The organism is Longispora albida DSM 44784 (genome assembly GCF_000379825.1).
In the GTDB taxonomy this organism is placed as follows: domain Bacteria; phylum Actinomycetota; class Actinomycetes; order Mycobacteriales; family Micromonosporaceae; genus Longispora; species Longispora albida.
Genome location: NZ_KB903825.1, coordinates 617,940 through 730,966, shown reverse-complemented (window position 1 = coordinate 730,966; position 113,027 = coordinate 617,940). Strand labels below are relative to the sequence as shown.

Here is a 113,027-nt window from a genome sequence, read left to right as displayed (position 1 = left end):
GGCCGTGCCGCCGTCGAGGAACACCTGACCCGCGTCGGCTCATCGGCCCCGCCCCCGCTCCCGGAGATCGAGCGCGCCGTGCTCGCCCGGCCCGGGTACGGGGAGATGATCGGTGCTGCCTTCGCCGAGGCGATGCGGCCGGGGCTCGGCGGCTGGGTCGACGACGTCCTCGCGCTGTACGGGCTGCCGTGGGGCTTCGACCCGGCGGCCATCACCCGTCCCGTGCGGCTCTGGCACGGCGAACTGGACACCCTCGTACCGCCGGCGCACAGCTCCTGGCTCGCGGCCCGGATCCCGGCCGCGCACCTGACCAGGCAGCCCGGCGCCGGGCACGCCGGCCACTTCGACGCCACACCCGCCATGCTCGCCTGGCTGGCCGCCGGCCACTGAGGACCGGCTGACTCAGGGCTGGCACTGCCGAGTGTTCAGCCACAGCTAGCCACACATTCATGAAAGTGATTCACTTCTCTGCGAGAACGTCAGTGAGAACGTCTCTCCTGGGAGTACGCATGCGAAGAATCACGCGGATCACGCGACCTGTGGCGGCACTGGCACTGCTCGCCGCCCTCCTGACCCCCGTCACCACCACAGCCCGCGCCAGCGAGCCCGAACCGGGGCTCGCTGGCTCGTGGACCGGCCCGCTGAGCACCCGTGGCCGCTACGTCGTCGACGCCACCGGCAACCGCTTCAAGCTCAAGTCCGGGAACTGGGAGGGTGCCCAGGGCACCTGGACCGGCAGCGGCGACATCGGCGACCCGGCGAACCACGCCCACGGCATCCCCTCGTACAACATGCCGCTGGGCCTCGACCGGGTACCGATGAGCCGCATCCTGGCCGACTTCCACGGCCTCGGGATCAACAGTGTCCGGCTGCCGTTCTCGAACGCGATGCTGCACGACACCACACCCGTCCCGGACTTCGCGGTGGCCGCCAACCCCGGCCTGCGGGGCAAGACCCCGTTGCAGGTCTTCGACGTCGTGGTCGGCGCGCTGACCGCCGAAGGGTTCGCCGTCATCCTCAACAACCACACGACCACCGCGCGCTGGTGCTGTGGCCTCGACGGCAACGAACGCTGGAACAGCGGCCAGAGCACCGAGCAGTGGATCGCCGACTGGGTGTTCCTCGCCCAGCGCTACGCGGCCAACAAGCGCGTCGCAGGGGCCGACCTGCGCAACGAGGTACGCCGCGACACCTGGGACGACCCGAACTGGGGCTGGGGCAACCAGCACGACCTGAACCTCGCCCACCAGCAGGCAGGCCTGGCGATCCAGCGCGCAGTCCCCGACCTCCTGATCATCATGGAGGGCATCAACTGGTACGGCATCCCGGCGGCGATCTTCCCCCACGGCCGCCCGCAGCTCAAGCCGGCCGGCAGCCTCTCCAACACCCTGCCCCGCACGGACAAGCTCGTCTACTCCGCCCACTTCTACGGCTTCACCGGCCCGGCCAACACGGGAGCCGACAGCGGGCTCGGCGCGACCTCCGACCCCAGGTACCGCGACTTCAGCGCCGCCGAGCTGGCCCGCGTCGTCCGCGAGGAAGCACTCTTCGTCACCACCGCCGGGCAGCACCACACGGCACCGGTCTGGGTCAGCGAGTTCGGTACCGGCGGCATCGGCTCGGCCGACGCGAAGGAACGCGCCTGGTGGAGCACCTTCGCCGACATCCTGATCGCCAACGACACCGACTTCGCCGTGTGGCCACTGGTCGGCTGGGCGCGCGACGGGTCGCCGGTGGACAACTGGGCGCTCCTGTCGTACGACACCAACGGCACCGCCGTCACCATCGACGACCCGCGTGACTGGCGCTCGGCCGCCTGGCGCAGGCTGACCGGCGCGCCGTCGGCCACCGGCCCGGTCGCCAAGCCGTCCCGCTGGAACATGCTCAACCTCGACTACGCCGACTACAACGCCTCCGCGCGCACCACCGACTGGGACTCCGGCGCGCGCAAGGGCACCTGCCCAGACTCACAGCGCCTGATGGGCCTGGGCCGCAGCGACAGCCGTGGACTGTGCACGGATCACCGGCAGCCAGAACTGACCGGAGTGTCCACAGTGGTCACCGACGAACGATTCGTCACCTCCGACTGGGCCTCCGGCTACAACAAGCTCCAGTGCCCGGCCGGCCACATCGCCGTCGGCTACTCCGTCCGCAGCAACGCGATGTCCGCCCTGCTCTGCGCGCAGACCCGCACCGCCCAGCCCCTCACCGGCCGTAACGTCTGGTTCGACCACGGCGACAACCGCCCGGCCGGCGGCGGCTCGACGGCGAGCGACTGGGCACCCGGCTACTACAAGGGACAGTGCGCCGACAACGAGTACATCGCCGGCGTCGCCTACACCTGGCGCTGGAACCACGGCGGCGTCCCCGACACCCTCCTCTGCCGCCCCCTCGCATAGCCGCCCGGAGGTGAGGGGCTGGCCTCAGCCCCTCACCCCAACGGGTCGCGCCCATCCAGCGCCCACGTCCTCACCACAGACTCCCCGCCCGCCCAGATCGCATTCCACGTGCTGCACACATGGATCAGGACCTCACGATCGAAAAACCATTCCGAGGTGTACCCGGAAGCGGCGTCGATCCGTGTGAACCTCGGCTCGGAGATCACTGTGCTGGAGTCAGCCGTGGGCAGCACAGCCCTCGGCAACCCCGCACGCCACGCAAGCAGCGCATCGCAGTTGAGCAGGTGATCCAGCGACGGAAAAGCCGCGACCTCCTGATCCTCCCAGCCGACCAGCACAGTGCCGTCCGGCCGCAACGCAGCCCCGGCACAGCTCGCCGTGGTGGGGTGAACCGCGTACAGGAACTCGACCGCCGTGTCACCCGGATCAGGTTCGAGCACCGGCTGGAAGAACACGTCCTCACTGAAGAAAGCACTCTGATAGGCAAGCCCCGAGTACCTCTCCTGAATCCTCCGCAAGTTCGTGACAACACCTGGATCCGCCTCACCGAACACTACGGCGAGCCTGGCCAGGCAGGTCGCGTCATCCGGCCCGAGATCGACAACGACGTGCCGGCCGGCCGCCGCCAGAAACCGCTGCGTCACCGGCAGCAGCGAACCAGGCTGATCCAGAACATGAGGCACCCGCCCATTCTGCCGTCCCGGCCTACTTCCAGCTGAAGGTGCAACTCGACGCGATGGCCCCGCACGCCTCGGCACTGAGTTCCGGATGGCTCACCCGCAACGACTCCCGGACCTTCGCGCCGACCTCGGCCAGGTCACCGGGCTCGCCGAAGAAGTGCGCGACCTCCCCGAACAACCCATCGATCCGCACCAGCAACCCGGCGGCCCGCTCACCGAACAGCCCGCGAACCGCGTCAGCGTCCCGCCCCGGCCAGCTCCTGTGCCCGCCCGCACCCCAGACGTAAACCACCACAGCCCGGCTCAGCACCTCATCCACCATGCCCCGATGCTCCCAGCCTTCCTGCGGGCAACGGGCCCGAGCGCGTTGCCGAACGTGTTGCACTGCTTCGGGCCGCCGGTCCAGCCTGCCGCCATGCACGGCCTGCGACGTTCCTCAGCCGGACACGCCGAGGAAGAATGCCACCGGGATCAGCCCGATAGTGAGCGCCACCGCCCACCACCGGGGCGAGGGACCGTTCTTCAATGTCGTGACGCCCAGCGGTACGAGGGCCACCGAGAGGCCGAGGATCGCGACCAGCGAGATGGGGTCGCTGCTGCCCTTGAGGACCCCGAGTGGCAGGCCGGCGGCGAGGGCCAGCCCGGCGCACCGGGCGATGCCCAGTGCCCCGGCTCCCAGGGCCCGGGCCCGGAACGCGCCGATCGCGAGCACCACCCAGCCGGCCATGATGAAGACGTTGACGGCCTTGAACACGTGGAACGCGCCGTAGGTGGACTCGACGGCCCGGGTCGCCGCCTCGACCCCGATCGCGTCAACCAGCTGGAACGCCAGGTGGCTGACGCCCGCGTGGAAGACCCGGCCGAACAGGCCGAACACCACCAGCACGGTGCCCCAGCGGGCCCAGCCGGGGAAGCGGAGCCCGATCCGGCGGGCCACAGCCGTGACGGCGGGCCAGAGCAGGACGGTGCCCGCCGCGAACAGGCTGTAGGACAGCACCATCTGGCCGGGCTGCCTGGCGTAGGCGGCCAGCTGTGCCGGGAAGAAGTCGCCTTCCTCGATCCTGGCCAGCACGCCCGCGAGGAGGAGCACCGGGCCGAGGATCAGTCCGGCGCCCTCGATCCAGCGGCCGGGCAGTGTGGTGGTCTCGTTTTTGATCATGTGACCATTGCATCCGTACCGTCGGTCGGCCGCACTGGTGCTGGAGCGAGAACCGAAGGTAGACCTGGCACTACCCGCCGCTGGCGCGCAGGTAGACGAGGACCGCCCGCACCCGGCGATGGGAGTCCTCCGTGGACGGCAGATCGAGCTTGGTGAAGATGCTGGCCATGTGCTTGGCGATCGCGGCCTCGGTGACGTGCAGGGTACGCGCCACGGCCCCGTTGGACTGACCGTCGGCGACCAGGGCCAGCACCTCGCGCTCCCGGGGCGACAGCCGGTGCAGTGGGTCGGCGGGTGCGTTGAGGTCCCGCGACGCCGCCCAGGTCCGCTCGAAGAGGTGGATGAGCGTGGCGAGCACGCCCGGCTGCCGGATGATGATCGCGCCGTCGGCATAGTCGGTGGGGTCGGATCGGACGAATGCCGTCGAGCGGTCGAACACCAGAACCTGCTGGACCGGTCCGTCGAAGACGCGGTGCCGGTCACCCGCCGCGTTGAGCCGCCGGGCCCGGGCTGCGGCGTCCGGGTCCCGCAGGATGTCCGCCTGCAGGATCGTGCGGAGCGTCGCGCCCCGGCGGAGGCTGGCGAGGGTGCTCAGCTGACTGCGCTGGCTATTCTGCGAGTTCGTCCCGCGGGGGGACTGCATCGCGAGGATCTCCTCTGCCACGGCGGTCATCCCGTCGATCCGCTCCCGGACGTCCGCGAGGTCCGTCAGCCGGTCGACCTCGCGCCGGGCGACCGGGAGCGAGGCCTGCACGGACGCGATCCGCCGCAGCTCCATCGTCACGACCTCCAGCTGACCGGCGAGGGTCGCGACTGACCCGAACGTCTCCGTCACGTTCCCATTCTCGCTCAGCTGATCTTGGGCGCGGAACCGGACTACAGCGCGTTACCGAACGTGTTGCACTGCTTCGGGTCGCCGGTGTCGTAGCCGCGGATGAACCACTCCTGGCGCTGGGCGCTGGAGCCGTGGGTCCAGGCCGCCTCGTTGATCGAGCCTGTCGCCTTCTTCTGGATCGAGTCGTCGCCGACAGCGCCGGCCGCCTGCACGGCCTGCTGGATGTCCTGCTGGGTCAGGGTCTTGAAGATGGGCTTGCCGCGCTGGTCGGTCGTCGCGGTCGCGGACTTCGCCCACACTCCGGCATAGCAGTCGGCCTGGAGTTCGAGCATCACGGAGTACTGGTTGGCGTTGCCGGGGTCGCGCTGCTGGGCCCGGCGCATCTGGGCTTCCGTGCCGAGCAGGTTCTGGACGTGGTGGCCGTACTCGTGGGCCAGCACGTACGCCTGGGCGAACTGGCCGGGTGCCCCGAACCTGCGGGCCAGCTCGTCGTAGAACGTCAGGTCGATGTAGACGGCGCTGTCACCGGGACAGTAGAACGGGCCGACGCCGGAGGAGGCCTGGCCGCACGCCGTCCGGACGGCACCGCTGAAGAAGTTGGTCGGGGCCGGCCGGTACGCCCGGCCGAAGTTCTGCTGGAGGCCCTGGCTCCAGTAGCTCTGGATCGAGTTGACGTAGTAGACGTTGCGGCAGTCGCGGTCGTTGAACCGGTCCGGGTTGCTGGTGGCGCATTTCTGCTGGATGTTGGTGTTGTCCACGGGCGCGCCAGCACCGGTGTCCGTGCCGGACTCCAGGAGGCCACCGAGGCCGCCGACCCCGCCGCCGACACCGAGGAAGCCGAGCAGGCACAGGACGAGCAGGCCGACCACGCCGCCGCCGAGCAGGCCGCCCTTGCCGCCCAGCATGCCGCCGACGTCGATCCCGCCCGGGCCGCCGCCAGTACCTCCGCCTGCCTGAGGGAACGGGAAGCCACCGCCGCCGCCCGGGGAACCCCTGAGGTCCTTGACCTGTGAGGTGTCGGCTTCGGCCTCTTCGTTGAACTCCACTGGCCACCGTCCGCGTCGTCCAGCCCGCCTGTGTGCGGCGGTGGCCGCGCGGCGAGATCCTCCCTGCTCAGCATCGCGCAAACTCAGCTCTTTGTCCCGTTTTGCGGGCAGCTGGCCCGGCCGCGTGGCCGGAAGGCCTCGGTGATGCCTGGTGACGCGGGGTGACGTAAAACCCATGTTGATCACGAATCGGGCCCCGGTAGACTCGCCAGCATGCCACTGCTCCTCGATTGACCCGGACGATGTCCGCTCTCGTCCCTGTCGTCATATTTTTCCGAGAAAGAGCCTGGCAACCATGATTTCCGTGACCGGCCTCGAGCTGCGCGCCGGCGCCCGCATCCTGCTGTCCGACACCACCCTCCGGGTCCAGCCCGGCGACCGGATCGGCCTCGTCGGCCGCAACGGGGCGGGCAAGACCACCACCCTGAAGGTCCTCGCTGGCGAGGGCCAGCCGTACACGGGCCAGGTCGACACCAAGGGCCCGATCGGGTACCTCCCGCAGGACCCCCGCACTGGCGACCCCGAGCAGCGGGCCCGCGACCGGGTGCTCTCCGCGCGCGGGCTCGACGTCATCATGGCCGACATGAAGGTCGTCGAGGCCCAGCTCGCCACGGACCACAGCGACAAGCTGGTCCGCAAGTACGGCAATCTGGAGGACCGGTTCGCCGCCCTCGGTGGCTACGCTGCCGAGGCGGAGGCCGCCCGGATCTGCTCCAACCTGGGCCTGCCCGACCGGGTACTCGCCCAGAACCTCGGCACCCTCTCCGGTGGTCAGCGCCGCCGGATCGAGCTGGCCCGGATCCTGTTCTCCGACGGAGCGGAGGGCGGCATCCTGCTGCTCGACGAGCCGACGAACCACCTCGACGCTGACTCGATCAACTGGCTGCGCGACTACCTCGCCGGGCACAAGAGCGGGCTGATCGTGATCAGTCACGACGCCTCGCTGCTCGAAGCTGTAGTCAACAAGGTCTGGTATCTGGACGCGAACCGTTCGGTCGTCGACCAGTACAGCCTGGGCTGGAAGGCCTATCTCACCCAGCGCGAGTCCGACGAGCGCCGCCGCAAGCGCGAGCGGGCCAACGCCGAGAAGAAGGCCGGCGCGCTGTTCGCCCAGGCGGACAAGATGCGGGCCAAGGCCACCAAGACCGTCGCCGCGCAGAACATGGCCAAGCGGGCCGAGAAGATGATCAGCGGGCTGGAGGAGGTCCGGGCCAGCGACAAGGTCGCCAAGGTCCGGTTCCCGGCTCCGGTGCCCTGCGGCAAGACCCCGCTGACGGCGAGCGGCCTGAGCAAGTCCTACGGTTCGCTGGAGATCTTCACCGACGTGGACGTGGCCGTCGACCGGGGCTCGCGGGTGGCCATCATCGGCCTGAACGGTGCTGGCAAGACGACGCTGCTGCGCATGCTCGGCGGCGTGATCGAGTCAGACACCGGCGAGGTGGTCGCGGGTCACGGCCTGCGGATCGGCTACTACGCCCAGGAGCACGAGACCCTGGACGTGTCCCGCACGGTTCTCGACCACATGCGCTCGGCGTCCTCGGCGATCGGCCCGCACGGCACTGGCCAGACGGACACCGAGCTGCGCAAGATCCTCGGCGCGTTCCTGTTCTCCGGCGACGACGTGGACAAGCCGGCCGGGGTGCTCTCCGGTGGCGAGAAGACCCGGCTGGCCCTGGCGGGCCTGGTCTGCTCCGGCGCGAACGTGCTGCTGCTCGACGAGCCGACCAACAACCTCGACCCGGCGAGCCGCGAGCAGGTGCTCGACGCGATCGCCAACTACCCGGGCGCGATAGTCCTGGTCACGCACGACCCGGGCGCGATCCTCGCCCTCAAGCCGGACCGGGCGATCCTGCTCCCGGACGGCGTGGAGGACGCCTGGTCCGACGACCTGCTCGAACTCGTCGAACTCGCGTAGCCAGAGTGATGATGGGACCCCTCATGTCGCTATAGCGACATGAGGGGTCCCATTCGCATCACCAGGGTGTCGACAGCACCGCCTCGATCACGAGGGCGGTGACCGCGCCACCGGCCACGAGGAGGAGCGGCGAGCCGACCGGTTCGCCGCCCTGCTCCTCCGGTGCCGTGGCAGCGACCAGCAGCCAGGGGAAGAACGGCAGCCAGGCGTGCTCGACGCCGCCCCTGGCGAAGCCGGCCACCACCGAGAACACGATCGCCACCGCCGCTCCGACCAGGAACGGCCAGCCCGGCGTGTTCCGCAGCTTCCGCACGCTCGCGATCAGGGCCGGGCCCGCGGCCAGCAGCAGTGCGACCAGGCTGATCCCGGCCCACCACAGCGCCGAGCGGTGCGGCTCGACCCGCGCGGCGAAGTCGTCCCGCGCCGTCAGCAGTCCATCGAACCAGTTGAATCCGGCCAGGGTCGCCACGAGTACCGGGGCCAGCGCCCCCAGCCCCGTCGCCAGGTGCAGCATCGGCCGCCGCCGGGCGAAGTAGAGGCAGATGACGGAGAGCCCGAGCCACGGCACCGAGTACGAGAACAGGGCCGCGACGCCCAGCACCGCGCCGGCCGCCAGGGCGAGGCCGAACGCCCGCCAGCCCCGCCGGATGTGCTTGCTGCCGCGCTCGCCGAGCATGACGCCGGCCGCGCCGAGCAGGGCCACGATGCCGTCGAGGCTCACGGCCACCCACACCGCGTACGGGGCGAGGATGAGCACCGGCGCGAAGGCCCGCGCGGCACCGTCCCCGCAGGATCCCCGGACGGCGATCAATACGATCGGCACCGTGAGCACGCTGAGTGCCGTGAGTACTACCCCGATGGTGAGATTCTGCAGCCCGGCCTCGCGCAGCCAGCCGAGCAGGAGCTGCGGGCCGGGCGGGTGCCCGGCTCCGGCGGAATCGTCCGGTGTGGTCAGTGCCCGGGTCAGCCCGTCGGCTCCGTCCACGATGGCCAGTGCGAGCGCCCAGGCCAGCGCCGCGGCGTAACTGGCCGCCAGGACGTGTCCCCAGCGGGCTGTGGCCAGCAGGCCGCGCCACGCGACGGCCAGCACGGCGAGTGCCACGACGGGGGCCGCGAGGCTCGTCCAGCCGAGCTGGAACCGGTAAAAGCCCAGGAAGGGCGCGCTGGCCGTGCCGAGCTGGGCACCGGAGTGCACCGCCAGAGCGGTGAGCCCGAGGCCCAGGCAGGCCAGGGCAAGCCAGGCAGCGAGTTCACGTCGCTCGATCCGAACCAGTTCTCCCGTCACGGAGCAAGAGGCTATCGGGTACCCGACAGCTACGCGCGTGTTGGTTGGCTTCCGGGGCATATCTGGCGCATGATCTTTCCTAGCGATCTCATGGGTGAGATTGGTAACGGCTCTCAGCGAGACGTGAGGGATTGATGATGGTAGCCACCGGCACCAGCACGGCAACGGAGAAGGGGCGCCGGATCATCGGTGCCGAACGGCAGAACCTGGCGAAGGATCTCGTCGAGCGGTATGCCGCCGGCGAGAGCATCCGTTCGCTGGCCGCCTCGACCGGCCGGTCATACGGCTTCGTGCACCGGGTGCTGTCGGAGTCCGAGGTCCAGCTCCGGCAGCGCGGCGGAGCCCGTCGCCGTAAGAAGGCGTGACCTGTCTGGCCAGGGGGCGTCGGTGACCGTGCCGGCGCCTTCGCGCACGCCGGGGGAGACCGGCGTCCGCACCGAGATCAAGGACCAGGTCGCCACGGTGACGCTCTGCCGTCCCGAGGTGCTCAACGCGCAGACCCCGCTGCTGTGGGAGACGCTCCGCGAGTTCAGCCGCGAGCTGCCCGGCGATGTCCGGGTGGTCGTCGTGCGCGGGGAGGGCCGGTCGTTCTCCGCCGGGCTCGACGCCGCGGCGATGGCGGGTGAGCCACTGGCCGGCGGCATGCCGCTGACCGAGATGGCCGCGCTGCCCGAGGCGGAGATCGAGGAGCTGATCGCCGGGTACCAGGAGGCCTTCAGCTGGCTCCGCCGCCCGGATCTGCTCACCGTCGCGGCGGTGCAGGGCCACGCGATCGGGGCTGGCTTCCAGCTCGCGCTCGCCTGCGACCTGCGGGTGCTGGCCGACGACGCCAAGTTCACGATGGCCGAGCCCAGCCTCGGGCTGGTCCCGGACCTGGGCGGCACGCAGCCGCTCGCCGAGCTGGTCGGCTACTCCCGGGCGCTGGAGATCTGCGCCACGGGCCGCCGGGTCGGCGCGCTGGAGGCCGAGCGGATCGGGCTGGCCACGCTCGTCGTGCCCCGTGAGGAGCTGGACGAGGCGGTCGAGGATCTGGTCGCCGGCCTGCTCAGCACGAACAGGGACGCGGTCGTGGAGACCAAGGCCCTGCTGCTGGGGGCCGCGCACCGGTCGTACGAGGCTCAGCTGGCCGCGGAGCGCCAGGCTCAGGTCCGCAGGCTGCGCGATCTCGCCGGCCTGGGTGAATGAGACCGGTGAGGGAATAGGGTAAGGGTCGACAGGCGCTTTCACTCCTGACATGATCGCGCGGGGTTTCCCGGGGGGATCGGCTACGGAGCGGGGTGTGCATGGCGATGATGGGTGGCGGCGGCCTCGGCGGCGAGATGATGCGCGCGATGCGCCGCGAGGACGAGCTGGGCGACCGCAAGCTCGCCAAGGGTTCCTGGCGGCGGATCATGGCGTTCGCCAGGCCGTACCGCAGGGACATCACCTTCTTCCTGATCCTGGTGGTGTTCGACGCGATCGTCGGCGTGGCCACCCCGGTCTTCGCCGGCCGGGTCGTCGACGCGATCACCCGGCCGGGTGAGCACGCGGAGCGCGCCGTGGTCACGATCGCCTTGATCATCGCGGGCCTGATGCTGGCCAGCGCCGCCCTGTCGGTCGGACAGCGCTGGTTCTCCTCGCGGATCGGCGAGGGCATCATCCTGGACCTGCGTACCCAGGTCTTCGATCACGTCCAGCGCATGCCGCTGCAGTTCTTCACGCGTACCCGGACCGGGGCGCTCGTCTCCCGCCTCAACAACGACGTGACCGGCGCCCAGCGGGCCTTCACGTCCACACTGTCCGGTGTGGTGAGCAACGCGATCGCGCTCGTGCTCACGGTCGCCGTGATGCTGACGATGTCGTGGCAGGTGACGGCGCTGTCGCTCGTGCTGGTACCGCTGTTCATCATCCCGGCGCGCCGGGTCGGCCGGAAGCTGGCCGCGCTGACCCGCGAGTCGTACACGCTGAACGCCGACATGACGAGCACGATGACCGAGCGGTTCGGTGTCTCGGGCGCGCTGCTCGTGAAGCTGTTCGGGCAGCCGGAGTCGGAGGCGGAGCGGTTCGAGCAGCGGGCACACCGGGTACGCGACATCGGCGTCATCACCGCCATGTACGGCCGGGCCTTCTTCACCGCGATGCTGCTGGTGGCCGGGCTCGCGCAGGCGCTCACGTACGGGCTGGGCGGCTCGCTGGCCGTGTCCGGTGCGATCAGCGCCGGTACCGTCGTGTCGCTGGCCCTCCTGCTGACCCGGCTGTACGGCCCGCTGACCGCCCTGTCGAACGTCCGGGTGGACGTGATGAGCGCCCTGGTCAGCTTCGAGCGGGTCTTCGAGATCGTGGACCTCCCGCCGGGTATCCGGGAGAAGGAGGACCCGGTGCCGGTGCCGGAGGGGCCGGTGTCGGTGGAGTTCCGCGACGTCCAGTTCAAGTACCCGAGCGCGGCGGAGGTCTCCCTGGCCTCCCTGGAGGACGTGGCTGTCCTCGACAAGCGGGAGAACGAGCCGGTCCTGCGGGGCGTGTCGTTCACGGTCGAGCCGGGCCAGCTCGTGGCGCTGGTCGGCTCGTCGGGCGCTGGTAAGACCACGACGTCGATGCTCGTGCCCCGGGTGTACGACGTGACGAGCGGCGCGGTCCTCGTCAACGGCGTGGACGTGCGCGACACCTCCCTGGCCGCGCTCCAGGACACCATCGGCGTCGTCACCCAGGACTCGCACCTGTTCCACGAGACGATCGCCGAGAACCTGCGATACGCCAGGCCTGAGGCCACCGAGGACGAGATGTGGACGGCGCTGGACCGTGCCCAGGTCGGTGAGCTGGTCCGTAACCTGCCGGACGGGCTGGACACCCTGGTCGGCGAGCGGGGGTACCGGTTCTCCGGCGGCGAGAAGCAGCGGATCGCCATCGCCCGGCTGCTGCTGAAGGCTCCCGGGTTCGTGATCCTCGACGAGGCGACCGCGCACCTGGACTCCGAGTCGGAGGCCGCGGTGCAGCGGGCGCTGTCGGAGGCACTGGCCGGCCGGACGGCTCTGGTGATCGCGCACCGGCTGTCGACGGTGCGCGACGCCGACCAGATCATCGTGCTGGACGGCGGGCGGATCGTGGAGCGCGGCACGCACGAGCAGCTCGTCGGGGCCGGCGGCCTGTACTCCGACCTCTACCGCACCCAGTTCTCCGTCATCGACGCATAGGGGCCAGAGGTCAGGGGCCAGAGAGGTCAGATCCCGGTCTTGATGTACTTGCCCTGATCGGGAGTGGTCCACTGTGCCTGCGGACCGCTGTAGCCGCCGTCCGGCACCGGCTTGAGGGTGAACAGGGTGGCTTGGCCGTTGCCGTAGTTGTAGAACATGCCGATCTCGGCCCGCTGGTTTTTGGCCGTGTAGTTGCCGGCGGTGACGAACTGGGTTCCGCCACCCCACACTGGCCCGTCCCAGATCGCGACGGGAATCAGAAAGACCGACTCGTGCCGCATGACGAACGCGGTGACATGGCCATTGCCGTAGTCGTAGAAGAGAACCAAGTCGCTCGAGGAGGACCCCGTGACGTTGGCGACGCGCAGGAACGTGGTTCCGCTGCCCCAGCGCGGACCGTCCCAGATCTGACGCCAGCTGGTGGTGTTCGTCTGGGACCACGAGAGGGTCCACAGGGCGACGTGCCCGCCGCCATAGTCGTAGAGGAAAGCGAGACTGGTGCCGACGGGCTGGCCCACCATCGCCTTCGTGCCCGGACCCCAGTCCGGCAGCAGCTGGGGCTGGACATGCATGGCCCAGCCGGAGGACTGGGGGAGAAGCCGGAAGACGCCGATGCTGCGGCTGTCGTACTGGTAGAACAACACGATCTCCAGGTGACCGGTGATCCAGTTGATGGCCGAGCTGGCCATGAACCGGGTGCCGGTTCCCCAGTTCGGCGCTTCCCACTGGATCTGCGGCGAGCCGAACGTGTTGTCAGCGGGATTGAACGCCATCGTGTAGACGGCGGCATAGCCGTCCGGCTGCTCGTAGAAGAAGGCGAGCTCGGCCCTGCCGTCGCGGTCGTAGTCGCCGGCCGTCACGTGCTTGATCCGGTTGCTCCACTGCGTCCCGCCAATCCATGCCATCACGGGGCCGGTGAAGCCACCCTCCCCGCCGCGCAGAAGCCGGACGTCGGCTCCGTGCGTGATCTCCCAGATGGCGATGTCATGGTATCCATCGCCATCGAAGTCGGCCTTGAGCTGGCTGCTGTCTGGCTGGAACGCCGTCTGCGCAACCAGGCTCGCGGCGGCCGCAGCTTCCGGGGCCACCGTGTGTGGCGCGGGCCGGGCGGGCTGGGCCTGGGCCGAACTGCTGGCCGCAGGCGCCAGGTTCGCCGCGAGGAACACCGCCATCGCGGAGATCATGAGTCGTCTCATGGGGACACCATAGGAGAAATGGGTCACATGTGCTGTCCTGTGGGCTGAATCCCGATCCAGCTTCATCCGTTCTTCTCCCGATATAGCCTGATCATGTTCCGGCGGGAGCCGCGCGGGAGACGGGGGAAGGCCGTGGGCTGGCTCAAGCACGCACTCCAGCAGCATCCCGAGATCGCGATCTTCCTGGCCCTCGCCCTCGGGTTCTTCGCCGGGAAGCTGCGGTACAAGCGGCTCGTGCTCGGCTCGGTCACCGGGACGCTGCTCGCCGGGGTGCTGATCGGGGCGCTGGTGCCGATCCAGATCCCGGATCTGGTGAAGACTGTCGCGTTTGTCGGGTTCCTCTTCGCGCTCGGGTACAACGTCGGGCCGCAGTTCTTCGCCGGCCTGCGCGGGGACGGGGTCAAGCAGCTCGTCCTGGCCGTCATCTCCTGCGTGATCGGCCTGCTCGGGGCGTGGGGGGCCGCGGCGTTCCTGGGCTACGGGCCGGGCTGGGGCGCGGGCCTGCTGGCCGGCGGGCTGACGCAGTCCTCGGTGATCGGTGTGGCCGGTTCGGCGATCGAGGCGCTGCCGGGCATGACGGCCGCGCAGGCCAAGGCCTACGAGTCGCAGATCGCGGTCGGGTACGCCGTCTGTTATCTCTTCGGCACCGCGGCCGCCGCCTACTTCCTCTCCTCGATCGCCCCGCGCCTGGTCGGCACGAAGGACCTGGCGGCCGAGGCACACGAGATGGAACGCAGGCTCGGTGTCGCGACCGAGCCCGACGTCGCGCCGGCCTACTACTCGGTCGTGCGGCGCACGTACCAGATCGGCAATGGCGGCATCGACGGCCGGACAGCCGGGCAGGTCGAGGCGGAGGCACTCAGCGAGGGCCACCGGGTGATCCTGCACCGGATCCGCCGCGACGAGCGGGTGTCGCAGCTGAGCCCGGACACTGTCCTGCGCGCGGGTGACGTGGTGAGCGTGACGGCCCGCCGCCCGGACCTGGTGGCGCTGGGCGTGGCCGGCCGCTGGGGCGAGGAGGTCGACGACCACGAGCTGCTCGACTACTCGGTCGAGACGCTGCCGATCGTCATCACGCACAAGGACCTGGTTGGACGGCCGATCGGCGAGGCCTTCGCCGAGCTCGCGCCCCGGGTCTTCGTCAGCAGGCTGGTGCGCGGCGACGTGCCGATCCCGTGGAGCGACCAGACCACGCTGCACCGGGGCGACGAGATCACGATCCAGGGCGGCAAGGAGTTCGTGGAGGAGGCGGCCAGGCGGCTCGGCTATCCGAACCGGAGCGAGGACGCCACCGACTACTCCTACATCGGCCTCGGTATCGTCGCCGGCGCGCTGATCGGCATTCCCACGATCGCGATCGCCGGCGCGCACATCGGCCTGACGACCTCGGGCGGCGCGCTGCTGATGGGCCTGGTGTTCGGCTGGCTGCGGTCGAAGTCGCCGACCTTCGGCCGCTTCCCGCCCGCCGCCAACTGGCTGATGAGCCAGGGCGGGCTGTGCCTGTTCGTGGGCATCGTCGGGATCACCTCCGGCCCCAACTTCCTGTCCGGCGTGCGGCAGGAGGGCGTGAGCCTGGTCGCCGCCGGACTGTTCGTCACCCTCCTGCCCATGGTCATGTGTTTGTACCTGGGCCGCTACGTCTTCAAGTTCCCCACCCCGATCCTGCTGGGCGTCGTCGCGGGCGCGAACACGACGACGGCGTCGATCGGCGCGATCACGGACACGGCGAAGAGCCGCATCCCGGTGCTCGGGTACACGGTGCCCTACGCGATCGGCAACACACTGCTCACCATCTGGGGCTCGATCATCGTCGCCCTGCTCGCCTAGGAGGCAGTAATGACCACTGTGGACAAACCGGCGGTACCCCGCGTCTCCCGTGAGGAACAGAAGCGGCTGCTGTCGCTGTCGCCGTTCGAGATCAAGGACACGCTGATCGCGCTGGCCGACGAGCGGGCACAGGCCGGCGCGGCCCAGATGCTCAACGCCGGCCGTGGCAATCCCAACTGGATCGCCACGACGCCGCGTAACGCGTTCTGGCTGCTCGGCCGGTTCGGGATCGCGGAGTCCAAGCGCGCGTGGGACGAGTGGCCGGAGATCGGCGGCATGCCGGGCAAGGAGGGGATCGCCGCCCGCTTCCGGCTGTTCCTGGAGGAGCACCGGTCCGACCCCGGAGCCGACCTGCTCCGGCACTCCGTCGACTATGGAGTGAACAAGCTCGGCTTCGACGCCGACACCTGGGTACACGAGCTGGCCGACTCCGTCATCGGCGACAACTACCCGGTACCGGACCGGATGCTGCGCTGTATCGAGAAGGTCGTGCACGCGTACCTGGTGAAGGAGATGTGCGCCGGGCAGGACCAGAAGTTCGACGTCTTCGCGACCGAGGGCGGCACGGCGGCGATGTGCTACCTCTTCGACTCGCTGATCATCAACCGGCTGCTGCAGCCGGGCGACACGATCGCCATCATGGTCCCGATCTTCACGCCGTACCTGGAGATCCCGCACCTCGAACGCTACAAGTTCAACGTCGTCGAGCTGAACGCGACGAAGACCAACCAGGACGGCTTCCACACCTGGCAGTACCCGGAGGAGGAGCTCGCCAAGCTCGCCGACCCGTCCGTCAAGGCGCTGTTCTGCGTCAACCCGTCGAACCCGCCGTCGGTCATGCTCCCGGAGGCGGCCACGAGCCAGATCGCCGGCATCGTCGCGAAGCAGAACCCGGACCTCGTCATCATCACCGACGACGTGTACGGCACCTTCGTCAACGGCTTCCGCTCGCTGCTGTCGACGCTGCCCCGCAACACCCTCGGCGTCTACTCCTACTCGAAGTACTTCGGAGCCACCGGCTGGCGGCTCGGCGCGATCATGGTCAACGAGGACAACATCTTCGACGACATGCTCGCCAGGCTCCCGCAGCCGGACAAGGACGCCCTCAACGAGCGCTACTCCACCCTCACCCTCGAACCGGAGAAGATCCGCTTCATCGACCGGCTGGTCGCCGACTCGCGCCAGGTCGCGCTGAACCACACGGCGGGGCTGTCACTGCCGCAGCAGTGCCAGATGGCGCTGTTCTCGCTGTACGCGCTGCTGGACGAGCACGACGAGTACAAGCGGACCTGCCAGGCGATCATCCAGCGCCGCCTGCACGCCCTGTGCAAGGGCATGGGGGTGGAACTGCCGAAGGACGAGTACTCGGCGCACTACTACGTCGAGCTCGACCTGCTCTCCTGGGCCGAGCGCAACTGGGGCAAGGACTTCGCCACCTGGATGCGGGAGAACTTCGAACCCGTCGACCCGCTGTTCCGCCTGGCCCAGAAGGGCTCGATCGTCCTCATGAACGGCGGCGGCTTCGACGGCCCTGAGTGGTCGGTCCGCGTCTCACTCGCCAACCTGCGGATGGACGCATACGAGCAGATCGGCAAGTGGCTCGCCGAGATCGGCCAGGAGTACAGGGCCGAGTACGAGGCGCGGCCGCGATGAAGGAGTTCCTGAAGGACAACCCGGACCTGGTGCTGTTCGCCTGCCTGGCCCTCGGGTACGCGGTCGGCAAGATCCCGATCTGGAAGATCCGGCTCGGCGGCGTGTGCGGCACGCTGCTCGTCGCGCTCGTGATCGGCCAGTCGGGCGTCGTCCTCGACCCCGAGGTGAAGAGCCTGGCGTTCGCGCTGTTCATCTTCACGCTCGGCTACATCGGCGGCCCGCAGTTCTTCGCGAACCTGAACCGCAAGGGCCTGCGCTACGCCGTCTTCCCGGCCGTCGAGGTCGTCTCGGTACTCGCCGTGGCCCTCGCGGCCACCGCGATCCTCGACCTCGACCAGGGCACGGCAGCCGGGCTGCTGGCCGGCGGCGCGACGGAGTCGGCAGTGGTCGGCACGGCCACCGACGCGATCGGCAAGCTCGGCCTCGACCCGGCCACCACGCAGACCCTCCAGGCGAACGTTGCGACCGCCTACACCATCAGCTACGTCGTCGGCCTGATCACCATCGTCCTCCTCACCAGCCAGATCATCCCGGCCATCATGCGGGTCAACCTGCGCGACGAGGCGGACAAGCTCTGGCGCAAGCTCGGCGGTACCGGCGGCGACGGCGAAGCCCCGGCCCTCCCCGAGATGGTCGGCCGCCTCCACCGCGTGTCCTACGCCGACGGCGCGACGGTCAGCCACGTCGAGGAACGCCTCGGCACCGGGGCGGCCGTCGAACAGGTACGCCGGGGCGACGCTAACCTGCCCATCGCCCCGAATCTGCGCCTCGAAACCGGCGATGCCGTCCTGCTCGTCGGCCGCCGCTCAGCCGTCCTCACCGCCGACACCGTGATCGGGCCGGAGCAGGCTGGTGCCGACGGCATCGACCTCCAGCTCGACAGCCGGGACGTGGTGGTGGGGCGGGGCCAGTACAACAACAAGACCCTCGCCGAACTCCGCCGGGAGATTCCCTCCGGGGAGCACCACAAGGTCTTCCTCAGCTCGATCAGCAGGCAGGAGACCCCGCTGCCGGTCCGGGACGGCACCGTGATCCAGTCCGGGGACGTGCTCCGGCTGACCGGCCCGAAGAAGGACGTCGGCTCGCTGGCCGGCAAGCTCGGCTACCTGATCGACCCCTCGGTGAAGCTCGACTTCATCTACATCGGCGTCGGCATCATCCTGGGCATCCTGATCGGCAAGCTGACCCTGAGGCTGGGCGACGTGCCGCTGTCCCTCGGCACGGGCGGCGGCTGCCTGCTGTCCGGCCTGGTCCTCGGCTGGCTCCGCTCCAAGCACCCGACCTTCGGCGCCTACCACCCGGCGGCGGCGTCGGTCATCAAGGACTTCGGCCTGGCGGCGTTCATCGCGGCGGTCGGGCTGTCCTCCGGGCCGCAGGCGGTCAAGCTGGTCCAGCAGTACGGCATCAGCCTGCCGATCGCCGGCCTGTGCATGACGCTCATCCCGGCCTCGATCTCCTTCTTCATCGCCTGGAAGCTGATGAAGATGGAGGCACCACTGCTGCTCGGCTGCGTCGCGGGCCAGCAGTGCAGCACGCCGGCGATCACCGCGGTGCAGGGCGTGGCCGGCAACTCCACGCCACTGCTCAGCTACACCATCGTGTACGCGCTCTCCAACGTGATCCTGCCGCTGCTCGGCCCGATCATCGTCGCCCTGTCAGGACAGGTGGCATAGATCGTGGGACCCCTCATGCTGCTATAGCGACATGAGGGGTCCCACGATCACAGCCCGTGCAGCGGTACGGATGCCGGTCGCCGAGCAGCCGCACGGCATCGTCCACCCTGGACTCGCCCCGAGCCGACACCACCACCCGGGCACCGTCAGCGACGAGGGCCTCGGCCGTCGCGAACCCCAGCCCGCGAGAGCCACCCGTGACCACGTACACCCGATCCTTCAGGCCCAGATCCATGAAGTGAGCTTATGGGGGTCCCCGGAAGGGCTAACCGTGCGGGCTGGCCGCGGTTCGCTTTGTGTGGAGGCGCCCCGCGCCGGAGCGCAAAGGGAACCTGCTGAAGCGGACAGCCCGCCAAACCCCAGCTAGCTCCGTCTTACGGCCGCCTCGACCAGGTCGAGGACCGGGCCGAGGTCGTCGGCCGGGCGGCCCATCGCGAGGTGGAGGACGAGGCCGTCGTAGGCGAGTTCGAGGAAGCGCTGGAGGACGTCGACCGGCACGTCGGGCCGGATCACGCCGGCCTCGCGCTGCCGGTCGAGGCGGGAGCGGGTCGCGGCGGCGATCGCCTCGGACCGCTCGGCCCAGCGCTCGGCGAACTCGGGGTCGGTCCGCAGCCGCCGGGTCACTTCCAGCTGGGTGCCGAGCCAGCCTGCCGCGTCGGGGTTGCTCAGGAGCTCCCGCATGACCTGCACCAGGCCGTTGCGGGCGACCGTCTCGGCCATCTCGGCCGCGTCGTCGGCGGCCACCGCGAGGAACAGGGAGTCCTTGTCGCGGAAGTGGTGGAAGATGGCGCCCCGGGACAGCCCGGTCTCCTCTTCCAGCCGCCGGACGGTGGCGCCCTCGTAACCGTGCCGGGCGAAGCAGGCTCGCGCGCCGGCGAGGATCTCGTGCCGCCGCGCCGCGAGCTGGTCCTGGCTTACCCTGGGCACACAGTGATCGTGACAGACCGGAACGTGTATTACAAGCCGTACGTACGGCTTGGGAAAGCGATACCCGTGAGAGGCTGGTCTCATGATCGTTGATCCGAGTGTACGGGTGGCCCAGCTGGCGGACGAGCTGCGGGCGATCTCGGCGACCTCCCTCCATTTCTCCCGCGACCCGCACGACCGGGCCCGGTTCGAGCAGATCCGCACGATCGCCGCCGAGCTGCTCTCGGTCGTCGACCCGCGGACGGCGGCCGAGATCGAGGAGGTGTTCCGGGGCGACCTGGCCCCGCGTTCACCGCTCGTGGGCGCCGACGCGGCCATCTTCGACGCCGACGGCAGGCTGTTCCTCACCGACCGGGCCGACGGCCGGGGCTGGTGCATGCCGGGCGGGCTCGTGGAGGTCGGCGAGTCGCCGTCCGAGGCCGCCGCGCGGGAGGCGTGGGAGGAGTGCGGGCTGCGCGTCAGGGCCGTCGAACTCCTTGCGGTGTACGACAACCGTAAACTTCCGGTGGACGCCGCCTTCCACGTGCTGCACCACGTGCACCGGTGCGAGATCGTCTCCGGCGAGCCCCGATTGACCCATGAAGTACGTGGTTTCGGCTGGTTTTCACAGTCCGAATTGGACAGTCTGCAGTTCCAGGGCTCCCACGTCCGGATGGTGCCCGACATGTTTCTCGCCAGGGAGCAGGCGTACTTTCACTGACGGGGCCTGTTGCGCGGCCGGAAACTGGCGTAACGTGCCGCCCGTGCCGCTGCTACTCCTCGACCTGGACAACACTCTGGTCGATCGTACGGGTGCCTTCCGCCAGTGGGCGCGAGCCTTCCTGCCCGAGATCGGCGCGCCCGACTCCGACCTCGAGTGGCTGATGGATGCTGACGACGACGGCTTCGCCAACAAGATGGTGCTGGCGGAGAAGATCCGCGACCGGTACCTGCTGGACGCGTCGCTGGAGGACATCCTCGCCGAGATCCGGATCGGCGTGATCGAGCACCTGAGGCTCGATCCGCTGGTCGCGTGCGCGCTGGAGATCGCCGCCAAGGCCGACTGGCTGCCCGTGATCGTCACGAACGGCACCCAGCGCCAGCAGGAGGCGAAGATCCGGCGGTGCGGCCTCGACCGGTACGTGGCCGGCTGGATCATCTCCGAGGAGGCCGGCCTGCGCAAACCCGACCCGCGGATCTTCGCCGAGGCCGCGCGCCGGGCCGGCCGGCGGCTCGGCGGGTCGTGGATGGTCGGCGACAACCCGGCCGCCGACATCGGCGGCGCGACCAGCGCCGGCATCCCGAGCGTGTGGATCAGCCGTGGCCGGCGCTGGTCGGAGCCGCGTTTCGCCCCGACCTGCACCGCCGACAACTGCCTGTCAGCCGTCTACGAGGTCCTGGCCAGCTAGAGCCTGCCGAGCACGAGGTCCCGCTGCCGTCCGGCGTGGACCACCTGCCCGATGGACGCTTACTGGATAACCGCTGAACACCTGTGGCCGACACTGCGGAGCCATGAGACTTCGCTTATTCCTCACGCTCGTCCTGGCGGCAGCCGCCACGTTCCTGGTGCCGGCCGCTGCGCAGGCCGTACCGGGCGACAAGTGGGCAACCGTGTTCGTCGACAAGCCCTCCGTCACGACGTGGACGGTGGCCAGCACGGCCAAGCAGTGGGGAAGCTGGAAGAACAGCTACCCCTCGCTCTGGGCCGACACGATGAAGGTGAACACCGGCCGGGTGTTCGTCCGGCTGCCCAAGGTCCAGTCGTACCCGCTCCAGGGCGTCGCCCACGTGACGGCGGTCAGCGCCACCGGCAACTACTGCGAGGTGTTCCGGATCTTCCCGTCCGGCGGCAACCAGTACGTGGACGTGACGTGCTTCCGGCCGGGCGGGGCGCTGGCCGACACGCAGTTCTCTCTCCTGTGGACACTCGGCTCCGGCGTCCTCGCCGCAGGCCAGGGCAGCCAGGCCTACCTGGAGCGCGACATCTCCACCGTCGCCCAGACGTACAACTCGACCGGTGTAGCCAACACGCTGGCCACCGTCTCGACCGGCGTCTACCGGGCCACGTTCCCGGGGGTCGCCGCCGGTGGGCTCTCGGGCAACGTCCAGGTCTCCGCGTACCACCATCTCGGCGCACCCCGCCGCTGCAAGCTCGCCACCTGGGCGCTGACCGGCGCGGCCGACATCACTGCGGACATCGCGTGCTTCGACCAGAACGGCGCGCCGATCGCCGGCGAGTTCGTCGTGTCCTGCCACCGCGAACGCGCCAGCTACGGGCTGCGCGGCGGCGTACTGCCCCGGTCCTTCGGGTACCTGACGACCGGCGGCCCGTTCAACACCAACTACAACTACAAGGCCGGCGGCTGGGGCGTGAACACGGTCGCGGTCACGTCCCCGGGCCGCTACCTCGTCACGTACCCGCAGCTCGGCATGGGCGGCGAGACGAACGTGCAGGTCACGGCGACCGGGCCGGGCTCGGGCTACTGCTCGCTGGCCGCGCTGTGGATCCACTCGGGTACCACGGCCACCGCCGACGTGAAGTGTTTCGACAACGCCGGCGTGGCCACCGCGCAGGACTTCAGCGCGACCTTCGACGGTAAGTACTAGGAAGGGCTAGAGGGTCTTCCCCCGGCGGGCGGCGCGCTCCTGTGCCGCCGCCCGCTTCTCCTCGAAGCGGCTCGCGGCGGTGTCGAGGCCGGAGATGAACGTGGCCAGCTCCTCGCGGGCGGCCTCGCCCTCGCCGGTCAGGCCGCCGCGCTCCATGATCTTCAGGTTGCGCAGGACGGGCGCGACCACGTCGTCGTGGTGGATCCGCAGGTCGTAGATGCCGGCCATCGCGATCTGCACCGACTTGCGGCCGAAGTTCTCGATGCCGTGCCCCGGCATCTGGAACTCCTTCACCACGTCGGTGATCGCCCGCATCGTCGCGTCGGGCGCCAGCTCGAAGGCCGCCCCGAGCAGGTTGCGGTAGAAGACCATGTGCAGGTTCTCGTCGAGCGCGATCCGGGCCAGCAGCGCCTCGCACACCGGGTCGCCGGAGTGCCGGCCGGTGTTGCGGTGCGAGACCCGCGTCGCCAGCTCCTGGAACGACACGTACGCGATCGAGTGCAGCGCGTTGCCCGTGTGGTCGTTCTCGAAGCCGGCCGCCATGTGGTCCATCCGGGCCCGCTCAAGCGCGATCGGGTCGACAGCCCGGGTGACCAGCAGGTAGTCGCGGATGGCGTACCCGTGCCGGCCCTCCTCGGCCGTCCAGCGGTGCACCCAGTTACCCCAGGCGCCGTCCCGGCCGAACAGCACCGCGATCTCGTGGTGGTAGCTCGGCAGGTTGTCCTCGGTGAGCAGGTTGACGATCAGCGAGGTCCGCGAGACGTCCGAGAGCTTCGACTGGCCGACCTCCCAGGCGGTGCCGTCGAGCACGCCGTCGAAGTCCCGGCCCTCGCTCCACGGGATGTACTCGTGCGGGAACCATTCCTTGGCCACCGCCAGGTGCCGGTTGAGGTTGTCCTCGACAACGGATTCCAGCTCACGCAGGAGATGGGCCTGGGACATGGTCATGCTGACTCCGGGGGCTGCAGGTTAACCTACGGTACCGAAGGTTACGGCACCGTAGGTACCCACTCTAGTCCCCAGATTCAGATGTGACATGTGTCCCTTCCGGGAGTGGCGCGGAACCGCCCAAGTGAGCAGGAAGCCACCAAGCGTCATCAGGGCCGGCCGGCTTGTCCGGATACTCCTGCTGTGCCCGGTCGAGCAGGGCCTGCATCCGCCGCCGCAGCTCCACGGTGACCAGGTCGTGCTTGTCCCGCTTGCCGACCTCCATCGGCTCGCCGATCAGGATCGAGATGGGCACGTGCCGCTGGGTGAGCCGCCGCGGGCGCCCCTTCGTCCACAGCCGCTGCGTGCCCCACAACGCCATCGGGACCAGCGGCGCGCCGCCGGAGGCAGCCATCCGGCTCGCGCCGTTCTTGATCTCCTTCACGGTGAAGGACTGGCTGATCGTCGCCTCCGGGAAGAGGCCGACCACCTCACCCTTCCTCAAATACTCCAGAGCCATCTTGTACGAGGCGAGCCCGGCGTCCCGGTCGACCGGAATGTGCTTCATGCCCCGCATCAGCGGCCCGGCGATCGAGTTCTTGAAGATCTCGTCCTTCGCCATGAACCGGACCAGCCGCCTGGCCTGCCGGGCGCCGAGCCCGCAGAAGATGAAGTCGAGATAGCTGATGTGGTTACTGGCGATCACCGCCCCGCCCGTACTCGGGACGTGCTCGGCCCCTTCCACACGGATCCGCAGGTCGAGCAGCCGGAACATCGCCCTGGCGGCGAGGATCACTGGCGGGTAGACGAGTTCAGCCATGCCGCAACCGTAGCGGCCCGGGGTTACCGCCGGGCGGCCGAGGCTGGCCTGACAAACACCAGGCGGGTCCACTCGGAGTGCCCCGTCACCTCGAACTCACCCGTTTCACCAGCTAGCGGGGGAGCGCCGGAGTACTCGACGCTGGAGCGGAAGTCATCGAAGACCACCGAGTACTCGCGGTTGGAGGCGAAGACATCAGTGACGGTGCCGGTGACCACCGAGCCGGCCGGGTACTTCGCGGTGAGAGCCGCCCACTCTTCGCCGGACCAGCGCCCGGGCTTGCTGCGGGGGGAACGCATGCCCGCGTCCAGGGGATACAGCCGGATCTGGTGCCAGTCGTGCTGGAGAACCTCGAACCAGCCTGCCCTGCCCGCCTCCGGCCAGCTCTCCGCCTCCAGCGGGAGGTGGAGGACGTCGACGAACCCCTGGGGCCCCAGCCCGAGATCCACGAACAGCCCCGTCCGCCCGGCGGGCCACGGGGTCTCCGCGATCGTGCCCCGGACCCGGCTGCCCGTCGGGTACCTGCGGCGTCCGGCCGTCAGCTGGTCGGCGTCGCGCACCATCGCCTGGAAGTTGTACGCCATCGACGTCATGGTGAAGCCGAGCCGCTCGTTGATCGCGCGCATGTGCTTGTTGCTCGCGGCGTTGGTGGTCCGGACCGTGCGGACGGCGGGACGCTCGGCGATCAGCCAGGCCAGCATCGCGGTCTTCAGGCACAGCCCGAGCCCGTGGCCCCGGTGCGCGGACGTGACCACAGTGTCCTGCTGCAAGGCCTGCTCCGGGTCGCTGGCGTAGATCTCCAGCTCGGTGATGCCCGCGACGTCGCCGGTGGCCTCGTGTACCGCCGCGACGACCCGGTGCTCGCAGTCCCGCGCGGCGAAGCTGTCAGCCAGGGTGCGGATCTTCTCTGCTGTCCATACCGGGAACTCGATCGACTGCCCGTCCAGCGGGGCGTCGGCGATCGCGTACTTCGCCTGGATGTACGAAGCGATCAGGTCCTCGGGGGCGTGGCCGCTCCACGACACGAGCCGGTAGCCGTCCGGAACGGGGACACTGTCCACACCCGACACGTCGAGCTGGAGCTGGAGAGTGGTCTGTACCAGGGAAAGCCCACGCCGTCCGGCCCAGCCGGCCCCGTCGGTGACACCCTCGAAGTAGATGGTCGTGCGGCCCTCGGCCGCCAGTGCTTCGAGTACCTCGCGGAGCAGGCCCGTGCCGGCGCCGTGATCCCGGTGCTCCGGCTGGACCTCGATGCTGGTGAAGCCGACATGCCGGTTCTGCTCGTCCTGGAGCGTGACGCGGGCGAAGCCCGTGACCACGTCGTCCTGCCACGCCGCCCAGTACCTCAGCCGGCGTCCCGCTCGCGGCACCAGCACCGGCCCGGCGACGGCCTCGAAGGCCAGCTTCCCGGCCTCGGTACACGAGGAGGGGTCGAACGGCAGAATGCGCACGCCTCGATCCTGCCGTACACCCTCAACTGGTTTTGCTCCGGCCGCTCCCGGTGTGGCTTCTCGTTCAGTGAAGAAGACCCCTGATCTGCCCGATGGTGATGATGACGGCTACCAGGCCAGCCAGAGCGCCCATGTAGTTCATGGTCCGGTCGGCGACGATCCACCGAAGTTCTGAACGAGGGTTGGCTGCCTCGGTGCTCAACGCGGACAGGTCGCCAGTGAGCAGCATGTCCATGGCCTGGCGGACCATGGATTCGAGAGCGGGGCCACGATGCAGGCCCGCTTGGTTGATCTTCCAGGCGACAGTGTGCACGCGGCCGAACGCGTCGGGGCGGCCCACTGCCGGGAGCCTGCGAACGCACCGGCGTGCCTGGCGGTGCCAATGTTCGATGAACAGGTTCAACGGATCACCCGAATGCCGGGGAGTCAGCCGGTACATCATGTAGTGTTCGCGCCGTGGCAAGCCCTCACTGTGTGCGGGACTGTCGCGCAGGGCGGACCGGAACAGCCTGTACTTCAGGGACGGACCCTCACGCCTGGCGAGACCTCCAGGCTGGACCAGCAGGGCGCACGCTGATTCGAGGGCGGCCGGCAGCGAAGCGTTCCACAGAAGTACACCCTGGACGACGATCAGCATCAGCGTTGTCACTACGGTCCCCGACACAAGGCCGTACAGGGGAGTGGTGTCAGGTGCGGACCGCATGACCGCAGGCCCTTCAACGTAGACCAGACCCAGCACGGCGATGACGTATGTGAGGTTGAGTGAGGCCACGGTGAGACTCAGCCACGCACGTCGGCTACCGAGCACGCGTTCGGCTCGCGGCCCGGGATCGAGGCCGAGAAGTGCGAGGTCGGCTCGGATGTTGCCGCCCAGTTCTCGGCGGATCGCCGATATCGAAGCCGCAGTCAGCGTGGTGAGCCCAGCAGCGGAGAGCATCAGCAGTATGAGGCTTTGCCACGCGTCTGAGGTCTCCAGATAAACCGTGCCCGCTGCTATGAGCGGCAGATACATCCCGCCGAACCAGGCGGCGACGACTCCCAGCCGGCCGGTGACCCCAGCCAGGGGCCCGGAGTTCTGCCATGGCAGCAACCCGACGCCAAAGCGGCGGTTCACCGCGGCGCGCACCAGAAAGAGCCAGGGAATGACGAGATAGAGACCCAACAGCATCCCCAGAAATGCCCGCCACGCGACGCGCAGAACTTCGGCAGTCATCACTTTCCCCCAGTATGGAAAGTGATGATTTCATCATGCTCCGTGGCCCACGTGTAAGGCCCTTCCACCAACCGATGGAAGGGCCATACACGCGTACCTGTGCTAGCGGGCGCCGATCATGCCCCGCAGCACGTAGTGGAGGATGCCGCCGTTGCGGTAGTAGTCGGCTTCGCCCGGGGTGTCGATGCGGAGGACCGCGTCGAACTCGACGTCGCCGGCCTTCACGTGCACGGTGGCCGGGGTGCGGCCATCGTTCAGCTCGGTCACGCCGGTGATCTCGAAGGTCTCGGCGCCGGTGAGGCCCAGCGTCTCCGCGGTCTGGCCCGCCGGGTACTGGAGCGGGAGGACGCCCATGCCGATCAGGTTCGAGCGGTGGATGCGCTCGTAGGACTCGGCGATGACGGCCTTGACGCCCAGCAGCGCCGTGCCCTTGGCCGCCCAGTCACGGGACGAGCCGGAGCCGTACTCCTTGCCGGCCAGGATCACCAGCGGCACGCCGGCCGCCTGGTACGCCTGGGAGGCGTCGTAGATGCTCTCGACGGCACCGGTCAGGTAGTTGGTCGTGAAGCCACCCTCGGTACCCGGAGCGGTCTGGTTGCGCAGGCGGATGTTCGCGAAGGTGCCGCGGATCATCACCTCGTGGTTGCCACGGCGCGAGCCGTACGAGTTGAAGTCCCTGCGCTCCACGCCGTGCTCGGCGAGGTACTTGCCGGCCGGCGAGTCGGCCTTGATCGCACCGGCCGGGGAGATGTGGTCGGTGGTGACCGAGTCGCCCAGCTTGGCGAGCACCCGGGCGCCCGCGAAGTTGGTGACCGGGGCCGGCTCCATCGTCATGCCCTCGAAGTACGGGGGCTTGCGGACGTAGGTCGACTCGCCGTCCCAGGCGAAGGTGTCGCCGGTCGGGGTCGGCAGGCTCTGCCACTTGGCGTCGCCGGCGAACACGTCGGCGTAGCTGTTGCCGAACTGCGCCGGGTCGATCGCCGCCGCCACGACCTCGTCGATCTCGGCGGAGGTCGGCCAGATGTCGCGCAGGTACACCGGGTTGCCCTCGGTGTCCGTGCCCAGCGAGTCGTTCAGCAGGTCGATGTCCATCGTGCCGGCCAGGGCGTACGCGACGACCAGCGGCGGGGACGCCAGGTAGTTCATCTTGACGTCCGGGTTGATCCGGCCCTCGAAGTTCCGGTTGCCGGACAGGACGCTCACGACCGACAGGTCGTTCTCGCTGACCGCGGCGCTGATCTCCTCCGGCAGCGGGCCGGAGTTGCCGATGCAGGTGGTGCAGCCGTAGCCGACCAGGTTGAAGCCGATCTTGTCCAGGTACGGGGTGAGGCCGGCCCGGTCGTAGTAGTCCATGACGACCTTGGAACCCGGAGCCAGGGTGGTCTTCACCCACGGACGCCGGTTGAGGCCCTTCTCGACGGCCTTCTTCGCGACCAGGGCCGCACCGATCATGACGTGCGGGTTCGAGGTGTTGGTGCAGCTCGTGATGGCCGCGATCACCACGTGGCCGTGGTCGAGCTCGTAGCCGTCGACCGCGACCTTCTTCACCGCGCGGCCCTTGAGCGCCTTGAACGGCACGTGCGGCGCGCCGTTGCTCTCGTGGATGGCGGGGGAGTCGGAGGCCGGGAAGGACTCGGCGACCGCCTCGTCCAGGGCCGACTCGACGCCGTCGGTGCCGACGTACGCGGTCAGCGCGTCCCGGAAACCGGCCTGCGCGTCCTTCAGCGGAACGCGGTCCTGCGGGCGCTTCGGGCCGGCCAGGCTCGGCTCGATCGTCGACAGGTCCAGCTCCAGGCGCTCCGAGTAGTCGGGCTCGGCCGCCGGGTCGTGCCAGAGGCCCTGGGCCTTGGCGTACGCCTCGACCAGCGCGGTCTCCTCGGCGGAGCGGCCGGTCAGCGTCAGGTACTTGATGGTCTCGCCGTCGATCGGGAAGATCGCGACGGTCGAGCCGTACTCCGGCGACATGTTGCCGATCGTGGCCCGGTTGGCCAGCGGGACGGCGCCGACGCCGGTGCCGTAGAACTCGACGAACTTGCCGACGACGCCGTGCTTGCGCAGCATCTCGGTGATCGTGAGCACCAGGTCGGTGGCCGTGACGCCCTCGGGCAGCTCGCCGGACAGCTTGAAGCCGACGACCCGCGGGATGAGCATCGACACCGGCTGGCCGAGCATGGCGGCCTCGGCCTCGATGCCGCCGACGCCCCAGCCCAGCACGCCCAGGCCGTTGACCATGGTGGTGTGCGAGTCGGTACCGACGCAGGAGTCGGGGTATGCCACGCCGTTACGGACCATGACGGTGCGGGCCAGGTGCTCGATGTTCACCTGGTGCACGATGCCGGTGCCGGGCGGGACGACCTTGAACTCGTTGAAAGCTGTCTGGCCCCAGCGCAGGAACTGGTAGCGCTCCCGGTTCCGCTCGTACTCCAGCTCGACGTTCTTCTCGAACGCGTCGGCCCGGCCGAACAGGTCGGCGATCACCGAGTGGTCGATGACCAGCTCGGCGGGGGCGAGCGGGTTGACCTTCGACGGGTCGCCACCGAGGTCGCGGACGGCCTCGCGCATGGTCGCCAGGTCGACGACGCACGGCACGCCGGTGAAGTCCTGCATCAGGACCCGGGCCGGGGTGAACTGGATCTCGACGCTGGGGTCGGAGTCCTGGTCCCACGCACCGAGCGCGCGGATGTGGTCGGCGGTGATGTTCGCGCCGTCCTCGGTGCGGAGCAGGTTCTCCAGCAGGATCTTCAGGCTGTACGGGAGCCGGTCATGCCCCTCGACCTTGTCGATCCGGTAGATGTCATAAGCCGCTTCTCCGACTTCAAGCCGGCTCTTCGCACCGAAGGTGTCGAGGCTCGCCACGTCGTACTCCTCAGTCATGGGATCTTCGTGCAGTCTCCCGCACCAGGCAGGCCCGCACTGGCTTAGGCATACCTAACCGTTCACTGTCTCGTCATTGAAAACCGTACGTCCGTCTTGCTATTCGCGCAAGTCCGGTTCAGGATGGGCGCATGACTCTCCATCACGTACAGATTGCCTGCCCCGCCGGATCGGAGGAGGCGCTTCGGGAGTACTTCGGCGGCCTGCTCGGCATGGTCGAGATTCCCAAGCCCCCGGCGCTGGCCGCTCGGGGCGGCGCGTGGTTCGCCTTCCCGGCCGACCCGGGCAACGCCGTCCTCCACATCGGCGTCGAGGCGGACTTCCGCCCGGCCCGCAAGGCACACCCGGCCTTCACCTGGTCAGACCTCGACGGGCTCGCGGGGCGCCTGGCCGGGGCGGGCTACGAGGTGGTCTGGGCGGACGCCAGCGAGACGGGCAACCGCCGGTTCCACTCGTTCGACTGCCACGGCAACCGGATCGAGTTCGTCGCGGCTTCCTGATCAGGCCACGATGTCGAGCGGGGCGCGGCCGGGGCCAGCGATGCCCCGTTCGACATCTGCCCTGGACAGCGCCAGCCGCCGGACGACCTCCTGGAGGGACTCCTCCGGCAGCGTGAACGGCACCCGGATGAAGCGCTCCATCAGCCCGTCCAGCCCGAAGCGCGGGCCGGCCGCGACCCGGACCCGGTAGGCCTCGGCCGCACGGGCCAGCGCGGTGCTGACCGGCGCGTCGAGCTCGACCCAGAGCGACATGCCGCCGGCCGGCACCGGGAACCGCCAGTCGGGGAAGGTCTCCCGCAGCGCCCCCACCAGGGCGTCCCGCCGGCTGCGCAGGATCGCGCGCCGGGCGGGCAGCAGGTCGCGTTCGAGCAGGTGGACGGCCGTCAGCTGCTCCAGGACCGGTGAGCCCATGTCGAGCCCGGTGCGCAGGGCCGCGAGGCGCTGGATCACCGGACCTGCGGCCCGGATCCAGCCGACCCGCAGGCCGCCCCAGTGGGACTTGCTCAGCCCGCCGATCGTCAGCACCCGGGCGTGCCGGTCGAAGGCCGCGAGAGGCGGTGGCATGACCTGGTCCTCGATCGGCAGCTCGGCGAACGTCTCGTCCACGATCAGGTCGGTGCCGGCCTGGTGCGCCGCGACGGCGAGCTGCTCGCGCAGGTCAGCGGGCATCAGGTGCCCGGTCGGGTTGTGGAAGTCGGGGATCAGGTAGCCGATGCGTGGCCGCCCCTGGCGCAGCGCCGAGCCGATCGCCTCCGGATCCCAGCCGGTGGGGGTCAGGCCGTAGGCGGCGACCCTCGCCCGGTTCGCGGTGAGCGCCACCAGGGCGTTCGCGTAGGTCGGGGCCTCGACCAGCGCCTGCTCACCCGGCGAGAGCAGCAGCCTGAGGCACAGATCGAAGGCCTGCTGCGCGCCGCCACAGATCAGGATCTGGCCCGGGGTGGTGGGCAGACCCCTTTCCGTGTACCGGGCGGCGAGCGCCCCCCGCAACGCCTCCAGCCCGATCGGCGTGTACCCGGACCGCCCGGCGTGGGCAGGCAGCTCCTCCACGGCCTCCCGGGCGGCCTCCAGCAGCTCCACCGGGGCCGGCATCGCCGCGCACCCCAGGTCGAGCACGTCGGAGGTGTCGTCGGGCGTCCACAGCCCGCTGGTCGCCACCTGGTGCCCCTCGGGGAGCGCCGTCCAGCTTCCGGCCCCGCGCCGCGACACCAGGAACCCGCTGTCGCGCAGCCTCCCGTACGCGGCCGTCACGGTCGTCCGGCTCGCACCGAGGGCCAATGCGGCCTCCCGCTCGGCGGGCAGCCGGATACCGGGCTGGAGCCTGCCGTCCACGATCAGCCGGTGCACGGCGGAGGCCAGAGCCAGGTAGTCAGCCTGGTTGTCCCGCCACGTACCGAGCAGGCGGGCGAGCTGTGCGGCGCCGATCAGCCTGGTCAAGGGGCCACTCTCCGTGAATTGGCTCTTCATGTCCGGGGGATTGGCCTTAAGACTGGCATGCATGACGCACCTGAGCAAGAGGCTCCTCCAGCTGTACGCCGGCCTGACCGTCTACGGGATCAGCATGGCCCTCATGATCGAGGCCAAGCTCGGCTCGATGCCCTGGGACGTGTTCCACCAGGGCGTGGCGAAGCAGACCGGGCTGGCCCTCGGCTGGGTGGTCATGGGGGTCGGCGCGCTCGTCCTGCTGCTGTGGATCCCGCTCCGCCAGAAGCCGGGGATCGGCACGATCAGCAACGTGCTCGTGATCGGCTTCGTGGCCCAGTCGACCCTGGAACTCCTGCCGACCCCGGACCTGCTCCCCGTACGCGTCGCGTTCCTCGTCACCGGCGTCGTCCTCAACGGGCTCGCCGGCGGCCTCTACATCGGCGCCCGGCTCGGCCCCGGCCCGCGCGACGGCCTGATGACCAGCATCGCCGCCCGCACGGGCAAGTCGATCCGCCTCGTCCGCACGCTGATCGAGATCGCGGTCGTCACCAGCGGCTTCCTGCTCGGCGGCACACTGGGCCTTGGCACAGCCCTGTACGCCCTGACGATCGGCCCCCTGGTCCAGTTCTTCCTCCCCCGCCTCACGGTTGTGCCGACCCGCTGAGCGCAAATCTGAGCTGCGCGAAACAAAAGCCCGTGTAAACCAGTACACGGGCTTTCGTTTCGCTTGTCAGATTTCCGCTCAGCGGGCCACCTCGCCTTAGATCAAGGTCAAGATCAAGAGCCTAGGAACTTGCTGAGGGTGGTCTGGAGCGCGGCTGGGTCGAGCTGGCCGTTGGGGCTCGACTCGTTGACGATCTCGGGAACGACCTGGCTGATCGTCTCGCTCACCTGCTCGGGTGTCGCGCCCGTCTCCGCCGCGATCTCGTTGATGGTGTCCGGCCCGATCGCCTCGGCGAACTGCTGCGGCGTGGCCGGCTGGTTGGCCCCGGTGCCGATCCACGACTGGAGCTGGTCGCCGAGCCCGCCCTGGGTGAGCTGGCCGACCAGGTTCTTCCCGCCGCCACCGCCGAGTACCCCGCCCAGGATCTTGCCCAGGTCGATGCCTCCTCCGCCGCCCTGGCCTCCGCCGCCGAGGATCCCGCCGAGAATGCCGCCGAGGTCGATCCCGCCCGGCGAGGCGCCGTTCCCGGCCGCCTGGGGCTGGGCGGCCCCGCCGAGCTTGCTGCCGATGAACTTGCTGATCAGGGCCGCGATGATCGCCTGGGTCATCGGGTTCTTGAGCATCTGCTGGATGTCCATACCCAGAAGTTTTTCACCGCATTGCCGCATTTGGCGGAGTAACCACGGAAGTGCTCTTGACCTTCGCTTTTGATCTTGATCTAAGGCGCGGTGGCCCGCTGAGCGGAAATCTGATCGCATAAACGAAAGCCCGTGTACTGGTTGTACACGGGCTTTTGTTTCGCGCAGCTCAGATTTTCGCTCAGCGGGCCGGCACAATCTAAGGCAGGCGGGGGCCGGCTTCGCGCTGCTCGCCGAGCCAGGTCTCTACCTCGGCGGAGGTGCGGGGGAGGCCGCCGGACAGGTTCACGGAACCGGAGTCGGTGACGAGGATGTCGTCCTCGATCCGGATGCCGACCCCGCGCAGCTCGGCCGGGACCAGCTCGTCCTCGGCCTGGAAGTACAGGCCGGGCTCGACGGTGAGGACGTAGCCGGTGTCCAGCTTGCCCTCGTGGTAGTTCTCCTTGCTGGCGTTCGCGCAGTCGTGCACGTCGAGGCCGAGCATGTGGCCGAAGCCGTGCAGGGTCCACCGGCGGAAGTACTGCGCCTCGGGGTCGAGGGCCTCCTCCACCGTGCCCGGCAGGACACCCAGGTCGTACAGGCCCTCGGCGAGCACCCGGTTGCAGGTGTTCTTGATCTCGGTCCACTCCACGCCCGGCTTGATGACGTCGATGCCGGCCTGCTGCGAGGCGTACACCACGTCGTAGACCTGGCGCTGGAGCGGGCTGAACCGGCCGTTGACCGGCAGGGTGCGGGTCACGTCGGCGGTGTAGAGGTTGTGGTTCTCCGCGCCCATGTCCATCAGGATCAGGTCGCCGGGGTTGGTCTGGCCGTTGTTGCGCGTCCAGTGCAGGATCGTCGCGTGCGGGCCGTTGCCCACGATCGAGCCGTAGCCGAGGTCGTTGCCGTCGTGCCGGGCGCGCAGGGCGAAGATGCCCTCCAGCAGCCGCTCGGAGACGGAACGGTCGGCCGGGAGGATCCGGGCCACGTCCTCGAAGCCGCGGACGGTGATGTCGCAGGCGTCCTGGAGCTGGGCGATCTCCCACTCGTCCTTCGGCAGCCGCAGCTCGCTGAGGACCTTCGCCAGCTCGGTGTCACGCGAGCCGTCGCCGACCGGAAGGATCGCCTTGTCGACGGCCTCGTCGAAGGTCCGCAGGACGCGGGTCCTGCCGGGTGCCAGGTCGGCGAGGGCCGCTTCGAGGCCGGACAGGTCGGCGGTCTCGACGCCCAGTTCCGCGGTCTTCTCGGCGAGGGTGTGGCGGCGGCCGACCCACAGCTCGCCGTGCATCGCGTTGCGGAAGAAGGCGTCGGTGTCCTTCGGGGAGCGGGGGCGCACGTACAGCACGGACTCGTGGCCGCTGGCCGTGGCCCGCAGGATCAGCACCGACTCCGGGTCGTGCTCGCCGGTCAGCCAGAAGAAGTCCGTGCCGGGCCGGAACGGGTACGTGGTGTCGTTGGCCCGGGTCTTCTCGCCGCCGGTGGGGATGACCAGGTTCTCACCGGGGAAGGCCGCGGACAGCTGGTCGCGGCGCCGCGCGTAGTTCACCGACTGGGGAAGGGTCAGCACGTCCAGCGGTGAGTCCGCCCAGCCGCCCCGCATGAACTCCAGGAACTTCTCCGGGAAGTGCGGGTCGTGCGGGCGCTCGCCCTCGGCGGGACGGTCTTCGGTCATCAGGGGCTCCTCGCGAACGCGGTAAGACGTTCCAACCACCGTACCCCTTACGGCTGGGTAGGGTACTACCGCTTAAGGAGCCGGAAACGCTACGGCTGGCGCAGCCGCGCGTCGACGATCAGCATGAGCGATTCGCGGACGTCGGCGAGGGACCGTTCCGGCGAGTAGACCAGCCAGTCGAGGGCCACGGCGAGGACCACGCCGAAGAGCGCGGAGGCCGCGAAGCGCACGTCGACCCGCTTGTCGAACTCTCCACTGTCGACCCCGCGCTGGATGACCTCCGCGATCGCGGTGACGGCCTCGCCGCGCAGCTCGCTGAGGATCGGCTGCCAGTCCCGGTTGGTACGCCACATCTCCGCCATCAGCAGCTGCGCGAAGTCCTGGTACCGCTGGATGAACTGGAGCTGTGCCGTGGCCACAGCGTGCACCCCGTCGAAGCCGGTCTGGCCGGTGGCCGCGGTCCGCAGCTCGCTGATCAGCAGGCCGATCCCGTGCCGGAGCAGCTCGGCGAACAGCTCCGGCTTGGAGCCGAAGTTGTAGTACACAGTGCCCTTGGCCACCCCGGCGGCGGCGGCGATGTCGTCCACCGTGGTCGCGGAGTAGCCGCGCTCGGCGATCAGGGTGATCGCCGCGCCGAAGAGCTTCTGCCGGGTGGTCTCCCGTCGGCCCATGATCAATCTCACATCTGGAGGTCGGGGTTCAGCTTGCTGGGCGTGAGCCGCCGGGACTTCCGGAGCACCAGGACCGTCAGGCCCACGGCACCGGCGGTGACCCCCGCGAGCACAGCCACAGCCTGCCATACCGGGCCGGTGGCCCCGCCGGTGATCAGGTGCCGGAGCGCCCGGATGACGTACGTCATCGGCATGTACGGGTGCAGCGCGCGCAGGAAGGCCGGCGACGTCTCGATCGGGTAGGTACCGGCGGAGGACGTCAGCTGGACCATGAGCAGCATGAGGGCGAGGACCCGGCCGGCCGCCCCGAACTTCGCGCCGATCAGCTGGAGCAGGGCGGTGAACGCCGCCACGGTCAGCCCGAGGACGCCGATGGCTGCCCACGGGCGTACCAGGTCAAGTCCTAGCGCGAAATGCAGGACGGCGAGCAGCACTGCCGCCTGGATGATCCCGACGGCCAGCCCTGGCAGCCACCCGGCGAGAGCGACCCGCCAGGCGGGAGCGCCGGAGGCCAGGTGCCGGGGGTTCACCGGCCGCAGGAGCATGTAGGTCAGCATGGCGCCCACCCACAGCGCGAGGGCGATGAAGTACGGGGAGAAGCCGACGCCGTAGGTCGCGGCAGCGTTCTTGGCCTGCCGCTGCACGTCGATCGGGTCGCCCATGACGGTGCTGCGCTGGGCGCGCTGGTCTGCGTCGTAGCCGGGGATCTCCGCCTCGCCCTGGCCGAGCTTGGTGGCCAGCTCAGCCGAGCCGTCGTGCAGCTTCACCAGGCCGCCGGACAGGTCGGACAGCCCGGAGTCGAGCTGGAGCATGCCCGAGTCGATCTGCCGCGCGCCGGTCGACAGCCGGTACAGGCCGCCGGTCAGGGCGTCCATGCCCGACTGCGCCTTGCCGATCCCGGAGTGCAGGTTCTTCGCGCCGGCCGCGACCTTCTCCGCGCCCTCGGCGAGCGCGTTGGCGTCGGTGCGGGCCTTGGCCACCTCGCCGGGAAGCTTCGGAGCCTTGGCTGCCAGGGCACGCGCCTTGGCCGAGACCTGCTGCATCTGGGCCTTCAGCTCGGCGAAGGCCCCCGGATTGGCGTTCACTTTCTCTCGTACCGCGCGGGCGGCCTCGACACTCTTCGACGAGGCGTCGAGCGCGGAGATGTAGAGCGGCTCGCTCTTGAGGGCCGGCTGGCTCTCGCCGAGCTTCACCAGGCCGGCGTGGACCTGTTCCGCCTGCTGCACGGACGTGTTCACCAGGCCGGGCAGCGCGTCCATGCCCTTGATGGCCAGGTCGGTGCCGTCGGCGATGGCGGTGGCGGCCGCAGCGACCTCGTCGGCGTACTGCAGATACGGCTCGACCTGGTCAGCCGCGCCGGAGAGCTTGGTGGCGAGCAGCCGAGTACCCGCGGCGAGCCGGGCCGAGGCGTCCTCCAGCTGGCCGGAGCCCGTCTTGATCGTGATCAGGCCGTTGTTGAGTTCCTGGGCCTTCGCGTGCGCGGTACCGAGACCGCCGGACAGCTCGCCCGTGCCGTTCTTCAGGTCGCCGGAGCCGTTCTTGAGCTTGCCCGCGCCGTCGGTGGCCGTACCGATCCCGCCGTTGAGCTCGTTCGCGCCGTTCGCCGCCTTGCCCAGCGCGGACTTCACGTCGGCGAAGGAGACGAAGATCCGGTCGAAGTACTCCTTCGCGGCCCCGCTGTTCGCCTGGGCGCGGATCTCGGTGAAGGCCGAGCGGGCCAGTACACCGGAAAGGTAGTTGTTCGAGTCGTTGGTGAGGACCTGGAGCTGCCCGCGATAGGGGTCCTTGTCCTTGACGGACGGCGAGCTCACCGAGGCGGAGAAGTTCTCAGGGACGACCAGCACGATGTGGTACCTGCCGCTGTCCAGCCCCTTCAGCGCGGCCTCGCGCCCGGTGACCTGCCAGGCGAAGGTCTCCTTGTCGATCAGCTTCTGCTGGAGGTCCTTGCCGGCTTCCTTCTTCTTCCCGTCCACGGTGACCGGGCGGTCCTCGTTCACGATCGCGGCCGGGATGTGCTTCATCTGGTCGTACGGATCCCAGAACGCCCACAGGTACAGCGCGCCGTACAGCAGCGGGATCAGCGTCAGCCCGGCCAGCGCCGCCCGGGTCAGCCTGGCACGGAGGAACCGCCGGAGTTCGAGCCTCGCCAGCGTCAGCATGGGTACTAGTTCTCCTTGGCCAGGGTGATCGTCTGATGGACCTCCGGGGTCGCCTCCCGGCAGGCGGCCACCACGGCCGTGCCCCGGTCGGCGACCGCGCGCAGGGTGTGCCACAGCCCGGCCTGCTCATCGAGGGTGAGGCCTGCGTCGACGTCGTCCACGACGACGAGCCGCGGCCCGCCCAGCAGGGCGAGGTCGAGGCAGAGCATGTGCCGTTCGAGCGGGTCGAGCTCGCGGCCGAGCGTCCTGTTCGTCATCGGTACCTTGCGCAGCCCCAGCAGGCGGCGGCGCTCGGCGAAGTGCTCGGCGACCGTGAGGGCCGGTTCTGGCTCGTGCACGCCGGGCACGTAGCCCAGGGCCAGGTTCTGGTGCGGCTTCTTCGGCAGGTGCAGCTTCCCCTGGCTCGTGACGAACCGCCCGGCGATGGCCAGGAGCAGCGAACTCCGGCCAGATCCGGCATGCCCGGTGACGGCGACCAGCTCGCCCGGGTGGATCGCGAGGGAGATGTCCCGGAACACCCAGCCGCGCGAGGTCTTCAGCCCGAGCCCCTCGGCGCTGACGACGGGGGCCGGTGCCGGGGTGGTGTCCTCCGCCATGCCGCCTCCACTCTTGAACTGACTGGTCAGTACAAAACTGTAGGCAGGGTGTGCCCGGGTGTCCAGTTGAGGGACGAAGGTCACGCCAGCGGGTGGCTACGATCGTCCAAGGTGGATACGGGATCGGGGGCGTGACTGTGCGGTTCGGGAAGGTCTGGCTCAGGTGCGGCCCCGGGAGCCCGCGGGTGCTCACCGTGGCGATGCTGCGGGCCGCCGGCCACAGCGACATCCAGGTGCGTGCCCTGTGAACGCGCTGATCCGCATGCGGCTGACCGGTTTCGTGCGCGGCCAGCGCGGCCTGATCGCCCCGGCCGGCATCCTGCTGCTGCTCGCCGCGATCCAGGCTGGCGAGCCGGGCAGTGCCGCCGAGGTGTACGGCCTGTCGGCCATGCTGCTCTTCCCGGTGCTGGCCATCCAGGTCAAGCTCCTGCTCGACGCCGAGCCCGACGGCCAGCGCGGCCTGGCGGCCGTGGCGCTCGGCTCGCACCGGCGGGAGGTCACCGCCGGGCTCGCCGCCGCAGCCCTGACGGCCGGGCCGGTGATCGCGGCCTCGCTGGTCCTGCCCTGGCTGGTCGGCGGGATCCGTTCCAGCGACCTGTCGCCACGGTCGCTGGTCGTGGGCGCCTGGGCACACCTCATCTTCGTACCGGCGGCGGTGGCCATCGGTGCCTGGGCCAGCCGGGCCGTCACCCGCGCCGCAGGGCCCGGTGCGCTGCTGCTGGCCGGTGCCGTGGTCGTGACGGCCGTCCTCGACCAGCGCTGGTCACCGGTCCCGTGGCTCGTACCGCCGATGCTCACCGTCCCGCGCGCCCTCAACGACAACGCAGGCACCGGCACGCTCCTCGTGATCACCGCCGTGGCGCTGGCCTGGTCGGCGGTCACGCTCGGCGGCTACACCTGGTACCGGCTGCGCCGCTGACGCGAAAGGGGCCACCGTGGTTATCCACAGTGGCCCCTCCGGCGGCTTCTAGAGCAGGAAGCCCGCCGGGAACGGGTCCTCCGGGTCGAGCAGGTACTGCCCCATGCCCGTGATCCAGGCCCGCCCGGTGACGGTCGGGATCACGGCCGGGTACTCGCCGACCTGGGCGTCCCCGACCAGCCGGCCGATGAAGCGGGTGCCGATGAAGGACTCGTTGACGAAGTCCTGCTCCAGCCCCAGCTCACCACGCGCGTGCAGCTGGGCCATCCGCGCGCTGGTACCGGTGCCGCACGGCGAGCGGTCGAACCAGCCCGGGTGGATGGCCATCGCGTGCCGGGAGTGCGTGGCGTCGGAGCCGGGCGCCTCCAGGTACACGTGGTGCACGCCGTACGTGGGGAACTCGGGGTGCTTCGGGGCCGGGATGGCGTCCATGATGGCCAGCCCCGCCTTGATCAGCTCCTCCTTCGCGGCCCGGTCGAAGGGGAGGCCGAGCTCCTCCAGCTTGACGAACGCGTAGAAGTTGCCGCCGAAGGCCAGGTCGTAGCGCACCTGGCCGAGGCCTGGAACGTCCACTGTGGCATCCAGCTCGACGCAGAACGCTGGCACGTTCGTCAGGGTGACCGACTCGGCCCGGCCGTCCTTCACCGCCACCGAGCACTCGACGAGCCCGGCCGGAGTCTCCAGCCGGACCTTCGTCACCGGCTCGGTCACCGTGACCATGCCCGTCTCGACGAGGACCGTCGCGACGCCGATCGTGCCGTGCCCGCACATCGGCAGGCAGCCGGACACCTCGATGTACAGCACGCCGTAGTCGGCGTCCGGCCTGGTCGGGGGCTGGAGGATCGCCCCGGACATCGCGGCGTGCCCGCGCGGCTCGTACATCAGGAGCGTGCGGATGTCGTCCATGTGCTCAAGGAAGTACTCGCGCCGCTCGGCCATGCTGGCGCCGGGGATCACGCCGACCCCGCCCGTGATGACCCGGGTCGGCATCCCCTCGGTGTGGGAGTCGACCGCCGTGAAGTACCGGGAGAACCTCATCGGTGTGCCTCCCAGCTACCGGCTGGCCAGGTACGAGATGGCCTTGTCCATGTCGGCCTTGATCTGCGCGGTCTGGGTCTCCGACAGCGGGCCACGCGGCGGGCGGCTCGGGCCACCCGGGCGGCCGACGAGCTCCATGCCCAGCTTGATGGCCTGGACGAACTCGGTGCGCGAGTCCCAGCGGAAGGCGGCGACCAGCGGCTCGTACAGCGCGCGGGCGCCGGCCACGTCACCGGAGATGGCCAGCTTGTACAGCTCTGCCGACTCCTTCGGGAACACGTTCGGGAAGCCGGCCAGCCAGCCGGTCGCGCCCATCAGCAGGCTCTCCACGACCACGTCGTCGGCGCCGGCCACCACGTCGAGGTCCGGAGCGGCCTCGCGGATCTCCAGCACGCGCCGGACGTCACCGGAGAACTCCTTGACCGCGACCACGTTGTCGAGCGTGGCGATCTCGGCGAGGATCTCCGGGGTCAGGTCGACCTTGGTGTCGATCGGGTTGTTGTAGACCATGACCGGCAGCCCGACCTTCGCCACCTCGGCGAAGTGGTGCACGATCTCGGCCCGGTTGGCCCGGTACATGGTCGGGGGGAGGCACAGCACACCGTGCGCCCCGGCCTCAGCGGCCTGCTCCGCCCAGTACCGGGCCTGGTGCGCGCCCGGTGCTGACACCCCTGCCACCACGACACCCTCCGGCCCGACCGCGGCCACGGCGGTCCGGACGGCCTGTGCGCGCTCCTCGTCGGTGAGCGATGAGTACTCACCGAGCGAGCCATTCGGAGTCACGCCGCGGCAGCCGTTAGCGACCAGCCACGAGCAGTGCTCGGCGTAGGCATCGTAGTCGACCCGCAGGCCGGCCGGGGCCGAGGCGTCAGCGGCGTACGGCAGTGCGGTGGCGACGATGACGCCACGGAGATCGATGCTCATTCAGCGGTCCTTTGCTACTGGAGTGATCCGAGGGGTAGTCAGTGGTCTTCAGGCCCCGGCGAGGTCGCCGAGGCAGATCGGGCTGGCCACCGGCCGGTGGTCGGCGGCTGGCAGGCCGGTGAGGTCGGCGACGTTGCGGCCGCAGACCCGGCCCTGGCACCAGCCAAGACCTGCCCGGGTGCAGAGCTTCAGGGTCTTCGTGCCGGTCACCGCGTGCTCGGTGACCGTGTCCCTGATCGTCTGGTACGAGACCTCCTCGCACCGGCAGACCAGGGTCGTCTCGTCCAGCCAGGACTGCCAGCCGTCCCGGACCGGGTAGATCTCGGCGAGGGCCGTGGCGAACCGCGCGTACCGGCCGCGCGTCCGGGCCGCCCGCTGGTCGGGGACGGCCCCGGCGGCGGCCAGCCCGGCGATGCGGCCCTCGGCCGCTGACAGCACAGCACCCCCGATGCCGGTCAGCTCGCCGGCGGCGTACACGCCGGGCACGCTGGTCAGCTGCTGGCTGTCCACATCGACGAACGCGCCGGCCGAGCAACCGAGCGCGATCGCCAGTTCGAGCTGCGGGGTGAAGCCGTAGCCGATCGCCACCGCGTCGACCTCGACCGTCCGCGTCGACTCGATCGTCCAGTCCGGACGGAGCCTGGCGACCGTGGCCGCCTCGACCCGCCGGCTGCCGTGCACCGCGACGATGGCCTGGCCGTTGGCCACGCGCAGGCCGTGCCTCGCCAGAGTCAGGTTGTACTTCGCGGCTTCGAGCAGCTTCGACGGCGCGCTGGCCAGGATGCCCGGCCGCCGCAGCCAGCCGCCGGCCGGCCGGTTGGCCTCCAGCACGCCTTCGAGCTTGACCCCGGCGGCGAGCAGCCCGCTCGCGACGGGCAGCAGGAACGGGCCGGTACCGCCGACCAGCATCCGGCTCCCCGGCCGGACCCGCTGGCCCTTGACGAGCGCCTGGGCAGCACCGGCCGTGTAGACACCCGGCAGATCCCAGCCGGGGAACGGCACGGCCCGGTCGTAGGCCCCGGTCGCGAGCACGACCCGCTCGGCGCGCACGGTACCGGTGGTGGTGTGGAGAACATGCCCGGCCTCGCCGGCCTCGGCCGGGTTGCTTCCTCCTGGCCGCAACGCGGGCTCGGCCGCCTCGGCCGCCCACACCGTCGTGTTCGGACGGTGCTCGATCAGCTCGTGGCCGGCGATCCTCGCGAGCAGTGCCGCAGCCTCGGCCTGGCCGGGATGGGCCTTCTCCGGGCGGGACGCGCGGAAGCTCTCGGGCAGCTGGCGGTGGTACTGGCCGCCGCCCCGCGGGTTCGAGTCGAGCAGGAGGACGCGGGCCCCGGCGCCGGCGGCCGCGAGCGCGGCGTGCAGCCCGGCGGGACCGGCCCCGACCACGACGATCGGCACCGAGACGTCGGCGGCCGGTACGCGCGGCGGGCGGGCGGACACCTCGGGTGCCGTGGTCGTGATCTCGTCGCCGTCGCACACCTGGCGCAGGCAGGCCCGCACGTCGGTCTCGCCGTTCACGGTGACCAGACAGTCGAAGCACGCGCCGATGCCGCAGAACACGCCGCGCGGCTTCCCGCCGGTACGGGTCTCGCGCCAGGCGGCCCGGCCGTCGGCGATCAGGGCCGCGGCCACGGACTCGCCGGCCCGTGCCGGGCGGGACTGACCGTCCACAGTGATCGTCGCCGGATCGGGGAACACCCCGGCCGGGTCCTCGGGAATCCTGGTCATGACTGCCGCCTCACCCGAACCGGGCTGGAGAGAAGGGAACGGGGTCGACGCTCGGCACGCCACCGGTCATGAGCGCGGCGAGCAGCGCGCCCGTCGCCGGGGCCAGGCCGATGCCGGCGCCCTCGTGCCCGGTCGCGTACCACAGGCCGGGCCGGTGCGGGTCCTCGCCGATGACCGGCAGGTGGTCGGGCGCGTAGGGCCGGAAGCCGCCGTACGCCCGGAGGATCTTCACCCCGGCCAGCGACGGGAACAAGCCGAGTGCGCCCTGGGCGAGCACCCGCAGCGCCTCGACCCTGATCCGCGCGTCGAAACCGATCCGCTCGCGGGTCGACCCGATCAGGATCGGCCCGGCCGGCGTACCTTCCACGACCGCCGAGGCCTGCAGGCCCGCGTCGTCACTCGCGACGGCGGCCAGGTAGCTCGCGTCGTAGACCTTGTGGTGCACCAGCTTCGGCACGGCACCCGTGACCAGCACCATGCCCCGGCGGGGCTGGATCGGCAGGTCGGCACCCGCCAGCTTCGCGACCTCGCCGGACCACGGCCCGGCGGCGATCACGATCTGCCCAGCGTGGACGGTGGTGCTCGCGGTGCGCACCGCGCGCCCCGGCTCGATCCCGGTCACCGCGGCCCCGGTGAGCAGGGTCGCGCCGAGACGGCGGGCGGCGGTGAGGAGAGCCGCGGTGGCCAGGACCGGCTGGACCTGGCTGTCCTCGGGGTAGTACGCGGCGCCGGCCACGTCGCGGGTCAGGTGCGGCTCGCGCTCGGCCAGCTCCGACAGGCTCAGGTCCCGGCCGTCGACGCCGGCCTCGCGGTGCGTGGCGGTCAGCTCGGCGAGCGCCTTGGCCGCCTCGGGGCTGCGGGCGACCAGGATGCCGCCCTTGGGCTCCAGCTCGATGTCGCCCGGGTCCAGCTCGCGCCAGCGGCGGAGCGAGTCGCGGGCCAGGTCCAGCTCGGCGCCCGGCGGCTTGTCGGAGACCAGCAGGTTGCCCTCGCCGCCGGAGGTGGTGCCGCCGGCCAGCGCGCCCCGGTCGATCACCGTCACGGAGACCCCGGCCCTGGCCAGCTCGTACGCCGTCGCGGCGCCGATGATCCCGGCGCCGATGATGGCCACGTCGCTGTGCACTGGACTCCGGTCTCCTCGGGTACTGGGTGTTCGCTGGGTGTTCGCTATACCGAACGAATTCGTTCGCCACACTAGGCGCACCGGCCCGGGACGTCAAGGTGTGGTGTGTGGTGTATTACCGGCTCGCCTGATACTCCGTCATTCTCCCGCGAAACCACCCCGGGGTGCTCCGGACTTGGCGCGTTTTCCGGGGACTTTGTGCTCGTCAGGGACTTACCGGGCAGCCGGGGTGCCTGATGGCAGCAGGTACAAAATTATGGTTTTGGGGTTGTGCGGGTTTATGCGGAGTGCTGGAGGATGAGCGTCGCGAGGGTCGGGCCGCCGACCGCCTCATAGGAATGGGGCATCGAGGCGGAGAAGCAGACATAGTCCCCGGCGCGCAGCTCGAACGGGTCGTGGGGCGGGCCGACCCGCAGCACGCCGGACACCAGGTGGATGTGCTCCAGGCCCGGATGGCCCTCCGAGTGCTGCACGGTGCCCGGCCGGACGACCTGCTCGTAGACCTCGATGATGCTGCGGCCGGCGTCGAGCCGGTGCAGCAGCCGCAGGTCGACGGCCGCCCCGGCGATCTTGGTGCCCTCACCGGCCCTGACCAGCGCGATCGCGCTGCGGTCCGCCTCGGAGACCAGGGCTGACACCGGCACGTCCAGCGCGCGGGACAGGGAGAACAGCGTCTCGATCGTCGGGTTGCCGCCCGGGCCCTCCAGCTGGGACAGCGTGGCTTTGCCGATCCCTGACCGGCGGCTCAGCTCGGACAGGGAGATGTTGCGGGCCGCGCGGAGGGTGCGGAGGTTCGCGGCGAGAACGGCTTGCATGGTGGACACGCACAGCAGCGTAACCGGGCGGCGCCGGCGGGGCGGTGGCGTGACAGGATAGGAGCCATGTGTGGACTGCTCACCTTCGTCAGCGCTCACGGAACGGCCGGCCTGCACCGCGAGGCGTTCGAGGCCGCCTTGGACACCATCCAGCACCGCGGCCCCGACGAGGGGGAGGTGCACACGGCGGGTGACGACGTCCTGCTCGGCTTCCGGCGGCTGTCGATCATCGACGTCGAGAACAGCCACCAGCCCATCTGGTACGCGGGCAAGCGCTACGTGCTGACGTTCAACGGCGAGATCTACAACTACATCGAGCTGCGTGAGGAACTCGCCCGGCAGTTCGGCGCGGAGTTCGCCACGGAGGGTGACGCCGAGGCGATCGTCGCCGCGTACCACTACTGGGGCCCGCAGGCCGTCAAGAAGCTGCGCGGCATGTTCGCCTTCCTGATCTGGGACACCCAGTCGAAGACGGCGTTCGGCGCGCGTGACCCCTTCGGCATCAAGCCGCTGTTCTACACGGTCACCGAGGACGGGCTCTACACGGCCAGCGAGAAGAAGGCGCTGATGCCCTTCTCCGCCGCCGCCCGTACCGGCGACTCCGGCATCGACGCCGCCAGCCTCTCGCACTACCTGACCCTCCAGTACGTGCCGGAGCCCGCCACCCTCACGCGCGGGATCTCCCGGCTCGGCTCCGGCGAGTGCTTCACGTACCAGCCGGGCGGCTCGATGGAGATCATGCGGTACTGGAAGCCGGAGTTCCGCCCGACAGCCGTCTCCGACCCCGAGCGCAAGTACGCCGAGATCCGTGAGGCGCTCCGCGAGTCCGTCCGGATGCACATGCGCTCGGACGTGCCGGTCGGCGCGTTCCTGTCCAGCGGCATCGACTCGACGGCGATCGTCGCCCTGGCCCGCGAGTTCAACCCGAACATCCTGACCTTCACGGCCGCGATGGACGTCGAGGGGTACTCCGAGCTGGACGTCGCCCAGGACTCGGCCCGGCACCTGGGCGTGAAGACGTTCCCGGTCGTCGTCACCGCGCAGATGATGATGGACGCCCTGCCGAAGATCGTCTGGCACCTCGACGACCCGGTCGCCGACCCGGCGCTCGTCCCGCTCTACTACGTGTCCAAGCTGGCCGGTGAGCACGTGACCGTGGCGCTGTCCGGCGAGGGCGCCGACGAGTTCTTCGGCGGCTACACGATCTACCGCGAGCCGCTGTCCCTGCGCTCGGTGTCCGGCCTGCCGGGTGGCGTGCAGAAGGGCCTGCGCGCGGTGTCCAAGGTGATCCCCGAGGGCGTCAAGGGCAAGAGCTTCCTCGAACGCGGCACGACGCCGATCACCGAGCGGTACTACGGCAACGCCCGCATGTTCAACGAGGACGAGAAGCGCGAGGTCATGCGGCGCTACGACCCGGGCGTGCGGTACACCGACGTGACCGACGGGATCTACGCCGAGGCCGCCAACCTCGACGACGTGACGAAGATGCAGTACGTCGACCTGTACACCTGGCTGCGCGGCGACATCCTCGTCAAGGCGGACAGGATGTCGATGGCCAACTCGCTTGAGGTCCGGGTGCCGTTCCTCGACTACGAGGTGTTCAACGTCGCCGCCGACCTGCCGGTCGACCTGAAGCTGCCGCCGAAGTCCGCCGAGACGAAGTACGCGCTGCGCCAGGCCCTGCGCGGCGTCGTCCCGCCGGAGATCGTCAACCGGAAGAAGCTCGGCTTCCCGACCCCGATCCGGGTCTGGCTGCGCAACGAGATGTACGAGTGGACGAAGCACGTCTTCGCCACCTCCGGCGCCGACGGCCTCGTCGACCTGGCCTACGCCCAGCGGATGCTCGACGCGCACCGGGCCGGCGAGGGCGACTACAGCCGCAAGGTGTGGACGATGCTGATCTTCTGCCTGTGGTACGCGATCTACGTCGACCGGACCCTCGACCCGGGCATCCAGCACAACGCCTCGCAGCTCGCGCTCAAGCCGCGCGTCGAGCGGGTCGTCGCCTAGGTATTTCTTCTCGTGCCCTCAGGCCAGCCATCAGGCAGGCTTGGGGGCATGAGCCGTTTCCGCCGTGTGCTCCTCGCCGGGCTCGCCGGGCTGGCTGCCTTCGCCGCCTGGTACCTGAGTTACCTGCTCGTCGTGCTGTTCAGCTCAGGCGTCCCGGCGGAGGGCTTCCAGCAGCTGGAGTTTTTCGTGTTCGGGATGGCCGCTGGCATCCCGGTGGCCTGGCTGACCGCCTGGGGTGCGCTGCGGCTGCTCAAGGTCCGTCCAGCGTGGCCGGTCGCGCTGCTGGCCGTGCCACTGTCCGCTGTGTTCGGCGGGTGCTTCGTGTTCGTGCCGATGACGGCGGGGGACTGGAGCGCCGGGGGCTGGGCCTTCGTCTTCTTCGCCCTCGCCATCGTGGCCAGCTACATGCTGGCCGCGTACCTCATCCCGGAACAGCGCGCCTAGGACTTCTCCGGCTCGGCCTTCCTCTCTCCGCCGGGTGCCGGGCCGGTGGGGAACTCTGGCAGGTCGTCGGTGGTGACGGGCCGCCCGGCCGGGTTACCGTCCCTCGGCATGGTCTGGTCCGTCTTCCGCTCGCGGTTCCTCTCGCTGGGCATGACGACGTCCTCCTTCGTGGAGCTGGGCGAACTCGATCTCGTCCCAGCGGATCAGCAGGCCGGCCGGCCGCAGCACCGGCCGCCCGTCCACCCTGGTCACCTCGCCGGTCGCCGAGTCGATGTCGAGGGTCTGGGAGAAGTAGATGTCGCCCGGCTCCGGATAGCCGCTCGCGAAGGACCGCCGCCCGCTGACCGGCTCCACCCCGAACACCCCGGCCAGGTAGATGCCGGACTTGGTGCGCATGACGAACGTGGTGCTCATCGTCGCCGAGGCCGAGAAGACGTGGTCCCACGCGCGTGGCTCGGCCGCCCGGCTGTTCAGCCAGCCGAAGCCCCGCATCCGCCTCCGTACCGCCAGGCCGGCGGCCAGCCCCGCGGCTGCCGGTACCGCGACGTAGGCCACGACGGCGACCTGCACGAGCAGCAGCGGCACGGTGCCCTTCACGAGCCGGCCGGTCAGCACGTACTCCCGGTAGAGGTGGTACGTCAGGCCGGCCGCGCAGGCGTGGAAGACCGCGCTGGCGACGCCGAACCGGAGCAGGCGGTCGGCCCACGCGACGCGGAACGAGCCGGCCTGCTTCTCGTACACGAAGAGGTACGCCGCCCCGGGCAGCACGGCCAGGACCGCGACCACCAGTGCTGTGAACGTTCCCGGCATCCGGCCCCTCCCGTCGTATCCGAGATAGACAGTAGAGACCACCGTCACTTCCTGGCTAGATTCGATCGGATGGACGACCTCGGGCCGGCTGGCTGGCACCTCCAAGCTGTGCTGCTGATGGGCCGCGCCGAGTCCACAGGGGACTACTCGGTGCTCGGCCAGGCGATCGCACTCCTCGAACGCGCGCTGGCCGCCACCCCGCCCACCGATCCGGCGAGGCCCATGTACGCCTCCCACCTGGGCAAGGCGCGCCGCGACCAGTACCAGCAGCACGGCGACCGCGCCGCCCTCGCCCGCGCCACGGCCCTGCACCGCGAGGCCCTGGACGCCACGCCGCCCGGTGCGCCCGAGCGGGCCGAGCGGCTGTTCAATCTGGGTAACGTGATCGCTGACCGGTACGAGGCTCTTGGCGATGTCGGCAGCCTTCCCGAGGCGGCCGGGCTGCTCACGGAAGCGGCCGGGACGTCCGCCGGCAAGCTCCGGGCGATGGCTCTGAGCAATCTCGGCGGCGTGCTCCGCGACCTCTACGACTGCACCGCCGAGCACTCGCACCTCTCCCGGGCCGTCGAAGCCCTGTCCGAGGCCGAAGCGCTCCTGGCCGGCACGCCCCTCGAAGCCACCGTCCACCGCAGCCTGCTCGCCGCCCGCGCCAAGCTGTATCTGCACAACCCCGAGCCCTCTGATGTGGACGGAGCGATCGCCGCGACGGAACTCCTGTCGCTCGTGCCCGGCGCCGGCGACGAGCCGGAACTGGCGGAGACCCGCGTGGCTCTCGCGTACGCCGCCCGCTTCGAGAAGACCGGCGACCTGGGAGACCTGCGCGAGACCATCACCCGCTTCCGCCTGGCCGTGGCGGCGCTGACCCCCGGCCACGCGTTCTGGCCGGCCGCGGTCGGCAACCTCGGCAACGCGCTCCGCACCCTCTACGACCAGACGGGTGACGCCGGCCTGCTCCGCGAGGCCATCGACCAGCAGCGCGCCGCCGCCGAGGCGTCAGCCAGCTCGGTCCACTACCCGCTGCTCGCCTCGCACCTGGGCGTGGCGCTGGCCGCGCAGGCCGGGCACTTCGGCGACACCACAGCACTCGCCGAGTCGATCGTCTGGCACCGGACGGCGATCGCGGCCGCAGAGCCGGACAGCGCGGACCTGCCCGTCTTCCACCTCAACCTCGGGGACACGATCGTCCGGTGGTACGAGCACACGGGGAACTCCGGCGTGCTGGCCGAGGCGGAAGCTGTCGTCCGGGCCGGGGTGGCTATCGCGACGGTGCCGGCCGAGGCCGCACTCCTGCACGGCGTACTCGGCCTGGTCCTCATGCAGAGCCTCCAGGACGGCGAGACCGGCGTGCTCTCCGAGGCCATCAGCTCGCTCCGCCTCGCGGTCGGCGGCATCCCCGCGCAGCACCAGCACAAGCCCCAGGCGCTGTGCAACCTCGGTCTCGCGCTGCTGCTCCAGTACCGGCGGGACGGGGACGCGGGCCAGGTCACCGAGGCTGTGCGCTGGCTGCGTGAGTGCGTGGCCGCTGCTCGCCCTGGCCACTCGGGCCGCATGTCCTTCGGTCACAACCTCGCGGTCGCCCTGTGGGAGGCCGGGGACGCTGACGGAGCGCTGGAGGCCATGAACCAGGCTCTCCGCGAGGAAACCGGGCCGCCGCTGCTCCGGATCCGTTCCCTGCGGATCTGCGCCGAGTGGGCGGCCGGCGCGGGAGACATCGCGGAAGCCCTCAGCGGCTACTCGGCAGCCGTCGGCCTGCTCGACCTGGTCGCCTGGCGCGGGCTGTCCCCGGCAGACCAGGAACGCCTGATCGCCGACTCGCACGGCCTGGCAGCCGACGCCGCGTCCTGCGCCCTGCGGGCCGGCCGTCCCGAACTCGCCGTCGAGCTGCTCGAACAGGGCCGGGGCGTCCTGCTCGGCCAGGCACTCGACGCGCACCAGGACACGACAGGCGTACCCGGCGAGCTCGCCGCCGCGCTCCAGGACGTGTGCGACCGGATCGCTGGCCGGGGCGGGCCGCCAGCCGGCCGGGCCGGGCTCGCCGCCGAGCGCGACGAGATCCTGAGCCGGATCAGGGCGCTTCCGGGGCTCGCCGGATTCCTCCAGCCGCCACGGTTCGGCGACCTCGCGGCGGCCGCCGCCGACGGGCCGGTCGTGATGGTCTTCGCCGGGCGGTACGCGGCGGCGGCGCTCACGGTCACCACCACCGGGGTCACGACCACGCCACTGGACTCGCTCCGGGCCGAGGAGGCCGGCGTCTGGGTGTCCGCGCTGCTCACCGTCAGCCGCCTGCCACCATCCGCCGGCCGGCAGGCGACCGTGACGAACCTGCTGAGCTGGCTGTGGGACACGATCGTCCAGCCCGTCCTCGCGACGGTCCCGGGTGGACGGATGTGGTGGTGCCCCGCCGGGCTCCTGGCCTTCCTGCCGCTGCACGCCGCTGGCGACGGCACCGAGTCGGCGTTCGACCGCGTCGTGCCGTCCTACACGCCGACCCTCCGGGCCCTGATCCACGCCCGCCGCACCCGGGCGACGCCACCCCAGGGCAGGCCGCTCATCGTGGCGATGCCGCAGACCCCGGGCCTGCCGCCACTCCCCGGTGCGCTGCGCGAGGCCACAACCCTCATCTCGTACCTGCCGGAAGCACGCCTCCTGCTCGGCCCCGACGCCACAACGGACGCGGTACGGGACGCGCTCGGCACCGCACCCGTCGTCCACTTCGCCTGCCACGGATCGCAGCAGCTCGGCGCGCCCGGCCACGGCAGCCTGCACCTGCACGACGGCCCGCTGACCGTCCGCGAGGCCGCCCGGTCGCGCTGGCCAGGCGAGCTGGCCTTCCTGTCGGCCTGCGAGAGCTTCGTCGGCGGCGTCGGCCTCGCAGACGAGGGCCTGACCGTCGCCGGGGCGCTCCAGCTCAGCGGGTACCGGCACGTCATCGGCACGATGTGGACGATCCTCGACAGCATCGCCCCGGAGGTCGCCGCGCACGTGTACTCGTCGGTGGACCGCGACGGCCCGGCGACAGCCCTGCACGCCGCGATTCAGGCCGTCAGAGCCGCCCGCCCGGACGAGCCACTGACCTGGGCGCCCTTCGTGCACCTGGGTCCGTAGGCCGCAGAGGCCTCAGGCCCGCCCGGACAGCTCCGCGTAGCCGCGCTTCACGGCGAGGGTGGCCTGTTCGGGGGAGAGCAGAGCCCACTGCTTGACCAGCCGGGCAGCCACGGCCTCCTGCGGGGAGTCGTCGGCGTGGCCGTCACGGATCGCCCAGTCCACGGCCGCGAGGTCGGCGTGCTGCGCGGCGACGAAGGCCTTGTCCACCACGGCACCATGCCCGGGGACCACCGGCCCGTCCCCGCACAGCTCCAGCACGGCCGCGACGGTCTCCGCCCACTCCAACGGGTACGAGTCGCCGAACGACGGGGCCGCGCCCTCCTCGATCAGGTCGCCGGTCAGCACGGCACCGTCCACTGTGACCACGAGGTCGTTGTCGGTGTGCCCGCGCCCCAGGTACCGGAGGGTGACGAGCCTGCCGCCCACGTCCAGCACCTCGGCCGAGCGCACCGTGCGGGTCGGCGGCACGATCGTCACCTCGTCCAGGCCGGTCATGCCGTCGAGCGCGCCGAACTCCTCGTACACCTCCCTGATCCTGATCTCGGGTTTGACCTGGACCCGGGCCGCGTTCGCCTCGTGTGCCCAGATCTCCGAGCCGGTGAAGGCGGCGTTGCCGAAGCAGTGGTCGAAGTGGTGGTGCGTGTTGACCACGGTCAGCGGATCAGGAGTGATCTTCCGGATCTCGCCGAGCAGGAACGCGGCCTGCGCCGCCGTGGACAGCGTGTCGACGACGAGCGCGCCGCCCTCGCCGCTGACCAGCGTGACGTTGCAGTCCAGTACCGGATAGCGCAGCACGAACACTCCGGCCGCGACCTCCGTGAACCCTGTGATCTCAGTGAATGCCATGAGCCTTCTCCACGAACCGGTGCCGGTCGACCATGATCCGCTCGATCCGGCCCTCGGCGACGAGCGTCTCGCCGTCGTGCAGCGTGACGGTGAAGGTGAGCCTGCGGCCCTCGACGTCGGCGAGGATCGCCTCGGCCCGGACCAGCCTGCCGACCACCGAGGGGGCGAGATGGCTGAACTCCACCCTGGTCCCGACCGTGGTCTGCCCGCTGTTGAGCCTGCGTGCGGTGGCCGCGACCGTCGCGGCCTCGGCTAACGCCAGCGCGCGGGGCGTGCCGAGCACCGGCACGTCACCGGAGCCCACCGCCTGAGCTGTGTCCGCGTCCGTCACTGTCAACTCGAGGCGGGCGGACAGGCCCGGCAGCAGCTCCATGTGCTCAGCCTAACGGTGCTGGCCGATCCGGCACCCGATAGGCTTGCACCGCTATGGCTGCGCAACCCGAGACCGCCGTGTCCTCCTCCCGCCGCCGGGTCGTGGCCATGACCGCCTGGACGGCGGCGTTCGTCGCGTGCTGGCTGCTCATCGGCCTGCCGACCGACCCGGTATACGCCTTCGCCTGGCTGTGGGCGGCCACCGTCGCCTGGAACAGCGACCGGCCGTGGCGGTCCCATCTCGGGTTCGCCCGCGACTGGCTGCCGATCGTCCTGTTGCTGGTCCTCTACAACCTCTCGCGCGGTTTCGCCGACAACGGGGCCGTTCCGCACGTCGCGGAGCTGGTCCAGTTCGACGCGTGGGCGTTCGGCTGGGCGACCGGCGGCGAGACCCCGACCGTGTGGCTCCAGCAGAAGCTGTACGACCCGGACGTCATCCACTGGTGGGACGTCCTCGCGAGCTGGGTCTACTTCTCGCACTTCGTCGCGGCCCTCGCCGTCGCCGTGGTGCTGTGGCTGCGGGCCCGCCCGCTGTGGGCCGCGTTCATGCGCCGCTGGTTCACGCTGTCGTTTCTCGGCCTGATCACCTACTTCCTCTACCCGGCGGCCCCGCCGTGGTGGGCTGGCAAGTACGGCATCGTGGAAGAGGTCGCCCGGATCTCCACCCGCGGCTGGAAGGCCGTCGGCCTGCACGGCGCCGGCAACCTGCTCAACACCGGCCAGGTCGCCTCCAACCCGGTCGCCGCCATGCCCAGCCTGCACACGGCCTTCGCGCTGCTGGTGATCGCGTTCTTCTTCACCAGGATCCGCAAGCGGTGGATCCCGCTGCTCCTGCTCTACCCCCTGGCCATGACCTTCACCCTCGTGTACTGCGGGGAGCACTGGGTCATCGACGTGCTGGTCGGCTGGGTGTACGTCGGGGCGGCCTTCCTGATCTGCAACCTCGGCGAGAAGTGGTGGGCGAGGCGCAAGGCGGCCAGAGCCGTCCCGGAGGAACGTGAGGCGGCCCTGGTCCCGTGACGGCACCCGTCTTCACGGACGGCTTCCGCGCGGATCTGGACACCCTGCTGCGCTGGCGGCGCGACGTCCGGCATTTCCGTACCGACCCGGTCGAACCAGCGATCGTCGAGGACCTGCTCGACGCGGCCTGCCTGGCCCCGAGCGTCGGCAACGCCCAGCCGTGGCGCTTCGTCTCCGTCGACGACCCGGAGCGCCGGGCTGCCATCGCGGCCAACTTCGCGGTGGCCAACGACCGGGCGCTGTCCGGGTACTCGGGGGACAGGGCGCAGCTCTACGCCTCGCTCAAGCTCGCAGGCCTGCGCGAGGCACCCCGGCACCTGGCCGTCTTCTGCGACGAGGGCACCGGGCAGGGCGCGGGGCTCGGCCGGGCCACCATGCCGGAGATGCTCCGGTACTCGGCAGTCCTCGCCGTCCACACGTTCTGGCTCGCCGCCCGCGCCCGGGGCGTCGGCGTCGGCTGGGTGTCCATCCTGGACCCGGAGGCGGCAGCGGCGGCCCTGGACGTGCCGGCCTCGTGGCGCCTGGTCGCCTACCTCTGCGTCGGGTACCCGGCGGCCGAGTCCGAAACCCCCGAACTCGAACGCCTCGGCTGGCAGGCCCGCACAGCAGCCTGCCGTACGGTTCTTCCCCGCTAGCGCGCCGCTGCTGCTCTTCCCCACAGCTCGGTCGCCAGCCAGTTCGCCTCGGCGACCGTCCGGTACTTCGCCGTCACCTGGCCGCCGCCGGCCGTGTGGACCCGTACCGTCGCGAGCCCCAGCCACCGCTGCCACGGCCCCTGGTCGAGCGTCACGGCCTGGATGCGGCCGTAGGGGACCACGGCGATCGCGGGGGTGATGACACCGCTGCGGCTCACGAAGTACTCGGGAGTCAGCCCGAAGCCCAGCCCCCGCGCCGCCACAGGAGCCCGCCACAGGGCCGCGGCCGGTGCCGGTGCCAGTGGCATGCGCGTCGCCTCGCCCGCGCCCGGCAGCGCCTCGTCCAGGGCCGTCAGCGCGACGTCGAGTGTGGACACCGGCACGAGCGTGTCGCCAGTGTAGGTCTCGGTGTCCGTGATGACGGCGGCGCCGGCCACCTGGAGGTGGCACCGGTACCAGTCCTGGCTCCGCCAGAGCAGCGGCCGGGCGAGTGTCACCGACTGCACGCGCGCCGGGGGTACCGTCTGGCTCCGCACCTCGGTGATCCCGCGCGAGATCCGCAGCCCGTCGTGGACCTTCGCGAGGGTGAAGCCGTGGAAGCCCAGGTACCGCCGGACGGGCGCGCCGAGCGTGCCGAGCGCCGCCGTCACCGTGCCGGCGATGCCGACGAACGTCAGGTTGGGCTCGAAGAGGAACAACAGGATCGGGACGGCCAGCGCGAACGGCGACAGCAGGAAGGCCGGCGTGAGGAGCTGCGAGATCGCGAGGTCGCGCGACGGTACCTGGTGGAGGACCCGCGCCTCGGCGTCCTCCGCGCCGGCCTCGCCCCGCGTCCCGCCGAGGGCGAGCAGCTGTGCGCGCAGGTCGTTGGCGGCGGCCACGGGCAGGAAGGCCAGCTTGACCTCGGAGTCCTTGCCGCCGACCACCTCCAGCCGCAGCTCGGCGAGCCCGGTGAGCTGGGCCAGCACGCCCCGGACGATCTCGATCGACTGGAGGCGTTCGAGCGGGACGGCCCGGGTCCGCCGGACCAGCAGCCCCTCCTGGATGCGCAGCTCACGCCCGCTGATCTCGTACCCGGTGACCAGCCAGGTCAGGAACGACAACGCCAGCGCGCCGAGCCCGCCCGCCAGCACGATCAGCGAACCCCATCCGAGGCCGAACCGGGCGAGACCCTGCCAGGACAGCGCGAGGATCACCAGCCAGAAGGCCCGTAGTCCCTTGAGTACCGGGGTGAGCGGGTGCAGCCGGGTGCGGCTGGCCTGGGCCGGGGCGTGGGCCGTCACAGGCCCTCCGTGCGGGCCCGGCCGAGCGCGGCCAGCCGGTCGCGCAGGTGCACGGCCTCCGGCGGCGCGAGCCCTGGCACCGAGGCGTTCACCCCGCTGGCAGCCGTGTGCATCTGCACGGTGGCCAGGCCGAACAGCCGGTCGACCGGCCCGGCGGACACGTCGACGAACTGCATGCGCGCGTACGGCACGATCGTCAGGCGGCGGATCAGCAGGCCGTGCCGGATCAGGAGGTCCTCACCGCGTTCCGCGTAACCCCAGGACCTGACCTGCCTCGCGACGAACGGCGCGCGGACCAGGCCGGTCAGCACGGCCGCCGCGGCGAGGACCCCGAGGATCCAGGCGCCGGTGAGCCACCAGCCAGCCAGCGCGGCCAGGGCGAGCCCGCCGGTGCCTGCTGCCAGGCGGACCAGCCTCACCAGCACGTACTTCGGCGACAACGGCTGCCAGGTGACCTGGCCGGGCCACGGGTCGAGCGGGCTCTCCGGATTGTGCGTTGCTGTCACGTCGCTCACGGTTCAACGGTACGCAGTGGCTCGACTCCGAGCAGGAAGCCACGAACGTCCAGGAACTGGCTGAGGCTCACCCGGTGCTCCTCGCACGCGAGCCAGGTCTTGCGCCGGTCGGGCGCGTGCAGCCGGGGATTGCGCCAGACGATGGCCCAGGCGGCCGGCTGCCTGCACGCCTTCGCGGAGCAGAGCAGCTCAGAGGTACCGGTCATGAGCCCAGTCTGCTGCATGCCCATCAGGCAGCAAAAAACCCCGGCGCCAGATGCGACCGGGGAAGATAAAACGCCGGGCAGCCACGGGGGAAGCTGCCCGGCGTCGATGCCAATGGTACACATGGCCCGGGGGCCGTTGTCTAGCACAGAACCGGGGTTGGCGCGATTATTTACGCGTACCTAACGCTGGGGTGGAACCTGGGTGCCGGCACCGCCTGACCGTACCGATTGCCCCGATATCAGGGGAGCCTCCGGGTGGGATGAAAGGTGCGCAGTGCCGGGGTGCGCCGACGTGTAATGCTGGGGGGCGACAGGGCCAGCCACAGTCAGCAAAACGGAGAACCACTGGAGGTTCGGTGTCGGACCAGGTGTCGGACCAGCAAGGCCAGCCGAGGACGCCCGCCCAGGACGCGGGCCTGCTCGAGAAGGCGATGTTCGAGGTCAAGCGGGTGATCGTCGGCCAGGATCGCATGATCGAGCGGATGTTCGTCGCGCTGCTGGCCCGCGGGCACTGCCTGCTGGAGGGCGTGCCGGGGGTGGCGAAGACCCTCGCGGTCGAGACGCTGGCCAAGGTGGTCGGCGGTTCGTTCTCCCGCGTGCAGTTCACGCCTGACCTGGTGCCGGCCGACCTCGTCGGTACCCGGATCTACCGGCAGTCCAGCGAGCGGTTCGACGTGGAGCTCGGCCCGGTCTTCGCGAACTTCCTGCTCGCCGACGAGATCAACCGCGCACCGGCCAAGGTGCAGTCGGCCCTGCTGGAGGTGATGGCCGAGCAGCAGGTCACCATCGGCGGCAAGGCGTACCAGGTGCCGGCGCCGTTCCTCGTGATGGCCACCCAGAACCCGATCGAGCAGGAGGGCGTGTACCCGCTGCCCGAGGCGCAGCGCGACCGCTTCCTGCTGAAGATCGAGGTGGGCTACCCGACCGACGCCGAGGAGCGCGAGATCGTCTACCGGGTCGGCGTCAGCACCCCGGAGCCGTCCGCGGTCTTCGAGCCGGAGGACCTGCTCTCGCTCCAGAAGAAGGCCGACGAGGTCTTCGTCCACAACGCACTCGTCGACTACGCCGTCCGGCTCGTTCTCGCGACCCGCTCGCCTGCCCAGTCGGGGCTGCCGGAGATCGCGCCGCTGATCCAGTACGGCGCCAGCCCGCGTGCCTCGCTCGGCATCGTGCGGGCCAGCCGGGCTCTGGCCCTGCTGCGCGGCCGGGACTACGCGCTGCCGCAGGACGTGCAGGACGTCGCGCCCGACATCCTCCGGCACCGGCTCGTGCTGTCCTACGACGCGCTCGCCGACAACATCCCGGCCGGGCAGATCGTCGACCGGGTGCTCCAGGTCGTGCCGGTGCCGACGGTCGCGCCCCGCCAGGACGCCGTCCCGCACGCGGTCGCCCCGCACCCTGTCCAGCATCCGGCTACGCCGCACCCCGTGCCGCAGCCGGCTCCGGCCACCCCGAGCGCGTGGTAGGCAGCAGCCCAGACCGGGCCGGAGTGGTGCTGTCGAAGCTCCAGCTCCTGATCACCCGCAAGCTCGACGGCCTGCTCCAGGGCGACTACCTCGGCCTGCTGCCCGGCCCGGGCTCGGAGCCCGGCGAGAGCCGCGAGTACCGGCCGGGCGACGACGTCCGCCGGATGGACTGGCCGGTCACGGCGCGCACGACGGTGCCGCACGTCCGGCAGACCATCGCCGACCGTGAGCTGGAGACCTGGCTGGCCGTCGACCTGTCGGCCTCGCTGGACTTCGGCACGGCCAACTGCCTCAAGCGGGACCTGGCCATCGCGGCGGCGGCGTCCATCGCGCACCTCACCGTGCGCGGCGGCAACCGGATCGGCGCTGTGGTCGGCACGGGCGGGCAGATCAGCCGCCTGCCGGCCAGGCCGGGCCGCAAGGAGGCCGACGGGCTGCTCCGCCAGCTCGCCGCGACCCCGATCCGGCCGGGCCGGGCCGACCTGGGCGAGCTGGTCGACAAGCTGAACTCGCCGCCGCGCCGCCGGGGCATGGCCGTGGTGATCTCCGACTTCCTGACCGAGCCCGGCTGGGAGCGCCCGCTGCGCAAGCTGGCCGTCCGGCACGACGTGCTCGTCGTGGAGGTCGTGGACCCGGTGGAGCTGGCGCTGCCCGACGCCGGGGTGCTGACGCTCGTCGACCCGGAGACCCGGATCGCGCACGAGGTGCAGACCGGTGACGCGAAGCTGCGTGCCCGGTACAAGGAGGCCGCGGCGGCGCAGCGGGCCGCGATCGCCCGGTCGGTACGCGCTGCGGGCGCCGCACAGCTTAGGCTGCGCACTGACTCCGACTGGCTACTCGACATCGTCCGGTTCGCCGCCGCCCAGCGGCACGCCCGGACCAGGGGGACCACCCGATGATCCGCTTCCTCGAACCCTGGTGGCTGCTCGCGGTCCTGCCGGTTGCGGCGCTGGCCGCGGCGTACGTGTGGCGGCAGTTCCACCGCCGCGACTACGCGCTGAAGTTCACCAATGTGGACCTGCTGCGCTCGCTGGCGCCGAAGGGCCTGGGCTGGCGGCGGCACGCGGCCGCTGTCGCGCTGCTGATGGCGCTGCTGGTGCTGTCGACGGCGATGGCCAGGCCGTCGATGGACGCGAAGGCGCCGATGGAACGGGCCACCGTGATCATCGCGCTGGACGTCTCACTGTCCATGCAGGCCGCCGACATCACGCCGAGCCGGATCGCCGCGGCCAAGGACGCGGCGAAGCTGTTCGTCAAGCAGCTCCCGCCCACGTTCAACATCGGCCTGGTGGCCTTCGCCAAGAGCGCCAACGTGCTCGTCTCCCCGGTGAAGGACAAGGAGGCGGTCATCGCGGCGATCGACTCGCTCCAGCTCGCGGAGTCCACCGCCACGGGCGAGGCCGTGTTCAGCTCGCTCCAGGCCATCCAGGCTGTGCCGGCCGACGGTGCCTCCGGCCCGCCCCCGGCCCGGATCGTGCTGATGTCCGACGGCTTCCGGACGGCCGGCCGCTCGGTCGAGGAGGCCGCGCAGGCCTCGGCCTCGGCGAACGTGCCGGTGTCCACGATCGCCTTCGGCACGGACGAGGGCACCGTGGAGATCAACGGCCAGACGACCAGGGTGCCCGTCGACCGGGTGTCGCTGGAGCGGCTGGCCCAGTCGACCAAGGGCCACTACTACCAGGCCGTCACCGCCGAGGAGCTGAAGAAGGTCTACAAGGACATGGGCAGCTCGATCGGCTACCGGACGACCTCGCGGGAGATCGCCCAGTGGTTCATCGGCCTGGGCCTGCTGTTCGCCTTCACCGCGGCCGGGATGAGCCTGCTGTGGAGTTCCCGCCTGCCGTAGTCCAGCGCGCCGTCTGGTCGTAAAGTCCGAAATGACCTTGCTGGAGGTACATTCACCCCATGTCGCGGGTGGGGTGCCGTTTCGGGTTGATTGTCAGGGTGTGGGCGGCGCTGGCCGTTGCGGCCGGGCTGCTGGTGTGGCCCGGCCTGCCGGCCAGAGCCGCCATCGTCGAGCCGCTGACCCTCGGGTACCACAAGGAGGTCTACGGCCGGTTCGTCATCGTCGGCAACGGCGTGCTCCAGTGCCCGCCGGCCGGTACGCCGCAGAACAGCTGGGACTCGTGCCCGGGCGGCGCGGCGCGCACCGACCCCTACGCGGTGAACGACAGCTTCTCCATGCGGTACGCGGACGTGGACGGGCTGTCCAGCACGTTCAACTCGAGCCGGGCGTCCGTCACCATCCCACCCGGTTCCACTGTGGACTTCGCCAAGTTGTACTGGGCTGGCAACACCGGCTACACCTCCGGCTCCGCCTACTCGCCGTCGTGCACCGCCGCCTACCCGCCGGCCGGCATGCCCGCAGCTGTGTACCCGCCGTCGCCGCCCGGCGCTACGAGCCCCGCCAGCCAGAGCGTGCGCCTGACGATCGGCTCCGGTACGCAGAACTCGGTCGCCCCCGGCAAGTTCGTCGCGGAGCCCACGCCCGGCGGCTACAACAACGCGCAGTACTACAGCGCTTCGGCCGACGTGACCAGCCTGTTCGCGGGCGTGACTGGCACGCAGAACATCACGGTCGGCAACGTGTGGACGCCGGAGGGCTTCGCCTGCTTCGGCGGCTGGTCCCTGACGGTCGTGTACAGGTACGACGCGCCCGACCCGGTCTACGCGCCCGTCCTCCGCGACATCTACGTCTACGACGGGCACGTCCGCCAGTCGGCCTCCGACCCGGCGACCACGGTCACCATCAGCGGCTTCCGGAGCACCGAGGGCGAGGTGCGGGCGGCCGTCACCGCGTACGAGGGTGACAACGGCATCGCCGGCGACCAGTTCCTCATCAACAACAAGGTGATGACGGAGCCGGCGACCGGCGCGACGGACAACTTCTTCAACGGCCAGGCGAACGGCGCGCTCGCCCCGCCCGGCCAGCCGAACAACTACTCCGTGGACGCGAAGGACATCCAGGTCCCTGCGGGCGTGGTCAAGCCGGGCGACACCAGCGCGCAGCTCACGTTCTCGACGTCGGGCGACTCGTACCTCGCCCAGCAGGTCATCTTCTCGGTGCCGCTCGTGGAGGTACGGGCGAACAAGGAGGTCTGCCAGTCGCGCAGCGCGACGGCCTGCACCTCGCTCGCCGGCCCGTGGGGCAAGGAGGTCAGCCTCCTGCCCGGCGACACGGCCTACTGGCGGATCACGCTCACCAACCCGAGCGGCGCGACGGCGACCAACGTGCGGATCGACGACGCCGACGAGGCGAACTGCACGTCAGGCGGGCCCTACACGATCCCGGCCGGCGCGACGCGCTACGTCTACTGCTCGTCCACGAACCTCACCGGTACGACAACGAACACGGCGCGGGCGAGATTCGCGCCCTCGCCCGGCGCACCAGAGCGGATCTCGCCGCCGTCGACAGCGACGGCGAAGGTGGCCAGCATGACGCTGGGCAAGGAGGTCTGCTCCGGGACGAGCTGCGGCCAGGGCGGTTCCGGGCCGTGGGTGAAGAACACCGCCATCAAGTACGGCGCGGCCGCGCAGTGGCGGATCACCGTCACGAACACGGGTGGCGCGCGCCTGACGAATGTCGCCGTGACCGACCCTGCCGAGCCGGCCTGTGCCACCACAGTGGACCTGGAGCCGGGTGAGACGAAGTACGTCTACTGCTCGACCGCCAACGTCACCGCCGACCGCACCAACACGGCCAGCGCGGTCTTCCCTGCCCCGCCCGGCTCGCCACCCGGTACGCCGTCGACGAACGTGCCGCCGAGCAGCGCGAGCGTCGGCGTGTACGACGTGCAGCTCACCAAGCAGGTCTGCCAGTCGGTGACCCCGGCCGACTGCCAGGGCCCGGCCGGCCCGTGGACCACGACGACGACCGGGGCGAGCGGCACGACGGCGTACTGGCGGCTCGTCCTGGCCCACCGCGGCACCGTCCCCGTCACCGGCATCACGATCACCGACCCTGACCAGGCGTCGTGCGCGCCGGGCGGCACGGTGAACCTGGCCGTCGCGGAGACGAAGTACTTCTACTGCTCGACTCCGAACGTCACGGCCGACAAGTCGAACACGGCGACCGCGACGTACGTCCCGCCCGGGCAGACGACCTCGACCAGCACGTCCAGCACCGCCACGTACCGGATCTACGGCCTGACCGTCGAGAAGCAGGTCTGCCAGTCCGAGGTGCCGGCGAACTGCGCGCCGGGCGGGGCCGGGCCGTGGGGCGCGTCGGCGAACGGGCCGGTCGGGTCGAGCGCGCAGTGGCGGATCGTTGCCCGGAACACCGGCTCGTTCGCGCTGGGCGGGATCACGATCGCGGACCCGGCCGAGCCCGCGTGCTCGACGGCGGCCGGCACGTTCAGCCTCGCGGCAGGGGCCAGCCAGGCGTTCTACTGCTCGACCGGCAACGTCACCGAGAACAAGGTCAACTCGGCGTCCGGCCGGTACACGCCGCCGGGCGGGACCACGCCGATCACGACGGTGCCGTCGACGGCGCAGTACAACGTGTATGGGCTGACCCTGGAGAAGGAGGTCTGCCTGGCGGCGACGGCCGCGGAGTGCACCTCCGGCGGCAGCGGCACGTGGGCCAAGACGACGACGGTGCCGATCGGGAAGACGGCGTACTGGCGGATCACCACGAAGAACGTCGGCAGGCTGCCGCTCACCGGCATCCGGGTCAGCGACGCCACCGAGGCCACGTGCCAGGCCGAGGGCGACAAGGCCGGCGCGTTCACGCTGACCGAGAGCGATTCGCGGGTGCTGTACTGCTCCAGCGCGAACCTGAACGCCCGCAAGGTCAACACGGCCACGGCCACGTACACCCCGCCCGGCGGCTCGCCGACAACGCTGACGTCCAGCGCGGTCGCCGAGGTCTCGGGCGTGACGGTCGTCAAGCGGGTCTGCACCGGTACCGGTACTGACTGCACCGGCCCCGGCGGCCCCTGGGCTCCCGAGGCCACCGGCCCGGTCGGCTCGACGGCGTACTGGCAGATCACCGTCACCAACATCGGCTCCGTCCCGCTGTCCGGCGTGCAGGTCGCCGACCCGCAGGAAGCGGGCTGCGTGCGGACAGTCGACGTACCGGCCGGCGGCAGCCAGGTCTACTACTGCTCGACGGCCAACGTCACCGACAACCTCACGAACACCGTGAAGGCCACGGTTAACGGGGCCACAGTGGACGGTTTCCCGGCGACGTACAAGGTCTACGGGATCACGGCGAACAAGGAGGTCTGCCAGTCGCTCGCGGCGGCCGACTGCGGCCCCGGTGGTGCCGGGCCGTGGGTGAAGACGACGGTCGTGCCGAGGGGCACGGCGGCGTACTGGCGGATCACCGTCGCCAACATCGGCGACGAGACAGTCGCGGGCATCGCCCTCACCGACAGCACGGAACCGGCATGCCAGGCCCAGATCGACCAGGCTGGCCAGCTCACCCTGGCCGGCGGCGCGACCAGGACCTTCTACTGCTCGACGGCCACAGTGAACGCGGAGAAGACCAACACGGTGTCCGGCTCGTTCCCGCCGCCGGGCAAACCGATCGGCACAACGGCGCAGATTCCGCCGTCGAGCGCGACGGCCAGGGTCTCCGCGCTGACCGCCGTCAAGGAGGTCTGCTCCGGCACGCAGCAGCAGTGCGGTCCCGGCGGGACCGGCGTGTGGCTGAGCGAGGCGACCGGCCCGGCCGGCTCCACGGCGTACTGGCGGATCACTGTCACCAACACCGGTGAGGTCCCGCTCAGCGGGGTGTTCATCACCGACCCGGCCGAGCCGTCCTGCTCGGCGCTCCTCGCCGGGGTGGTCGACCTGGCGCCCGGCGCGCAGCGCGTCTCGTACTGCTCGACCGCGAATGTGACGACCGACCGGACGAACACCGTCACCGCCAGCTACCAGGTGCCCGGCGCTCCGTCAGGTACCCCGATCGTGGTCACCCCGCCGTCCAGCGCCACGTACCGGGTCTACGGCCTGACGATCCGCAAGGAGTCCTGCTCGGGCGACGCCTCGAACTGCGGGCCGGGCGGCGCCGGGCCGTGGAGCAGCGCGGCGACCGGCCCGATCGGCTCGACGGCGTACTGGCGGATCACGCTCGTGAACACCGGCACCCTCGACATCGTGAGCGTGGCGGTACGCGACCCGGCCGAGACCTCGTGCGCGACCAGCGTGCCGATACTCCCGGCTGGCTCGACGCGGTACCTGTACTGCCAGACGGCCGCCGTCACCGCGAACAAGACGAACACGGCGACGGCGAACTACGTACCGCCCGGCCAGGGCACGGGCACCAGCGCCTCGTCCACCGCCACGTACCGGGTCTACGGGATGAGCCTCGTCAAGGAAGTCTGCACGGCCACCGACCCGGCGGCGTGCACCAGTGACACCGGCCCGTGGGCGAAGACGGCGTTCCAGGATCCTCCGGACGGTGGCGCCACGGCGTACTGGCGGATCAGGCTGGTCAACACGGGTGGCGTGCCGCTGACCGGCGTGTCCATCGTGTCCGTCATCGACCCGGCCGAGCCCTCGTGCGCGCGGACCGTGGAACTGCCGGTGGGCACGCGGCCCGTGGACATCTACTGCTCCACGTCGGCCGTGACCACGAACAGGACGAACACCGCGCTGGCGAGGTACACCCCGCCCGGCGGCGGTGACCAGGTGTCGACGCCGCCCGACCAGGCCAAGTTCCAGACGTACGGGCTGCTGCTGTCCAAGGAGGTCTGCTCCGGGGCCGGCTGCCCCGCGACCGGCACGTGGGGCCCGGAGGCCACCGGCCAGGTCGGCACGACGGCGTACTGGCGCGTCCGGCTGACCAACAACGGCGGCGTCGCGCTCACCGGCATCCAGGTCAGCGACCCGGAGGTGCCGGGATGCTCCGGCGGCCCGATCACCGTCGAGGCCGGAGCCGAGCAGATCCTGAGCTGCTCGACGGCCAGCGTCCGGGCCGACCGGACCAACCGGGCCACGGCCACCTACACGCCACCGGGTACGACGACCCCGGTCACGCTCGAAGACGACGCGGTCTACCACGTCTTCGGCCTGGAGATCGTCAAGGAGGTCTGCCACTCGGCCACCGCCGCCAGCTGCGCCAGCGGCGCGGGCCCGTGGGCGGCCAGCACCGTCGTCCCGCTCAGTTCCACTGTGTACTGGCGGATCAGGCTCACCAACAACGGCTCCGTCGACCTGGCCGGCGTGCGGGTCAACGACGCCCAGGAGGCGAGCTGCGTCCGGACGGCCGACGTGCCAGCCGGGCAGACGGTGACCGTGACCTGCTCCTCGGCGAACCTGACCACGAACAAGGGCAACACCGCGACGGCCAGCTACACGGTCGGCACGGAGACGAAGACCACGACACCGTCGACTGCCACGGCCACGGTGTACGGCATGTCGGTCACCAAGGAGGTCTGCCGCTCGCTCAACGCGGCCAGCTGCACCCCCGGTGGTCCAGGCCCGTGGGCCAGCGCGGCCAACCTGCCGGCAGGATCCACTGTGTACTGGCGGATCGTCGTCGCCAACACCGGCGCCGTCCCGATGACCGGCGTGACGGTCACCGACCCGGCCGAGGCCTCGTGCGCGGTGCCGGCGGCGTTCGACCTGCAACCGGGCGAGACCAAGCCGTTCGGCTGCACCACCACGAACCTGACCACCGACAAGGTGAACGTCGCCACGGCGAACGCGCCGGCCCCGGACGGCACGCCCTCGGGTACCCCGGCCGTGGTCGTGCCGTCGAGGGAAGCTGAGGCGCATCCGTACGGCGCCACGGTGAAGAAGGAGGTGTGCCTGGCCAGCACGGCGGCCGCCTGCTCGGGGCCGGGGCCCTGGGGGCCGGAGGGCTCGGGCCCGCTGAACTCGACAGCGTACTGGCGGGTCACCGTCACCAACACCGGCACGATCCCGCTGACCGGCGAGATCTCCGACCCGGCGGAGCCCTCGTGTGTCCAGCGCGGGACGCTGCCCGGCAAGACGTCGGCCGTGTTCTACTGCTCGACCGCGAACCTCACCCAGAACCGGACCAACACGGCGACCGTCTACTACGTACCACCGGACGGCGGGGCGGCGGTGAGCACGGAACCGTCGAGCGCCACGTACAACATCTACGGCCTGACCCTCGCCAAGCAGGTCTGCCAGTCGGTCGTCCCCGCCGACTGCGTGGCGGGTGGCAAGGGCCCGTGGGCGGCGAGCACGACGGTCCCGACGAACGGGGCCGCGTACTGGCGGATCATCGCCACCAACGCCGGCGCGACCCCGCTGACCGCCGTCACCCTGTCGGACGCTGGCGAGGCTGACTGCCAGTCGGCGATCGGGACACCGTTCGACCTGCCGGTCGGCGCGTCGTCCGCGTTCTACTGCCGGACGGCCTCGGTACCGGGCGCGAAGACCAACACCGTCACCGGGACCTACACGCCGCCAGGGAAGCCGCCAGTGACGGCCGACCCGGCGAGCGCGAAGGTCACCACGTACAGCATGAAGGTCCTGAAGGAGGTCTGCACCAGCGAGCAGGCGGCGGCGTGTGGCCCAGGCGGAGCCGGCCCGTGGACGCCAACCGAGACCTCGGGCCCGCTGAACTCCACGGCCTACTGGCGGATCACCGTGACCAACACCGGGCAGGAACCACTGACCGGCGTGAGCCTCAAGGACGCGGCCGAGCCCTCGTGCGAGGCGGCGGCGGCGAGCTTCGACCTGCCGGCCGGCCCGCCGAAGCGGTTCTACTGCTCGACAGCTGACGTCCGGCGGAACACGACGAACACGGTGACAGCCCAGTTCGACATCCCGGGCGGCGGGCGCGGCGAGACGGCACCCGACTCGGCGACGTTCAACGTCTACGGCCTCACCCTGGTCAAGGAGGTCTGCGTCTCCACGGAGGACGTCGACGACAACTGCCAGGGCGGCCAGCCGGGCCAGTGGGCCGCCAGCACGACCGTCCCGGTCGGCGGCACGGCCTACTGGCGGATCACGGCCACGAACATCGGCAACACGCCGCTGACGGGCATCACGCTCACCGACACCGGCGAAGCCGCCTGCCAGCAGGAGATCACCAAGGTCGGGCCGTTCGCGCTGACCGAGGGCGACGCCCGCGTCTTCTACTGCAGGAGCACCGGCGTGACGGGAGACAAGGAGAACACGGTCTCCGGGAGGTTCACGCCGCCGACCGGCCCCGACCGCGACGTGCCGCCGAGCACGGCCAAGGTCACGACGCACGGGCTGACACTGGTCAAGGAGGTGTGCGCGCCGGGCTGCGGTGCCAGCGGCTCCGGTGCGTACGGCTCGGCGGCGCCCTGGCGGATCACCGTCACCAACAAGGGCAGCGTGCCGCTGAACCCGGTGAGGATCAGCGACCCGGCGGAGAGTTCGTGCGCCGGAGAGGTGAACCTCGCCGTGGGGGAGACCAAGGTGATCACCTGCACGACGCCGAACGTGACCGGCGAGAAGACCAACACCGCCACCGCCTCGTACACCCCGCCGGGCGGCAAGGACCCCGTCACCAGCCCGCCGTCGGCGGCCGTCTACCGCGTCGGCCCGCCGCCACCCACACCCACACCCAGCCCCACGCCCGTCGTGCCCAGCCCGCGGCCCACAGGCGGCCCCGGCCCCGGCCCGCTGCCGGTCAGCGGCACCTCGGCCGGTCCGCTGCTGCCCGCGGGGGCACTGCTGATCGGCACGGGCGGCGTGCTGCTGTGGTGGACCCGCAACCGGAGGAAGAACGGATGATCGCCCGTATCAGCGCCCTCGCGGCGCTCGGAGTGCTCGGCCTCGCGACCCCGGCGGCAGCCGAACCAGAGCTGCCCCGGGTGTCCATCGAGGTCAGTGACGGCCAGCCGGGCACGGCACCCGGCGCCCGCCACACGTACCGGATCGTCGTCCACAGCTACGAGCAGGCCGAGCTGCCCGGCATGACCGTCCAGGCGACGGTGGCCGGGCGGCCGGCCCCGGACTGGAAGGCCGTGACGGTACCGGCGGGCGGCGCGTGGGGCGGGGAACTTCTCGTCACCGTGCCCGGCAGGCCACCGTCGAGAGTGGACGTCGTGGCCTGCGTCGTCCCACAGGGCTTCGACCGGCCGGCCGTGTGCGCGTCGGACCTGAACCCGGTCGCGTACCCAGTTGCGAAACCGGTGACGCAGAGCAAGGGGTACGGCCTGGCGGCCCTCGCCGGAGCGGTCGTCGTGCTCGGCACGGCGCTCGCGGCTGGGCGGCTGGTCTGGGCCGCCCGGGGCTAGGGAACGATCACTGTCCGTGAGGGCTGGCCGTCTACTTCGAGTGGTCGACGAGGATGAACAGGACGGCCACCCACGCGGCGGCCAGTGCGAAACCCAGGCGGGGCAGGAAACGGAGCATGACGAACGACCTTCCAGCGGGAAGAGGGAGAGAAAGAGCGCTGGAGGCACGGCCGGAGACTGGGTCCCGTGATCACACGTGAGCCTGCGATGGCGCGGGAAGCCGCGCCGGAGGCTGAGATCAGGAGACGATTTTCCGGCCGCGACTAGGAGGATCGCTATCTCGCACAGCGATCACCTCCCCGGGTCGGAGCCGCCTGGCGGCACGTGTCGTTCGCATGGTGCAAGGTGGAGCAAGGTGTGGTGCGAAGTCCGGGCAGAAGAGAGCCCGCGCAATCGTACATGGCTACCCGGTGTTTCCGGTACCGGGCGGTAGGCCCTAGTCTCGCTTCGGACACGAGGAGCGGAGGACAGTCGTGGCACGTACAGTGCTCGTCACTGGCGGTAACCGGGGAATCGGGCTGGCGATCGCGCAGGCGTTCGCGAAGCAGGGCGACCGGGTCGCCATCACGCACCGGGGCAGCGGCGCTCCCGATGGCATCTTCGGCGTGCAGTGCGACATCACCGACCCCGAGCAGGTCGACGCGGCCTTCGCGGCGATCGAGGCCGAGCTCGGCCCGGTCGAGGTGCTGGTCGCCAACGCGGGCATCACCGACGACACCCTGCTGCTGCGGATGTCCGAGGACCAGTTCGGCCGGGTGGTCGACACCAACCTCGGCGGCGCGTGGCGGTGCGCCAAGCGGGCGTCCGGCAAGATGCTCCGGGCCCGCTGGGGCCGCATGATCTTCATTTCGTCCGTCGTGGGCCTGTCTGGCCAGGCCGGCCAGACGAACTACGCGTCCTCCAAGGCCGGCCTGGTCGGCCTGGCCCGCTCGATCACCCGCGAGCTGGGCGGGCGCAACATCACGGCGAACGTCGTCGCGCCGGGCTTCATCGAGACCGACATGACCGCCGTGCTGCCGGAGAAGCAGCGCGAGGAGTACGTGAAGGCGATCCCGGCCGGCCGGATGGCGACGGCGGAAGAGGTCGCCAGCGTCGTCACCTGGATCGCCAGCGACGCCTCGGCCTACGTGACCGGCGCGGTCATCCCGGTCGACGGCGGCCTGGGCATGGGCCACTAGGGATAGGTACACAAATGTCTGGACTTCTCGCCGGTAAGCGGATCCTCGTCACCGGCATCATCACCGACAACTCGATCGCCTTCTCCGCGGCCAAGCTGGCCCAGGAGGAGGGCGCAGAGGTGGTCATCACCGGCTTCGGCCGGATGTCGCTCGTCGAGCGGATCGTCAAGCGGCTGCCCAAGCCGGTCGGCCAGGTCATCGAGCTGGACGTCACCAACCCCGAGCACCTGGCATCCCTGGAGAGCCGGGTCCGCGAGCAGGTCGACGGCCTCGACGGCGTGCTGCACGCCATCGCCTTCGGCCCGCAGAGCGCGCTGGGCGGCGGCTTCCTCACCGCCCCGTGGGAGGACGTGGCGACAGCGCTGCACGTCTCGACGTACTCCTACAAGGCCCTCGCCGTCGCCTGCGAGCCGATGATGAAGCCGGGCGGCTCGATCGTCGGCCTCACCTTCGACGCCAGCACCGCGTGGCCGGTCTACGACTGGATGGGCGTCGCGAAGGCCGGGCTGGAGTCCACCTCCCGCTACCTGGCCCGCTACCTCGGCGCGAAGGGCATCCGGAGCAACCTGGTCAGCGCCGGCCCGCTGCGCACGATGGCCGCCAAGTCCATCCCGGGCTTCGAGGCCTTCGAGCAGTCGTGGGTGGAGCGGGCCCCGCTCGGCTGGGACCTCACCGACAACGAGCCGACCGCCCGGACGATCTGCGCGCTGCTGTCCGACTGGTTCCCGGCGACGACGGGTGAGATCGTGCACGTCGACGGCGGTTTCCACGCGGTCGGCGCGTAATCTGGGGCACCCGGGGGCCTGATGGCCCTCGGGTACCGCCCACGGGGGCCGGCGGGTACCGATACCAGAAAAAACACCGGATCACCAGTGGTGCGAAGATCCCCAGGATCGGACAGGATGTCGGAGTGACTTACGACGCCTTTCTCCTCGTCTCCTTCGGCGGCCCCGAAGGGCCAGATGACGTGGCGCCGTTCCTCGCGAACGTGACCAGGGGCCGGGGCGTGCCGCCCGAGCGGCTGGCCGAGGTCGCCGAGCACTACCGCCACTTCGGCGGGGTGTCCCCGATCAACGACCAATGCCGTGCGCTGATGGCGGCCCTGCGCGACCGGATCGACCTGCCGATCTACTGGGGCAACCGGAACTGGCGGCCGTATCTCGTCGACGCGCTCCGCGACATGCGTGACGCGGGCGTGCGCCGGGCGGTGGCCCTGGTGACCAGCCCGTACGGCTCCTACTCCTCGTGCAGGCAGTACCTGGACGACATCGCGGCGGCCCGCGCGGCCCTCGGGGAGCGCGCACCGGAGATCGACAAGCTCCGGCACTTCCACGACCACCCCGGCTTCGTCGAGCCGCAGGCCGACGCGATCAAGGCGGCTGTGGCGACCCTGCCGGAGGGCGAGCAGCCCCGGCTGGTGTTCACCGCGCACAGCATCCCGGTGTCCCTCGCCGACACGGCGGGCCCGGTCCGCAACGGCGGCCGGTACGTGACGCAGCTGCGGGAGACGGCCCGGCTGGTGGCCGAGCGCGCCGGGCTGGAGTGGGACCTGGTCTGGCAGTCGAGGTCCGGCCCGCCGAACATCGCGTGGCTGGAGCCCGACATCAACGACCACCTCGCCGACCTGCACAAGCAGGGCGTCAACGCGGTCGTGGTCTCGCCGATCGGGTTCATCTCCGATCACCTGGAGGTCGTCTGGGACCTCGACCACGAGGCCTCGGCCACGGCGGAGAAGCTGGGCATGGCCTTCGCCAGGGCCGCCACACCCAGCACGGACCCCCGGTTCATCGACATGATCGTCGAGCTGGTCGGCGAGCGCCGGTCCGGCGCGCCCCGCCGCGCGCTGGGCGAGGTGCCCACCTGGGACAAGTGCGCGCCCGGCTGCTGCCCCGCCCCGCCGAAGCGCCGCTGATGACGAACATCATCCGCATGGTCGCGGGGGTGACCTATTCGGCCGTCTGTCCGATAATCGGGTCATGACCGCCGTCCACGGCCGGGTGAGCACCCGGCTCGCCGCCCGCTTCGTGGCCTGGGCCCGGGCCTGGCGTGCCGGTTATGTCCCCTTCGACGAGGTCGCCCCGGCCGTCACCGAAGGCGAGGAGCACCTGTTCGCCGACCTGCCGGGGGAGGTGTGGGAGGTCCCGCTTGGCTCGGCGCTGATCGCACTGTCCAAAGTGGCCGCCGACGAGATCCGCCTCGTCGTGCCGGCTCCCGGCGACCCGCGCGGCCTGCCAGGCCCCGGGGCGTTCACCGGGGCAGCCCTGCACGCCGGCGAGGGCGTGATCGCCGGGTCGCTCGGTCTCGTACCGGAGACCTGCGAGCACATGTCCGGCTCCGGCGACGTGTGGCACTCGGTCCGCTGGCGGGCGTATCCGGTGCAGGCCATGCCGGGGGAGTACATCGCGCCCGGCGAGGCCGAGCTGGAGCTGGCCAGGGAGCTGGGCCAGTGCGCGGACGCGATGAGCAGGCTCGACGTGGCCCGCTGGCAGCCGGAGCTGGCCGGGGCGCTCGCCGACCTGCGCCGCCCGGGGGCCGGTGCCGACCTGCCGCCCGGCTACGACCCGCGAGCGAGGCGGCTGTACGCGCGGGCGGCGATGCTCGACCGTGTCCTCGCGCTCGCCGACCACTCGGCCCCGGGTGGCGCGGTCACGGCCCACGAGGCGCACCAGCGTTCCGAGCTGCTCCGTCCACTCCGGACGGCCTGCCGCCGGGGGCTCATGGCCGCCTGTAACGCCCCGCTACGCGGATAGGGGTCCTACCGCAAAGGCTGCGGGAAGAGGATCTGGATCTGGAGCCCGCCCTCTGGCCGGGCGTAGGGGACCAGCTGCGCGCCGTGCGCGTCAGCGATCGCCCGGACGATGGCCAGGCCGAGCCCGTGGCCGCCGTCGTGGCGCCGGCCGCCGAGCCGCTGGAAGGGCTGGAACAGCTCGGCGAGCCGCTCCGGCGGGATGACCGGGCCGCTGTTGACGACGGTGAGGCTGGCCCGGCCGTCCACTGTGGAAGCTGACACGTCGATCGTGCCGCCGGGGACGTTGTGGCGCACGGCGTTCCCGATGAGGTTGCCGGTCAGGCTTTCGAGCAGGTGCGGGTCTCCGGCGACGGGTGCTGGCCGTAGTGACACGGCGACGTCGAGATCGCCGAGGCCGGGCTGCGCACCGAGCGCGGAACGGGTGATCTCCGCGAGGTCGCAGGGGATCCGCTGCTCGACGCCCTGTTCGCTGGTGGCGAGGGTGAGCAGGGCGGCGATCAGGCGTTCCTGACCAGCGTTGAGGGTGAGAAGTTCCTGGCAGATGCCGCGCAGGCCCTCGGCTGTGGCGTCAGGATCGGACAGGGTTACCTGGAGCAGGGCGCGCTCCGCCGTCAGCGGGCTGCGGAGTTCGTGGGAGGCGTTGGCCACGAAGCGGCGCTGGGCCTCGAAGGAGGCTTCGAGCCGGGCGAACAGGGCGTCGAGGGTCGCGCCGAGGTCGGCGAACTCGTCCCGGCCGCCGATGGCCAGCCGCCGGTGCAGGTTGCTCGCCGAGATGTCGCGGGCCGTGGCGGTGATCGTGCGCAGGGGCCGGAGGAAACGGCCGGCGATCACCCAGCCGAGCGCGACCGAGATCGCGGTCATCAGGATCAGCCCGATGGCGGAGAAGACGAGCAGGCTGGCGAGGCCGGAGTCCTGGACGGAGGCCTCGGGCGGCGGGACCTGCGAACTGTCCACGGGCCGCGTCGAGCTGGAGCCGAGAATCGGGAACAGCAGGAGGACGGTACCCGACAGGAGGAACGGCACCGCGTAGAACAGGGTCAGCTGCGCGCGGAGGGACAGCTGGCGCATCACGAAGTGCCGATCCGGTACCCGGCCTCGCGGACAGTGTGGATGATCGGCGGCTCGCCGAGCTTGGCGCGCAGTCGGCGCACCGTGGTCTTCACGGTGGTCGTGAAGGGGTCGGCGGCCTCGTCCCACACGCGTTCCAGCAGCTCCTCGGCGGACGCTGGCCGGCCGGCGGCGGCGAGCAGGTGCTCCAGGACGGCGAACTCCTTCGGGCTGAGGTCGAGCCGGAGGCCCTCGCGGGTGGCCGTGCGGCGGCTGGGGTCGAGAGTCACGCCGGCGTACCCGAGGACGGGCGGGGTGGACGGCGCGCTCCGGCGGCCCAGTGCCCGGACGCGGGCGACCAGCTCGTCGAAGTCGAAGGGTTTGGGGAGGTAGTCGTCGGCACCGAGACCGAGTCCTTCCACCCGCTGCCGGACAGCCCCCGACGCGGTGAGCATCAGGACGCGGCTGGCCGAGTGGCCGGCGACGATCCGGCGGCACACCTCGTCGCCGTGGACGACCGGCAGGTCACGGTCGAGCACGACGACGTCGTACCGCGTCACGTGCAGGCGGTCGAGCGCCTCGGCGCCGTCCAGCGCGATGTCGACGGCCATGCCCTCGCGGCGCAGGCCGGTGCCGATGGTCCGGGCCAGGATCTCGAGGTCTTCGACCACCAGTACGCGCATGATCCAACGATGCCAGGCCGCAGGTGACAGCAGGGTGTCAATCACGGGCACCGTGCTGACACCGGCGGCTCCGTAGAAACGTCAGTCATGACAGACAAGATGATCGAGGTGAACGGGCTGCGGAAACGGTTCGGCGGCCACCTCGCGCTGGACGGCATGACGTTCGGGGTCCACAGCGGGCGGATCACCGGGTTCGTCGGGCCGAACGGGGCCGGCAAGTCGACGACCATGCGGGTGATCCTCGGGCTCGACCGGGCCGAGTCGGGAACGGCGCTGGTCGGCGGCGTGCCGTACCGGAGCCTGAAGCGCCCCCTCACCCACGTCGGTTCCCTGCTGGACGCCGGAGCGCTCCAGCCGAGCCGGACGGCACGCGACCACCTGCTCTGGCTGGCCCACTCGCAGGGACTCGGCCGGAACCGCGTCGAGGAGGTACTGGAGCAGGCGGGCCTGAGTGCTGTGGCCCGGCGGCGGGCCGGAGGCTTCTCCCTGGGCATGCGCCAGCGGCTCGGCATCGCGGCGGCGCTGCTGGGCGACCCGTGGGCCCTGCTGCTGGACGAGCCGTTCAACGGGATGGACCCGGAGGGCATCGTGTGGATGCGGGGGTTCCTGAGGTCGCTGGCCGGGCAGGGCCGGGCGGTGCTCGTGTCGAGCCACCTGATGGGGGAACTCCAGGGCACGGCCGACCATGTCGTGATCGTCGGGCGGGGCAGGGTCATCGCGGACAGCAGCGTCGCTGGCCTGCTCGCCCGGGCCTCCAGCGGCCTGGTGAGCCTGCGGACCAGCTCTCCGGAGGCTGCGGCCGTCCTCACCGGAGCCGGAGCGTCGGTGAGGGAGGCGGAGGACGGCACGCTGACGGTGACGGGGCTGACGGCGGAGCAGATCGTGAGTGCGCTGTCGGCCCGGGGGATACCGTTCGCCGAGGTCTCGGCGCACCGGGCGACCCTGGAGCAGGCGTACATGGATCTCACCCGGGACGCCGTCGAGTTCCGCGCGGCGGAGGTGTCGCGATGAGAGCCGAGTGGACCAAGCTCCGTACGGTGCCGGCCTGGGCACTGGCCCTGCCGGCCGCAGCTGTGATCATCGTCCTCTTCGGACTGTTCCCGGGGATGCAGGGCTCGTGCGGCAAGCCCGGCTCGGCGACGGAGTGCAAGCCGACGACCGGCCCGGACGGCGTGGAGGTACGCGACAGCTTCGCGTTCGCGTACCGCACGCTCGACGGCGACGGCAGCATCACCGTCCGGGTCGCCGCGCTCACGGGTGAGCTGACCGACGGTCCCGGCCTGGTGCCGTGGGCGAAGGCCGGGCTGATGGTCAAGGACACGACGGAACCCGGGTCGAGCTACGCGGCCGTGATGGTGACGGGTGCCCGGGGCGTGCGCATGCAGCACGACTTCGTGCACGACAAGGCCGGGCGGAAGACCCCGCTGGCCTGGCTGCGGCTGACCCGGGCCGGCGGCACGATCATGGGGGAGGAGTCGGCTGACGGTACACAGTGGACTGTTGTGAATCGCGTGCAGCTGCCGGACCTGGGGCGGTCCGTGGTCGCTGGCTTGTTCGTCACCTCTCCGCAGCACGCGGAGGAGGACAGCAACACCTTCGGCGTCAAGGGCGCGAGGGGCGGGCCGTCGCAGGCCACGGCGGAGTTCGCCGACCTCGCGGTGACCGGTGCCTGGCAGGGCACCCAGTGGACGAAACAGCACATCGGCGGCCCAGGAAACGGGCCCGGTCAGGGCGACCCGGCCGGTGGTCAGCCCGGTAGCCAGGAGCTGACGCTGACCGGCTCGGGTGACATCGCACCGGCGGTGACCGGCGCGGCCGGGGTGGGTACCTCGATCACCACCACCCTCATCGGCACGTTCGCCGGGCTCATCGTCGTGGTCGTGGTGGGCGTGCTGTTCGCGTCCGGCGAGTACCGGCGGGGCCTCATCCGCACCACCCTGGCCGCCCAGCCCCGGCGTGGCCGGGTACTCGCCGCGAAGGCAGCGGTGGCCGGCGCGGCGGGATTCGTCGCCGGCCTGGTCGCGGGAGCCATCGTGGTCTACGCCGGGCGTGAGGTGCTGCAGTCCAACGGTGTCTTCATCCCGGCTGTCCCGGTGGCCACCGAGCTCCGCCTGATCGCGGGCACGGGCGCGATGCTGGGTCTCACGGCGGTCCTGGGCCTCGCCCTGGGCATGCTGCTGCGCCGGAGCGCTACGGCGATCACCGCCGCCGTCGTGGCCGTGATCCTGCCGTACCTGCTGGCGATGACGGTGCTGCCGACCGCTGCGGCCGACTGGGCTCTGCGGGTCACACCGGCTGCGGCCTTCGCGATCCAGCAGAGTGCGGTCGAGTACGCGCAGGTCGCGAACGTGTACACCCCCGTGGACGGGTACATGCCGCTGAGCCCGTGGGCCGGGTTGGCGGTGCTCGTGGCGTGGACGGCCGTCGCCCTGTCCGGTGCGTACTACCGGCTGGTGAGGGCAGACGCATGAGCGGAGTTCTCCGGTCTGAGTGGACCAAGCTGCGCACCACGTCCGGTACCGCCTGGCTGCTGCTCGGCCTCGTCGTCGCCACCATCGGGATCGGCTGGCTGGCCACCGCTGTCACGACGTGTACCCACTCGGACTGCTTCCTCGACCCGACACAGCTCAGCCTGACGGGTGTGCAGCTCGGGCAGATCGTGGTGGCGGTGCTGGCGGTCATGCTGTTCGGCAACGAGTACAGCACCGGCCTGATCCGCCTGACCCTCGCCGCGACGCCCCGGCGCTGGACCGTGCTGGCTGCCAAGGCCCTCGTGCTGACCGGGCCGGTGCTGCTCGCGGCCGGGGTCGCGGTGGCCGGCTCCGTCGTGGCCGGGCGGCAGTACCAGTCGGTGCCGTTCCGGCTGACTCCGGTGCTCGGGACCGTCATCTATCTGGCGCTGATCGCGTTGTTCAGCCTGGGCCTCGCCGCCATCGTCCGGAGCGCGGCCGTCGCGATCGGGATCGTGCTCGGGCTGTGCTACGCCTACCCGCTGCTGGCCGCCGCCACCGGCGACCCGGCCTGGGTGCGGCGGCTGCTCCAGATCGGCCCGACGACGGCAGGCCAGAACATCATGTCCACTGTGGATCCGGAAACCCTCGCGCATGCCCCGTGGAACGGGCTGGGAGTACTGGCGCTGTGGACGGCGGGCACCCTGCTCACCGCCGCCGTCCTGCTCCACCGCCGCGACGCCTAGCGCCGCACTGCGGCTACCGTAGTGGCCTGTCAGGCATCGGGGGCAGGCCACTACGGCAACACCAGACGGGGGCGACGTGTTCGAGGACGAGGAACTGCTCATCGCGGACGAGGTCTTCTACCGTGGTGCCCAGTTCACGGGTGCTGACGTGTCCGGGAGCAGCGCGGAGCTGGCGGAGTTCGAGCGGTGCCAGTTCACGGACGTGGATCTGAGCAAGGTGAGCCTCGACCGTGCGGTACTGGCTGACTGTGTTTTCGACCGGTGCAACCTCGCCAACCTCAAGGCCACCGGCTCGACGCTGCGCAGGGTGACCTTCGGCCCGGCCCGGATGACCGGCCTGCACTGGGCAGGCGGCGGCCTGCGCGAGACGAGCTTCACCGAGTGCCGCCTGGACCTCGCGACCTTCCGCTTCTCGGCCTTCGCGCACGTCACCTTCGACCGGTGCAACCTGGCCGGCGCCGACTTCACCGGCGCTGACCTGCGCGGAGCCCGGTTCACGGCGTGCGACCTGACCGGAGCGCAGTTCGCGCAGGCCAAGATGGAGGGCGCCGTGCTCGAACGCTGCCTGCTCGACGGCGTCGGCAGCGTCGCCAGCCTGCGCGGCGCGATCCTCGACGGGCCGGACCTGGTCGCACTGGCCCACACCCTCGCGGCGGCGCTCGGCATCGTGGTGAGAAAACCTAAAGATCCTGAATCATCTCGTACGTGAGGGGTGCCGGACGAGGCCGGCCGGCGAAGTCCGCCCCCAGAGCGGAGAGGGCGTCCAGTGCTGCCCGGTAGAGTGCCGATCCCGTGCTCACCCGGGCCACGCCCAGCTCCGCCAGCCCGGCCAGGTCCGCCTGGCCGGAATAGAGCACGTTGAGCGGGACGCCGAGCCCGGCCAGCACCGGGATGTCCTCGCGCAGCCCGGGTACGAAGATGCCGTCCGCGCCGGCCTCGATGTACGCGGCGGCCCGCTCGGCAGCCTCCGCCGTCGTACCGTCCCGGAGCCAGTGCGTGTCGGTCCGCGCGTTGACGAACAGCCCCGGCGCGGCGGCCTTCACGGCCCGGATCTTGTCCTGGTGCAGCCCGGCCGGTCCCATCGCGTCCTCCAGGTTGATCCCGGCGACCCCGAAACCGGCCAGCTCCCGTGCCGTCCGGGCCACCTCGGCCGGGTCGTCGCTGAACCCGCCCTCGATGTCCACGGTGATCAGCACGGGCAGCTTCGTGATCCGTTCCGCCAGGCGCAGCGTCTCGGCCCGCGTCGCCCCGGTACCGTCCGGCAGCCCGGCCGCCGCGGCGACCCCGAGGCTCGTCGTGCCGATCGCCGGGTACCCCTGCCGGGCCAGGAGCGCTGCGGAGGCGTAGTCCCAGGCGTTCGGCAGCAGGAGCGGCTGGCCGGGCCGGTGCAGCGCGCGGAAGGGTGTCATCGGAGTTCCTCCAGCATCGCGAGAGCGTGGGCGCGGCCGGGGCAGACCCGGGGCTCCGCGCCGAACGGGTTGCCTTCCAGGCGCAGTGTCACGAGCGTGCCCGCCGGTACCGGCACGCCGCCGATCTCCGTGTCCCGTACGGCCACCCGTTTCGTCGCGACGACCGGCGGCCCCGTCGTGGCGCAGGCCTGGATCAGCAGGCCGATCAGGTTCGCGCACTCCTCGTCGTCGCCGGGTACCTGAGCCCGCAGCCGTTCGACAGCCTCGTCGGCCGCCGCCGAGTCCTCGCCGTGGTACGCGGCCGCCGCGAGCAGCACATCGTCCACAATGGCGCTGCCGAGCCCGATCGCCTCCGCCAGCGCCCGGGCAGGGAACCGCCGCCGGTCCTCCCCCTCCAGCGGCCGCAGCGTCCCTGGCTCGACGGCCGCCAGGTACTTCTCGGCGATCGCACGCCGCCGGGCATGCACCTCGCCGGAGCTGAAACGCGCGACACGCCTCCGCAACCAGGCCATGCCGCCTTCCACACCCCCGGGCCGGGGCGGGACGAGAGCCGGCTCGGCGAACGCCGCCAGGACATCCCCGGGATCACTGAAGATCAACATGAGCACCAGGCTAGGCCGGGTACTGTTCGGCCGTCACCGAACAATCCCCAGCGGATCATGGAACCATGACAGCGCCACAGCTCGCAGACCTCGCAGCCCTCCTCGCCGACAGCACCCGGGCGGCCTTCTGCCTCGCGCTGATGGACGGCCGCGCCTGGACAGCAGGTGAACTCGCCCGGCACGCCGGCGTCGCCCGCTCCACAGCCAGCGAGCACCTCGACCGGCTGCTGACCGGCGGCCTGCTCGCCGAGGAACGGCAGGGCAGGCACCGCTACGTCCGGCTGGCCAGCCCGGCCGTCGCCACCCTCATCGAGGACCTGGCTGCCCACGCGGCCCCGCCGCCCCGCCCGAGCGGCCTGAAAGCCGCAGCGAAGGCGAGCGCGGAATCCGAGGCCCGTACCTGCTACGACCACCTCGCAGGCCGCCTCGGCGTGCAGATCACCGAGGCGCTGTCCGAGGCCGGCCTGCTCGCCGACGAGCCCATCCGCGCCTGGCTCACCACCCTCGGAGCCGATCTCCGGCCGGGCCGCCGCCCGCTCGTGCGGATGTGCCTGGACTGGACGGAACGGCGCAACCACCTGGCCGGCACGGCAGGCGCGGCCCTCTGCACCCACGTCCTCGCCCAGGGCTGGGCCGAGCGCATCGGTACCGGCCGCGCCGTCCGCCTCACCCCAGCCGGCGAGCGAGCCCTCCGTCAGGCCCTCCCCACGCTTACCTGACCCCGTCGCGCTCCCCGAACGCCACGCCCTCCAGCCCCCACGACTCGTCGACGTCGAGGCCCAGCGCGCGGAACACGCTCGGCGCGATGTCCACGTGCTCGGTCAGCACCTTGCCCTGCGGAACGGCCGGCCCGCTGGCCGCGATCCACGCCTGCGCCTCCCACGGGTCGCGGCCGCCGTGCCCGCCCTCGTCGACATGCCCGTGATCGGTCACGACGATGAAGGTCCACTGCTCGGCGGCGTAGGTGGGCCGGGCCCGGATCGCCTCGACCACCGTCCCGATCCGCTGGTCGGCCCGCTCTACCGCCGCCGTGTACTCCGGGCACACGCCCTGGTAGTGGCACACCTCGTCCGGCTCGCCGAAGTACACGAAGGACGCGTGGTAGTCCGAGCCGCCGAGTACCCGTGCGGCGTCGGCGGCGATGTCGGCCCCCGTCGCGTCGTAGTCGTGCCCGAACGGCCCCGCCTTCTCACCGCCACCCGCCGCGTCGACCCGCAACGCCCGGTGCGGGGTCGCGAAGACCGGCCCGAGCGAATCGGTACTGACCAGCGGCGCCCAGTCGGCGGCGGCGTACGTGCGGATCTCCGGCCACGCCGCCCGGAGCCTGCTGAGGAAGTCCGGGTACTCCTCCAGCGCGTGATCAGCGAAGACGTTCCCGTCGATCCGGTGCTTGTCGGCCCACACCCCGGTCGCGACGGTGGACCAGCCCGGCCCGCTGACGGTCGGCGCGAGGTCGTTCAGCTCGAACTCCGCGTACAGCCCTTCGGCCGCGATGGCGTCGATCCACGGGGTGTGAGCTGCTGCGAGGGTGTCTGTGCGCACGCCGTCGACTCCGAAGACGACAACGCGGCGGTGGGGTGCGAAAGCCATCAGTACAGTGTCGGGCATGGACGTCCTGGCGGGGAACTGGCGGAAGCGGCGAGAGGTCCCGGTGGTCGACGCCGAGCTGGACCTGGTGGTCGAGGACGCCGGCGGCGAGTTCTGTGGTGCCGTGGTCGGCTTCGAGGCCGACGCTGTCGTGCTGGAGGACCGCAAGGGCCGCCGCAGGCTGTTCCCGATGCTCCCGGCCGCGTTCCTGCTCGACGGCGAGGTCGTCACGCTCCGCAAGCCGCCAGCCTCGGCTCCCGCTCCGCAGAAGCGCCGGACGGCCTCCGGCTCGGTCGCCGTCCCCGGTGCGCCGGCCAGGGTCGCCCGCGCTGGCCGGATCTGGGTCGAGGGCCTGCACGACGCCGCGCTCGTCGAGCGGATCTGGGGCGATGACCTGCGGGTCGAGGGCGTCGTGGTCGAGCCGCTCGACGGCATCGACGACCTGCCGGCCGCCGTCGCCACTTTCGGTCCTGCCGCCGGCGCGCGCCTCGGGGTCCTGGTCGACCATCTCGTACCCGGCAGCAAGGAGTCCCGCATCGTCTCCGCCGTGACCTCCCGGCACGTCCTGGTCACCGGGCACCCCTATGTGGACATCTGGCAGGCGGTGAAACCGGCCCGGCTGGGCATCGCCGCGTGGCCAGTCATCCCGCCCGGCCAGCCCTGGAAGGAAGGAGTGTGCGCCGCCCTCGGTGTCGCCGAACCGGCCGGCATGTGGCGGCGCATCCTCTCCTCCGTCCGTACCTTCCACGACGTGGAAGCCCCGCTGCTCGGCGCCGTCGAGCGTCTGATCGACTTCGTCACCGAGCCCGGCGAGTGACCTACCACCAGTAGGCCGGGTACCGGTGCCCGGGCAGCAGCCGCCCGATCAGGAACCCGCCGCCGATGATGACCAGGCTGGCCGGGAGCACCGACGACACCAGGTACTCCGGCGCCGGCCCGGTCAGTGCGATCAGCGCCGCCGTGGCACCCGCCGGCGGATGCGGAGCCCGCAGCCACATCATCGGTACCACCGAGAGCCCGGCGGCCAGCGCGGCGGCCCAGACCGACGGCCCGGCCACCGCGACGACCGCGAGGGCCAGCACCGTGGCCGTCAGGTGCCCGAGCAGGATGCTCCGGGGCTGCGCGAACGGCGCGCTGGGCGCCGTCGCGACGATCCCGGCCGTGGCCGCGAAGGGCAGTGCGAACAACGCGAGCCCGGTGAGCTGGGCGATCCCGGCGAGCAGGAGCAGCCCGGCCAGCGCGGCCGCAGCGGTCAGCAGCAGGGGACCGGCCTTCGGCCGGGGCGGTGGCGTGGCCATCACTCGCCCTCCGCCGCTGGCAGGTGCCTGCCGAGGAAGCCGAGGATCAGAGCGGCGATCCGCTCGCCCTGGCTGTTGAGCGCGAAGTGCCCGGCGTCGAGCAGGTGGATCTCCGCATCGGGCAGGTCGCGGGCGAAGGCCTCCGCTCCGGGTGCTCCGAAGATCTCGTCGTTCCGGCCCCACACCGCGAGCAGCGGGGGCTGGTGCTCCCGGAAGTACTGCTGGAATGCCGGGTAACCGTCCAGGTTGAACCGGTAGTCCTGGAACAGCAGCAGCTGGATCTCCTGGTTGCCCGGCCGGTCGAGGAACGACTGGTCGAGCTGCCAGGTGTCCGGGCTGATCAGGCTGGTGTCCGGCTCGCCGTGCGTGTACTGCCACCTCGTCGCGTCCACAGTGAGCAGCTCCCGGACGGCCGGCTCGGTGTCCGGCCCCGGCTTCGTCGCGTACTCGAACAGCGGCTTCCAGAAGTCCGTGAAGCCCTCCATGTACGCGTTGCCGCTCTGGCTGACGATCGCGGTGACCCGCTCCGGGTGGCGGCTGGCGATCCGGAAGCCGATCGGCGCGCCGTAGTCCTGCACGTACACGGCGAACTTCCCGAGGCCGAGCTGGTCGAGCAGGCCCAGCGTGATCTCGGTGAGCCGGTCGAAGGTGTAGCTGAACTCGCCCGGCGAGGGCATCGCCGAGTGGCCGAAGCCGATGTGGTCGGGGGCGATCACGTGGTACTCGCCGGCCAGCCGCTCGATCAGGTCACGGAACATCACCGAGCTGCTCGGGAAGCCGTGCAGGAGCACGATCGCCGGCCGGGCGGGGTCGCCGGCCTCCCGGTAGAACACGTCGAGGCCGTCCACCTGGGCTGTCTGGTACTTCGTCGTCATGGCTGGCGCCTTTCTAACCGTTCTCACTCGCTTGACTGGTTAGAAACGTACGCCGTGATCATCTAACCCGTCAACGAGATGTGACCGGTTAAACTCGTGGCATGGACAGGCCCCTGATCGGCGAACCGCTGCCCCTCGACCTGGTGAACACGGAGTGGTACCACGCCGGCGTGTACCACGACCTGCTCGAACAGCCCGGCGACGCCGCGGGGTGGATCGGCGGCTACGCCCTCGGCGACGGTGGCATCGCCCCCCTGCGCCAGACCCGGGCCGCGCTCCGCTCGGCGCTGGCAGGCGACCCCGCCCCGCTCAACGACGTCCTGTCCCACGGCCGCATCGCCCCGTACCTGACCACGGAGGGCCCGGAGGAGCGCGTCGTCATCGACGAGCCGGAGTGGGAGCTGCCGTGGCGGGCGGCGGTGTCCTATCTGGACCTGGTGAAGGAGTACGGCGACCGCATCCGGCCCTGCACGAACCCGGACTGCATCCTGTGGTTCGTGGACATCTCCCGGAACAGGGGACGCCGCTGGTGCTCGATGGCCGGATGCGGCAACCGGGCCAAGGCACGCAGCTTCTACGCGCGGAAGACCAGCTGACCAGACGTACCAGGCGGGGCCGCCCCCGTCTCGCGCGACCCCCGCTGGCCTCACGTCAGGAGATCCACACCTGGTCGCTGCGGACCTCCTCGTCCGGGTCCGCACCGGACCCGCCGAGAAGACACAGGACCCGCAGCCAGGCGCAGGAAGTCCAGACACCCGGCAACACAGAAGACAGCGATACAGGCGCACGTCGGCCGGGTCCTTCCCGCAGCGGGGGACAACACCGCCGACCAGGCTTCCCGGCACACCTTCGCTCAGGCTGCCCCCGGACTCCCCCGTGAATGCGGTCGGCGCTCGGGGAACCAGCCCCGCTGAGCCGGGGCGGGCATGGGGCCTGTCGCGGTTCAGGCCACGGCTACCAGACCGGCCCGTCCGGCGGTACGGCGAGGTTCCGGGATGCCGGCGTCCGGGTCATGCTGCTCGGGGCCGCCGAGGGCGCCGGTCAGGTGTTCGTGCAGCACGAATCCGCCGCGCAGGCCAGTGGTGACCAGGGTGCGGTAGACCTGCGGCTGGGTCTGCACGAGACGCACGGGGCGGTCCTGGGCATGGGCGGTCCGGACAGCACCATGATCGTGGCGCCGGGCATCCGGATCGCCCGGACACGCAGGCTGTGTGACACCGTCAGACTCCCCAGCCAGGTAAACCGCCAGACACCGATCCGCCGATCGGCCCCTTTCCGCAGGTCACAGCTGCGTGACGGCTGCGTGGCCCTCGTCGCCGGGCTCGTGCCCCGATGCCCGGTTGGCTGGTCCGGGAGGTTCGATCGAGGGCAGCACGCTGCCTCCCAGGGGCTGGCTGGGTTCGCCGGTCTCGTGCCCGGCGAGGGCGTCGGTGAAGTGCTCGTGCACGCAGAACGCCTCCTCCAGCCCGGCGGTGCGCAGCCGGCGCAGGACGTGGGGCTGTAGCCGGACTAGGTGCACCGTCCGGTCGTGGGCGCGGGCGACGCGGGCGGCGTGTGCGATGGCGCCGAGGCCGGCGAGGTCCGTGTCGTAGACCTCGCCGAGGTCGAGGATCAGCCTCCCCACCAGGGGTGCTGCGACCGCGTCGAGTTCGGTGACCAGCTTCGCGGCGGTGGTGTGGTCGAGTTTGCCGGAGGCCACCAGGATGGTGGCGCCGGACATGCGGACGATCCGGATGCGCAACTGCCGAAACAGCATGACGGTTTCCCCCGTGGATCGGCGGATGGTGCTTCTAGGCCAGGACGAAGTACCGCAGCCACAGATAGGGGGTGGCCAGCAACAGGGTGATGACGGTGACGATGAGCCCTGAGCGGGTGAATTCCCAGAAGCCGATCCGCCGGCCGGCCTTCTCCGCCAGGCCCAGCGCGACGACGTTGGCGGACGCGCCGATCGCGGTGGCGTTACCGCCCAGGTCCGCGCCCAGGGCCAGTGCCCACCACAGCACCTGCCCGCCCGTGCCGGGGGTGGCCGCGAGGGTCGCGACGATGGGGGCCATCGTGGCGACGTATGGGATGTTGTCCACGATCGCGGACAGCCCGGCCGAGCCCCACAGCAGCACCATCGTCGCCGGCAACGGCCTGCCCTCCACTGCCCCTGCCGCGGCTTCTGACACCTGGCCGATCACGCCGGTGGAGACCAGGCCGCCGACCATCACGAACAGGCCGGCGAAGAATGCGAGGGTCGGCCACTCGACATCCCGGACCACATCACCCGCGTCCAGGCGTGACGCGCCGAGGAGCAGCAGGCCGCCGACGATCGCGACGACCGCGGGTTCCAGGTGCAGGACGCTGTGCAGGCTGAACGCGGCCAGTACCGCCGTCAGGACAACGCCGGAGACGATGAGCAGGCGCCGGTCGCGGATCGTCCCGCGTTCCTTCAGCTTCATCACCTGCGCCGCCCGATCAGGGTCGTAGCGCAGCTTGCGGCCGAACAGCCACCAGCACACGGCGACGAACACCCCGAGGAGCACGATCACGAACGGGGCCAGGTGCACGAGGAAGTCGTTGAACGACAACCCGGCACGCGAGGCGATGATGATGTTCGGCGGGTCCCCGATCAGCGTGGCCGTCCCGCCGATGTTCGACGCCATCACCTCAGCGATCAGGAACGGCGCGACCGGCACCGCCAGCCGGTCACAGACCAGGAACGTGACGGGTGCGATCAGAAGAATCGTCGTCACGTTGTCGAGTGCGGCTGAGGCGACGGCGGTGACGAGGACCAGGATCACCATCACCCGGAACGGCCGGCCCTTCGCTTTCTTCGCCGCCCAGATCGCCAGGTACTCGAACACTCCGGTGCGTTTGACGACCGCGACGATGAGCATCATCCCCAGCAGCAGGAAGATCACATCCCAGGCGATGCCCGTCTCCGGCGAGAAGAACGCCTTCTCACCGTTGGTCACCCCCAGCGCCAGCATCACCGCCGCACCACCCAGGGCCGCGGCGAGGCGGTGCACCCACTCCGTCATGATCAGCACGTAGGAAGCGGCGAATATCGCCACCGCCAGCCAGCCAGCGGCCGTCACGGCCCGTCACCCAGCAGCCTGTCGAGAAGCCCGTCGAGTGTCACCGCGCCGGCGAGCACCCCGGCGTCGTCGACCACCGCGACGAGGGGGCTGCGGGACCGGGCCATGAGCGCCGCGACCTCCAGCACCGTGGCGTCGCCATCCACGACAGGGAGTTCTTTCGGCTGCTCGGGCAGGCACTCGGCCACCGTCCGGTCGCCCAGTTCGGCGAGGAACACATCCGCGTGCTCCTCATCAACCGCACGGGCGAGGGCCGGATCGTCCTGGATGTAGGACGGTACCGCCAGCCGCAGCACCTGTGTGCCCGGAAGGATCGTGCTCGGCCGCAGCTGCTCGTCGACCACGATCAAGCCCGGCAGGTTCTGCCCTGCCAGAAGACGCGCGGCCTCCACCGCAGGGGTGGAACGTTCCACCACCGGGTACACCCGCATGAGATCACTGGCGTGCATCGCACACACCTCCGGTCAGCCACCCCGCACGCCCCAAATGGCGATACGGGAGCCGACCAGACTTCCCGGCACACCCAGGCCCAGACCCTACCCGCCGTCAAGGAAACGTCAAGACACCTCAGACGGCGTGGCTCCCACCAGGGAAAGCTGGCAAGGCCCGTCTCGTGCATCTCCCGGGAAACGCGGCGGCGAGCCTGCAAAGGTTCTGCTGACCCACTACTTCCACACGGCGACGACGATGGCCGACTTCATCGCCACCAACCAGCACGCGCTGGCCAGGCCGCGATCCTGCTCAACGGGCCCGGGGCGCGTACGTCTGCGTCGGGAGGCACGACGAGGCCGTCGATACCCCGCAAGGGCGCATCAGCGTGAGCCAGGACCTCACCGGCCATCGCGAGCCGGCCGTCGCCCACGCCAACATCTGCTTCAGCTCCAGGAACGGAGCAGCTACGACAAGGCTCAGCGGTACAACGACCTGGGGATGTCCGCTTACAGGACCGCTCACTAGCCGCGCGCCCGCCGGTACAGGAGAAAGACCTCGCAGCCCAGGCACAGCCCGAAAGCCGCGTTGAGGAACGCCGCGACGAGAGCGAACGCCGCGGCGACCATGCCCGCCACCGGCAGGTCCAGGAGGTAACCAGCGGCGGCGACCAGGGCGAAGAACAGGCCGACGGCCTGCGCGAAGCGGACGGGCGCCGCGTCCTCCATCTCGGACGGCGGGCCGAGGCGCGGCCGCACGAAAGCCTTGAAGAACATGGCGTACGGTGACTGGCCGGCCGTGCCGAGCGCGAAGACGGCCGCCTGGGCCAGCGCCAGCCAGCCGGAGCCGGTGACCAGGATCAGGACGAAGACGACAGTGGTGACCGCTGCGGCGAACCGGGGGCCACGGGGATCGATCTGCATGAGCACGCCCTAGCGCGGGGGGTTGCGGTGCGTGGCCAAGAGCCTACAGGAGCGCGGACACCGCGGCCATGAGCTGAGCGCGGGTGGGCTGGCCGCTGGCCCGGCGTACGATCCGCCCCGAGCGGTCGACGATCAGGACGGTCGGCGTGCGGAGGATGTTCAGCTCGCGGACAGTGTCCAGATTGCTCTCCGCGTCGACCTCGATGTGCGTGAGGCCGTCGAGGCGGCCGGCCACGTCCGAGCACAGCGCGCGCGTCGCCCGGCAGGGCGTGCAGAACGCCGAGGAGAACTGGAGCAGCGTGACCTGGCCCGGCTCCACGCCCAGATGGGCCAGGTCCGGCCCGTCGCCGCGGGTCTCGCGCATCCGTCCGTTACCCCTCTGCCAGGCCAGCCCGGCGAGCACCGCCGCCAGCAGGGCTGCCGCCGCGATCCACGCTCCCGGGTTCACCCGTCCATCCTTACCAGTTGGCCTCGGCCGGGGGAGGGGGCAAAGGGACAGAACGGTTGTGGATCACATAGACGATGCCGCCGCTCGCCCCCAGCCACGCCAGCTCGAACTGGTCGCGGCGGTAGACCCGGCGGACCTCGCCCGGCGTCGGCGCCGCCGGGTCGTGGCACACCACGTCGCCGGTCTCGGTGAAGCCGGCCACGACGACGATGTGGCCCTGCGTCGTGTACCCGGCCCCGTCCAGCTCGCCCTCGATCACGCGGATCGACGCGACGAGCGGGATGCCCGCCGCGATGAACGCCTCGGCCTCCGTCAGGTCACGCAGCCGGGTGACGAAGGCGTTGAGCCCGTACTGGGACGCGTAGGCAGTGTTGAACGACCAGTTGCCGGCCCCGCCGTACGAGTAGTCGAAACAGTGCCGGACGGCGTGGTGGATGTGCCTGTTCTCGTAGTGCGGCTCGACCCACGCGTACTCGTCGGAGTACGGCCCGTCCGTCCAGTAGTGCATGACCATGCTGGTCGACGTCGGCGAGCACCACGAGTTGCCCCCGCCGTCCCAGTGCGGGTACTGCCCGGCGTGGATCTGCTGCGAGTACTGGGGAAGCTCCAGGGTGCGCACCACGCCGGCGTGCCGGCTCGGCTCGCCGGGAGTGGGCAGCGCCGACACGACCGCGCCCAGGTACGTGAGGGTGGGGAAGAGCTCGGTGCCGGCCGGGCGGAGCATCGTCACGCGCAGCCGGTAACTCAGGCCGCGGTTGCCGTCGGCGGCCAGCCAGGCGTCGGTGGAGATCCGGCCGGTGGCCTCGCGCTGGCCCGGTACCGACGTGGGGTGCACAGTGGAGTCGTCGCCGGCCCAGCGCGCCAGGGTCAGCCAGCTCGACGCGCCGGCCGTGCCGTGCACCTGCACCGCGATCTCGACCCACGTACCCTCCGGCGTCTTCACCTGCCACGACGCGATCAGGTCCGTGAAGGCGAACGGCACGGTGACGGGCTCGGTCGTCCAGTGGGCGTACTCGAAGTCCTGCGCCGCGGCGTGCGAGACGAACGGGTCCGTGTAGGACACCGCCCCGGCCGGGCTGGCGAGAACGACGGCGCCACGCGTGTACCCGGTGCCGGCGTGCTCACCGGGGCGGAGTGCTTCACCTTCCCAGCTGCGGTACGCGATCCGCCGCTGGGCGCGCTGCCGGGCGGCGGCAGGGCTGTCGGGGTGGGTGACGTGCAACATTCTTCTCCCTGAGTTCCGATGGGCACCCTAACAATTTCTGGGCGTGTTGCGGTCACACCCTCCGCCGAGTCGCGGGCTTTCGGGGTGCGCGGCAGGGTGTGGGACCCCTGACGTCGCTATGACGGCATGAGGGGTCCCACGATTCATGTGGAACCGGTCACCCGGCGTGGCCCGGCCGGGACGGGTCGCAGCGGATCGTGAAACCTGTCACCATCGAGGCGTGGAAGCCGCTGTGGTGTGGATCGTGCTCGGGATCGCGCTCGCGGTCGCCGAGGTGTTCACCATGACCTTCGTGCTGCTGATGTTCGGGTTCGGCGCGCTGCTGGCCGCCGGCGCGGCGGCGCTCGGCGCTCCCGAGTGGGCGCAGCTTCTCGTGTTCGGCGCTGGCTCGGGGCTGTCACTGATGCTGCTGAGGCCGGTGCTGCGCCGTCACCGGCTCGCCAGGTCCGGCTCGATCCCGGTCGGGATCGAGGCGATCGAGGGCTCGGAAGCCCTCGTTCTGGAGACGGTGGACGGCCGGCGGGGAATGATCAAGATCGGCGGGGAGATCTGGACGGCGCGGGCCTATGACGCCACGCAGATCATCGAGCCGGGCGAACGAGTACAAGTGATGAAGGTCGATGGCGCTACCGCGCTGGTCTGGAGGGACTGATGGATCAACTCATCCTGCTCATCGTGGCGGCCTTCGTGCTGCTGCTCGTCGTGATCCTGATGCGGTCGGTGCGGATCGTGCCGCAGCAGCGGCACGACATCGTGGAACGGCTGGGCAAGTACAACCGGACCCTCACCCCGGGGCTGAACCTGCTGATCCCGGTGATCGAGTCCGTGCGGGCCAAAGTGGACATGCGTGAGCAGGTGGTCAGCTTCCCGCCGCAGCCCGTGATCACCTCGGACAACCTGGTCGTCTCGATCGACACTGTCCTGTACTTCAAGGTGATCGACCCGGGCCGCGCCACCTACGAGATCGCCAGCTTCCTCCAGGCGATCGAGCAGCTGACCGTCACCACCCTGCGGAACGTGATCGGCTCCCTCGACCTGGAGAAGGCCCTCACCAGCCGGGACGAGATCAACCGGCACCTGAGCGTCGTGCTCGACGAGGCCACCGGCCGCTGGGGCATCAAGGTCACCCGGGTCGAGATCAAGGCCATCGAGCCGCCGCCGAGCATCCGCGACTCGATGGAGAAGCAGATGCGCGCCGAGCGGGACCGCCGGGCCGCGATCCTGAACGCCGAGGGCGTCAAGCAGTCCCAGATCCTCACCGCCGAGGGTGACCGGCAGGCCGCCGTCCTGCGGGCCCAGGGTGACCGGGAGTCACGGATGCTGCGGGCCGAGGGTGAGGCCAAGGCCATCCGGACGGTCTTCGAGGCCATCCACGCGGCGAACCCGGACCCGAAGCTGCTGGCCTACCAGTACCTCCAGACCCTGCCGCAGATCGCCAACGGCCAGTCGAACAAGGTCTGGATCGTGCCGGCCGAGCTGACCAAGGCCCTGGGCGGGATCGGCGACGCGCTCGGCAACGCGTTCTCGGGCGACGGCTCCGGCGGCGGCACACCGGCCGTTCCGGTGGTCACCGAGGAACCGGACGCCGAGATCGAAGCGATCAAGGAAGCCGCCGCCGCAGAAGTGAAGGCCATCGAAGAGGCCGATAAGCCCGTGTAGTGCCGACCCGCTGAGCGGAAATCTGAGCTGCTTGTCAGATTTCCGCTCAGCGGGCCACCTTGCCTCAGATCAAGATCAAGGGCGAGATCAAGATCAAAGGCTGGGAGGTGTACCGCCGGCGGACGGTAGCCGTGGCCGGCGACAATGGCGGGGTGCCGAACAGCATCATCACCATCACCGACCCCGACGACCCGCGCCTGGCCGACTACCGGGCGCTGACCGACGTCGCGCTGCGGACGGCGTTCGAGCCGCCGCACGGGCTCTTCGTCGCAGAGGGTGAGCTGGTGTTGCGCCGGGCACTGCGCGCCGGGTACCGGCCGAGGTCCTTCCTCGTCGACGCCAAGCGGGTCGGCCAGCTCCCCGAGACCGACGCCCCGGTCTACGCGGCCGACCAGGCCGTGCTGGAGGCGATCACCGGCTTCCACGTGCACCGTGGCGTGCTGGCGTCCTTCCACCGCAAGGAGCCAGTACCGGCGGCCGAGCTGCTGGAGACGGCCACCCGGGTCGCGATCCTCGAGGACGTCAACAACCACACGAACCTGGGTGCGATCTTCCGGGGCGCGGCGGCGCTCGGCATCGACGCCGTCCTGCTGTCCCCGTCCTGCGCCGACCCGCTGTACCGGCGGTCGGTGCGGGTGAGCATGGGCGAGGTGTTCGCGATCCCGTACGCGACGCTCGACCCGTGGCCCTCGGCGCTGGCCGACGTGCGCAAGGCCGGGTTCACCATCCTCGCGATGACCCCTGCTCCCGAGGCTGTCCCGCTCGCGCAGGCCGCGAAGGGCGAGCGGACCGCGATCCTGCTCGGGGCCGAAGGTCCCGGGCTGTCCCGGCACGCGATCGAGGCCAGCGACGTGCCGGTGAAGATCCCGATGCGCCGCAACGTGGACTCGCTGAACGTGGCGGCGGCGGCCGCCGTCGCCTTCTACGAGCTGGGCCGCGAGGACTGACGTGTTCCCCACCGTCCGGGATGTGCTCGCCCTCGACCCGGTGCGCCACGGCGCGCCCCGGGTGGTCGCGGGTGCCGCCGGGCTGGACCGGCCCGTGCGGTGGGTGCACTCCGCCGAGGTACCGGACATCGCCGGCCTGCTGCGCGGCGGCGAGCTGGTGCTGACGACGGGCATCGGCATGCCTGCCAGCGACGCGGGCCTGCGGACCTTCATCGCGGAGCTGGCCGAGGTCGGCTGCTCCGGGCTGGTGGTGGAGCTGGGGCGGCGGTACACCCTCGCCGTGCCGAAGTCGATGGTGATCGCCGCGGAACGGGCCGGGCTGCCGCTGGTCGAGCTGCACCGGGCCACGCCGTTCGTGCCGATCACCGAGGCCGTGCACGCGCTGATCCTCGACGCGCAGCTCGCCGAGCTGACCGCGACAGAGGAGATCCACCAGCGCTTCACCGAGCTGACCGTCGAGGGCGCCGACCCCGCAGATGTGGTGCGGGAGGTCGCTCAGCTCGCGCACGCTCCCGTCGTACTCGAAAATCTTGCTCGTCAGGTCCTGGCCTACGATCCGGCGAGCGATCGCGCAGAGCTGCTGCTCGCTGGCTGGGAGGCTTTCAGCCGGAGCCTGCGCGGGGAGGGCCGGACGAGTTACGACCCGGCGACAGGCTGGCTGAGCACCACTGTCGGCGCTCGCGGGCATGACTGGGGCCGGCTCCTGATGCGCTACGCAGGCGACGCCCCGCCGCCCTCCCGCCTGATCATCCTGCTCGAACGCGCAGCGTCCACGCTCGCTCTCGACCGGCTGGTGCGCCGTGACGAGGAAGGCCTCGAACACCAGGTCCACCGCACGCTGCTCACCGGCCTGCTCGAACACTCACGGTCAGCTGCCGAGATCGCCCTGCGGGCAAGAGCTCTGGGTGTACCCCTGGAGCGCCGCCGCCTCGTCGGCCTGGTCCTCCGCCGCCGCGAGGACGACCCGGCCGGTGCCGCGAAGCAGGGCGGGCGCAGCCCCGTGGCCGCCCAGCTCCAGCTCCGTGAGCTGACGGACGGGGTGGGCGCGGCGCTGCGCGAGACCCGGCTGCCGGGCCTGTGCGGAGCGCTCGACGAGCACTCGGTCGGCGTGCTGCTGGCCCTGCCCGCCGCCGACCGGGAGCCCGCAGCGCTCGCCGCCTTCGCCGAGGCCGTGCACAAGGGCAGCAGCCAGGCCCTCGTGATCGGTGCCGGCAGCGGGGTCGACGAGATCCGCGAGGCCCGCCGGAGCCTCCTCGAAGCAGGCCAGGTCGCCCAGGTCGCCAGGCACGCCACCCGCCAGGCCCCGTACTACCAGCTCACCGACGTGGGCCTGCGCGGCCTGCTCCACCTGCTGCGCGGCGACGCCCGCCTCCAGACCTACGTCGAACGCGAGCTCGGGCCACTGCTCACCTCCCGGAGCGGGGCGCAGGGCGAGGAGCTGCTCGGTGCCCTCCGCGCGTACCTGTCCTGCGGGCGGAACAAGTCGGCGGCGGCCGCTGCCCTGCACCTGTCCCGCCCGGCCTTCTACGAGCGGCTGAACCGGATCGGCCGGCTGCTCAATGTGGACCTGGAGTCGGCGGAGGACTGCCTCTCCCTGCACGTCGCGATCCTGGCCCTCGACGCCCTGCGCGACTAGCCTCCCGCCTTTTCCCTGTTCAGGGGCCGTTTTCACAGTGCGTGACGCCTGATTTTCAGGCTCACGCGCCGTGAAAAGAGTTTTTTCGCCCCGGCTGGACGCTCGACGCGGGCGCGAACCGGTGGTTGTTCCGCCCCAGCTTGGGCGGCCCATTCCATCCAGCGAGACGAATCCGGCCGACATCTGGCGCAAGGTACCCCGAAACCGGGCATGGTCAGCCCGTACTTGTGGCGTGGCCCACGTTCGTGTCATATTCTGCGCGCACAGAGCTGTTATCACGCACGAACAGTCAGCGCGACTGGAACTGTTAAGTAACAGTTTGAAAACCTGAACCACGGGCTTGACTTGAAGGTCAGCGCGGTAATAATTTTCGCCACGAGACGGCTGCCGAGAGACAAGGATGATCATCGTGACCGAGCAGGTGTCGAGCTACGCGGCCGAGCTGGCCGTGGGCGAGAACGTGCTGGTCCGCATCCGGGCTCTGCTGCCGGAGCTGACCGGGGCACTCCAGCGGGTCGCCGAGCAGGTGCTCACCGACCCGGCCCGCGCGGCCCGCGCGACCATCGTGGAGCTGGCCGAGCGCAGCGGTACCTCGCCGGCCACCGTGACCCGGTTCTGCCGGGCCCTCGGCTTCGAGGGGTACGCGGAGCTGCGGCTGGCTGTTGCCGCCGAGGCCGGCGCCGCGACCCGGGCGGCCGGCTGGAGCGTGGACATCGGCCGGGAGATCCTGCCTACCGACCCGCTCGACCGGGTGCTCAACCAGATCATCGTCGCCGACGCTCGCGCGATCGAGAGCACGGCGGCCCTGCTCGACCTCGAAGCCGTCGACGCGGCGGCCACGGCCATCGCCGGAGCCAAGCGCGTCGACATCTACGGCATCGGCGGCAGCGCGCTGGTCGGCGCGGAACTCCAGATCTGCCTGCACCGGATCGGCGTGGCCTCCTGGGCGTGGACGGAGGTCCACCTCGGGCTCGCGTCCTCCGCGCTGCTCGGCCCGGGCGACGTCGCGCTGGGCATCTCCCACTCCGGCGGCTCGCGCGAGACGATCGAGATGCTCGCCGAGGCCGGCAGCCACGGCGCGACCACCGTCGCGCTCACCAGCTTCCCCCGCTCGCCGCTCGGCGAGCTGGCCGACATCGTCCTCACGACGGCGGCCACCGAGATCGCCTACCGGCCGGACGCCCTGTCGGCCCGGCACTCCCAGCTCGTCGTGCTCGACCTGGTCTACGTGGCCGTCGCGCAGCGTACCCACGACCGCAGCCACGCGGCCTTCCGCCGCACGGCCCACGCCGTCGCCGGGCACCGGGACGAGCAGCCGGGCATGCCGGGTACGGTCCCGGGCCGCCGGCGCAAGGCCGTCCCCACCGTCGGGGGCGAGTCATGAGCACCACCACCGGGAACACCAGAGTTCAGCAGGCGGCGACGGCCATCGCCGACCAGCTGACAGCGCCGCGTCGCGGGGTAACTCGCCGTCCGGCACTTAGAGGGCCGGGCTCCCCGGAGCGAAGGCATCTCACAGGCGCGCCTCACGGCGACGCGGCGCGGCCGCTGGGAGGCGGCGGCGCGCTCCAGGCTGCGGGCTTCGCACCCCCCGTGCTGCCCGCGAACGTCCCCTGCGGGGACCTGCACACCACTGCCCTCGAGTCGCGGTACGCCGGCACCAGCCGGTGTCCCGCCTGACCCGAACCGAGGAGAAAAATGTCTGACACCCCTGACCTGCCTGGTGAGGTTTCCCGCCGCCAGGTGATCACCCGTGCCGCCGCGATCGGCGCCGCGATCCCGGCCGCTGGCCTGCTCGGCGCCTGCGCCACCGGCAGCAGCAGCGAGAAGAAGGACAACACGAAGGTCGACAACTCCAACGTCGCGAACCCGTTCGGCGTGAAGGACGACGCGGCCCTCAACGTGGTGATCTTCCCCGGTGGCTACAGCGACAAGTACGCCACCGAAGTACACGAGAAGATGTACAAGGAGAAGTTCCCGAAGGCCACCGTCAAGCACGAGGGCATCCAGGACATCGACCCGGTCATCGGCCCGCGTTTCCAGAGCGGTGACGTGCCGGACTTCCTGAACAACTCGGGCGAGAAGGCCGTCAACATGGGCAAGCTCGTCGGCGACAAGCAGCTGTCGCTGCTCGACAAGCTGTGGGCGGCCCCGTCGCTGGACACCCCGGGCAAGACCGTCAGGGACACCCTGATCCCGGGCACGATCGAGTCGGGCTCCTTCAACGGTGAGTCGCTCCAGCTGAACTACGTGTTCACTGTGTACGGCCTGTGGTTCAACGCCAACCAGTTCAAGGAGAAGGGCTGGGACGGCGCGCCGAAGGACTTCGACGCGTTCACCGCGCTCTGCGAGAAGATCAAGGCCGCCGGCGTCACGCCGTTCGGCTACGCGGGCGCCAACGCCGCGTACTACATGTTCGAGGTCATCATGACCAGCGCCGCCAAGATCGGTGGCGCGGGCGTGCTGAAGGCGCTCGACAACCTCGAGGACGGCGCGTGGAAGCACGAGGCTGTGCTCCAGGCCGCCGAGTACTGGGCCATGATCGGCTCGAAGTACTCGGACAAGGCGTTCGAGGGCCTCAAGCACACCGAGGTCCAGCTCAAGCAGAACCAGGGTTCCCTGGCGATCTACCCGTCCGGCTCCTGGCTCGAGAGTGAGCAGAAGAAGGACACGCCGGCCACGTTCGAGTACGCGATGATGAACGTGCCGACCGGCAAGACCACCAAGCTCCCGGTGACCTCGGTGCACGCGACGGCCAGCGAGCCGTACGTCATCCCGGCCAAGGCCAAGAACCTGGCCGGCGCCCTGGAGTACGCCCGGATCATGCTGTCGAAGAAGGGTGCCGCCGAGTTCACCAAGCTCACCGGCTCCCTGACCTCGGTGGCCGGTGCCGCAGACGCCGTCAAGGTCACCCCGGGCACCGAGTCGGCCAAGAAGGCGCTGAGCGGCGCTGGCAAGGACGTCTTCACGTTCTACTGGGCCGACGACTACAAGGACGGCCTCGGCCTTCCGGCCCGTTCGGCCACGAACGACCTGTTCTTCGGCCGGATCGACGCCAAGAAGTACGTCGAGGTCCTCCAGGCCGCGGCGGACAAGGTCAAGAAGGACCCGTCCGTCACCAAGATCAAGCGCTAACCGGAACGGGACGACCATGCGGCATGGTAAGTATCGATTCGTAGCGGGCTTCCTGGCACTGCCCGTCCTCCTGTACGTGTTCTACGTGTGGGTGCCCTTCGGCTACTCGTTCTACTTCTCGTTGACGCGGTACCGGGGAACGGACGTGCCTCCGGTGTTCGTCGGCCTGGACAACTTCACGACGTTGTTCACCGACACTCCGGAGTTCTGGAAGGCGCTGACCCACAACGGGGTCATCCTGCTCATCATGCCGCTGGTCACCATCGTGATCGCCCTGATCTTCGCCTTCTTCCTGAACGTCGGGGGGAAGGCGAAGGGCGGGGTCACCTCGGGGGTACGGGGGTCGAAGTTCTACCGCCTGGTGTTCTTCTTCCCCCAGCTCCTCGCCCTGCCCATCGTGGCGGTGCTGTTCCAGTCGATCTACCGGCCCGACGACTCGGGCCTGATCAACGGCGCGCTGAACAAGCTCGGCCTGCCGAAGATCGGCTTCCTGATCGACACGAACATCGCACTGCTGTCGATCATCGCCGTGATGGTCTGGCAGGCGGTCGGCTTCTACGTCGTGCTGTTCTCCGCCGGGATGAGCTCCATCCCCAAGGAGATCTACGAGGCCGCCGACCTCGACGGCGCCAGCCGCTGGACGATGTTCTACAAGGTCACCCTGCCGCTGCTCTGGGACAACATCCAGGTCGGCTGGGTCTACCTCGGCATCGCGGCCTTCGACGTCTTCGCCCTGGTCGACGTGCTCAGCGTCAACCGCGGCGGCCCGAGCTTCTCCACGACCGTGCTGTCGATGGAGGTCGTGAACAAGATCGGGGCAGGCAACTACGGCATGGCCTCCGCAATGGGCGTGATGCTGTTCTTCTGCACGCTCACCTTCGCGGCGATCTCGCTGCGAGTCACCAAGCGCGAGAGCATCGAGTACTGACATGGCGAAGAAGAGAAGCTCGACCGAATCCTTCATGACCCTCGGCCACATCGCGCTGGCCGGCTGGGCGCTGGTCGTGATCGTCCCTCTGCTGTGGACGTTCGCGTCGTCGTTCAAGACGAACTCCGAGATCTTCGGCGACGCGTGGACGCTGCCGGGCGCGCTGCGCTGGGAGAACTGGGCCTACGCCTGGGAGCACGCCCGGATCGGCAAGCTGATGCTCAACAGCGTGGTCGTGGTGGCGTTCAGCACCTTCGGGACGATGCTGCTCGGCTCGATGGCCGCGTACGTCATCGCCAGGTACAAGTTCCCCGGCAACCGGTTCTTCTACTACTTCTTCATCTCCGGCCTGGCCTTCCCGGTCGTGCTCGGCCTGCCCTCACTGTTCCTGATCGTCCGCAACCTCGGCCAGACGCCGGGGATCGGCGACTTCCTCGGCCTCGGCACGACCCCGGGCCTGGTCCTGGTCTACATCGCCTACTCGCTGCCGTTCACGGTCTTCTTCCTGACCGCGTTCTTCAAGACGCTGCCGCACTCGGTGGCCGAGGCCGCGATGATCGACGGGGCCTCGCACACCCGGCTGTTCTTCCGGGTCATGATGCCGATGGCCAAGCCGGGCCTGATCAGCATCACGATCTTCAACGTGATCGGCCAGTGGAACCAGTACCTCCTGCCCCGCGTGCTCATGCAGGGCCGCAGCGGGGTCGAGGACAAGTACGTGCTGACCCAGGGCATCGCGCAGATCTCGACCACGGCCGGCTACGAGGCGCACTGGGGGCCGCTGTTCGCGGCGCTCACCATGTCGATCATCCCCATGATCGTTGTGTACGCCTTCTTCCAGCGCCAGATCCAGTCCGGCCTGACCTCCGGGGCCGTGAAGTAACGCTCTCCCGTCCAGACCGCACGGTCCCGTACTGCCACCACGCGTACGGGGCCGTCGCCTTTCCTACCCGGCCCGGAAGTACTCTGCGGCGACCAGCGTGTGCGGCGGGAACGCGAGCGGCAGCGGCCCGGTGAGGACGGCGTAGCCGCTCACCTCCTCGGTGAGGGCCTTCGGGGCCGCCGGGATCTCGGGGACGATGCCGAACACGATCACGTGCCGGGGGCTGCTGTGCACGGTGTGCAGCCGCACGGCGGCCGGGTCGGTGACGATCGTGGTCTCCTCGCGCAGCTCCCTGGCCACGGACTCCTGCCACGTCTCGCCGTACTCCATGAACCCGCCCGGCAGGCACAGCTCGCCCAGCTGCGGCTCGATCGCCCGCCGGACCGCCAGCAGCCCGCCGCCGGCCACCGGCACGACGGCGATCGCGACGGGCAGCGGATTGCGGTAGGTGACCTCAGGGCAGCCGGAACAGACCCGGGGCCAGGTGTCGCCGGGGAACTCCGTGCCGCAGTGGGTGCAGTACTTGGCCATCGGGCCATGGTGACAGAGAACGGCCGGGCCGGAGTACCCGGAGAGTGTCGTACCGGTGTGGCACAGTCGTGCCGTGCAGCGGATCGCGGTCGTGGAGGAGCCCAAGGGCGGCTACCGGCTGCGTGCTGTCGACGGCGGGGCAGAGGAGCGGCTGAGCGGCCCGGCGGGGTTCGCCAGGCCCGGCGTGCGGTGGGTGTGGGCGGACACCCCGGCGATCTATCCGAAGCTGCTGGCAGCCGGGGTCCGGGTCGACGCCTGCCACGATGTCGCGCTGACCGAGGCGCTGCTGTCCGGGCACGCCGGGCGGTGGGGCGAGCCGAGGGCGTTGCCGGCGGCGTGGGCCCGGCTGACCGGAGCCCCGGTGCCACCCGACCCGCCGTACCGGGAGCGGGACGCCCAGCCGGCCCTGTTCGAGCCGGTGGAGCTGGACGGCGGGCTGCCGGCCGGCGTCGACCCGCTGGACGCGCTGGTGGCGGTGCACGAGGCCCAGCAGGCCAGCATGCCGGACAGGGCCTTCCGGCTGCTGGCCGCGGTCGAGTCGGCCGGGGCGCTGGCGGCGGCGGAGCTGGGGCACGCCGGGCTGCCGTGGCGGGCTGACGTCCACGACGCGCTGCTGGTGGAGCTGCTCGGCGAGCGGGCAGCTCCGGGGCTGCCGCCACGCCGGCTGACGGAGCTGGCTGGCGAGGTCGTCGCGGCCCTGGGCGGGCAGCACTTCCATGTCGACTCGCCAGCCGAGCTGATCAAGGCCTTCGCCCGGGCCGGGATCCGGCTGCCGTCGACCCGGAAGTGGGTGCTGGAGGAGATCGACCATCCGGCTGTCCGGCCGCTCCTGGAGTACAAGGAGCTGTACCGGCTGTATGTCGCGCACGGCTGGTCGTGGCTGGACACGTGGGTGAGCGATGGCCGGTTCCGGCCGGAGTACGTGGCTGGCGGGGTCGTCTCGGGGCGCTGGGCCAGCCGGGGCGGCGCGGCCCTCCAGATCCCGAAGGTCGTCCGGCGGGCCGTGATCGCCGACGAGGGGCACGTGCTGATCTGCGCCGACGCCGGCCAGCTGGAGCCGAGGATCCTGGCGGCGATGGCAGGCGACCGGCGGCTGGCCGAGGCCGCGCGCGACGTCGACCTGTATGCCGGCCTGGCAGCCGAGGCCTTCGGCGGCGACCGCCAGCGCGCGAAGATCGGGATGCTCGCCGCGATGTACGGGCAGACGGGCGGCGAGGCCGCCGCTCCACTCGCGACACTGCGGAAGCGCTTCCCGGTGGCGCTGGAGGTGGTCGAGCAGGCGGCGCGGGCTGGTGAGGAAGGACGGCTCGTCCGGTCCCTGCTGGGGCGCACGTGCCCGGCCCCGTCGGCCACGTGGTGGGGAAAGCTGGCGGGCGGCGCCGAGAGCGGGTTCGCCGCCGAGGCCGGGACGAGCGGGGGCGACGGCCCTGGGCCTATGTGGACGGACAACGACGGTGCGGAAGGCGGCGGCAGCCGGGGGAGAGCCGCGCGAGCCCGTGGCAGGTTCACCCGGAATTTCGTGGTGCAGGCGACGGCTGCGGAGTGGGCACTGGCGATGGTGGCCGGGCTGCGGCGGGAGCTGCGGGAGATCCCGGGCGCTGACCTGGTCTTCTTCCAGCACGACGAGGTGATCGTCCACTGCCCGGCCGAGGTGGCCGAGGCCGCGTCGGCAGCCGTGGAGCGAAGCGCGGAGCAGGCCGGCCGGCTGCTGTTCGGGGAGACGGCGGTGCGCTTCCCGGTGGGAGTCAAAGCCGTGAACTGCTACGGCGACGCGAAGTAGACCACGGGTTTCCCACCCCGACCACAACTGGTCCAACCGCGAAGCGCCGGCAGGCGTCATGTGGGTAACGGCGCCCGGGCACGGGTTTGGGGGCTGTCCCCGGTTCGCTTTGCGCGGAGGCCCCCTGGGGCCGGAGCGCAAAGGGAACCTGCCTAAGGGGACAGCCCCCAAACCCCTATGGTGCAGTGTGGGAGATGCCGGTGAGGAGGACCCAGGTGCGGCAGCTGCCGGAGCTGGTGCCGACCAGTGCGGGGCCGGCGGTCTGGCAGGCGCTGCGGAGGACGACGGTCTTGCCGGCCGGGACCTCGATCGGGGTGCCGAAGTGGTAGTCGAGGTCGCGGAAGTTGGCGGGCGACAGTGTCATGAGCACGGAGCCGTCGACCAGCAGCTCGATCTTCCCGGCGTCGCCCTGCGGGGCCTCGAAGACGAGATCCGTGATGCTCAGTGAGGTCTTCGCACCGAGGGTGAGCGTCGATGTGCCGGTCGCGCCGTTCGTGACGGTCGTTTCCAGGCGGTAGCGGTAGCCGGCGTCGACCGGCTTCGGCGGTACCGACGTGGACGGCGACGGGGCAGGGGTGGGAGTGCCTCCGCCGCCCCCTCCGCCGCTCTTGGCCAGCGCCTCGTCGGCTTTCTTCTCCGCCGCCGCTGCCTGGCCGGCCACCTGGGACAGCGGTTCCTTCACGGATTCCCTGGCTGTCGTCTTCACTGCTGGCTTGAGCAGCAGGTACCAGGCGGCGACGCACGCGATCACGAGCGCGACCAGTGCTGCGAGTGCCCGCATCGCGCCGCGCGAGAACACCGCGGACTGCACGATCGCCGCGTCGAGCGTGATCGGCGGGGTGTCCTCGGTGGACACGATGACGTGGAAGGGGTGGGTGAGGGGTTCCCCGCGCCAGTGCCGTCTGCGCGCGCGGGCGATCACTGTCGCGAAGACGGCCTCGCCCGGCGCGACGGTGAGGATGCCGGGCCGGGGCGTGACGGTGAGCTTGTCGTCCGGGTCGGCGCCGGTCAGGTTCGCGACGATCGGCAGGTTGCCCCGGTTGTCGATCGCGACCTCGTGCCTGGCCCGCCGCCCCTTCGAGGTACGGGGGATGATCTCCGCGGTGAGGTCGGCGTAGGGGAGGACGCGGATCACGCCTTCCGGTGCCACGCCCAGTTCCGGGTGCTCGCCCGGCATGACGCGCACGGCGAACGGCACGTCGCCGGCCGGCACGCGCGCGGAGCGGGGCGGCTGGAAGACGATGAGGACGGTGGTCTCCGAGCCCGGGTACAGGCTGACGACAGGGGGTTCGGTGGTCGTCCAGGGGGCCGCGTCCCCGGCGATCTCGAACCGGTACTCCTCGACGACGGTGCCGTTGTTGCGCAGGGTCAGCTCGCAGGTGACCTGCCCGCCCGGTACGACTTCGAGCACAGTGGATGCCAGAACGGCCTGAGTCGTCATGATCGTGAGAGTAGGAACCGGCCGCGCGTGCGGACACCGCCGCGCGGGAACACCTTCGGGCAGAACGCTTCGCCCGTTGAGCCCACGTTGACTGTGCGCTGACGGGCATCGGTCATGCTCTTTGTGTTGCCTGCCAGGTTCCTCCCGGGACAGGAGACAAGTGATGACGATGAGTAGGGTTCCCGTGTATCTGCACGCCGCCGATCCCATCTCCCACGCCGGGGTGGCCGGTCAGCTCCGGCACCGTTCCGAGATCCAGATCCTCGCCGACGACGAGCTCGAACGGGCAGCCGTCGCGGTGATGGTCGTGGACACTGTGGACGAGGAGGCGCTGCGGCTGCTGCGCAGCCTGCGGTGCGCCGGAGTGCACCAGCTGGTCGTGGTGGCCAGGCAGCTCGCGGACGCCGACCTGGTCGCGCTGGTCGAGGTCGGCGTTGGCGGTCTGATCCGCCGCTCGGAGGCCACGCCGGACCGGCTCGTGTCGGTGATCCTCAGCGCGGCGGCCGGGGAGGGCGTGATCCCGCCCGACCTGCTGGGCCGGCTGCTCTCGCAGGTCGGCCAGGTGCAGCGGCACGTGCTCGGCCCGCGCGGGCTGACCTTCTCCGGGCTCGCCGAGCGGGAGATCCAGGTCCTGAAACTGGTCGCCGACGGGCTGGACACCGCGGAGATCGCGCTGAAGCTGTCGTACTCGCAGCGCACCGTCAAGAACGTCCTGCACGACATCACGAGCCGGCTCCACCTGCGCAACCGCTCCCACGCGGTGGCCTACGCCCTACGCCACGGCCTCATCTGACCGTTTGGACCCGGTGAGGACGAATCTGGACTGCGCATCGGGGCTTCCCACGTACAACACCGGTACGAGGGAAGCTCCGATGCTTGCCAGATCCGCCCTCACCGGGCCACTTCAGGTCAGATCAAGAGCGAAGAGCGAAACCCAAGAGCCCGAAGCGGGAACCGGGAAACCGTGCCGGGAGCGCGGCGGGGTTAGCCGGGTAGGAATACCGTTGTGGTGCTGGCCAGGAGTGGCGCGAAGATGATGAGCCCGGACTGGATTCCGGCGAGGACGCCACGGTCGACGCCGAGAGCCTGCTCCAGCTGGCGGCGGTCCTCGGTACGCGAGGGCAGGTCGGCGGCGGGGGTGTCACCCAGCGGTACGACGGTGCGGCACAACGCCTGTGCTGCCTCGCGGAGGGCGCCAGCCGCAGGGGCGTACGCGCACGCCACGACCACCGACCAGGCCGCACCGAAGATGATCACGACAGCGGATTCCGGCTGTGGATGTATGCCCTGCCGGAGCGCGGCGCCCAGGGCGAGGGTCGCCAGCGCGACGAGCGCTCCGAAGGCGCCGAGCAGGCGGGCCAGCAGGCGGTTCAACGCGAGAATCTGCTCGACCTGCTCGCCTGGAGTGCCGTGCGGTGCCCGCGCCCGTTCGCGGATCGCGCCGAGCCCAGCGCCTACGGGCACCGCCGCGAGCCCCGCGAACATCGTCAGCATCAGTCCAGACAGGTCTCGTTCGCGGACGATGGCCGGATCGGTTTTCTGGCTGAGGGTGAGCACCGCCCCGAGCGCGAGGATGGCGCAACCGATGGCGGCGATCTGCGCGACGAACGCGGCGACCCGGCCAAGGCGGATGGGGCCCAGTCCGGTGATCTCCGGCCACAGCGTGAGCCCGTAGCCGAACACCGCACCACTGGTCGCGGCCAGTGCGATCGCCAGTGACGCCCACACCACCCACGCCTGTGTCCCGCGGTGCGGGGAGGCCAGTACGACGACCAGGCCGAATGCGGCCCCTGCCACAAGGTAGAACGCACGCGCCGGTCGGCTACGCCACCACTCTGCGGCAACCTGCACAGCTGCTCCTTCGAGGTACGGCGGGCCGGCGGACCAGCCCCCAGTAGCGAAGACCCATAGACTAACCCTGATCTTCGCAGGAGAGAGGCCGCTCGGCATGCGGGTTCTGCGTCGAGGCCGGACCCCGGGGCGAGGCCCGGAAGGCGTGCCCCGGGGCTAAGGGGCAGCGCGGGGTGCCCTTCCGGCCCTGTCCAGGCAGGAACAGGGCCGGAAGCATGGAGGCATGATCCACGAGGTCGACGACGCGTTGCGTGCGCTGCTCCGGGAGGAGGCCCTGCGGGGTACGGCCGTGGAGATCGCGCTGGACGCTCCGACCAAGGACTGGGCCGCCCGGCGCAACGCCCCGACCGTCAACATGTACCTGTACGACATCCGCGAGGACATGCGCCGCCGTCAGCGTGGCCTGATCGCGGAGTACGACGCGGAGGGGATGGTCAGCGCGCGGCACATGCCGCCCCGGTACATCAAAATGTCTTATCTGATCACGGCCTGGACGCAGCGGCCGGAGGATGAGCACCGCCTGCTGTCGAGTCTGCTGACGACGTTGCTGCGGTACGACTCGCTGCCGGTGCGGCTGCTGGGTGGTTCGCTGGCCGAGATCGGGTTGCCGGTGCCGCTGACGGCTGTGCTGCCGCCGCCGGAGGACCGGGCTTTCGCCGATGTGTGGACGGCGCTGGGCGGCGAGCTGAAGCCCTCGCTGGATGTCGTGATCAGCGCCCCGGTCGACTCCGGCCGCCGTTACCCGGCCGGCCCGCCGGTCGAGGGCGGCGTCACGCTCGACATGGGCGGTAATGGCAACGGGGAGCGGGTGGCGATGGCCCGGCAGCACCGGACCCGGGAGCAGGGCTGATGCGTTCACTGCTCGAACGGCTGGCCGGCCTGGAGCACCGGGTCCGCCAGGCGATCGCTGACCGGCGGGCCACTGATCCGGCCCCCGACGACCCGTTCCGAGGCTTGTATCTGTCTGACGAGGCGATCGACGCGCTGCTCGACAGCCCCCGGCACCCTTTCGCCGCCGCCGGGCAGGACAGTCATGGGCGGCTCGCGGGGCTCGGCCTGCCGCCGCTCGACACCGAGCTGCTGCTGATCGCGCTCGCGCCGGATGTGGACAGCCGGTTCGAGCAGTTCTACGGCTATCTCAACGACGACGTCACGCGCCGCCGGGCCAGTGTCGGGCTCGCGTTGCGGCTGTGCGGGCTGCCGGAGGCCGAGGCGTACGCGAGGTCCAGGGTGGACGCTCTCGCCGAGTCCGGTCTCCTGATCATCGAGGACGCCGACCGGCCGCTGCTGTCGCGTGCGCTCCGTGCGCCCGACCGGGTCACCGCCCACCTGCTCGGCGACGACCGGCCCGATGCCGCGCTCGCCAGCGTCCTGACCAGCACGCGGCCCGAGCCGCTGCTCGCCGCGCTCCCCGACACCGCCCGCCTCACCCGCGCGCTGCGCAGCGGGGCTGACCTGATCTACCTGCGCGAGCGTCCCGGTGCCAGCGGCGAGGCGCTCGGCATGACGGCGCTCGCCGACGCCGGCTGGCCAGGCCTGGCCGCCGACGCTGGCCGCTACGAGCCCGACCTGGCCAAGGCCCTGCTCCGCGAGGCCGTCCTGGGGTCGGCCGGGCTGGTCTTCGGGCCGGTCGACGCGTGCGACCCGTCGTCACTCCTGGCCGTCTTCGCCGGAAAACCTTTGATTTTGTACGGGACGGCCGGCTGGAATCCACAATGGAGTCACCGCAGCCCCCTGACCCTCGGCGCCGACGGCGTCCCGGCAGGTGTCCGGGCAGCGTTGTGGCGGTCGGCTCTGGAAGGCCAGCCGCTCGAGGCCGGCCTCGACCCGGCAGCCGTGACCGCGCACTTCACCCTCGGCCCGCCCCAGATCCGGCGCGCGGCCAGCGCAGCGGCGCTCGCCGCCAGTGGCGACGACGGCGTCATCGGCGCCGGGCAGCTCCGGCACGGCGCGCGCAGCCAGAACGCGGCAGGCCTCGAACGCCTCGCCCGCCGGATCGAGCCGGGCGTGGGCTGGGACGACCTCGTGCTCCCCAGCCAGATCACCAGCCAGCTCCGCGAGCTGTCGGCCCGCGCGCGGTACCGGGACCTGGTCCTCGACGAGTGGCGGATGCGCCCGGGCGGCGGGCGGGGCCGGGGCGTCACGGCGCTGTTCGCCGGCGACTCCGGTACGGGGAAGACGATGTCGGCGGAGGTGATCGCAGGCTCGCTCGGCCTCGACCTCTACACCGTCAACCTGGCCACCGTCGTCGACAAGTACGTGGGGGAGACCGAGAAGAACCTGGAGCGGATCTTCACCGAGGCCGCCGGGGTGAACGGCGTCCTGCTGTTCGACGAGGCCGACGCGATCTTCGGCAAGCGCAGCGAGGTGCGCGACGCCCACGACCGGTACGCGAACATGGAGTCGGCGTACCTCCTCCAGCGTCTGGAGACCTTCGACGGGCTGGCGATCCTGGCCACCAACCTCCGGGCCAACCTGGACGAGGCGTTCACCCGGCGGATCGACATCGTCGTCGACTTCCCGCTCCCCGACGACGAGCTCCGCCGGTCACTGTGGGACGGCTGCCTGGGCACGCTCCTGCCCCGGGGCACCGATCTCGATCTCGGCTTCGTGGCGGGAGCCTTCGAGCTGGCCGGCGGGCACATCCGCTCGGCGGCGATCACCGCCGGGTACCTCGCGGCGGAGGCCGGGCGGCCGGTGGAGATGGCCGACCTGATCGGGGCGGTCGCGCGGGAGTACAAGAAACTGGGCAGGTTGTGCCTGGAGCGGGAGTTCGGGCACTACATTGCCCTCGTGGGCAGCTAGCGATGCCCTCGGAGCCGTGCCGTGCGCCGGGCTGACGGGTTCATGCTGGACACATGCGCGGTCATGAGCACGCAGTCGAGGAGAGCTACCGGCCCAAGGGCGACCGGCCCGAGCGGGAAGACCACGACCTGATCGGCCGGGCGGCCCTCGCCGGACGGCCGGACGTGCTGGGTCCCGCCGGGATGCTGGGCGTGCAGCGGCTGGCGGGCAACAGCGCGGCCGGGGCCATGATGACCGAGGAGTCCCCGGTGCACTCCGTCGTCAACTCGGGCGGCGGGTCCGCGCTGGACGCCGACACCCGGGCCGACATGGAGGGCCGGCTGGGCGCAGACTTCGGCGACGTCCGGGTCCACACCGGATCGCAGGCCCACGAGTCGGCCAGGTCCGTGAACGCGCAGGCGTACACCGTCGGCTCGAACATCGTGTTCCAGCAGGACAAGTACGATCCGGGTTCCCCGGCCGGCAAGCACATGCTGGCTCACGAGCTGACCCACGTCGTCCAGCAGCGCAGCGGTCCCGTGGACGGCACGGACGCCGGCGGCGGCGTGAAGATCTCCGATCCGTCGGACCGGTTCGAGCGGGAGGCCGTGGCCAACGCCGACCGTGTCATGTCAGCCCCGGCTCCAGCCCCGGTCCCCGCCGCTCCTGCGGCCGCCGTCCAGCGCTGCGGGTCTGGCTGCGGGCACGGCGAGCACGGAGGCGGCGACGCGACTGCCCAGCGCGAGCCCGAGGGCCCCCAGGACGCGCCGCAGGTCCAGCGGCTGGCCGTCCAGCGCGAAGAGGCCCCAGAACCCGCCGAGGAGGACGAGAAGAAGATCGCGCAGACCTACGTCCAGCGGGCCGAGGGCGAGGAAGAGGAGATGGCCTAGAGGTATGGGCACGGCCTTCCGCTCGCGGTGATCACCGACCATGATGGTCGGCAGGTTCGTGTCGCCGGAACTCACGAGGAGCGCGGATGCAGCCGAATCCACCGCAGCCCAGTTCGCCCGAGCCCGGCCAGGTTCCACAGCAGAGTCAGTTCCCTCAGCCGGGCCAGGTTCCCCAGCAGGGGCAGCTGCCTCCGCCCGGTCAGGCTGGCCAGCCGCCGATGCCGGGCGGTGGCGGCGGGCCCGTGCCGTGGGGTGCCGGGCCGGGGCCGGTGGCTGCGCGGCCCAGGCCGAAGCCGAGGGCGAATGCCGTAGCGGCGCTGATCGCGGGCATCTTCGCGCTGTTCACGGCCGCCGCGCTCGCCGCGTTCGTGCTCCACGATGTCGTCTACGCCACCGGGACGGCCGGCCACTGGTCCCGGATGGTGGTGGTGAACGTGATCGGCGGCGTCCTCGCGGCCGGGGCGGTGCTGGTCCCGGCGGGGTTCACGGTCGCTCGCAGGGTTCCTGCAGCGTGGACACTGTGCGCACTGTGCACGGTGTACGTGGTCTCGGTGTTCGTGGCGGCGCCGATCCTGTTCGGCACGGCCTTCAGCGCTCAGTTCGAGTTCGTCTTCGGTTTCGGCAAGTTCAACAGCATCGCGGCCGGGTTGACGGTCATCTTCAGCGCCCTGACAGCGATCGCGGCGGCGATTGCCGGCAGCGTGAAGTCGTACGTACCTCCGCGGGGCTGACCAGCGGGGGAGACGCCAGGTGCAGGCACGCCTCCGTGCCCGCACCTGCGTGACATCTCCTACGGGATCAGGACTCCCGGGTTCAGGATGCCGTCCGGGTCGACGGCCTGCTTGACCGCGCGCAGCGCCGCGACGCCGACCGGCCCGATCTCCGCCGCGTACCAGGGCAGGTGGTCCCGGCCGACCCCGTGGTGGTGGGTGATCGTGCCACCGGCCGAGGCGATGGCCTCCGAGGCGGCCTTCTTCGCCGCGTCCCACTGCTCGATCGGGTTCTCGCCGAGCGCGCACACGACCGTGAAGTACAGCGAGGCGCCGGCCGGGTACGTGTGCGACACGTGGCACAGCACCATCGGCGGCGTACCGCCCTCGACCAGTGTGTCCACAATGGCCTCCCGGACCGCCTCGTACAGGTCGGGGATCGTGGACCAGAAGGTCGCCGTCTCCAGCGTCTCCACGAGCGCGCCCGCGTCGAGCAGCGCGTCACGCAGGTACGGCGCGGAGAAGCGCCCGTGCGCCCACGCCTCGCCCGGCTCGGTGCCCAGCGGCTCCCCGCCGAGTGCCCGCAGCCGGTCGCCCGCGGCGGCGCGCTTCGCCTCGACCTCGGCAGCCGTGCCCTCGAAGCCGAGGATCAGCTGGCAGCCACCGGCCCCGTGGCCGAGCTTGCCGGGCCGGGAGAGCCCGATCGCCGTCTCGAACTCGTCCGACAGCCGCAGCACCGTCGCCTGGGGACCGTCCTGCGCCAGTGACCGCATGGCAGCCGTACCAGCGGCGAAGTCCTCGAACGTCCAGCCCTCGTAGTGCTTGACCTCCGGCACCGGCCGGATGGCGACGGTAACCGACGTGATCACGCCGAACGCGCCCTCGGACCCGAGCAGCAGCTGGCGCAGGTCGGGCCCGGCGGCCGAGCGCGGGGCCCGTCCGGTCTCGATCGTCCCGGTGGGCGTGGCCGCACGCAGCGCGACCACCAGCTCGTCGAACCGGCCGTACCCCGCCGAGGCCTGCCCGCTGGACCGCGTGGCGGCGAATCCGCCGATCGTCGCGTACTCGAAGCTCTGCGGGAAGTGCCCGAGGGTGTATCCGCGCTGGTTGAGCAGCTTCTCGGCCTGTGGCGCCCTGGCACCGGGCCCGAACGTCGCCGTCCGCGACTCGGAGTCGAAGGCGATCAGCTGGTCCATGCGCGCCAGGTCGAGCGCGAGCACCGGCTTGCCCGTCTCCGGCGTGAGCCCGCCGACCACCGACGTGCCCCCGCCGAACGGCACGACGGCGATCCCGCGCTGGCCGCACTCGGCCAGCAGCGCGACGACCTCCTCGTGGCTCTCCGGCCGGGCCACGGCGTCCGGCACCGCGCTGACGTCGCCGGCCCGGATCTTCAGCAGGTCGGGCGTCGACTTGCCGCGCAGGTGCGCGAGCCGGGCCCCGGCGGAGGAGTCCGCGCCGGGCAGCTCGGTGATCCGGCTCGGCGGCAGCTTCGCCGAGGCGGCGTCGGGGATCGGCTGGCCGGGCCGCTCGACGCCCAGCGCCGAGCCGAGCAGGGCGGTGACGGACTCGGGCAGGGTCGCGGTGCGGTCCGGGTCGCCCCAGCCGCCCCAGCGCATGGGTGCGTCGAAGGTATTCACAAGTTACACTGTGACACATGACGTCGACTCGTAACAACGAGGCTCACCACCCCGAGGCGCGAATCTCCAGCCCGGAGGCACGGGTCCCTGCGGCCCGGACCCCTGACGCGCGAGGTTCCGAGGCGCGGACCAGCGAGGATCTGATCCTCGACGCGGCCAGGGACCGGATCATCGCTGTCGGGCTGCGCCGCACCACGCTGACCGACATCGCCCGCCGGGCCGGCGTGTCCCGGATGACCATCTACCGGCGGTGGCCGGACATGGCCGGGCTGGTCGCCGACGTGATGACCCGCGAGTTCACCGGCCAGATGGCCGGGGTCGCCGCGGCAGCCCAGGGCGCGACGGTCCGGGAGCGCATGGTCAGCGGCCTGGTCGACGGGGTGCGGGTCATGCGCGCGCACCCGATGTTCCGCCGGATCGTCGAGCTGGACCCGGAGGTCCTGCTGCCGTATGTCGTGGACCGGCTCGGCGCCAGCCAGCTGGCGATGCTGACCCAGCTCGTCGCGCAGATCGAGGCCGGCCAGTCCGAGGGCTCGATCCGGGCCGTCCAGCCGGAGCTGCTCGGGCGGGGCGTGCTGCTCACGGTCCAGTCCTTCACCATCTCCGGGCAGATCATGATCGAAGAGCAGGATTTCCCGGTACTCGACGCCGAGCTGACCCTCCTCCTCGACCGGTACCTGGCGTCATGACCACCCGGCCCCCCGCCAGCACCGCGCTGAACGCCGCCCGCCGCGCCGAGGAGCTGGACCAGCTCTCCGAGGTCGACGTCCTCGTCGTCGGCCTCGGCGCGACCGGGGCCGGCGCGGCTCTCGACGCCGCGTCCCGTGGCCTGACCGTCGCCGCTATCGACGCCCACGACCTCGCGTTCGGCACGAGCCGGTGGAGCTCGAAGATGATCCACGGCGGGCTCAGGTACCTGGCCAGCGGTCAGGTCGGCGTCGCGTACGAGAGCGCCGTCGAGCGGGGCATCCTGCTCACCCGGACGGCCCCGCACCTGGTGGCCGCGCGCCAGTTCCTCCTGCCGCTGACGCCCGCCGTGAGCCGGGGCACCGCCCTGCTCACCTGTACCGGGCTCGGCCTCGGTGACACCCTCCGCGCGATGGCCAGGACACCCCGGTCAGCCCTCCCCAAGCCGCGCCGGATCTCGGCCGTGGAGGCGCTCCGGCTGGCCCCGGCGCTCGACCCTGCTGGCCTGCGCGGCGCGCTCGCCCACTGGGACGCGCAGCTCACCGACGACGCCCGGCTCGTGGTCGCCCTGGCCCGGACAGCCGCCGGGCACGGCGCGCGCATCCTGACCCGCTGCCGGGCACTGAGGCTCGGCCGGGTCTCGGTGCTGCGCGACGAGCTGACCGGCCGCGAGTTCGAGGTACGGGCCAAGGTCGTCGTCAACGCGGCCGGCGTGTGGGCCGGTCAGCTCGACCAGTCGATCCGGCTGCGGCCCTCGCGCGGCACGCACCTGGTCCTGCCGTCGGCACTGTTCGGCGATCCGGTCGCGGCGCTCAACATCCCGGTACCGGGGGAGCGCTCCCGCTTCGTTCTCGTCCTCCCGCAGCCCGACGGCCGGACCTACGTCGGGCTGACCGACGAGCCGGTGGACGGGCCGATCCCCGACGTGCCGGAGCCCTCACAGTCCGAGGTGGACTTCCTGCTCTCCGCCGCGTCCTCAGCCCTGCGGACCCCGATCCGGCCCGCCGACGTCCTCGGTACCTTCGCCGGTCTGCGGCCCCTCCTGGCGGCCGAGGGCAAGACGGCCGACCTGTCGCGCCGGCATGCCGTACTGGCCTCGGAGCAGGGCGTCGTGACGATCGTGGGCGGCAAGCTCACCACGTACCGGCGGATGGCCCAGGACGCCATCGACCGGGCGGTGACCCTGGGTGGTCTCACGGCAGCCCCCTGCCGGACCCGTGACCTGCCGCTGGTCGGCGCGGCACCTCGCGCCGAGCTGGGCGCGGTGGCGGCACCGGCCCGCCTCGTCGCCCTCTACGGCACCGAGGCCCCGCTCGTCGCTGCCGGTGACCAGGCACCGGCCGCGCCGGGGCTGCCCGTGACCCGGGCTGAGCTGGACTGGGCGGTCACCCGTGAGGGTGCCCTCGACGCCGGTGACCTGCTCGACCGGCGCATCCGGCTGGGCCTCGTCCCGGAGCACCGCAGCGCGGCGCTCGCAGCGGCCGAGGAGGCCCTGCGCTCCTAATCAAAAGGCTGGACGGGTTTCCCTTTCCCCGTGCCATGATCCACACCATGATCAATAACTCGACGGGTGGCTGGACCGCCCCGGCCGTCACCGCGCGTACCCAGGTCCCGCGCACCGGTTCGGAACGCGAGCAGCTCACGGCGATGCTCGCGTTCTACCGGGAGACGATCCTCCGCAAGTGCGAGGGCCTGACGGCCGAGCAGCTCAAGACCGCGCCGATCCCCACATCGACGCTCACTCTCCTGGGCCTCGTCCGGCATCTCGCCGAGTGCGAGCGCTGGTGGTTCCGGAGCAACGCCGCAGGTCAGGGGCCGTCGGACCTGTTCTGCACCGACGAGTTCGAGGACGGGGACTTCGATCTCGTCGCCGAGGCCGACGCGGAGGCGGACCTCGCCACGTTCCGTGACGAGTGTGACCTGGCCGACGAGGCGATCGCGCATCTGGACCTGGACCACACCTTCGCCCCGGTCTTCAAGCCAGACACCAAGATCTCGCTCCGCTGGGTGTACCTGCACATGATCGACGAGTACTCGCGGCACTGCGGCCACGCCGACGTGATCCGCGAGAGCATCGACGGCGTCACCGGCTACTGACAGCCCGGAATTCGTTCGTCAACGGCCAGCCCCGCCTGGGACGCTGTCGGCCATGTCCACACTCACCGTGACCGCCGAGCAGCTGACCATCCATCCGCATCCCAACGCTGACGTGCTCGAACTGGCCCAGGTCGGCCTGTACCGTGCCGTCGTCGCGAAGGGGCAGTTCGCCACGGGTGACTTCGCCGTCTACCTGCCCGAGGCCTCGGTGCTCCCGCCGGAGCTGATCGAGGAACTGGGCCTGACCGGCAAGCTGGCCGGCTCGGCCAAGAACCGGGTGAAGGCCGTCCGGCTCCGTGGTGAGCTGTCCCAGGGCATCGTGTGCCGCCCGTCGGCTCTCGCCGGCACGGACCTGGCGGAGGCCAGCCACAGCGGACGCGACTTCGCCGCCGACCTCGGGATCGTGAAGTGGGTGCCACCGGTGCCCGTGCACATGGCTGGCGAGATCATCCCCGCCGCGGATCTGCTGCCCTGGGTCGACATCGAGAACATCAAGCGGTACCCGGGCATCTTCACCCCCGGCGAGCCCGTCGTCGCCACCGAGAAGATCCACGGCACCGCGTGCCTGTTCACCCGCACGCCGGACGGGATGCTGGTGTCCTCGAAGGGCCAGGGTGCCCGCAGGTTCGCGCTCGTCGAGTCGGAGTCCAACCTCTACTGGCGTGCCGCCCGCGCCCACGGCCTGCCCGAAGCCGCCGAGGCGATCGCCGGGCAGTTCGGCGCGACCCGGGTCGGGATCTTCGGCGAGGTGTACGGCAAGGGCGTGCAGGACCTCAGCTACGGCACCACCGCCCCGGTGTACGCCGTCTTCGACATCGCGATCCACGCCGAAGGCGCTCCCGAGCCGCGCTGGCTCAACCCGGCCGAGCTGGCCAAGGTGGCCGCCGACCACGGGCTGCCCACGGCGCCGGTGCTCTACGAGGGGCCGTACGACGAGGCGGCGCTGCTCGCTCTCGCCTCCGGCACCGAGGTCATCTCCGGTACCGGCGCGCACCTGCGCGAGGGCCTGGTCGTCCGCCCGGCCACCGAGCGGCGCAGCGAGGTGCTGGGCGGCCGGGCGATCGGCAAGCTCGTCTCGGACGCCTACCTCACCAGGAAGGGCGGCACCGAGTACGAGTAGCCGATCACCCGGCGACCCGTCGGTCAGCTACCAGCCGAAGCCAGCGGCGTACGAGATCTGGGCCAGCACCCGCTGCCCTTCGGCGTTCGGGTGGAAGTAGTCCCAGCCGGACACCTGCGAGAGCTGGAACGGGTAGTTGAACGCGGTGTTGCCGTCGAACTTGCACTGCGCGCCGTACGCGGAGCAGGCC

103 protein-coding genes and 1 pseudogene (2 of these 104 cut by a window edge) are annotated in these 113,027 nt (G+C 70.8%); 54 read left to right on the top strand and 50 right to left on the bottom strand.

Annotation, left to right across the window (positions count from 1 at the left end; all coding sequences use genetic code 11):
* Positions 1-390 carry the 3' end of an alpha/beta fold hydrolase gene (locus A3G1_RS0117175; RefSeq protein ID WP_040478441.1) on the top strand. It extends 447 nt beyond the left edge of the window, so 390 of the gene's 837 nt are visible here — the last part of the coding sequence; its start codon lies off the left edge, out of view; it ends in the stop codon at positions 388-390.
* Positions 391-509: 119 nt separating this feature from the next.
* The gene (locus A3G1_RS0117170; RefSeq protein ID WP_051110549.1) at positions 510-2,399 is read left to right on the top strand and encodes a glycoside hydrolase family 5 protein; all 1,890 of its coding nucleotides are present in this window, start codon (positions 510-512) and stop codon (positions 2,397-2,399) included.
* 32 nt (positions 2,400-2,431) lie between these two features.
* Here the strand turns inward: A3G1_RS0117170 and A3G1_RS0117165 are convergent, their stop codons facing one another.
* The 5 genes from A3G1_RS0117165 to ypfJ form a co-directional block, all read right to left on the bottom strand.
* On the bottom strand, positions 2,432-3,082 hold the full coding sequence (locus A3G1_RS0117165; RefSeq protein ID WP_157641184.1) for a hypothetical protein: 651 nt from the start codon (positions 3,080-3,082) through the stop codon (positions 2,432-2,434).
* Between the two features lie 22 nt (positions 3,083-3,104).
* Positions 3,105-3,401 carry a hypothetical protein gene (locus A3G1_RS0117160; RefSeq protein WP_018350711.1) on the bottom strand — a complete coding sequence of 99 codons (297 nt, stop codon included), beginning with the start codon at positions 3,399-3,401 and terminating at the stop codon, positions 3,105-3,107.
* Between the two features lie 114 nt (positions 3,402-3,515).
* Positions 3,516-4,238 carry a hypothetical protein gene (locus A3G1_RS0117155; protein ID WP_018350710.1) on the bottom strand — a complete coding sequence of 241 codons (723 nt, stop codon included), beginning with the start codon at positions 4,236-4,238 and terminating at the stop codon, positions 3,516-3,518.
* 70 nt (positions 4,239-4,308) lie between these two features.
* Positions 4,309-5,073 (bottom strand): helix-turn-helix transcriptional regulator, encoded by a 765-nt coding sequence (locus A3G1_RS38665; protein ID WP_018350709.1) that lies wholly within the window; start codon positions 5,071-5,073, stop codon positions 4,309-4,311.
* 41 nt (positions 5,074-5,114) lie between these two features.
* A complete protein-coding gene (gene ypfJ / locus A3G1_RS0117145; RefSeq protein WP_018350708.1) occupies positions 5,115-6,119 on the bottom strand; it encodes a KPN_02809 family neutral zinc metallopeptidase in 1,005 nt (334 codons plus the stop codon).
* 295 nt (positions 6,120-6,414) lie between these two features.
* Between ypfJ and A3G1_RS0117140 the strand changes: the two genes are divergently transcribed.
* A complete protein-coding gene (locus A3G1_RS0117140; RefSeq protein ID WP_026212225.1) occupies positions 6,415-8,034 on the top strand; it encodes an ABC-F family ATP-binding cassette domain-containing protein in 1,620 nt (539 codons plus the stop codon).
* Between the two features lie 58 nt (positions 8,035-8,092).
* On the opposite strand, the gene A3G1_RS0117135 is transcribed toward A3G1_RS0117140, so the two are convergent.
* Complete coding sequence (locus A3G1_RS0117135; protein WP_018350706.1) at positions 8,093-9,319, bottom strand: hypothetical protein; 1,227 nt, start codon at positions 9,317-9,319, stop codon at positions 8,093-8,095.
* A gap of 137 nt (positions 9,320-9,456) precedes the next feature.
* Here A3G1_RS0117135 and A3G1_RS0117130 point away from each other — a divergent pair, with 137 nt between their 5' ends.
* The 3 genes from A3G1_RS0117130 to A3G1_RS35320 all read left to right on the top strand — a co-directional run bounded on the left by A3G1_RS0117130 (position 9,457) and on the right by A3G1_RS35320 (position 12,489).
* On the top strand, positions 9,457-9,684 hold the full coding sequence (locus A3G1_RS0117130) for a helix-turn-helix domain-containing protein (RefSeq protein ID WP_026212224.1): 228 nt from the start codon (positions 9,457-9,459) through the stop codon (positions 9,682-9,684).
* A gap of 22 nt (positions 9,685-9,706) precedes the next feature.
* Entirely contained in the window at positions 9,707-10,504 is a 798-nt protein-coding gene (locus A3G1_RS0117125) for an enoyl-CoA hydratase/isomerase family protein (protein WP_018350704.1), read from the top strand.
* Positions 10,505-10,602: 98 nt separating this feature from the next.
* Positions 10,603-12,489: an ABC transporter ATP-binding protein gene (locus A3G1_RS35320; RefSeq protein WP_018350703.1), complete on the top strand. Its 1,887-nt coding sequence runs from the start codon at positions 10,603-10,605 to the stop codon at positions 12,487-12,489.
* A 26-nt stretch (positions 12,490-12,515) separates the two neighbouring features.
* On the opposite strand, the gene A3G1_RS0117115 is transcribed toward A3G1_RS35320, so the two are convergent.
* Entirely contained in the window at positions 12,516-13,685 is a 1,170-nt protein-coding gene (locus A3G1_RS0117115; RefSeq protein WP_245563513.1) for an FG-GAP repeat domain-containing protein, read from the bottom strand.
* Between the two features lie 132 nt (positions 13,686-13,817).
* Here A3G1_RS0117115 and aspT (A3G1_RS0117110) point away from each other — a divergent pair, with 132 nt between their 5' ends.
* The 3 genes from aspT (A3G1_RS0117110) to aspT (A3G1_RS0117100) are packed head-to-tail and all read left to right on the top strand — an operon-like array spanning position 13,818 to position 18,838.
* Complete coding sequence (gene aspT, locus A3G1_RS0117110) at positions 13,818-15,512, top strand: aspartate-alanine antiporter (protein ID WP_018350701.1); 1,695 nt, start codon at positions 13,818-13,820, stop codon at positions 15,510-15,512.
* A 9-nt stretch (positions 15,513-15,521) separates the two neighbouring features.
* Positions 15,522-17,165, top strand: a complete 1,644-nt coding sequence (locus A3G1_RS0117105; protein WP_018350700.1) for a bifunctional aspartate transaminase/aspartate 4-decarboxylase — start codon at positions 15,522-15,524, stop codon at positions 17,163-17,165.
* Positions 17,162-18,838, top strand: coding sequence for an aspartate-alanine antiporter (aspT, locus tag A3G1_RS0117100; protein ID WP_018350699.1), 1,677 nt, complete (start codon positions 17,162-17,164; stop codon positions 18,836-18,838). The genes A3G1_RS0117105 and aspT (A3G1_RS0117100) overlap by 4 nt, the downstream gene beginning before the upstream one ends.
* A 79-nt stretch (positions 18,839-18,917) precedes the next feature.
* Here the strand turns inward: aspT (A3G1_RS0117100) and A3G1_RS39660 are convergent.
* Positions 18,918-19,073 (bottom strand): annotated as a pseudogene (locus A3G1_RS39660) (SDR family NAD(P)-dependent oxidoreductase); the annotation flags it as partial.
* Positions 19,074-19,201: 128 nt separating this feature from the next.
* On the bottom strand, positions 19,202-19,765 hold the full coding sequence (locus A3G1_RS0117095) for a TetR/AcrR family transcriptional regulator (RefSeq protein WP_018350698.1): 564 nt from the start codon (positions 19,763-19,765) through the stop codon (positions 19,202-19,204).
* 82 nt (positions 19,766-19,847) lie between these two features.
* On the opposite strand from A3G1_RS0117095, the gene A3G1_RS35315 reads away from it, so the two are divergent.
* The 3 genes from A3G1_RS35315 (at position 19,848) to A3G1_RS0117080 (ending at position 22,351) form a co-directional block, all read left to right on the top strand.
* The gene (locus A3G1_RS35315; RefSeq protein WP_018350697.1) at positions 19,848-20,465 is read left to right on the top strand and encodes an NUDIX hydrolase; all 618 of its coding nucleotides are present in this window, start codon (positions 19,848-19,850) and stop codon (positions 20,463-20,465) included.
* 43 nt (positions 20,466-20,508) lie between these two features.
* Positions 20,509-21,153 carry an HAD family hydrolase gene (locus A3G1_RS0117085; protein ID WP_026212222.1) on the top strand — a complete coding sequence of 215 codons (645 nt, stop codon included), beginning with the start codon at positions 20,509-20,511 and terminating at the stop codon, positions 21,151-21,153.
* A 103-nt stretch (positions 21,154-21,256) separates the two neighbouring features.
* Complete coding sequence (locus A3G1_RS0117080; protein WP_018350695.1) at positions 21,257-22,351, top strand: hypothetical protein; 1,095 nt, start codon at positions 21,257-21,259, stop codon at positions 22,349-22,351.
* Positions 22,352-22,357: 6 nt separating this feature from the next.
* Here A3G1_RS0117080 and A3G1_RS0117075 read toward each other — a convergent pair whose 3' ends face one another.
* The 5 genes from A3G1_RS0117075 to acnA form a co-directional block, all read right to left on the bottom strand.
* Positions 22,358-23,299 (bottom strand): acyl-ACP desaturase, encoded by a 942-nt coding sequence (locus A3G1_RS0117075; RefSeq protein WP_018350694.1) that lies wholly within the window; start codon positions 23,297-23,299, stop codon positions 22,358-22,360.
* Between the two features lie 64 nt (positions 23,300-23,363).
* Positions 23,364-24,098: a lysophospholipid acyltransferase family protein gene (locus A3G1_RS0117070; RefSeq protein ID WP_018350693.1), complete on the bottom strand. Its 735-nt coding sequence runs from the start codon at positions 24,096-24,098 to the stop codon at positions 23,364-23,366.
* 23 nt (positions 24,099-24,121) lie between these two features.
* Positions 24,122-25,549: a GNAT family N-acetyltransferase gene (locus A3G1_RS0117065; RefSeq protein WP_018350692.1), complete on the bottom strand. Its 1,428-nt coding sequence runs from the start codon at positions 25,547-25,549 to the stop codon at positions 24,122-24,124.
* Positions 25,550-25,613: 64 nt separating this feature from the next.
* Positions 25,614-26,762: a hypothetical protein gene (locus tag A3G1_RS0117060; RefSeq protein WP_018350691.1), complete on the bottom strand. Its 1,149-nt coding sequence runs from the start codon at positions 26,760-26,762 to the stop codon at positions 25,614-25,616.
* Positions 26,763-26,864: 102 nt separating this feature from the next.
* Positions 26,865-29,636, bottom strand: coding sequence for an aconitate hydratase AcnA (gene acnA / locus A3G1_RS0117055; protein WP_018350690.1), 2,772 nt, complete (start codon positions 29,634-29,636; stop codon positions 26,865-26,867).
* A gap of 131 nt (positions 29,637-29,767) precedes the next feature.
* Between acnA and A3G1_RS0117050 the strand changes: the two genes are divergently transcribed.
* Positions 29,768-30,136, top strand: a complete 369-nt coding sequence (locus A3G1_RS0117050) for a VOC family protein (RefSeq protein ID WP_018350689.1) — start codon at positions 29,768-29,770, stop codon at positions 30,134-30,136.
* Here A3G1_RS0117050 and yczR read toward each other — a convergent pair whose 3' ends face one another.
* Positions 30,137-31,570: a MocR-like transcription factor YczR gene (gene yczR / locus A3G1_RS0117045; protein ID WP_018350688.1), complete on the bottom strand. Its 1,434-nt coding sequence runs from the start codon at positions 31,568-31,570 to the stop codon at positions 30,137-30,139.
* A 61-nt stretch (positions 31,571-31,631) separates the two neighbouring features.
* Between yczR and yczE the strand changes: the two genes are divergently transcribed.
* Entirely contained in the window at positions 31,632-32,222 is a 591-nt protein-coding gene (gene yczE / locus A3G1_RS0117040; RefSeq protein ID WP_018350687.1) for a membrane protein YczE, read from the top strand.
* Between the two features lie 113 nt (positions 32,223-32,335).
* On the opposite strand, the gene A3G1_RS35310 is transcribed toward yczE, so the two are convergent.
* From A3G1_RS35310 to A3G1_RS35305, 5 genes are all read right to left on the bottom strand, one after another.
* Positions 32,336-32,860, bottom strand: coding sequence for a YidB family protein (locus A3G1_RS35310; RefSeq protein WP_018350686.1), 525 nt, complete (start codon positions 32,858-32,860; stop codon positions 32,336-32,338).
* A gap of 199 nt (positions 32,861-33,059) precedes the next feature.
* Complete coding sequence (locus tag A3G1_RS0117030; protein WP_018350685.1) at positions 33,060-34,511, bottom strand: aminopeptidase P family protein; 1,452 nt, start codon at positions 34,509-34,511, stop codon at positions 33,060-33,062.
* Between the two features lie 89 nt (positions 34,512-34,600).
* Positions 34,601-35,182, bottom strand: a complete 582-nt coding sequence (locus A3G1_RS0117025; RefSeq protein WP_018350684.1) for a TetR/AcrR family transcriptional regulator — start codon at positions 35,180-35,182, stop codon at positions 34,601-34,603.
* Positions 35,183-35,190: 8 nt separating this feature from the next.
* A complete protein-coding gene (locus tag A3G1_RS0117020) occupies positions 35,191-37,341 on the bottom strand; it encodes a YhgE/Pip family protein (RefSeq protein WP_018350683.1) in 2,151 nt (716 codons plus the stop codon).
* Positions 37,342-37,346: 5 nt separating this feature from the next.
* Complete coding sequence (locus tag A3G1_RS35305; protein WP_018350682.1) at positions 37,347-37,937, bottom strand: ATP-binding cassette domain-containing protein; 591 nt, start codon at positions 37,935-37,937, stop codon at positions 37,347-37,349.
* A 244-nt stretch (positions 37,938-38,181) separates the two neighbouring features.
* Between A3G1_RS35305 and A3G1_RS0117005 the strand changes: the two genes are divergently transcribed.
* Positions 38,182-38,856, top strand: coding sequence for a hypothetical protein (locus A3G1_RS0117005; RefSeq protein WP_018350680.1), 675 nt, complete (start codon positions 38,182-38,184; stop codon positions 38,854-38,856).
* A 48-nt stretch (positions 38,857-38,904) separates the two neighbouring features.
* On the opposite strand, the gene A3G1_RS0117000 is transcribed toward A3G1_RS0117005, so the two are convergent.
* From A3G1_RS0117000 to A3G1_RS0116980, 5 genes are all read right to left on the bottom strand, one after another.
* On the bottom strand, positions 38,905-39,894 hold the full coding sequence (locus A3G1_RS0117000; RefSeq protein WP_018350679.1) for a proline racemase family protein: 990 nt from the start codon (positions 39,892-39,894) through the stop codon (positions 38,905-38,907).
* Between the two features lie 15 nt (positions 39,895-39,909).
* Complete coding sequence (locus A3G1_RS0116995; protein WP_018350678.1) at positions 39,910-40,818, bottom strand: dihydrodipicolinate synthase family protein; 909 nt, start codon at positions 40,816-40,818, stop codon at positions 39,910-39,912.
* Positions 40,819-40,866: 48 nt separating this feature from the next.
* Positions 40,867-42,546 carry a 2Fe-2S iron-sulfur cluster-binding protein gene (locus A3G1_RS0116990; protein WP_018350677.1) on the bottom strand — a complete coding sequence of 560 codons (1,680 nt, stop codon included), beginning with the start codon at positions 42,544-42,546 and terminating at the stop codon, positions 40,867-40,869.
* A 10-nt stretch (positions 42,547-42,556) separates the two neighbouring features.
* A complete protein-coding gene (locus A3G1_RS0116985) occupies positions 42,557-43,669 on the bottom strand; it encodes an NAD(P)/FAD-dependent oxidoreductase (RefSeq protein WP_018350676.1) in 1,113 nt (370 codons plus the stop codon).
* Positions 43,670-43,947: 278 nt separating this feature from the next.
* Positions 43,948-44,484: a helix-turn-helix domain-containing protein gene (locus A3G1_RS0116980; protein WP_018350675.1), complete on the bottom strand. Its 537-nt coding sequence runs from the start codon at positions 44,482-44,484 to the stop codon at positions 43,948-43,950.
* Positions 44,485-44,550: 66 nt separating this feature from the next.
* On the opposite strand from A3G1_RS0116980, the gene asnB reads away from it, so the two are divergent.
* Together asnB and A3G1_RS0116970 are read left to right on the top strand one after the other, a co-directional pair.
* Positions 44,551-46,494 (top strand): asparagine synthase (glutamine-hydrolyzing), encoded by a 1,944-nt coding sequence (gene asnB / locus A3G1_RS0116975; RefSeq protein WP_018350674.1) that lies wholly within the window; start codon positions 44,551-44,553, stop codon positions 46,492-46,494.
* A 48-nt stretch (positions 46,495-46,542) separates the two neighbouring features.
* Positions 46,543-46,938, top strand: a complete 396-nt coding sequence (locus A3G1_RS0116970; protein ID WP_018350673.1) for a hypothetical protein — start codon at positions 46,543-46,545, stop codon at positions 46,936-46,938.
* A gap of 93 nt (positions 46,939-47,031) precedes the next feature.
* Here A3G1_RS0116970 and A3G1_RS0116960 read toward each other — a convergent pair whose 3' ends face one another.
* Positions 47,032-47,748 carry a DUF6338 family protein gene (locus A3G1_RS0116960; RefSeq protein ID WP_018350671.1) on the bottom strand — a complete coding sequence of 239 codons (717 nt, stop codon included), beginning with the start codon at positions 47,746-47,748 and terminating at the stop codon, positions 47,032-47,034.
* Positions 47,749-47,817: 69 nt separating this feature from the next.
* Here A3G1_RS0116960 and A3G1_RS38660 point away from each other — a divergent pair, with 69 nt between their 5' ends.
* Positions 47,818-50,853, top strand: a complete 3,036-nt coding sequence (locus tag A3G1_RS38660; RefSeq protein ID WP_018350670.1) for a CHAT domain-containing protein — start codon at positions 47,818-47,820, stop codon at positions 50,851-50,853.
* Positions 50,854-50,865: 12 nt separating this feature from the next.
* On the opposite strand, the gene A3G1_RS0116950 is transcribed toward A3G1_RS38660, so the two are convergent.
* Both A3G1_RS0116950 and A3G1_RS0116945 read right to left on the bottom strand, forming a co-directional pair.
* The gene (locus A3G1_RS0116950) at positions 50,866-51,699 is read right to left on the bottom strand and encodes an MBL fold metallo-hydrolase (RefSeq protein ID WP_018350669.1); all 834 of its coding nucleotides are present in this window, start codon (positions 51,697-51,699) and stop codon (positions 50,866-50,868) included.
* Complete coding sequence (locus tag A3G1_RS0116945; RefSeq protein WP_018350668.1) at positions 51,686-52,072, bottom strand: thioesterase family protein; 387 nt, start codon at positions 52,070-52,072, stop codon at positions 51,686-51,688. Before A3G1_RS0116945 ends, A3G1_RS0116950 begins: the two co-directional genes overlap by 14 nt.
* A 53-nt stretch (positions 52,073-52,125) precedes the next feature.
* On the opposite strand from A3G1_RS0116945, the gene A3G1_RS0116940 reads away from it, so the two are divergent.
* A complete protein-coding gene (locus A3G1_RS0116940; RefSeq protein WP_018350667.1) occupies positions 52,126-53,091 on the top strand; it encodes a phosphatase PAP2 family protein in 966 nt (321 codons plus the stop codon).
* Positions 53,088-53,726 (top strand): 5,6-dimethylbenzimidazole synthase, encoded by a 639-nt coding sequence (bluB, locus tag A3G1_RS0116935; RefSeq protein ID WP_018350666.1) that lies wholly within the window; start codon positions 53,088-53,090, stop codon positions 53,724-53,726. The genes A3G1_RS0116940 and bluB overlap by 4 nt, the downstream gene beginning before the upstream one ends.
* On the opposite strand, the gene A3G1_RS0116930 is transcribed toward bluB, so the two are convergent.
* Genes A3G1_RS0116930 through A3G1_RS0116920 form a run of 3 tightly spaced genes read right to left on the bottom strand, consistent with a single transcriptional unit; the run spans position 53,723 to position 55,730 of the window.
* Positions 53,723-55,009, bottom strand: coding sequence for a PH domain-containing protein (locus tag A3G1_RS0116930; RefSeq protein WP_018350665.1), 1,287 nt, complete (start codon positions 55,007-55,009; stop codon positions 53,723-53,725). The two genes, bluB and A3G1_RS0116930, sit on opposite strands and share 4 nt — an antisense overlap.
* A complete protein-coding gene (locus tag A3G1_RS0116925) occupies positions 55,006-55,524 on the bottom strand; it encodes a PH domain-containing protein (RefSeq protein WP_018350664.1) in 519 nt (172 codons plus the stop codon). The genes A3G1_RS0116930 and A3G1_RS0116925 overlap by 4 nt, the downstream gene beginning before the upstream one ends.
* The gene (locus A3G1_RS0116920; protein WP_026212215.1) at positions 55,521-55,730 is read right to left on the bottom strand and encodes a hypothetical protein; all 210 of its coding nucleotides are present in this window, start codon (positions 55,728-55,730) and stop codon (positions 55,521-55,523) included. Before A3G1_RS0116920 ends, A3G1_RS0116925 begins: the two co-directional genes overlap by 4 nt.
* 260 nt (positions 55,731-55,990) lie before the next feature.
* Here A3G1_RS0116920 and A3G1_RS0116915 point away from each other — a divergent pair, with 260 nt between their 5' ends.
* The 9 genes from A3G1_RS0116915 (at position 55,991) to A3G1_RS0116870 (ending at position 71,317) form a co-directional block, all read left to right on the top strand.
* Entirely contained in the window at positions 55,991-57,196 is a 1,206-nt protein-coding gene (locus A3G1_RS0116915) for an AAA family ATPase (RefSeq protein ID WP_083936959.1), read from the top strand.
* On the top strand, positions 57,190-58,095 hold the full coding sequence (locus A3G1_RS0116910) for a DUF58 domain-containing protein (RefSeq protein WP_026212214.1): 906 nt from the start codon (positions 57,190-57,192) through the stop codon (positions 58,093-58,095). Before A3G1_RS0116915 ends, A3G1_RS0116910 begins: the two co-directional genes overlap by 7 nt.
* Positions 58,092-59,042: a VWA domain-containing protein gene (locus A3G1_RS0116905; RefSeq protein WP_018350660.1), complete on the top strand. Its 951-nt coding sequence runs from the start codon at positions 58,092-58,094 to the stop codon at positions 59,040-59,042. The genes A3G1_RS0116910 and A3G1_RS0116905 overlap by 4 nt, the downstream gene beginning before the upstream one ends.
* A gap of 59 nt (positions 59,043-59,101) precedes the next feature.
* Positions 59,102-66,883, top strand: coding sequence for a DUF7617 domain-containing protein (locus A3G1_RS35295; RefSeq protein ID WP_157641182.1), 7,782 nt, complete (start codon positions 59,102-59,104; stop codon positions 66,881-66,883).
* The gene (locus tag A3G1_RS0116895; RefSeq protein ID WP_018350659.1) at positions 66,880-67,389 is read left to right on the top strand and encodes a hypothetical protein; all 510 of its coding nucleotides are present in this window, start codon (positions 66,880-66,882) and stop codon (positions 67,387-67,389) included. The genes A3G1_RS35295 and A3G1_RS0116895 overlap by 4 nt, the downstream gene beginning before the upstream one ends.
* Positions 67,390-67,862: 473 nt before the next feature.
* A complete protein-coding gene (locus A3G1_RS0116885) occupies positions 67,863-68,567 on the top strand; it encodes a beta-ketoacyl-ACP reductase (protein ID WP_026212213.1) in 705 nt (234 codons plus the stop codon).
* Positions 68,568-68,581: 14 nt separating this feature from the next.
* On the top strand, positions 68,582-69,352 hold the full coding sequence (gene fabI / locus A3G1_RS0116880) for an enoyl-ACP reductase FabI (protein ID WP_018350657.1): 771 nt from the start codon (positions 68,582-68,584) through the stop codon (positions 69,350-69,352).
* 125 nt (positions 69,353-69,477) lie between these two features.
* Entirely contained in the window at positions 69,478-70,479 is a 1,002-nt protein-coding gene (locus tag A3G1_RS0116875; protein WP_018350656.1) for a ferrochelatase, read from the top strand.
* A gap of 64 nt (positions 70,480-70,543) precedes the next feature.
* Complete coding sequence (locus tag A3G1_RS0116870; protein WP_018350655.1) at positions 70,544-71,317, top strand: hypothetical protein; 774 nt, start codon at positions 70,544-70,546, stop codon at positions 71,315-71,317.
* A gap of 5 nt (positions 71,318-71,322) precedes the next feature.
* Here A3G1_RS0116870 and A3G1_RS0116865 read toward each other — a convergent pair whose 3' ends face one another.
* Both A3G1_RS0116865 and A3G1_RS0116860 read right to left on the bottom strand, forming a co-directional pair.
* Positions 71,323-72,384 (bottom strand): sensor histidine kinase, encoded by a 1,062-nt coding sequence (locus tag A3G1_RS0116865; protein WP_018350654.1) that lies wholly within the window; start codon positions 72,382-72,384, stop codon positions 71,323-71,325.
* A complete protein-coding gene (locus A3G1_RS0116860; RefSeq protein ID WP_018350653.1) occupies positions 72,384-73,046 on the bottom strand; it encodes a response regulator transcription factor in 663 nt (220 codons plus the stop codon). The genes A3G1_RS0116865 and A3G1_RS0116860 overlap by 1 nt, the downstream gene beginning before the upstream one ends.
* An 87-nt stretch (positions 73,047-73,133) precedes the next feature.
* Between A3G1_RS0116860 and A3G1_RS0116855 the strand changes: the two genes are divergently transcribed.
* The 4 genes from A3G1_RS0116855 to A3G1_RS0116840 all read left to right on the top strand — a co-directional run bounded on the left by A3G1_RS0116855 (position 73,134) and on the right by A3G1_RS0116840 (position 76,951).
* Positions 73,134-74,057 carry an ATP-binding cassette domain-containing protein gene (locus tag A3G1_RS0116855; RefSeq protein WP_018350652.1) on the top strand — a complete coding sequence of 308 codons (924 nt, stop codon included), beginning with the start codon at positions 73,134-73,136 and terminating at the stop codon, positions 74,055-74,057.
* The gene (locus A3G1_RS0116850; RefSeq protein ID WP_018350651.1) at positions 74,054-75,517 is read left to right on the top strand and encodes an ABC transporter permease subunit; all 1,464 of its coding nucleotides are present in this window, start codon (positions 74,054-74,056) and stop codon (positions 75,515-75,517) included. The genes A3G1_RS0116855 and A3G1_RS0116850 overlap by 4 nt, the downstream gene beginning before the upstream one ends.
* Positions 75,514-76,242 carry an ABC transporter permease gene (locus tag A3G1_RS0116845; protein WP_018350650.1) on the top strand — a complete coding sequence of 243 codons (729 nt, stop codon included), beginning with the start codon at positions 75,514-75,516 and terminating at the stop codon, positions 76,240-76,242. The genes A3G1_RS0116850 and A3G1_RS0116845 overlap by 4 nt, the downstream gene beginning before the upstream one ends.
* A 76-nt stretch (positions 76,243-76,318) precedes the next feature.
* On the top strand, positions 76,319-76,951 hold the full coding sequence (locus A3G1_RS0116840; RefSeq protein WP_018350649.1) for a pentapeptide repeat-containing protein: 633 nt from the start codon (positions 76,319-76,321) through the stop codon (positions 76,949-76,951).
* Here A3G1_RS0116840 and A3G1_RS0116835 read toward each other — a convergent pair.
* Both A3G1_RS0116835 and A3G1_RS35290 read right to left on the bottom strand, forming a co-directional pair.
* On the bottom strand, positions 76,923-77,651 hold the full coding sequence (locus A3G1_RS0116835; RefSeq protein WP_018350648.1) for an isocitrate lyase/PEP mutase family protein: 729 nt from the start codon (positions 77,649-77,651) through the stop codon (positions 76,923-76,925). The two genes, A3G1_RS0116840 and A3G1_RS0116835, sit on opposite strands and share 29 nt — an antisense overlap.
* Positions 77,648-78,253, bottom strand: coding sequence for a cytochrome P450 family protein (locus A3G1_RS35290; protein ID WP_211216323.1), 606 nt, complete (start codon positions 78,251-78,253; stop codon positions 77,648-77,650). The genes A3G1_RS0116835 and A3G1_RS35290 overlap by 4 nt, the downstream gene beginning before the upstream one ends.
* A 65-nt stretch (positions 78,254-78,318) precedes the next feature.
* Here A3G1_RS35290 and A3G1_RS0116825 point away from each other — a divergent pair, with 65 nt between their 5' ends.
* Positions 78,319-78,972, top strand: coding sequence for an ArsR/SmtB family transcription factor (locus A3G1_RS0116825; protein ID WP_018350646.1), 654 nt, complete (start codon positions 78,319-78,321; stop codon positions 78,970-78,972).
* Here the strand turns inward: A3G1_RS0116825 and A3G1_RS35285 are convergent.
* A complete protein-coding gene (locus A3G1_RS35285; protein ID WP_083936973.1) occupies positions 78,965-79,843 on the bottom strand; it encodes an alkaline phosphatase family protein in 879 nt (292 codons plus the stop codon). The two genes, A3G1_RS0116825 and A3G1_RS35285, sit on opposite strands and share 8 nt — an antisense overlap.
* Before the next feature lie 16 nt (positions 79,844-79,859).
* Between A3G1_RS35285 and A3G1_RS0116815 the strand changes: the two genes are divergently transcribed.
* Positions 79,860-80,657 carry a DUF3097 domain-containing protein gene (locus A3G1_RS0116815; RefSeq protein WP_018350644.1) on the top strand — a complete coding sequence of 266 codons (798 nt, stop codon included), beginning with the start codon at positions 79,860-79,862 and terminating at the stop codon, positions 80,655-80,657.
* Position 80,658: 1 nt separating this feature from the next.
* Here the strand turns inward: A3G1_RS0116815 and A3G1_RS35280 are convergent, their stop codons facing one another.
* Complete coding sequence (locus tag A3G1_RS35280; protein WP_018350643.1) at positions 80,659-81,138, bottom strand: HPP family protein; 480 nt, start codon at positions 81,136-81,138, stop codon at positions 80,659-80,661.
* A complete protein-coding gene (locus tag A3G1_RS0116805; protein WP_018350642.1) occupies positions 81,138-82,013 on the bottom strand; it encodes an alpha/beta fold hydrolase in 876 nt (291 codons plus the stop codon). The genes A3G1_RS35280 and A3G1_RS0116805 overlap by 1 nt, the downstream gene beginning before the upstream one ends.
* Positions 82,014-82,114: 101 nt before the next feature.
* On the opposite strand from A3G1_RS0116805, the gene A3G1_RS0116800 reads away from it, so the two are divergent.
* Positions 82,115-82,609 carry a CGNR zinc finger domain-containing protein gene (locus A3G1_RS0116800; RefSeq protein WP_018350641.1) on the top strand — a complete coding sequence of 165 codons (495 nt, stop codon included), beginning with the start codon at positions 82,115-82,117 and terminating at the stop codon, positions 82,607-82,609.
* A 347-nt stretch (positions 82,610-82,956) separates the two neighbouring features.
* Here the strand turns inward: A3G1_RS0116800 and A3G1_RS0116795 are convergent, their stop codons facing one another.
* The 7 genes from A3G1_RS0116795 to A3G1_RS35275 form a co-directional block, all read right to left on the bottom strand.
* Positions 82,957-83,142 carry a hypothetical protein gene (locus A3G1_RS0116795; RefSeq protein ID WP_018350640.1) on the bottom strand — a complete coding sequence of 62 codons (186 nt, stop codon included), beginning with the start codon at positions 83,140-83,142 and terminating at the stop codon, positions 82,957-82,959.
* 153 nt (positions 83,143-83,295) lie between these two features.
* Entirely contained in the window at positions 83,296-83,769 is a 474-nt protein-coding gene (locus A3G1_RS38655; protein ID WP_018350639.1) for an STAS domain-containing protein, read from the bottom strand.
* Between the two features lie 34 nt (positions 83,770-83,803).
* On the bottom strand, positions 83,804-85,096 hold the full coding sequence (locus A3G1_RS0116785) for an ArsB/NhaD family transporter (protein WP_018350638.1): 1,293 nt from the start codon (positions 85,094-85,096) through the stop codon (positions 83,804-83,806).
* Positions 85,093-85,545 (bottom strand): CBS domain-containing protein, encoded by a 453-nt coding sequence (locus A3G1_RS0116780; protein ID WP_018350637.1) that lies wholly within the window; start codon positions 85,543-85,545, stop codon positions 85,093-85,095. The genes A3G1_RS0116785 and A3G1_RS0116780 overlap by 4 nt, the downstream gene beginning before the upstream one ends.
* A gap of 504 nt (positions 85,546-86,049) precedes the next feature.
* Positions 86,050-86,448: a DUF4395 domain-containing protein gene (locus A3G1_RS0116775; RefSeq protein WP_026212210.1), complete on the bottom strand. Its 399-nt coding sequence runs from the start codon at positions 86,446-86,448 to the stop codon at positions 86,050-86,052.
* Between the two features lie 43 nt (positions 86,449-86,491).
* The gene (locus A3G1_RS0116770) at positions 86,492-86,896 is read right to left on the bottom strand and encodes a TlpA family protein disulfide reductase (RefSeq protein ID WP_018350635.1); all 405 of its coding nucleotides are present in this window, start codon (positions 86,894-86,896) and stop codon (positions 86,492-86,494) included.
* Positions 86,897-86,906: 10 nt separating this feature from the next.
* Complete coding sequence (locus A3G1_RS35275) at positions 86,907-88,121, bottom strand: C39 family peptidase (protein WP_018350634.1); 1,215 nt, start codon at positions 88,119-88,121, stop codon at positions 86,907-86,909.
* A 283-nt stretch (positions 88,122-88,404) separates the two neighbouring features.
* On the opposite strand from A3G1_RS35275, the gene A3G1_RS0116760 reads away from it, so the two are divergent.
* From A3G1_RS0116760 to A3G1_RS0116725, 8 genes are all read left to right on the top strand, one after another.
* Complete coding sequence (locus tag A3G1_RS0116760) at positions 88,405-88,773, top strand: NfeD family protein (RefSeq protein WP_051110573.1); 369 nt, start codon at positions 88,405-88,407, stop codon at positions 88,771-88,773.
* On the top strand, positions 88,773-89,780 hold the full coding sequence (locus A3G1_RS0116755) for an SPFH domain-containing protein (RefSeq protein ID WP_018350632.1): 1,008 nt from the start codon (positions 88,773-88,775) through the stop codon (positions 89,778-89,780). The genes A3G1_RS0116760 and A3G1_RS0116755 overlap by 1 nt, the downstream gene beginning before the upstream one ends.
* A gap of 131 nt (positions 89,781-89,911) precedes the next feature.
* Positions 89,912-90,727, top strand: a complete 816-nt coding sequence (locus tag A3G1_RS0116750; RefSeq protein ID WP_425411392.1) for a TrmH family RNA methyltransferase — start codon at positions 89,912-89,914, stop codon at positions 90,725-90,727.
* 1 nt (position 90,728) lies between these two features.
* Complete coding sequence (locus A3G1_RS0116745; protein ID WP_018350630.1) at positions 90,729-92,363, top strand: PucR family transcriptional regulator; 1,635 nt, start codon at positions 90,729-90,731, stop codon at positions 92,361-92,363.
* A 400-nt stretch (positions 92,364-92,763) separates the two neighbouring features.
* Positions 92,764-93,747, top strand: coding sequence for a MurR/RpiR family transcriptional regulator (locus tag A3G1_RS0116740; RefSeq protein WP_018350629.1), 984 nt, complete (start codon positions 92,764-92,766; stop codon positions 93,745-93,747).
* 314 nt (positions 93,748-94,061) lie between these two features.
* Positions 94,062-95,498, top strand: a complete 1,437-nt coding sequence (ngcE, locus tag A3G1_RS0116735) for an N-acetylglucosamine/diacetylchitobiose ABC transporter substrate-binding protein (RefSeq protein ID WP_018350628.1) — start codon at positions 94,062-94,064, stop codon at positions 95,496-95,498.
* Positions 95,499-95,514: 16 nt separating this feature from the next.
* Positions 95,515-96,426 (top strand): carbohydrate ABC transporter permease, encoded by a 912-nt coding sequence (locus A3G1_RS0116730; protein ID WP_018350627.1) that lies wholly within the window; start codon positions 95,515-95,517, stop codon positions 96,424-96,426.
* 1 nt (position 96,427) lies between these two features.
* On the top strand, positions 96,428-97,309 hold the full coding sequence (locus A3G1_RS0116725) for a carbohydrate ABC transporter permease (protein ID WP_018350626.1): 882 nt from the start codon (positions 96,428-96,430) through the stop codon (positions 97,307-97,309).
* Between the two features lie 63 nt (positions 97,310-97,372).
* Here A3G1_RS0116725 and A3G1_RS0116720 read toward each other — a convergent pair whose 3' ends face one another.
* Positions 97,373-97,840, bottom strand: a complete 468-nt coding sequence (locus A3G1_RS0116720; RefSeq protein ID WP_018350625.1) for an NUDIX domain-containing protein — start codon at positions 97,838-97,840, stop codon at positions 97,373-97,375.
* Between the two features lie 73 nt (positions 97,841-97,913).
* Between A3G1_RS0116720 and A3G1_RS35270 the strand changes: the two genes are divergently transcribed.
* A complete protein-coding gene (locus A3G1_RS35270) occupies positions 97,914-99,620 on the top strand; it encodes a bifunctional 3'-5' exonuclease/DNA polymerase (RefSeq protein WP_018350624.1) in 1,707 nt (568 codons plus the stop codon).
* Positions 99,621-99,795: 175 nt separating this feature from the next.
* On the opposite strand, the gene A3G1_RS35265 is transcribed toward A3G1_RS35270, so the two are convergent.
* Positions 99,796-101,061: a COG1470 family protein gene (locus A3G1_RS35265; RefSeq protein WP_157641180.1), complete on the bottom strand. Its 1,266-nt coding sequence runs from the start codon at positions 101,059-101,061 to the stop codon at positions 99,796-99,798.
* A 169-nt stretch (positions 101,062-101,230) separates the two neighbouring features.
* On the opposite strand from A3G1_RS35265, the gene A3G1_RS0116705 reads away from it, so the two are divergent.
* Positions 101,231-101,854 carry a response regulator transcription factor gene (locus tag A3G1_RS0116705; RefSeq protein WP_026212207.1) on the top strand — a complete coding sequence of 208 codons (624 nt, stop codon included), beginning with the start codon at positions 101,231-101,233 and terminating at the stop codon, positions 101,852-101,854.
* Between the two features lie 191 nt (positions 101,855-102,045).
* Here A3G1_RS0116705 and A3G1_RS0116700 read toward each other — a convergent pair whose 3' ends face one another.
* Positions 102,046-102,858, bottom strand: a complete 813-nt coding sequence (locus A3G1_RS0116700) for a hypothetical protein (RefSeq protein ID WP_018350621.1) — start codon at positions 102,856-102,858, stop codon at positions 102,046-102,048.
* A gap of 277 nt (positions 102,859-103,135) precedes the next feature.
* Here A3G1_RS0116700 and A3G1_RS0116695 point away from each other — a divergent pair, with 277 nt between their 5' ends.
* From A3G1_RS0116695 to A3G1_RS0116680, 4 genes are all read left to right on the top strand, one after another.
* On the top strand, positions 103,136-103,762 hold the full coding sequence (locus A3G1_RS0116695) for a Pvc16 family protein (protein ID WP_018350620.1): 627 nt from the start codon (positions 103,136-103,138) through the stop codon (positions 103,760-103,762).
* Positions 103,762-105,717: an ATP-binding protein gene (locus tag A3G1_RS0116690; RefSeq protein WP_018350619.1), complete on the top strand. Its 1,956-nt coding sequence runs from the start codon at positions 103,762-103,764 to the stop codon at positions 105,715-105,717. Before A3G1_RS0116695 ends, A3G1_RS0116690 begins: the two co-directional genes overlap by 1 nt.
* 53 nt (positions 105,718-105,770) lie before the next feature.
* On the top strand, positions 105,771-106,586 hold the full coding sequence (locus tag A3G1_RS0116685) for an eCIS core domain-containing protein (protein ID WP_018350618.1): 816 nt from the start codon (positions 105,771-105,773) through the stop codon (positions 106,584-106,586).
* 86 nt (positions 106,587-106,672) lie between these two features.
* Positions 106,673-107,317, top strand: a complete 645-nt coding sequence (locus tag A3G1_RS0116680; RefSeq protein ID WP_211216322.1) for a hypothetical protein — start codon at positions 106,673-106,675, stop codon at positions 107,315-107,317.
* 59 nt (positions 107,318-107,376) lie between these two features.
* On the opposite strand, the gene A3G1_RS0116675 is transcribed toward A3G1_RS0116680, so the two are convergent.
* On the bottom strand, positions 107,377-108,912 hold the full coding sequence (locus tag A3G1_RS0116675; protein ID WP_018350616.1) for an FAD-binding oxidoreductase: 1,536 nt from the start codon (positions 108,910-108,912) through the stop codon (positions 107,377-107,379).
* Positions 108,913-108,950: 38 nt separating this feature from the next.
* Here A3G1_RS0116675 and A3G1_RS0116670 point away from each other — a divergent pair, with 38 nt between their 5' ends.
* Genes A3G1_RS0116670 through A3G1_RS0116655 form a run of 4 tightly spaced genes read left to right on the top strand, consistent with a single transcriptional unit; the run spans position 108,951 to position 112,837 of the window.
* Entirely contained in the window at positions 108,951-109,622 is a 672-nt protein-coding gene (locus A3G1_RS0116670) for a TetR/AcrR family transcriptional regulator (protein WP_018350615.1), read from the top strand.
* Complete coding sequence (locus A3G1_RS0116665; protein WP_018350614.1) at positions 109,619-111,124, top strand: glycerol-3-phosphate dehydrogenase/oxidase; 1,506 nt, start codon at positions 109,619-109,621, stop codon at positions 111,122-111,124. The genes A3G1_RS0116670 and A3G1_RS0116665 overlap by 4 nt, the downstream gene beginning before the upstream one ends.
* Positions 111,125-111,171: 47 nt before the next feature.
* Positions 111,172-111,717 (top strand): DinB family protein, encoded by a 546-nt coding sequence (locus A3G1_RS0116660; protein WP_040478678.1) that lies wholly within the window; start codon positions 111,172-111,174, stop codon positions 111,715-111,717.
* Positions 111,718-111,769: 52 nt separating this feature from the next.
* Positions 111,770-112,837 (top strand): RNA ligase (ATP), encoded by a 1,068-nt coding sequence (locus tag A3G1_RS0116655; RefSeq protein WP_018350612.1) that lies wholly within the window; start codon positions 111,770-111,772, stop codon positions 112,835-112,837.
* Between the two features lie 27 nt (positions 112,838-112,864).
* Here the strand turns inward: A3G1_RS0116655 and A3G1_RS0116650 are convergent, their stop codons facing one another.
* A protein-coding gene (locus A3G1_RS0116650; protein ID WP_018350611.1) for an SGNH/GDSL hydrolase family protein crosses the window boundary here: on the bottom strand, positions 112,865-113,027 show its final stretch. It continues 656 nt past the right edge of the window; the window shows 163 of its 819 coding nt (coding positions 657-819); the start codon falls outside the window, past its right edge; its stop codon occupies positions 112,865-112,867.

Bases quoted from the DNA above. Each gene is read 5' to 3' on its own strand.
- A3G1_RS35320 (WP_018350703.1), top strand. From the start codon at position 10,603: ATGGCGATGATGGGTGGCGGCGGCCTCGGCGGCGAGATGATGCGCGCG.
- A3G1_RS0117080 (WP_018350695.1), top strand. From the start codon at position 21,257: ATGAGACTTCGCTTATTCCTCACGCTCGTCCTGGCGGCAGCCGCCACG.
- A3G1_RS0116695 (WP_018350620.1), top strand. From the start codon at position 103,136: ATGATCCACGAGGTCGACGACGCGTTGCGTGCGCTGCTCCGGGAGGAG.
- A3G1_RS0116705 (WP_026212207.1), top strand. From the start codon at position 101,231: ATGAGTAGGGTTCCCGTGTATCTGCACGCCGCCGATCCCATCTCCCAC.
- A3G1_RS0116780 (WP_018350637.1), bottom strand. From the start codon at position 85,545: ATGCACGCCAGTGATCTCATGCGGGTGTACCCGGTGGTGGAACGTTCC.
- A3G1_RS0116995 (WP_018350678.1), bottom strand. From the start codon at position 40,818: ATGAGCATCGATCTCCGTGGCGTCATCGTCGCCACCGCACTGCCGTAC.
- A3G1_RS0117025 (WP_018350684.1), bottom strand. From the start codon at position 35,182: ATGGGCCGACGGGAGACCACCCGGCAGAAGCTCTTCGGCGCGGCGATC.
- ngcE (WP_018350628.1), top strand. From the start codon at position 94,062: ATGTCTGACACCCCTGACCTGCCTGGTGAGGTTTCCCGCCGCCAGGTG.
- A3G1_RS0116845 (WP_018350650.1), top strand. From the start codon at position 75,514: ATGAGCGGAGTTCTCCGGTCTGAGTGGACCAAGCTGCGCACCACGTCC.
- A3G1_RS0117030 (WP_018350685.1), bottom strand. From the start codon at position 34,511: ATGACCGAAGACCGTCCCGCCGAGGGCGAGCGCCCGCACGACCCGCAC.
- A3G1_RS0117060 (WP_018350691.1), bottom strand. From the start codon at position 26,762: ATGACTGCCGAAGTTCTGCGCGTCGCGTGGCGGGCATTTCTGGGGATG.
- A3G1_RS0116960 (WP_018350671.1), bottom strand. From the start codon at position 47,748: ATGCCGGGAACGTTCACAGCACTGGTGGTCGCGGTCCTGGCCGTGCTG.
- A3G1_RS0117075 (WP_018350694.1), bottom strand. From the start codon at position 23,299: ATGACCATGTCCCAGGCCCATCTCCTGCGTGAGCTGGAATCCGTTGTC.
- A3G1_RS35265 (WP_157641180.1), bottom strand. From the start codon at position 101,061: ATGACGACTCAGGCCGTTCTGGCATCCACTGTGCTCGAAGTCGTACCG.
- A3G1_RS0116755 (WP_018350632.1), top strand. From the start codon at position 88,773: ATGGATCAACTCATCCTGCTCATCGTGGCGGCCTTCGTGCTGCTGCTC.
- acnA (WP_018350690.1), bottom strand. From the start codon at position 29,636: ATGACTGAGGAGTACGACGTGGCGAGCCTCGACACCTTCGGTGCGAAG.
- A3G1_RS0116665 (WP_018350614.1), top strand. From the start codon at position 109,619: ATGACCACCCGGCCCCCCGCCAGCACCGCGCTGAACGCCGCCCGCCGC.
- A3G1_RS0116980 (WP_018350675.1), bottom strand. From the start codon at position 44,484: ATGCAAGCCGTTCTCGCCGCGAACCTCCGCACCCTCCGCGCGGCCCGC.
- A3G1_RS0116895 (WP_018350659.1), top strand. From the start codon at position 66,880: ATGATCGCCCGTATCAGCGCCCTCGCGGCGCTCGGAGTGCTCGGCCTC.
- A3G1_RS0117050 (WP_018350689.1), top strand. From the start codon at position 29,768: ATGACTCTCCATCACGTACAGATTGCCTGCCCCGCCGGATCGGAGGAG.
- A3G1_RS0116855 (WP_018350652.1), top strand. From the start codon at position 73,134: ATGACAGACAAGATGATCGAGGTGAACGGGCTGCGGAAACGGTTCGGC.
- A3G1_RS0116725 (WP_018350626.1), top strand. From the start codon at position 96,428: ATGGCGAAGAAGAGAAGCTCGACCGAATCCTTCATGACCCTCGGCCAC.
- A3G1_RS0116970 (WP_018350673.1), top strand. From the start codon at position 46,543: ATGAGCCGTTTCCGCCGTGTGCTCCTCGCCGGGCTCGCCGGGCTGGCT.
- A3G1_RS0116870 (WP_018350655.1), top strand. From the start codon at position 70,544: ATGACCGCCGTCCACGGCCGGGTGAGCACCCGGCTCGCCGCCCGCTTC.
- A3G1_RS0116865 (WP_018350654.1), bottom strand. From the start codon at position 72,384: ATGCGCCAGCTGTCCCTCCGCGCGCAGCTGACCCTGTTCTACGCGGTG.
- A3G1_RS0116825 (WP_018350646.1), top strand. From the start codon at position 78,319: ATGACAGCGCCACAGCTCGCAGACCTCGCAGCCCTCCTCGCCGACAGC.
- A3G1_RS0116670 (WP_018350615.1), top strand. From the start codon at position 108,951: ATGACGTCGACTCGTAACAACGAGGCTCACCACCCCGAGGCGCGAATC.
- fabI (WP_018350657.1), top strand. From the start codon at position 68,582: ATGTCTGGACTTCTCGCCGGTAAGCGGATCCTCGTCACCGGCATCATC.
- A3G1_RS0116680 (WP_211216322.1), top strand. From the start codon at position 106,673: ATGCAGCCGAATCCACCGCAGCCCAGTTCGCCCGAGCCCGGCCAGGTT.
- A3G1_RS0117160 (WP_018350711.1), bottom strand. From the start codon at position 3,401: ATGGTGGATGAGGTGCTGAGCCGGGCTGTGGTGGTTTACGTCTGGGGT.
- A3G1_RS0116660 (WP_040478678.1), top strand. From the start codon at position 111,172: ATGATCAATAACTCGACGGGTGGCTGGACCGCCCCGGCCGTCACCGCG.
- yczE (WP_018350687.1), top strand. From the start codon at position 31,632: ATGACGCACCTGAGCAAGAGGCTCCTCCAGCTGTACGCCGGCCTGACC.
- A3G1_RS0116740 (WP_018350629.1), top strand. From the start codon at position 92,764: ATGATCATCGTGACCGAGCAGGTGTCGAGCTACGCGGCCGAGCTGGCC.
- A3G1_RS0116915 (WP_083936959.1), top strand. From the start codon at position 55,991: ATGAAAGGTGCGCAGTGCCGGGGTGCGCCGACGTGTAATGCTGGGGGG.
- A3G1_RS0117105 (WP_018350700.1), top strand. From the start codon at position 15,522: ATGACCACTGTGGACAAACCGGCGGTACCCCGCGTCTCCCGTGAGGAA.
- A3G1_RS0117115 (WP_245563513.1), bottom strand. From the start codon at position 13,685: ATGAGACGACTCATGATCTCCGCGATGGCGGTGTTCCTCGCGGCGAAC.
- A3G1_RS35275 (WP_018350634.1), bottom strand. From the start codon at position 88,121: ATGTTGCACGTCACCCACCCCGACAGCCCTGCCGCCGCCCGGCAGCGC.
- A3G1_RS0117155 (WP_018350710.1), bottom strand. From the start codon at position 4,238: ATGATCAAAAACGAGACCACCACACTGCCCGGCCGCTGGATCGAGGGC.
- A3G1_RS0117070 (WP_018350693.1), bottom strand. From the start codon at position 24,098: ATGGCTGAACTCGTCTACCCGCCAGTGATCCTCGCCGCCAGGGCGATG.
- A3G1_RS0116720 (WP_018350625.1), bottom strand. From the start codon at position 97,840: ATGGCCAAGTACTGCACCCACTGCGGCACGGAGTTCCCCGGCGACACC.
- A3G1_RS0117130 (WP_026212224.1), top strand. From the start codon at position 9,457: ATGGTAGCCACCGGCACCAGCACGGCAACGGAGAAGGGGCGCCGGATC.
- A3G1_RS0116905 (WP_018350660.1), top strand. From the start codon at position 58,092: ATGATCCGCTTCCTCGAACCCTGGTGGCTGCTCGCGGTCCTGCCGGTT.
- A3G1_RS35285 (WP_083936973.1), bottom strand. From the start codon at position 79,843: ATGGCTTTCGCACCCCACCGCCGCGTTGTCGTCTTCGGAGTCGACGGC.
- A3G1_RS0117170 (WP_051110549.1), top strand. From the start codon at position 510: ATGCGAAGAATCACGCGGATCACGCGACCTGTGGCGGCACTGGCACTG.
- A3G1_RS35315 (WP_018350697.1), top strand. From the start codon at position 19,848: ATGATCGTTGATCCGAGTGTACGGGTGGCCCAGCTGGCGGACGAGCTG.
- A3G1_RS0116805 (WP_018350642.1), bottom strand. From the start codon at position 82,013: ATGACGACGAAGTACCAGACAGCCCAGGTGGACGGCCTCGACGTGTTC.
- A3G1_RS35310 (WP_018350686.1), bottom strand. From the start codon at position 32,860: ATGGACATCCAGCAGATGCTCAAGAACCCGATGACCCAGGCGATCATC.
- A3G1_RS0116690 (WP_018350619.1), top strand. From the start codon at position 103,762: ATGCGTTCACTGCTCGAACGGCTGGCCGGCCTGGAGCACCGGGTCCGC.
- A3G1_RS0116655 (WP_018350612.1), top strand. From the start codon at position 111,770: ATGTCCACACTCACCGTGACCGCCGAGCAGCTGACCATCCATCCGCAT.
- A3G1_RS0117000 (WP_018350679.1), bottom strand. From the start codon at position 39,894: ATGAGGTTCTCCCGGTACTTCACGGCGGTCGACTCCCACACCGAGGGG.
- A3G1_RS0116990 (WP_018350677.1), bottom strand. From the start codon at position 42,546: ATGACCAGGATTCCCGAGGACCCGGCCGGGGTGTTCCCCGATCCGGCG.
- A3G1_RS0116850 (WP_018350651.1), top strand. From the start codon at position 74,054: ATGAGAGCCGAGTGGACCAAGCTCCGTACGGTGCCGGCCTGGGCACTG.
- A3G1_RS0116685 (WP_018350618.1), top strand. From the start codon at position 105,771: ATGCGCGGTCATGAGCACGCAGTCGAGGAGAGCTACCGGCCCAAGGGC.
- A3G1_RS0116835 (WP_018350648.1), bottom strand. From the start codon at position 77,651: ATGACACCCTTCCGCGCGCTGCACCGGCCCGGCCAGCCGCTCCTGCTG.
- A3G1_RS0116775 (WP_026212210.1), bottom strand. From the start codon at position 86,448: ATGCAGATCGATCCCCGTGGCCCCCGGTTCGCCGCAGCGGTCACCACT.
- A3G1_RS0116860 (WP_018350653.1), bottom strand. From the start codon at position 73,046: ATGCGCGTACTGGTGGTCGAAGACCTCGAGATCCTGGCCCGGACCATC.
- A3G1_RS38655 (WP_018350639.1), bottom strand. From the start codon at position 83,769: ATGCTGTTTCGGCAGTTGCGCATCCGGATCGTCCGCATGTCCGGCGCC.
- A3G1_RS0117140 (WP_026212225.1), top strand. From the start codon at position 6,415: ATGATTTCCGTGACCGGCCTCGAGCTGCGCGCCGGCGCCCGCATCCTG.
- A3G1_RS35305 (WP_018350682.1), bottom strand. From the start codon at position 37,937: ATGGCGGAGGACACCACCCCGGCACCGGCCCCCGTCGTCAGCGCCGAG.
- asnB (WP_018350674.1), top strand. From the start codon at position 44,551: ATGTGTGGACTGCTCACCTTCGTCAGCGCTCACGGAACGGCCGGCCTG.
- A3G1_RS0116940 (WP_018350667.1), top strand. From the start codon at position 52,126: ATGGCTGCGCAACCCGAGACCGCCGTGTCCTCCTCCCGCCGCCGGGTC.
- A3G1_RS35290 (WP_211216323.1), bottom strand. From the start codon at position 78,253: ATGTTGATCTTCAGTGATCCCGGGGATGTCCTGGCGGCGTTCGCCGAG.
- A3G1_RS35295 (WP_157641182.1), top strand. From the start codon at position 59,102: ATGTCGCGGGTGGGGTGCCGTTTCGGGTTGATTGTCAGGGTGTGGGCG.
- A3G1_RS0116675 (WP_018350616.1), bottom strand. From the start codon at position 108,912: ATGCGCTGGGGCGGCTGGGGCGACCCGGACCGCACCGCGACCCTGCCC.
- A3G1_RS0116945 (WP_018350668.1), bottom strand. From the start codon at position 52,072: ATGGAGCTGCTGCCGGGCCTGTCCGCCCGCCTCGAGTTGACAGTGACG.
- A3G1_RS0116800 (WP_018350641.1), top strand. From the start codon at position 82,115: ATGGACAGGCCCCTGATCGGCGAACCGCTGCCCCTCGACCTGGTGAAC.
- A3G1_RS0116950 (WP_018350669.1), bottom strand. From the start codon at position 51,699: ATGGCATTCACTGAGATCACAGGGTTCACGGAGGTCGCGGCCGGAGTG.
- A3G1_RS0116920 (WP_026212215.1), bottom strand. From the start codon at position 55,730: ATGACCGGTACCTCTGAGCTGCTCTGCTCCGCGAAGGCGTGCAGGCAG.
- A3G1_RS0116760 (WP_051110573.1), top strand. From the start codon at position 88,405: ATGACCTTCGTGCTGCTGATGTTCGGGTTCGGCGCGCTGCTGGCCGCC.
- aspT (WP_018350699.1), top strand. From the start codon at position 17,162: ATGAAGGAGTTCCTGAAGGACAACCCGGACCTGGTGCTGTTCGCCTGC.
- A3G1_RS0116815 (WP_018350644.1), top strand. From the start codon at position 79,860: ATGGACGTCCTGGCGGGGAACTGGCGGAAGCGGCGAGAGGTCCCGGTG.
- A3G1_RS35280 (WP_018350643.1), bottom strand. From the start codon at position 81,138: ATGGCCACGCCACCGCCCCGGCCGAAGGCCGGTCCCCTGCTGCTGACC.
- A3G1_RS38660 (WP_018350670.1), top strand. From the start codon at position 47,818: ATGGACGACCTCGGGCCGGCTGGCTGGCACCTCCAAGCTGTGCTGCTG.
- A3G1_RS0117020 (WP_018350683.1), bottom strand. From the start codon at position 37,341: ATGCTGACGCTGGCGAGGCTCGAACTCCGGCGGTTCCTCCGTGCCAGG.
- A3G1_RS0116730 (WP_018350627.1), top strand. From the start codon at position 95,515: ATGCGGCATGGTAAGTATCGATTCGTAGCGGGCTTCCTGGCACTGCCC.